The following is a 115,343-nucleotide window of genomic DNA, read 5'->3' as shown; positions in this document are numbered from 1 at the left end:
GGGTCGCGCCCGCCAGCCGCCGCGCCACCACGCGTGAGCCGTCGGGGTGCGCGGTGGCGTCGTCCTCGCTGGTGACCACCAGGGCGCGGTGGCGGATGCCGAGGTGGGGACGCAGGTCGGTGGCCATGATGTGCCCGTTGAGCACGCAGTACCGGTGCAGCAGGTCGGGCCGCGCGTACGGGTAGACCACGAGGTGCGCGAGGCGTGGTGGCGCGACGCCGAGCATGGTGTGCGCGAGCACGGCGTGCACGGCGCCCGCCTGCGCCTCCCCTTCCGCCGCCATCGCCATGAGCGCCTGGAGGTTGCGCTGGTGGTCGGTCTTGGGGCTGTCGCCGCCGAGGTCGAAGTCGCCGTGCCACAGGCTCAGCGACGACACCCGGTCCGGCGCCCGGTCGGCGGCGACGACCGCCACCACCGCGCCGCCGCACAGGCCGAGCAGGTGCGCCGCGCCGATGCCGAGGTGGTCCATGGCGGTCACCAGGTCGGCGGCCTGCGCCGGCACGTCGGCGGGCCCCACCGGGCCGGCGGTGAACAGGCCCCGGGTCTCCGGCACCACCACGAAGTGCTCACGCGCCAGCCGCCGCACCCAGCCCTCGACCAGCCGGGCGGGCATCCCGCAGGCGGACGCGACGACCACGGCGGGCCGGGCCGGGTCGCCCGCCGTCCACACCGGCAGGACCACGCCGTCCGGCGCGGGCACGTCGACCCGCGTGGCCCAGCCGGCGAAGTCCGCGGCGCGGGCCGCCGCGACCACCGCGGCGAGGTCCGGTGACGGCGGCGCGGGCCGGTCGCCCAGGTCCAGGTGGCCGCTGAGGACGCGCTCGAACGGCCCGAGGTCGTCGTGCGGCACGGGCGTCAGCGGCGGCAGCCCGAGCCGGGACACCAGCTCCACGAGCAGGTCGGCCGTGCCGGGATCGGCGCAGCGCACCCGGACCGGTCCGGGCAGCGCCGACGACAACGGCTCCGCCGCGAGCAACGCACCGGCCAGCTCCAGCGGCGAGACGACCCCGTTCACGCGGCACCCACTCCGATCCAGTCGTAACGGCGGTGGTAACCGCGGACACCGGTGCGGGCGAGCAGCGTGCGCGGCAGGCCCACCCGGTCCAGCACGGACGCGTACCGGTGCGGGTCGATCTCCCGGTCGGCGACCGGGACCAGGCAGTCCGCGTTCTCCGCGAGCAGCGCCCGGTACTCGTCGAAGGTCAGCTCGCAGCGCGCCGCGAGGTGTTCGCCGATGCGCATCCGGCCCACGGCGGCCACCGAGGAGGCGTCGACCACGCCGCTGTAGAACTCGGCGGCGCAACCGGAGCCGTACGAGTACAGGCCGACCCGGACGGGTTCGGTCGGGCGCAGGTGGTCCACCAGGCTCGCCAGCGCCAGGTACACCGAGCCCGAGCACAGGTTGCCGACCCGGCTCGGGTACTCCAGCGCGGGCGCGACGCGGGCCGCGAAATCGGCGGCGGTGTCGGCGATCCCGTTCTCCCGCGCCAGCTTCCGGTGTGCCGCGCGGACCAGCCCGGCGAACGGGGTGTGCATCGCCAGCCCGGCGAACGTGGTCGCGAAGTCCGCGCCCTCGACGCGGGCCGAGTAGTCGGCGAAGCAGTTGGTCAGGCAGTCCAGGTAGGCGAACAGCGACCGGTCGGCGTCCGCGATGTCGAACGTGGGCGCGGGTCGCGCGGAGTCCGGGGTCTCGTAGCTGTGCACGCCGAACGCGCCGAGGTCCACGTCCAGCACGTGCGGCCGGTCGCCGAGCAGCACGGCCGCCGCGCCGGTGCCCATGGCGGGCTCGGTGTACTGCGACTTCTCGTCCACCAGCGACACGTCGGTCGCGATCACGAGGGCCTTCGCGCCCGGTGACAGCCCGGCCGCCAGGTAGCCGCACGCGAGCTGGAGCGCGCCGGTGGCCGCGTAGCACGCCTGCTTCACCTCCAGCACCCGGCACCGCCTGCTCAACCCCAGGTGCTGGTGCACGTAGGAGGCGACCGACTTGCTGTAGTCCACTCCGGACTCCGTGGACGTGACGAGGAGTTCGATGCGGTCGCGGTCGGCCGGGTCGAGCGCGTCCACGATCGGCTTGGCCGCGTTGACCGCGTGCGTCACCGGGTCCTCGAACGGCAGCGCCACGGACTTGGTCCGCATCATCAGGTTGTCCAGCCGCTCCGGGTCCAGGCCCCGACCCGCGAACAACGCGGGCACCGGGATCGCCGCCACCCCGCAGTAGGCGTTGAGCGCTTCGACGCCGATGCTCACCGCGTGCTCACCTCGCTCAGGAACGCGACCAGGTGGTCGATGTCGCGGATGTCGCCGAAGCTCGCCAACGGCTCGGTGACGCGCAGCCGGGCGCAGACCGCCATGATGATCTCGACGCGCTCGATCGAGTCGGCGCCGAGGTCACGCAGGTGCCGGCCGCCGTCGATGCGGTCGACGTCGACGGTCGGCAGGATCTCGCCGATCACCTCGTGCAGCACCCGGCGGACAGCCGCCCCGGTCATGGTCCCCCCTGGTCCTCGCTCCCCTGGTCCTCGCCCCTCTGGCACGGTCACGCCGCTCCCCCCGTCTTCACCTGCTGCACGGCCACCGCGATCGGGCGACCGGTGTCCCGGTCCACGACCACCGCGCGCACCGTCTCGTCGGCGCCCGGCACGTCGCCGCCCGCCTCCCGCGTCACCCGGACCCGCAGCACCGCGCCCGCGTCGGCGTTGCCGAGGTACGCGATCCGCTGGTCCAGCACGACCCGGCCGAGGAAGCCCGCGTCGCTGCCGCCCCGGTGCCGCCACAGCCGCACCAGCGCCCAGTCCACGATGGAGAAGTAGGCCGCGAAGTACAGCAGCCCCACGCCGTTGAGGTCGCGGCTGACGTCGACCGGGTAGTCCAGGGTGAGCCGCGACCGCTCGTCGGCGGGTGGTTCGGCGGTCAGCAGCGCACGCAGCTCGGCGTGCGCCCGGCGTGGCGAGTGCTCGCCGGGCAGGGTCGGCAGGTGGGCGTGCCGGAAATCCACCGGTGAGGCGCTGCGCAGGTCCTCGTTGCCGCCGGACGCGCCGCGCACCACCCAGCGGTTGAAATTCTGCGCGTACAGGCAATCCGGGTCGTCGAACGCGAAGAACTCGTCCGGCTCGACACCGGCGGGCGCGCCCGTGCCGCGGCGGATGCGGTGCAGCGTCAGCACCGACTCGCTGCCGAACCCGAACACCCGGGAGTCGACGCGCAGCAGGTCGCCGAACGTCAGGCCACGCACGTGCGTCGACTCGCTGCCCCGCACGTGGAAGTAGTGGAAGGCGAGGTAGGTCGGCGCGCCGCGGCTGTCCCGCGCGGTGTACGCGTTGGTGTCGCACACCGCGCTGACGGTGTCCCAGGTCCAGTCGCCGATCCGACCCACGAACAGCGAACCGGGACCGCACATGCCCGGCCGGACGACGGTGGTGCGCGTGGTGGCGTCCGGACCGGTCCGGACCAGTTCCGGCGTGAGCGGCGTGCTCATCGGACCACCTCCGGCGCGACGTGCTCGGCGATGAACGCGGACAGCACCCGGTTGCACCGCGAAGGGCTTGTCAGGTAGGGGAAGTGACCCGCGTCGGAGATCTCCGCGTACCGCGCGCCGGGGATCGCGCCGTGCAGCAGGTGTGCGGTCTTCAGCGGGATGACTGTGTCGTGCCTGCCCTGCACGACCAGCGTCGGCACGGACACGTCGCCGAGCCGGTGCAGCAGGTCGGGCCGCGCGGCGAACACGTCCAGGTAGCGCAGGCCGATCTGCGGGTCCATGCTCTCGCAACGCAGCAGCGTGGCCTCCACGGCGGCGCGCTCGCGCTTGAGCCGGTTCGACCCGCCGCCCTCGATGGTGCGGTCGAGGTCCTCCGCCGCCACGACAGCCAACCGGTTGATCTCGCCGACCCGGTTGCCGATCTTGTAGGAGCTGCCGAGCAGGGCCAGCGACGCCGTGCCGGACGGGAACTCCAGCGCGTAGGTCAACGCGACCAGGCCGCCGAACGACGCGCCGACGACGTGCACCGGACCCTCGACGCCCAACTCGCGCAAGGCGTCCCGTTCCAGCGCGGCCAGTCCGGGCAGCGTGATGTCGGGCGCCGCGGTCGTGCCGCCCACACCGGGGTGGTGCGCGCTGATCACCAGGTTCGTGCGGGACAACCCGGCGAACTGGTGCGCGAACACGCCCGCGCCGATGTTGAACGGGTGCATCAGCAGCACCGGCGCGCCCTCGCCCGCCGTGAACACCTCCACGTCGACGCCGTCGACGGAGACCAGCGTGCGCCGCACGTCCGGGCAGTGCTCGCGGAGCACCGCCTCGTTGTCGTCACTGGGCTTCCGCTCGTCGCGCAACGCGTGGCGGACGTCCTCCGGCACGCGCTCCACCGGCTGGTAGACCGCTCGCGCGGCCTCGCCCGGCGTCCGCACGCCACCGGTGACCAGTTCCACCGCGGGGGTGTCCCCGGCGACCAGCTCGGCGACGCGGTCCGCGATCGCCGCCGCGTCCGCCGGGCTGAAGCCCGCGGGCACGGCGAGCCGGACCGCGCGTGAACCCGCCGACAGGTGGGGCGCGCCACGCACCCCGGCGCCCAGGTACAGCCACGCGAGGAAGGACATGACGGCGTGCTCCTGGTCGGCGAACGCGGGCAGCCGGTCGACGTCGACCAGCACGCAGTGCCCGCCGACCGGGTCGACCACCGGCACACCCCGGTCACGCAGGCCGCGCGCCAGCTCCGCCACCGCCGCCACCCGGGTCCGGACCAGGGCGGTGACACCGTCCCGGTCCGCCACGGCGGCGGCGATCAGGTCACGCGTGGACCGGTCCACGTCCCAGCCACGCCTGCGCACGTCCTCGTGCAGGCGGGCGGCCAGCTCCGGGTCCCGGGTGGCGACCAGACCGCCGGCCGCGACCCCGAAGTCCTTGGAGAGGCTGAACGTGGCGGTGTCGACCGACGAGAGCAGTTGCCGGGCGGCGGACCACGGGTCGTCCGGGTCGAGGGCGAGGGCGTTCTCCAGGAGGCGGCTGGCGTCCAGCACGAGGGGTACGCCGCGCTCACGCGTGATCCGCCGCACCTCGGCCAGCTCGTCCAGCCCGAGCGGCAGGCCGCCACCGGCGTTGTTGGACGCTTCCACCACGACGAACGACGTCCGGTCGTCCACGGCCCGCGCCACGGCGGTCGGATCGAGCCGCCGCCCGTCCCCGACCGCGACCGGCTCGAAGCCGACGTCGGTCAGCGACAGCAGCCAGGTGGGGAACACGGCGGTGTGCACCACCGTGCCGCGCGGGCCGGGGAAGTTGCGGCACACCAACGCCTCCGCCGACCGGCCCGACCGGGTCGGCAGCACGTCGGTGAAGGGCAGCCAGTCGTGCGAGCCGAGGTCGGGACGCGGCAGGCCGGTCAGGTGGCGGGCGCGCTCGGCCACGAACCCGTCGACCCGTTCGGCCCAGGAGTCGGTGAGCAGGTCGACCGGGACCAGCTCGGTGGGGATGGTGAGCGCGTTGTGCCCGTGCCCCGCCAGCACCGCCCCACGACCCGCCGTGGTGGTGATGTCGGACGCGCCGTCGCGCACCTGCGTCCCGGCCGCGGTCGGGACGGGGGCCTGCGGCGTGGCACCCGCGGTCGGGACGGGGGCCTGCGGCGTGGCGCCGGCGGTCGGAGCGGACCCTTGCGGCGTGGCACCAGCGGTCGGGACGGGGGCCTGCGGCGTGGCGGTGGCCGGCGACGGCGCGCCGGAGACGGGCCGACGCGACGCGGCGGCCGTGGGCGGCGCGGTCGAGGTGCGCACAGGCGCGGGCGGCTCGGCCGAGCTGTGAGCAGGGTGGAGCTGCGCGGCGGCGGCCTTCGTCCCCGGCGATGTGCCACCGGGCCGGGTCGGCTCGGCGGGAGCCGGGGCTGCGGGCGGCGTGCCGCCGAGCCCCGTCGGTGCGGTGGCTCCCCGCTCCTCCCCACCGCGCTCCTCCCCACCGCGCGCCGTCACAACGCCCTCGTCGGCACCCCGTCCCCCGGTCAGCTCCGGGTTGGCGATCATCAGGATGATGTCCGTGACCGACGTCCGGTCACCGGTCGCCGGGCCGCACAGGTAGATCGGCGTGTTGGCGGTGCGGAACTTGTTCTTGAACTGGAAGTTGCCCGAGCCGAACACCCCGATCGAGTGCAGTTCCTCGATCGCCGCCGCCACCTCCGGGTCCGCGTTGGGTGACTCGGTGATCGCCACGCCGAAGCTCGCCCCGAAGCTGAACGACGTGCAGCCCTCGGCCGCCGTGCGCCGGATGATCTCCACGATCGCGTGCTCCAACCCGCCCGCCGGCATGGAATCCGGGTAGAACTCCAGGTCCAGCAGGTACCCCTGCTCCGACGGGATCCTCGTGACGATGATCGCGTTCACGAGTTCGTCGTCCACGTGCGTCAGGAACATCCGGTGCCGCGGGTCGAGCCGCCCGGTGCGGATCTCCTCGCGCACCACCCCGACGTACGGGTTGACCATCTGCTTGTGGTCGCCCCACGAGTCCATCAGGCCGACGATCCGGTGGTCGGTCGCCGGGTCGTCGCCGACGCGGTACTCCTCGCACCGCACCGCACCGGCCCGCTCGAACCGGCCCAGCAGGTACCGGAGCCTGCTCATCGCGCCCCCGGACGTGGTGAACGCCGACAGGTCGTCCAACCGCTGCACCGCGCCGAACGGCGTCGCGGTCACCGGTTCGCCCGCGACCTCGGTCAGGTGGATCAGCGACAGGAAGTTCGGCCGGAGCCCGGCCCGCCGCGCCCAGGCCATCCAGTCGGCCACCAGGTCGTGGAAGTGCGCGTGATCGCCGACGAAGCTCCACGCGAACAGGTCGTCACCACGCACCGAGAAGTTGACGTAACCCTCGCGTGCCGTGTCCAGGAACGCGTACGGCGCGATGTCCCGCCCGGCGAGCCCGCCTTCCTTGGCGTACCGGCGATCCAGGTCGGCGACCAGCGCGCCCAGCTCGGGGTGGTCGGGCAGGCGCCGCTTGCGGAAGACGGCCGGTCGGCCGGTCACCAGCGCCGCGGACTCGATGTCCCGGGCGCCCCGCACCGCCGGACGCGCCTCCCGAGTGTCCCGGCCCGCCAGGAAGCCGGTCAGCTCCGCCATCGTGGGCCGGTCGAACAGCAGCGTCTTGGGCAGCGCCCCGTATCGGCTCTCCAACGCGGCGATGGCGCGCAGCATGTCGAACGACGTCAACCCGTTGTCCGCGAAGGAAAGGCTCTCGTCCAACGGCCGTTCCAACGCCTCCTCGACGATCTCCGCGACCGGCGACCGCTCGGAAACGGGCGCGGTCCCACCGATCAACGCGGCCAACGCCGCCACGGTGTCGTGCTCGTAGAGCTGCGCCGCCGTCAGCTCGACGTCGAACGCGGCCATCAGCGACCGGGCCAGCTCCATCCGGAAGATCGAGTCCAGCCCCAGGTCGGAGAACGCCGTGTCGGCCGCCACCGCGTCGACGTCCGTGCCGAGGATCTTCGCCACGGACTCCCGGATCACCTGTTCCACCGATCCGTCCACAATGGTCACCGGCTCTTCGACCGCCACCACCGGCACGACGTCGACCACGGGTGCCACCGGCACCGACGAACCCCGTGCCGAACGCGGGTCGCGCAACACCAGCTTGCGGCCCGCCGGGGCGAGCTGGTCGAACCAGAACGGCGTGGCCGCGAACGGCGGCACGGGCGCGGACACCCGCACCGGCGGCGTCGGCCACCGGGCCGCCCAGTCCACGTCGGCACCGGCCAGCCACGCCGCGGTGTCCTCGTCCAGCCGGGGTTCGGCGTCACCGGTCAACACGGCCACCGCCTCGGCGCGGTCCGCGACCACCGCCGCGAACCGGTGCCCGAGCGCTTCGCGGCCGGTCTGCAACGTGAAGCACAGCCGGTCGAGGTCGCGGTCCACCGCCAGGTGCCGGGCCACCCGCGTGCGGTACTCGGCCAGTGCTCCGGCGGAGTCCGCCGACAACACCAGTCGCCACGGCCCGATCCCCCCGCCGACCGGCATCTCCGGGGCGGACTGCACGACGACGTGCGCGTTCGTGCCGCCGAACCCGAACGACGAGACCCCGGCGACCCGGTCCCCCACCCACGGCGCCCGCTCGGCGACCACCCGGAACGGGGTGCCGGCCAGCCGCACGTACGGGTTGGGCGTGCGCTGGTGCAGCGTGGGCGGCAGTTCGCCGTGCCGCATCGCCAGCAGGACCTTCAGCAGGCCCGCGATCCCCGCGGCGGCTTCGAGGTGGCCGATGTTGGTCTTCACCGCGCCGAGCCCGATCCGCGCGTCGACACCGCCGAACGCCTTCTTCAGCCCCTCCACCTCGATCGGGTCGCCGAGCCGCGTGCCGGTGCCGTGCGCCTCGATGTACGACACGCGTGCCGGGTCGACACCGCTCGTCTCGTAGGCCCGCGCGATCACCCGCGCCTGGGCTTCGGGGTTGGGGGCGGTCAACGACGGCCCGCGACCGGCGTGGTTGACCGCGCTGCCGCGGATCACGCCGATCACCTGGTCGCCGTCCGCGAGCGCCGCGCTCAGCGGCTTCAACAGCACCACACCGCAGCCCTCGCCGCGGCCGTACCCGTCGGCGGCGTCGTCGAACGTGCGGCACCGCCCGTCGGCGCTGAGCATCCCCGACGACTGGAAGGCCACGAACAACCCGGGGCTGAGCAACACGTTCACCCCGCCCGCCAGCGCCACCGAGCACTCACCGGCACGCAGCGCGCGCACCGCCCGGTGCACGGCGACCAGCGAGCTTGAGCACGCCGTGTCGATCGCTTCGCTGGGGCCGCGCAGGTCGAACAGGTACGAGACGCGGTTGGCGAGGATGCAGTCCGCCAGGCCGCTCGCGGTGTGTGCTTCGACGGGCACGTTGTGCGCGTGCAGCAGGTCGTCGTAGTCACACGCCGAGACACCGACGAACAACCCCGTGTCGGTGCCGGCCAGGTCGTCCGGCCGGTAGCCCGCGTCGGCGACCGCCTGCCAGGCCGTCTGGAGGAACAACCGCTGCTGCGGGTCCATCAACGCCGCCTCGCGCGGCGAGATCCCGAACCGCCGGGCGTCGAACGACCGGACGTCGTCCAGGAAACCCGCGCGCACACCCGAAACCGCCGGGTCGCCACGCAGGTCGGTCCGGTCCTCGGGCACCGGCCGCACCAGGTCGTCACCCGCGACCAGGTGCTGCCAGAACGCGTCGAGGTCCGGCGAGCCGGGCAGCACGCCCGCCATGCCGATCACGGCCACCGCGTCGTCCACGGGCGCGTCGGCCACCCGGTCCACGGCAACTCCGGGCCGCTCGGTCGGGACCAGGTCCCGCAGGTGCTCGGCGAAGGAGGTCAACGTCGGGCGCTCGTAGAACACCGTTGGCAGCAGGTCCAACCCGAAGCGCTCGTTGACCTCGTTCGTCAACCCGGTCAGCGAGATCGAGTCGAACCCGAGGTCGAGCAGCGCGAGGTCCGGGTCCACCTCCTCCGGCTCCACCAGGAGGAAACCGGCGGCGAGGACCCGCAATTCGGCGTCCACGTCGACCGGCGCACCGACGTCAGCGGTCGCGGCCTCCGCCGCGGGCCGCACGACAACCGGGTCCGATCCGGTGGCCGGGTCACCGGTCGCGGCCCCCGTCACCGGCCGCACGACGGCGACGACCGGTTCCGAACCGGTGGCCAGCCGGTCGAACGCGCGCAGGGCGTCCGCCGTGCCCAGCGGCTCGCTGCCCCAGCGCCGGGCGAACAACCGCCGGGTCTGGTCGTCCACGACCATGCCGCCGTCGGCCCACAACGGCCAGCACACCGAGACCAGGCTCGGCGTGGTGGCGGCGGACTCGTCCAGGAACGCGTTGGCGTAGGCGTAATCCGCCTGCCCCAGGTTCCCCGTGCGCGCCGCGACCGACGAGAACAACACGAAGAACTCCAGTTCGTCGTCACCGAGCGCGGCCAGCAGGTTCCGCACGCCCAGCGTCTTCGGCGCGAGCACCGCGTTCACCCGCTCCGCGGTCTTCGCCACGGCCCGCTGGTCGTCGTGCACACCGGCCGCGAACACCACGCCGTCGATCCGGCCGTGGGTGGCCTTCACGTCGTCCACCAACCGCCGCACGTCCGAAGCCACCGTCACGTCGGCGTCGGCGCGACCGGTCACCACCACGGCCCGCGGCGCGCGGGTGGCCCGCAGGTGTGCGGCGACGTGCTCGCCGATCACACCGGTCCCGCCGACGACCAGGTACACACCACCGGTCCGCGCGGGACGCCCGGCCGCCGGGCGGAACCCGACCATCCGGCGTTCCTGCCGGACGCCGTCGACGTACCGGACCTCGCTCACCCTGGCCTCGGGCGCGCCGGTGACGTGTCGCAGCTCGTCGGGGTGCGGCTCGCCGCCGTGCACGACCACACCGGAGAACCCGCTGTGCTCCAAGGCGAGCGTCCGCAGCGCGGCGGCCGCGGCGGCGTACGCGGGTCGCGCGTCCGGGCACACCACGACGATGCGCAGCAGCGCGCCCGGGTCCTCGGTCAGGCGGTCCACGGCGGTGCGCAGCACGGCGTGCAACGACCGGTCGATCTCGTCGGCGAGGCCGTCCGACGTGGCGGGCAGCCGGAGCACGACCGGGTCGGGCGTCGCGGGTCCGGTCACCGCCAGCGGTGCGGGCACCCATTCCGGGCGCAGGTAGGTGCACGGGTCTTCGTCCGCGGTGACGACGCGCAGGCCGTCCACGGCCAGCAGCACACGGCCGTCAGCGGCGGCCACGCGCAGGTCGAACCGGCGTTCTCCGCTCGGGGCCGCGGTTTCCACCGCGTGTGCCCACATTTCCGTTGGCAGCGTGCCGGTTCGGGTGAGCGTGGCGAAACCGACCGGCAGCTGCACGCGGTCCGGACCGGGCAACGCCGCCAGGGCTTGGAACGCGCCGTCGAGCGCGAGCACCCGGTGGTCGGCGGTGATGCGGGCGAGCACTTCCCGTTCTCCCACGCGCACTTCCCGCAGCACGCGCATCCCAGCGCCGTGTGCCAACCCGGCCGCGCGCATGGCGGCGTAGAGGTCGTCCGGTTCGACGGTGTCCGAGCACCGCGTGCGTACCGCGTCCAGGTCGAGTGTTTCCGGCTGCGGAACTGCTGTGGTGCAACGGCCCTCGGCGATGGTGAGCGCGCCGGACGTGACGGTGAACCGACCGCCCGACACCACCGTGACGGGCTCGGGCCCGGAGTCCAGGTGCAGCGGCGCGGGCCACCGCACGTCGCTCAGGGTGCACGCGTCACCGGCGCAGACCTCCTCCAGCGCCGCCGCACCGGGCAGCACCCGGCGCCCGGCCACCAGGTGCTCGGTCAACCACGGCCGCTCCACCACGTCGGTTCCCGGCAACCACAACCGCTGCCTGGTGAACGGGTACGGCGGCAGGGACACCCGGCGCGGGCGGACCGACCACAGGCGGCGCCAGTCGACCGCGATCCCGTGCACCCACACCGCGGCGAGCCGGTCGAGGTCCCGGCGGGCCAGCAGATCGGTCACCAGGCCGCCGTCCTCGGCGAACAGCTCGCGACCGGGGTACTCGTCACCGATCGCGGCCCGGTGACCGCCGTCGCCACGCAGCGACGCGCACAGCTCCGCCAGGTCGGACACGACGACCGCGAGCCGGTGCGGCAGCTCCGCCCGTCCCACCTGGGTCGTCCAGGCCAGGGCCGGGAGGCCGGGCGCGTGCCGCTCGACGTGGTCCGCCACAGCGGTGGCCAACGCGTGCAGCTCGTCCGGCGTGCGTGCCGACAGGAGCACCGCGTGCCGTCCCACGGCGTCCACCTCCGGTGCTGCCGGGTTCTCGTACCCCGACAGGACGACGTGCGCGTTCGCCCCACCCGCGCCGAACGAACTCACCCCGGCCCGGCGTGGCGCGGTCCACGGCACGGCCTCGGTGGGCAGCGTGAACCCGGGCGGCAGGTCGATGCGCGGGTTCACGGTGTCCAGCGACGCGCAGGGCGCGATCGTGCCGTGTTCGAGCTGGAGCAACACCTTCGTCAGGCCCGCGATGCCCGCCGCGCCCTCCAGGTGCCCGATGTTCGCCTTGACCGACCCGACCGCGCACCGCGCGTCGTCACCGAGCGCCTTGGCCAGACCCGCGATCTCGATCGGGTCGCCGAGCGCGGTACCGGTGCCGTGCGCCTCGATGTAGCCGACACCGCCCGGTTCCACGCCCGCCGACGCGAGCGCGCGCGTCACCAGTTCGGCCTGCGCGGTGGGGTTGGGCACGGTGTAGCCGCCGGTCTTGCCGCCCGCGTTGAGCGCGGTGCCCTCGATGACCGCCCGGATGTGGTCGCCGTCGCGCAACGCGTCGGCCAGCGGCTTGAGCAGCACCGCGCCGACGCCTTCGCCCGGCACGAACCCGTCGGCGCGCTCGTCGAACACCTTGCACGCGCCGTCACCGGCCAGCATCGTCATCGACGACAGGGCGATCAGGTGTGCCGGGTGCAGCACCAGGTTCACGCCGCCCGCGATCGCCATCGAGCACTCGCCGCGCCGGATGCTCTCGCACGCCAGGTGCACCGCGGTCAGCGACGACGAGCAGGCCGAGTCCACCGCGAAGCTCGGCCCGGTCAGGTCGAGCGCGTAGGACACGCGGTTCGCGATCGACCAGTACGACGAGTGCCCGTCGGTGAAGCGGCCACGCGGCCAGCCGGTGGCCGCCGCGATGCGGCCGTACGAGCCGTACATCGTGCCGACGAAGACCCCGGTGTCGCGGACGTGCCCGGAGCCGAGGTGGCCCGAGTCCTCCAGCAGCAGCCACGCGGTCTCCAGGAACAGCCGTTCCTGCGGGTCCATCGCGGCGGCGTCCTTGGGCAGGATGCCGAAGAACGCTGGGTCGAACCGGTCCACGTCGGTGAGGAAGCCACCCCACCGGCCATAGGTGTGCTGCGGCTTGCCCTTGCGGGGGTCGAAGTGCTCGCGCCAGTCCCAGCGGTCGGCGGGCACCTCGGTGATGGACGTGACGCCGGCGACCAGGTTGTGCCAGAACTCGTCCAGGTCCCGCGCTCCCGGGTAACGCCCGGCCAGTCCCACCACCGCGATGCCGTCCACGGGTGGCCGCACCTCCGTGGTCGAGCGCGTCGGGGTCGGGATCGCGGCCGGGATCGCCGGGGCCGGAGTCGCCGGGGCAGGGGGCGCGGAGGCCGAGCCGGGCATAGCCGGGGTCGGGATCGTCAGGGTTCCGATCGCATCCGCGTGCCGAGCGGCGAAGTGCGCGGCCAACTGCTCGATGGTCAGGTGCTCGAACAGCAGCGTGGCGGGCAGGTCGCCCAGGTCCGCCTCGAACCGGCGGACGATCCGCTGCCCCACCAGCGAGTCCACGCCGAAGTTGTCGAACGTGACCGAGTCGTCCAGGTCGGCCGGCCGGTACTTCAGCACCTCGGCGAACACCCGGCGCACGTAGTCGCGCACCGTCGCACCGGCCGTCGCCACCAGGACGCACTGCTCGTCCGGGCCTCCCGGCATCCCGAGCACCCGCACGGACATCCCGGCCTCCGCGAGCGCCGACCGCCAGCCGGCCGGGGACAGCAGCGGCGAGTGGGGCAGCCGCCGGTGCCCGTCGGTGAACCGCCACCAGCCGGGCAGCAGCCCGAACGTGGCGGTCAGGAAGTCCGACGACCTGGTGACCTCGTTGACCAGCAGCACGCCGCCGGGCTTGAGGAGTGCGCGGGTGTTGCGCAGCACGGCGACGATGTCCGCGGTGGCGTGCAGGACGTTCGTGGCGAGCACGGCGTCGTAGGAGCCGGGCTCGAAGCCTTGGGCGACCGGGTCCTGCTCGATGTCGAGCACCCGGAACGCGGTGTTGGGGAACCGCGCGCCGAACGCCTCCTCACCGGAGCGCAGGAACGCGGTGGACACGTCGGTGTAGTCGTAGTGCGCCCCACCGGCCGCCGCGAGGGCGAACGCGGAACCCGCACCCGTGCCCGCGCCGACCTCCAGCACCCGGGCCGACGGTCCCGCGACCCGCGCGAGTTCGTCCGCCATCAGCCGGTGGTGGAAGTCGGCCGCCTCCTGACCCCGGTACACCGCGCCCACGAGTTCCGCGGAACCGCCCGGGAACAACACCTCGGTCGGCCGGGTGCGCCCGGCGAGCACGTCCGGCAGGGCGGAGACGCAGCGCGTCAGCAGCTCCACGTGCGGCGCGAGATCCGGGTGCCGCGCCAGGACGTCGGCGGCGGACAACCCCGCGGCCGGCGTCGCGGCGGCGGCTCGCACGGCGGCGTGCAGGGGCGTGTCGCCGGTACCGATCGGTGTGGCGCGCAGCAGGTCACGCGCCAGCCCGTCGAGAGCCGCGAAACCAGCCCGGGAACGAGCCAACCCGTCCGCCTCGCGCTCGCCGGCCGAGCCGCCCGCGTCCGCACTCAGCGCCACCGATCCACCGGCACTCCGCGCGCCCAACCCCGCCGAGCCGTCCCCACCCAGTGCCACCGAGCCACCAGCGTCCCGCGCACCCGGCCCCGCCGCGCGCACACCCAACCGCGCCAGGCCGTCCGGGTCGCCCTTCAACACGGCCACCTGCGGGTGAGTGCCCGCCAACGCCTGCTCCAGCGCGGCCACACCCTCGGCGGGTTCGATCGACCCGATGCCGAGCGCCGCGAACCTGGCCGCGTAGTCGGCACGCGCCACCACGCCGACCGAGCCCCAGAACCCCCAGTTGACCAGCTTCACCGGCACACCGGACCGGTGCAGGGCGAGGGCGTAGGAGTCCTCGAACGCGGTCGCCGCCGCGTAGTTCCCCTGACCCGGCGCGGGCGTGAAGGCGAGTGCCGACGAGAAGACCGCCAGGAAGTCCAACGGCTCCTCACGCAGGGCTGCCGCGAACGCCGCCAGCCCCGCGACCTTGGGCCGCAGCACGGCGAGCAGGTCGTCCTCGGACATGGTGGCCAGCGACCGGTCCCGCAACGTGATCGCCGAGTGGATCGCACCGTCGACCGGGCCGAACGCCTGCCGCACGGCGGCGAGGGCGTGCCGCACCGCCTCCGCGTCGCCCGCGTCGGCCTGGAAGTAACGCACGTGCTCGCCGAACTCGCCCACCAAACCCCTGATCCGGGCGTCCTCCGGGGAACGGCCGAGCCACGCGACCCTGGCGCCCCGCGTCCGGACCAGGTGCCGGGTCACCTCGACACCCAGCCCACCCGCACCGCCCAGCACCACGTACACACCGCCGTCCCGCAGCGGGACCGGCGCGTCCGACGCGGGCAACGGCTCCAGCACGCGGACCAGCCTGCGGTCACCGCGCACGGCCACCAGCAGGTCGGCGCCGTGCTCGCGGCGGATCGCGTCCGCGTATCCCGCCGGGTCGTCCACGCCGACGTCGACGCAGGTCACCGACCACTCCGGGTACTCGCCGGCGATCGCGCCCGCCAGGCCGACCAGACCGGCGGCGTGCGGGTGCACCGGCCCGCCGTCCACGGCCTGCGTGCCGGGCACGACGAACACCAGCGTCAGCGGCACCCGGCCCGCACCCGCGTCGACCAGGTGCCGGACCAGCCGGAACGCGTGCCGCACGGACGCGTCGTCCTCCGCCGGCCGCGCCGGGTCGTCGGGCCTGGCGAGCACGTAGACGGTGTCGAACCGGCCCTCGGGCAGCTCGCCCAGCCGCAATGCCACGTCGGGCCGCAGCGCGGCGGCCAACCCGGCGTCGGCCGCGGTGTGGACGACCAACGTCCGCCCGGCCGGACGCGCGTCCGGTGCGGCCGTGGGTCGCCACACGGGCTTGTACAGCAGGCTCTGGCGGTCCGCGGCGGGACGCAGCGCGACGCCGTCCAGCCGGGCCTTGATCACTCCGGACAGGTCCGTGAGCACCACGTCGAAACGATGGGTGTCACGACGAGTCACGTGCACACGCGCCGACGAAGGCAGGTCACGGTCGGCGTGCGCGGAGTCGATCGCGAACGGCAGCAACGGTCGTGACGCTTCCGTCAGCAGTGACGCGATCGCCTGCATCGCGCCGTCCAGCACCTGCACGTCGTCGCCCGGCCGCGCGTGCAGGGTGGCGAGCGCTTCGCCGTCCCCGACCACGACATCGGTCAACACCCGGAACGTCGGCCCGTACCGCAGCCCGGCCCGGTGGAACGCCTCGTACAGCGTGTCGCCCGCGATGTGCCGGGTGCACCGCGCTTCGACGGCGGCGAGGTCGAGCGGCGATTCGGCCGCCGGAGCGGGACGGGCCTCCGCGACGGCGTGGACCGCGCCGCCCGCGGTGAGTTCGAGCCGCCCCTCGGTGCCCAGCGACACCGTGACCGGGCCGGTCACCGGAACCGGGCGCAACCACGTCACGCCCGTCACGCGCGGCGCGTGACCGGTCGCCCGGCGCAGGAACAACGCGCCGGGCAGCGTCGGCACGCCGGCCACGACGTGGTCCGCCACCACCGGGTCGCTCGGGTCGAGTCGCGGTCCGCCGACCCAGAACCGGTCGCGGGCGAACGGGTAGGTGGGCAGCGGCACCCGGCGCCCACCGGTCGGCCAGTCCACGTCCTCGCCCGACTCCCAGCGGCGGGCCAGGTCGTGCCGGGCGGTGGTGCCCGGCGTGGCCCCGTTCTCCAGCTGCCGCACCAGGTCCGCGAGGTCTTCGGCGACGAACGCGGCTCGCGCCGCCAGGTGCGCCCGGCCCGACGAGAGAGTGGTGGCGACGTCGTGCAACGCCACGTCGGCCGTCTTCAGGTGCGTGGCGAGCCGGTCGACCTGGGCGCGCAACGCGGTGGCGGTGCGCGCGGACACCGGCACGACCGCCGCCCCGACGGCGTTCCCGGCCTCCCGGACGGGAGCCTCACCGACGACGACGTGGCAGTTGGTGCCGCTGAACCCGAACGAACTCACGCCCGCTGCCAACCGGTCTCCGACCCACGGCGTCAGCTCGCGCACCACGGGCAGCCCGGGGATCGGGTTGCGCACGTTCGGCGTGGGCGGCAACTGCCGGTGGCGCAGCGCGAGCAGCACCTTCAGCAGACCGGCGATCCCCGCGCTCATCGTGGTGTGGCCGATGTTCGCCTTGACCGAGCCCAGCGCGCACTCCGGTGACACGACCTGGCGCAGCGCCTTGACCTCGATCGGGTCGCCGAGGTTCGTGCCGGTGCCGTGTGCTTCGACGTAGGACACCGGGACACCGGCCTTCGCGTGCACCTCGCGCAGCAACGCGGCCTGCGACGTCGCGCTGGGCGCGGTGATGCCGTTGGTCCGCCCGTCGCCGTTGACACCGCTCGCCAGGATCACGCCGTGCACGTGGTCGCCGTCCGCCAGCGCCCGGTCCAGCCGCTTCAGGAGCACCGCGCCGACGCCTTCGCCCAGCACGATCCCGTCCGCCGCCTCGTCGAACGGCAGGCAGCGGCCCGCGGGCGACAACATCCCCGTCTGGCTGGTCCACACCTGCATCCGGGGCGTGCACATCACGGCCACCCCACCGGCCAGCGCGGTGTCGCACTCGCCGGAGAGGATGCTCTCGCACGCCAGGTGCACGGCCGTCAGCGACGAGGAGCACGCGGTGTCGACCGCCATCGTCGGGCCGGTCAGGTCGAGCTGGTAGGCGATGCGGGCGGGCAGGATCGAGCTGGCCGTGCCCAGGAACGCCTCGCTGGTGGTGCCCACGCCCGCCGCGTCCAGCAGTCGCGTGTAGTCGCCGGAGGCGCAGCCGACGAACACGCCGCACCTCATCGCCCGACCGCCGTACCCGGCGTCCTCCAACGCGGCCCACGCCTGCTCCAGGAACAGCCGCTGCTGCGGGTCCATGGCCTCGGCTTCCAGCGGTGAGATGCGGAACAACGCGGCGTCGAACGCGTCCACGTCGTCCAGCAGCGCCGCCCACCGGCTGCGCGTGGTGCCCGTGCGGGCCGGGTCCGGGTCGTAGAGGGACGTCAGGTCCCACCGCTCGGCGGGCACCTCGCGGATGGACGACACGCCGGCGGCGAGGTTGCGCCAGAACGCGTCGAGATCCGGCGCGTCCGGGAACCGGCCCGCCATCCCGATGACCGCGATCCGGGTCGACGCGTCACGACCAACCGCCTCGGCCGGGGCGGGGGATCGGGCCGCGGAGGACACGCTCGCTTCGCGCGATTCGATCGTCAGCACGAGATCCGGTGGCCCGGCGGGTGGCGTCGTGACCGGGGTTTCCGCCGGCGTCTCCGGGACAACGGCGTGCACCGCGGGCAACGACACCCGCGCGGGTTCGGGTCGCGGGGAGGTGGCCTGACGACGCAGGGCGGCCCGCTCCCCCATCGCCGACCGCACCGCGCCGACCAGGTCCGGCAGCGTCGGGTGGTCGTACACGGCGACCGAGTCGAGTTCCGTCCCGAACCGCCGGTTCAGGTCGCGGACCAGCTCCACGGCGCCAATCGAGTCCAGGCCCAGGTCGGAGAAGCTGCGGTCCGCCACGACCTCGTGCGGCTCCAGGTACAGCAGCCCGCCCAGGACCTCGCGGATCGCCGCGCCGATATCGTCCGCCACGCGCCCCTGGTCCGCCACGCCATCCACGACCGGCGCGGCACCTGTGGGCGCAGGACCAGTCGGCGCGGCACCGGCCGGCTCGACGCTCGTCGGAGCGGCCCCGGTCAGCGCGGCCCCGATCGGCGCGGCACCGGCCGGCTCGACGCTCGTCGGTGCGGCATCCATGGGCACGGCGGTCGGTGCGGCGTCACGGAAGCCCTGGACCTTCGCGAAGTGCTCGCGGACCATTGCCGCCGATTCGTCGCCCAGCACCTGCCGGTGCATCCGCACCTCGCTGGCGATGATCTCCGGCAGGTCCCGCAGCACGCGGCCCGCCAACTCGTCCTTCAACACCCGGATCACCGAGGCCGGGCGGTCGGCCATCGACCTGGCCAGGTCGAGCGCGGCGGGCAGCACCTCGTCCCGGGGCAGCACGGTCACGTTCACCCCGCGCCGCCGCAGCTCCTCGCCCGTCAGCGAGCGCCCGGTGAGCAGCATCTCCTTCGCCAGCGCCGCACCGAACCGCTGCTCCAGCACGTAGGTCGCTCCCATGCCGGGCGTGAAGCCGTACTTGGCGAAGTTCGCGCTGTAGACGGACTCCTCCCCCAGCACGACCACGTCGCCGTAACACGCGAACGCCAGCCCACCACCGGAAGCGTGCCCGGCCGCGGCCACGACGACCGGCCGCGTGCACTTCAGCAACCCGTCGTAGATGAACGACGCGTCGGTGAACGTCCCGGCACCCTCGGCCAGCGTCTCCAACGCCTCCGGTGTGCCACCCATGCTGAACACCGAACCGCTGCCGGTCACCACGACGGCCCGGACGTCGTCCCGCCGCTCGATCTCGCCGAAGACCGCCTTCAGCCCGTCGAGCAGACCGGGGGTGAACATCGTGGACCGCATGGTCACCAACGCGATCCCGTGCTCCAACAACCGGAACTCGTACTCCTCGCCCGCGACGGGTGCGGGCGCGGATCGGGCCGCCCACCCGCCGAGCCAGCACCTCTCCTCACGCAACGGGTACCCAGGCAGCGGCACGCGGTGGGGGCGTTCGCCGAGGTGGCAGTCAGCCCACGCCACGTCGCCGCCACCAACCCAGTGCCGAGCCACCGCGTGCAGGTCACCCGCGTGGAAAGCCACCACCGGATCGCCGACGGGCACGCCTTCGACCACGACGTCGGGTGATTCCGCGCCACGCGCGTACGCCGTCAGCGCGGCACGCAGCGCGACCGAACCCGAAGCCACCACCGCCATCCGGACCGCCATCGCCGTCCGACCGACCTGCGTCGTGTAGGCGATGTCCCCGATGGGCACGTCCACGGCCAGGTCACCCACCGGCGTGTTGTCCGTGACGCCCGTCAAAGCGTCCGCACCGAACAACTCCACCAGGTCCGACCACTCAAGCCCGAGATCACCGACCGTCGCCGACGAGTCCACTTCGGACACCGCGACACCGAGCAGCCCGGCCACCGCGTCGATCGCCGACCCGCTCGGCAATCCGGCGGCCAGCGCCGCCGCGTAATCCCGGAGTTCTTCGGCGGTCCGGGCGGACAGCACGACCAGCGCGGGTTCGCGGCTCACCTCGCGTGGCGCGGGAACGTACTCCTCCACCAGCACGTGCGCATTGGTGCCACCAGCGCCGAAAGCACTCACCCCGGCGCGCAACGGCGTGCCACGCCAGGGTTCCAGCACCCGCTGGACGCGGAACGGCGTGGCCGCGAAGTCGATGTGGGGGTTCAACTCCTCCGCGTGCAACGACGGCACGAGCGCCCGGTGTCGCAACTGGAGCAACACCTTCGTCAGACCCGCGACACCCGCCGCGCCCTCCAGGTGCCCGACGGAGGACTTCACGGACCCGATCGCGCACGAGCCCGCGGGCAGCGGCGTCCCGTCGAACGCCTGCCGCAGTCCCTCCACCTCGATCGGGTCCCCCAGCGACGTCCCGGTCCCGTGTGCTTCGACGTAACCCACGGTCGACGGGTCCCACCCCGCGGCCCCCAGCGCGCGGCGGATCAACGCGGCCTGCGAGCCGGGGCTCGGCACCGTCGCGCCGGCGGTCCGACCGGTGTGGTTAAGCGCCGTCGCGCGGATCACGCCGTGCACGTGGTCGCCGTCCGCCAGCGCCCGGTCCAGCCGCTTGAGCAACACCGCGCCGACACCCTCACCGGGCACGTACCCGGTGCCGTCCCGCCCGAACGCACGGCACCGGCCGTCGACCGACAACCACTGCCCCTGCGCGAGTTGCAGGTACTTCTGCGGGTGCACGGTGACGTTGACCCCGCCCGCGAGCGCCATGGTGCACTCACCACGCCGGATGCTCTCCACCGCCAGGTGCACGGCGGTCAGCGACGACGAACACGCGGTGTCGACGGCCATGCTCGGCCCGGTCAGGTCGAACGCGTGGGACACCCGGTTCGCGATCGAGCAGTGCATGGCGTGCGGGGCGACGCCGTCCTCCGCGCCGTCCACCAACTGGTAGTGGTTCCACATGGTGCCCGCGTACACGCCGACGACCTCACCGCCGAGCGATTCGGGCGCGTAGCCCGCGTTCTCCAACGTTCGCAGGCACGTGGTGAGGAACAGCCGTTCCTGCGGGTCCATCCGCTCGGCGTCCCGGCGGGAGATGCCGAAGAACGCCGGTGCGAACCGGTCGACGCCGTTGAGGAACCCGCCCCACTTCCCGTACGTGCGGCCGGGAACGCCCTTCGCGGGGTCGAACAGGGCCGCGTGGTCCCACCGGTCCGCGGGCACCTCGGTGACGCAGTCCGCACCGGCCGCGAGGTTGCGCCAGAACTCGTCCAGGTCGTCCGCACCGGGGTAGCGACCCGCCATGCCGATCACGGCGATCGCGTCGTCGTCCGGGACGACGGGTTCCGCTTCCGGGGTATCCGCGATCGGCAGCAGGGTGCGGATGCGTTCCGCCACACCGTGCAGCACCACCAGCGACCGGTGCGGCGCGGCGAGCGCGGCCGGCAGCAGCGCGAGCCCTTGCCGCGCGGGCATGGGTGTCTGGCCGGTCGCTTCCCCGGACCGACGCACCACGTCCTCGGAGACGGTCATGCCGCCATCGGCCCACAACGGCCAGCCGATGACGACCACCCGCCCTTCGACGTGCTCGACACACGCGTTGGCGTAGGCGTAGGCGGCCTGGCCGGGGTTCGCCACCGACGCCGACGCCGACGAGAACACCGCGAGGAAGTCCGGCTCGTCGCCCGCCGTGGCGGCGACGAGGTTGCGCAGACCGTCGAGCTTCGGCGCGGCGACCGCCGCGAGATCGTCCGGGGAGCCGCGGAAGAACAACCCGTCCCGCCGGACCCCGGCGCAGTGGAAGACGCCGTCGACACGCCCGAATTCGGCCCGGACCGCGTCGACCGCGCGCCGCACCTGTTCGGCGTCGGTCACATCGGCCGTCACGACGTGCACTTGGCCGCCCGCGCGCTCGCACGCCTCGACCAAGGCCGGGTCGGGAGCGGTGCGGGACAGCAGGGCGATCCGGGCGTGGTGGCGCTCGGCCAGGTGCTCCGCGAGCAAGCGGGCCAACCCGCCGGAACCACCGGTGACGAGGTAGACGCCCTCGTCCCGCAGCGGTCGGGCCGACCGGTCCACCGCCACCTCGTGCCACCGCCGGACGTACCGCCGACCCGCGCGGTAACGCACCTCGGGCTCCGGGTCGTGGGCCAGCTCGGCACGCACCGCGGCCGCCACGTCACCGGGCCGGTCCACGTGCGCGAAACGGCAGTGCAACCCCGGCACCTCGGCGGAGATGGTGCGGGCCAACGCACCGGTGCCCGCGCGCTCCGGCGTGAGCGGCGCCGAGGTCACCACGAGCAGATCGCGTGGCCCGGCGTCCACCAGTGCCGACGCCGCACGCCACAACGCCGCCGCCGGGTCGTCCGACACCAGGACGACCGGCCCGGGTCCCGTCGGCAGCTCGCGGACGGCGGACAAGCCGGGCACCGGACCGTCCGCGACGACCGTGAACGCGCCCTGGTGCGCATGGTTGGCCGGGGAGGGCACCCAATCGTCCACGAAGGTCAGTGCCGTGCCCCGAGCCACGTGGTGCGCGGACAGGTGCGCGGTGAGGGCGTCGATCGTGCTGTGCTCGAACAGCAGCGTCGGGTACAGCTGCTCGCCGACCAGTTCCTCCAGTTCGCCGGTCAACCCGAGCAACGCGACCGAGTCCAGGCCGAGGTCGTAGAACCCGACGTCGGTGGCGACCTGTGCGACGGGACGTCCCAGCGCGGCGGCGACCAGGTCCCGGACCCGGTCGGCCAGGTCGTCGGTCGGCGGGGGCGTGACGTCGTCCAGCAACCGCCGGACCAGGCCCGGTTCCCGGATGCGCTTGCACGTCAGCCCGGTGAACGAGGCCAGGAACCGGCCGTCCGCGTCGTGGACGGTGTAGTCGGTGGTGACGACGTCCCCGGAAGCCGCCAGCCGTTCCGGTTGCGACACGTGCACCAGGCACTGCGCGGGCAGCGGCTGGGGTGCACGCAGCTCGCGGACGAACATGGGGACGAACGGGTCGTCCGTGGGCATCGCGAGCTGACCGAAACCGGCGAGCGTGGTGGCGTCGAGCGATGCCGGGTGCAGGTGGAACGCGTGAGCCGGGTCCTCCACCGCGCGGGTCAGCTCCGCCAGCAACGCGCCGCCGCCCAGGTGCAGCACGCCTTCGCACTTCATCGGGGCGCCGTGCTCGATGCCTTCGCGCACCGCCCGGCGGTAGAGGGAGGCGACGTCCTCACGACGGGTGGCCGCCGCCCGCACCGCCGCCGGGTCCAGGGCAGGCGGTAGCGGGTCGTCGGTCAGGCACACCAGGCCGTGCGCGTTGTCGTGCCAGTCGGAGACGGGTTCGCCGCCACGCAGCCAGCGGCTGCGCACCGTGAACGGCCGGCCCGCACCGTTCTCCTCGCCGACCGCCAGCACGATCTCGCGGTCGTGGCCCTCGGTGGTGACGATCGCCTCGGCCAGCACGGTGTCGCGCACCACCAACCGGGCAGGATCCCAGCCCGCCGCCATCGCGGCCCGGTAGACCAGGTCGAAGAAGACCACGCCGGGCATCACGGACACGCCGTGCAGCCGGTGGTTTCGCATCACGAAGTCGTCGTGGCTCAACACCACGCGGCACTCGAAGCCGGTCATCGCGTCCTCCTTTCCGGTTGGCGGTCAGTCACGGGTGACGAGGTCGAACCGCATCAGCGAGGCGACCAGCGGGGCGGTTGGCGGGGCGGCCGGCAGGGCGGTTGGCGAGGCGACCAGCGGCGCGGCCGGCGGGGCGGCTGGTGTCAGGCCGGGCGCGGGCGGCGTGGCGGCCGGCGCGGATGGCACCGGGTCGGGCGCGGGCGGCGTCGTGCCGAGCGCCGGTGGCGTCGGACCGGGCGCGGGCGGGTCGGGCAGCGGTGCCGGCAGGCCGGGTGCGGTGGTGCCCGGTGACTCGGGCCGGGGGTCCAGCCAGAGCCGCTTCCGGTCGAACACCGGGCGTGCCAGCGGGACCCGCACCGGGGTGTGGGGCGGCGCGGCGCTGGCGACGAGGTGCGCGTTCGTGCCGCCCAAACCGAACGAGCTGAGCCCCGCGACGCGTTCCCGCCCCGCCGGCCAGTCGATCGCGCGCGTCGTCGGCCGCAGCGGCGAGCGTGCGAAGTCGAACCTCGGGTTCGGGGTGTCGCAGTGCAGGGTCGGCGGGACCACGCCGTGCTCCAGCGCCAGCACGACCTTCACCAGCCCCGCCATCCCGGCCGCGCTGAGCAGGTGACCGATGTTGGACTTGACGCTGCCGATCTCGATCGGGCCCGGCACGCCGCCGAACACCTCGTTGAGCGCCCGCAGTTCGATCGGGTCCCCGATGAGCGTGCCCGTGCCGTGCGCCTCCAACACCGAGATCTCGGCGGGCGTGCGGCCGGCCGCGGCGAGCGCCTGGCGCACCACGTCGGCCTGCGCGAGGGGGTTGGGCGTGGTGACGCCCATGGTGTGGCCGTCGTTGTTCACGGCCACCGCGTCGATCACCGCGTGCACCCGGTCACCGTCGGCCAGCGCCGCCGCCAACGGCTTGAGCAGCACCACGCCGCAGCCCTCGGCCGGGACGAAACCGTCCGCCCGCTGGTCGAACGTCCAGCACCGGCCGGTCGGCGACAGGGCACGCGCGGCGCTCAGGTCCAGGTACGACTCGTGGTCCAGCAGGACCTCCACCCCGGCGACGACGGCGAGTTCCGACTCGCCCGCGAGCAGGCTGCGACTCGCCACCTGCACCGCCACCAGCGACGACGAGCAGGCGCTGTCCACCACGAGGTTCGGTCCCCGGAAGTCGAACTGGTGCGCGACCCGCGCGGCGATGAAGTTCTGGTCCGACCGCAGCACGTCGGACCGCACCGGCACCCGCCGGCCGTAGTCGGACAGCCGCGCGCCGACCACCACCGCGACCCGCTTGCCGCGCAGCTCGTCCGCCGTGCGGCCGGACGCGGCCACGCACTCCGCGGTGCCCTCCAGCACCAGCCGGATCGCCGGGTCCAGGCAGCGGGCCTCGTCGTCGTCCATCCCGAAGTACGCCGGGTCGAACCACTCGATGCCGTCGACGAACCCGCCCCACTTGCTGATCGAGCGGCCCAGCGCGGGTTCCGGCGACCACCAGCGGTCCACGTCCCACCGCGACGCGGGCACCTCGCCGACCGCCGACCGCCCGTTGACCAGGTTGTCCCAGAACGACGCGGTGTCGTCGGCACCGGGGAACCGGCACGCCACCCCGATCACCGCGATCCGCCCGTCGACCACCGGGGCCGCGACCGGTTCCGGGGGCGCCGCCGGCACGGGCGGCGCCTCGTCCAGGCTCAGGTCGAGGTGCGCGGCGAGCCGTTCCAGGGTCGGGTGCAACAACAACGTCGCCGGGTCCAGCGGACGCCCCAACCGCTCCTCGACGCGCACCAGCAACTCGCCCAGCAACACGGAGTCCACGCCGAGGTCACCGAACTCCGCGGTCGGGTCCAGGTCCCGCTCCGGGATGCCGAGCGCCGCCGAGAACAACCCCACCAGCCACCCGCCCGACGACACGACCGGCACCGGTGCGACGGCCTCCACCGAGGAGGGCGCCGGTTCGAACAGCACCGGCTCGGCAGGTCCGGGCTCGGCCGGCCTCGCGGAGATCAACGCGTCCGGGTCCGGCGGCGCGCCCAGCGGCGGGCACGGCAGCACGACTTCGCCGACGGGCAACGCCAGCACCCGGTCCAGCACCCGCAGCCCGGCGGCGTCGTCCAGCGGCCCGATCCCCGCCGGCGCGCACGGGTTCGGCAGGGTGCTCGTGGAGCCGGTCTGCGACCACTGCGGCCAGTCGACCGCGCGGAACTCGGTCCGGCCGGCCCGCACCAGGCCGCGCACCAGGTCGTCCACCGCCATGTTCGCCGCCGCGTAGTCGCTGACGCCGGCCGCCAGCGACGGCACCGCGGCGCACACCGACGAGAACACCAGGAAGAAGTCCAACCGGTCGGCCGCGCACAACCGCACCAGCGCCTCGAACCCGTCGAGCTTCGGCTCAAGCACCGCCCGGATGTCGGCGACGTCCTTGTGCACGAACGCGGGAGCGCCCCGCGTCGCCACGCCGGCGCAGTGCACGACGCCGCGCAACGGGCCCAGTTCGGCACGCACCCGGTCCAGGAACCGGTCCACACCGGTGAACCCGCCGCCGTGCCGGAGCACTCGAACACCCCTGGCGCGCAAAGCACTCGCCGTCTCGTCCGAGTCGCGCACGCCGACCAGCGCGATCGCCCGCGCGCCGTGGTCGGCCAGGTGACCGGCGACGAGGGCGCCCGTGCCACGCGTCCCACCGGTCACCAGGTACGCGCCCGCCGGGTCGCAGCGCGGCGCGGACCACGGTGCGTCAACCACTTCCAACCGCGGCCGGTGGCGGACACCGCCCCGGTAACGCACCTCGCCGAACGGGTCACGCCGCCCCCACTCGGCCCGGATCTCGTGGTGCACCGCGGATCGCCGGTCGGTGTCCAGGACAGTGGCGCTCACCCGCGCGTACTCCGCGCCGATCGCCCGCACGAAACCGGCGGTGCGCACGTCGTCGCCCGTGACGTGGACGATCCGCAGCGGAGACCGCGGCCGACGCGCCAGCAGTCCGCGCAACACCGCCACCCGCGTCTCCCAGGACGGCCCGCCGGGCAGGTCCACCAGACCGCTCACCTCGGGCGTGCGGTCCAGGACGGCGGCGAGGTCCGCTTCGTCCCGGACGGCCGTCGCGCCGAGCGCCGCCACCGCCTCCGGGTCGCCGCCGACGCACAGCACGGCGCCGTGCGGCAGCGCGGGCGCGGGTGTCGGGTCCGGCGTCCACACCTTGCGGTACAACGGGGTTTCCGGCGTCGCGCGCTCGGGGAGCCGGCAACGCACCCGCGCGAACGGGTAGGTCGGGAGTTCCACGATCGACCGGCCCGGGGCGTGTCGCCGGGCCCAGTCCACGAACCCACCCCCGACCCAGTGCCGCGCGAGGTCCGCCAACGAGGCGGTGTCGGGCAGCACGTCCGACGGGTCGACCGACGCGGGCGCGCGCCCGAGCAGGACCCGGGGGTCGGTGCGGTAGGACTCCAGGCACTCGCGCAACGCCGCCACGTCCTCCACCACCACGGCCAGCCGCTGACGCAGGTGCTCCCGGCCGACCTGGAGCGTGAACGCGATGTCCGCGAGCGCCGGTCCGCCCCCGGCCAGCAACGCCGCGGCGTGCTCGGCCGCCGACCCGGCCACCTCACCGGCCGCGATGCTCCGCAACGCGGCCATCAGCCGCTCCGGCCCCGGTTCCCGGTCCGACCGCAGGTGTTCCGCCAACCGCCGGACCACCTCGTCCAACCGGTCCGCGTCGTAGGCGGACAGCACGACGACCTGCGCGCCGGTCGGCGCGGGAGCCGGGGTGGTCGCGGGAGGCGCGGCGACGACCGCGTGCGCGATGGTGCCACCCGCGCCGAACGAGCTGATACCCGCCACCCTCGGCCCGGTCCACTCCGCGCGGGTGCGCTGCACGCGGAACGGCACCGAGTCCCAGTCCACGTCGGGGTTGAGCCGGTCGGCGTGCAGGGACGGCGCGAGCACGCCGTGCCGCAGTTGCAGCACCACCTTCGCCAGGCCCGCGAGCCCGGCGGCGGCCTCGGCGTGGCCGATGACCGACTTCACCGAGCCGATCGGCACGCTGCCCGCCGGGAGGTCGCCGAACACCCTCGTCAGCCCGTCGATCTCGACGGGGTCGCCGAGCGCCGTGCCCGCGCCGTGTGCCTCGACGTAACCGACCTCGGCGGGTTCGGTCCGGGCGTCGTGCAACGCGCGTCGCACCACGTCGGCCTGCGCGGCGGGGCTGGGCACGATGTAACCGTTGGTGCGCCCGGCGTGCACGACCGACGTGCCCCGGATGACCGCGTGCACGCGATCCCCGTCCGCCAACGCCCGTTCCAGCGGTTTGAGCAGGACCACGCCGACGCCCTCGGACGGCACGAACCCGTCACCGCCCGCGCCGAAGCTGTGGCTGCGGTGGTCGGACGCGGTGAGCGACATGCGGTCCTGCTGGATGAACTTGTTGGGGTGCAGTGAAAGGCTCACCGCGCCCGCGATCGCCAGCTCGGTCTCGCCGCGACGCAGGCACCGCACGGCGAGGTCCAGGGCGACCAGCGCCGACGAGCACATCGTGTCGACCGTGAGGCTGGGGCCGCGCAGGTCGAAGCAGTAGGAGACGCGGTTGGCGATGCCGCCCAACGTCGCGCCGGAGTCCTGCGGCGACCCGAGGAGCGTCTGCTCGACCCCGAAGAACGGGTACTCGTTCCACATCGCGCCCGCGTAGACGGCGACCGACGACTGGTGGCGCGTGCGCAGCCGGGTACGGGGGTATCCCGCGTCTTCCAACGCTTCCCAGGTGACTTCCAGGAACTGCCGTTCCTGCGGGTCCATGAGCGCGGCGTCGCGTGGTGTGATGCCGAACAGCAGCGGGTCGAAGCGGTCGACCTGGTCGAGGTAGCCGCCCTCCATGAGGTGCACCGGCCAACCGGGGCGGGCGCGGTCGGCGGGGTGCGGACCCACGCAGTCCCGACCGCCTTCGAGGTTCGCCCAGAACTCGCGCAGCCCCGGCGATCGCGGGAAGCGACCGGCGATGCCGATCACCGCGATCTCGCCGTGCGCGGCGTGATCAGCCCTTGCCGGAGCCTTCTCCGCGGCCACCCGGGCACTTGCGGGCACCGTCTCGCCATGCGCGGCGGGCGCGGGGGCCGCCGTCCCTCCCCCCGGCACCGGCACATCCACCGGTTCCGCCTCGCCGGGCGCGGTCGGCGCGGTCCTGCCGTGCGCGGCCAGGGCGTCGGCGACGGCGGCCAGCGTGCTGTGCTCGAAGAACAGGGTTCGCGAGCGCTCGCCGAGGTCCCGCTCCAGCCGCGCGTTCAGCTTGCTGATCACGAAGGAGGACAGGCCCAGGTCGGTCAGCGGAACACGGGCGTCCACCGAGGTTCCCGGCAGACCGGACTCCTCCGCGTACGCGCGGACCAGGTAGTCCAGCAGCTCCGGAGCCGGAGCGTCCGAGCCGAACGGGTAGGTGGGCAGCGGCACCCGTCGCGCGGGCACCGGCCAGTGACGACGCCAGTCCACCGCGCGACCCGCGACCCACTGCACCGCGGCGTCCACTTCGGTACCCGGCTCGGGTCCGGCGGGCGCGGCTCCGGCGACGCCGTGCGTCACCGAGGCGTCGTCCCGCCCGGCGAGGAACGCGGTCAGCCCGTCGAGGAGTTCGCGGACGGTGCCGCAGCGGATGGCGAGCCGGTGCCGCAGGGGCGTGCGGCCGACCTGCGACGTGTAGGCGATGTCGGCCAGGTCCGGCGGTTCCGCGAGGCCGGCGAGGTGGTCGCGCAGGCGCTCGGCGGACCGGCGCAGCCGGTCGTGCCCCGCAGCCGAGAGCACGACCGCGCGCGGTGGTCCGAGTGGATGCGTCACAACACCTGCCCCGTCTGCGAAGTTCCCGACCGGCGGTTCGCGGCCGACGCCCACGCTAGGCAGCCGGCGGCCCGCCAACCGCTCAACACTGAGCAGCCGCACGCGGATGGTCCGGAGGCTCAGAGTTGAGCAGAATCCACGCGCTCCCCGCCCGTACAACCGTGGCGTCGCGGACTACCGATGAGGAGAGAGCCGATGACGACCACCCTTGGTCCCCCGCAGGCGCTGCACCAGTCGTCGCTGCCGCTGGAACGGGTGCTGCACTCCGCCAACGCGGGCTTCATCCTGCACCGCGTCGGGCAGTTGGCGTACGAGTTCTCCGCCGAGGGCAGGCGGTTCAGCGTCGACCTGCTGCGTTACATCAACGAATCGCAGGAGGGCATCGCGACGTCGTTCGCGTTCGAGGAGACCTTCGGCGTCCGCGACCGGCTGCACTGGTTCATCCACCTGAAGACCCCGGCGGACTACGCGACCCTGCTCAACATGGTGGACCACGACCTGGAGTTCCGGCGGATCTCCGACGAGGACCGCCTGCCGCAGAAGGGCGGCGGCAACTGGGACCGGATGTTCCTGCACCGCAGCCTGCACGAGGACGTGCTCGTGCCGCAGCACGGCATGGTCCACGACGACGATGACGACGAGGAGGACCACCACCACGGCGACACGTTCGTGCCGCCCGCGTCGTCGCAGCTCACCCAGCCGCCGGAGCTGCAACTCAACTCCGCCACGGCGGGCGCGATCGTCGTGCGCACGTCGGACGTGAAGTACGAGCTGCGCGAGGAGGGCCGGATGTTCCTGGCCCACTGGCAGCACTACGTGAACGAGAAGATGGCGGGCAAGGTCACCGCGACGCTGTTCGAGCAGACGTGGGGCCAGCAGGACCGGCTGTGGCAGCTCATCCACCTCAAGGCGCCGGAGGACTACTACGAACTCCAGGCCCTGGAGCGCGGTCGCGAGATGGCCGCGGAGGTCTTCGACCGCCGCCGGGTGCACGAGTCCAAGGGCGGCGGCGGCTGGGACCGGTTGTTCATCCCCGCCAGCATCAAGGACACGCTGCTGCTGCCGCACGCCCCGAGCAGCGATGGCTGAGCCGGTCGGGATCGAGGACGTCAACGTCTACGCGGGCCGGGCCTGCGTGGACGTGCGGGCGTTGTTCGAGGCGGGCGGGCTGGACCAGACCCGGTTCGCGAACCTGATGATGGCGCGCCGCTCGGTCAACCTGCCGTGCGAGGACCAGGTCACCAACGCGGTGAACGCCGCCAAGCCGCTCGTCGACGCCCTCGGTCCCGACCGCCGCGACTCGATCGAACTGGTCGTGGTGGCCACCGAGTCCGGCCTGGACTTCGGCAAACCGCTGAGCACCTACGTGCACCAGCAGCTCGGGCTCGGCCCGGCGTGCCGGTCGTTCGAGGTGAAGCACGCCTGCTACGGCGGCACCGCCGCGCTCCAGACGGCCGCCGCGATGGTCGCGGCGAGCCCCGTGCCCGACGCGCGGGCGCTGGTCGTCGCGACCGACATCGCGAGCCCGTCGTCCGGCGGGACCTACTGGGAGCCCTCGGAAGGCGCGGGCGCGGTGGCGTTGCTGGTCGGCCGCGACCCGGCCGTGCTGCGGCTCGACGTCGGCGCGAACGGCTACCACACGCGGGAGGTCATGGACACCCTGCGGCCCCGGCCGGACTTCGACGTGGTCAACTCGGACCTGTCGCTGCTGGCGTACCTGAACTGCCTGGAGCAGTCGTTCGCCGGGTACCGGCGGCGGGTGTCGGGCGCGGACATCGTGGACACGTTCGACCACCTGGTGTTCCACGTCCCGTTCGCGGGCATGGTGAAGGGCGCGCACCGCACGTTGCTGCGGCGCGTGAAGGGGTGGGGCCGGGCCGCGATCGACGCGGACTTCGAGCGGCGCATGGCCTCGTCGCTGACGTACACGACGCAGGTCGGCAACATGTACTCCGGCTCGCTGTACCTGGCGCTGTGCTCGTTGATCGACCACGGTGACTTCCGCACGGCCCGCCGCGTCGGGATGTTCTCCTACGGGTCGGGGTGCGGTTCGGAGTTCTACAGCGGTGTCGTCTCCGAGCGGGCGCCGGGTCGGCTCGCCGCCCGGCCCATCGCACTGGCGTTGGCGGAGCGCCGGGAACTCGACGTCGCGGAGTTCCGCGCGCTGGACCGGTTCCTCGGCGACCGCGCCTTCGGCGTGCGGGACGCGGTGATCGACACCACGCCGTACCAATCCGTTGTGGACAGTCACTTCGCCGGTCGCGGTCTGCTGCTGCTGGACCGCGTCGAGGACTTCCACCGAGTCTACCGGTGGAGCTGATGGCGTTCACGACGATCACCGCCGCACCGGAACCGGGACTGCTGCGGATCACCCTGAACCGACCCGGGCAGCGCAACGGCATCGACGACGTGGTGATCGGCGAGCTGCACGCGGCGCTGGACATCGCCGAACGCGACGTGGAACGGCCGGTCGTCGTGCTGTGCGGTCGGGACGGCGTGTTCAGCGACGGCATGAACTTCGAGGCCGCCGCCGACAACGACGCGTCCGACGGCGGTGCGGCGTTCTTCGACCTGCTGCGGCGCTTCACCACGCTGCCCCGGGTGGTGGTGGCGCAGGTCGACGGCAAGGTCGCCGGTGGCGGGGTCGGGCTGGTCGCGGCGAGCGATTTCGCGCACGCCACGGAACGCAGCACGTTCGCGCTGCCCGAGGCGCTTTGGGGTTTGCTGCCGTGCTGCGTGCTTCCGTTCCTGGTGCGGCGCATCGGTTTCCAGAAGGCGTACACCGCGACGCTGAGCACGCAGGCGATGTCCGCGGTGGAAGCACACCGCGTCCACCTGGTGGACGAGCTGACCGAGCGGCCGGAGACGGCGTTGCGGCAGTTGGTGTTCCGGCTGACCAGGCTCGACCCGGCGGTGTTCGGCGACGCCAAGCGCTACTTCCGCGGTCTCACCGACGTCGGGGAGGACGCCAAGGCGCGGGCGGTCGCCGAGTTCTCCCGGCTCATGTCGTCACCGGCCGTGCGCGAGCGGATCTCCGCGTTCGTCCACCAGGGCCGCTACCCGTGGGAGCGCTGACATGACACGTGCGTGGGTGTTCCCCGGGCAGGGATCGCAGAAGCAGGGCATGGGCGCGGAGCTGTTCGACCGGTTCCCGGCCGAGGTCGCGACGGCGGACCGGGTGATCGGTGTGCCGCTGCGCGAGCTGTGCGCGGACGTGCGTGGCGAGTACCTGGACAAGACGCGCTACGTGCAGCCGGCGGTGTTCGCGGTGAGCGCGCTCGCCGGGCGCGCGGCGCTGGCCGACGGCCCGCCGCCGGACCTCGCCGCCGGGCACAGCCTCGGCGAGTACACGGCGCTGCACCTGGCCGGTTGCCTGGACTTCGAGTCGGCGCTGCGGCTCGTCGTGCGGCGGGGCGAGCTGATGGGCGCGGTGACCGGTGGTGCGATGCTGGCCGTGCTGGGCCTGTCCGCCGAGCGCGTCGCCGAGTTGATCGCCGGGATACCGGACGTGGACGTCGCCAACCACAACCTGCCCGACCAGCTCGTGCTGGCGGGCAGCGGCGACGCCGTCCGCGCGGTGGTGGCCGCCGTGCGCAACGCCGGGACGGGCCGCTGCGTGCCGCTGGCGGTGAGCATCGCCGCGCACTCGCGGTTCATGGCGGACGCGGCGGCCGAGTTCGCGGAGGTGTTGCGGGACGTCCACTTCGCACCGCCCGCGTTCCCGGTGCTGAGCAACGTCACCGCCGAGCCGCACCGGGTCGACGCGCTGGCCGACCTGCTGCGCCGCCACTTCACCGAACCGGTGCGATGGTGGGACACGTTGTGCCGGCTGGCCCGCGCGGGCGTCGTGACGCCCACCGAGATCGGGCCGGGCGAGGTGCTGACCAAGATGTGGCGCCGAGCCCAACCGGCCCTTCCGGCACCGGACCCGGCACACCGCCCAACCGGTTCCCCGCCACCTCGCACACCCGCCACACCGCGGCCGACCGGCTTCGCGGCGAACCCCGCACCCACACCGCCCGCCCTCGCCGTGCACCACGCCCCCGTCGCACCGCAACCAGCCCGGGCGGACCGCTCACCCGTTCCCGAAGGGCGTCGCTCACCCGATCCCGAAGTCTCCCAACGCACCCGCGTTCCCGGCTCGGCCGCCCTGCGCGCGGAGTACGACCTCCGACACGCCTGCCTCGCCGGTTCCCTCGACCGCGGCGTCAGCTCGCCCGCCCTGCTGCGCCGGCTGTCCGCCGCCGGCCTGCTCGGCTTCCACGGCACCCGCGGCCTCGCGCCGCACGAGGTCCGGACCGCGTTGGACGACCTGCGCGGTGTCGAGCGGTTCGGCATGGCGTGGCCCGCGGGCGGGGACGTGCGGGCCGTCGCCGATCTCTACCTGGCCTCCGGCGTGCGGCACGTCGAGGTCGTCGGCACGCACACCGACGTCGGACCGGACCTGGTCCGCTTCCGCTTCTCCGGCGGGCCGCGGCAGGTCCTGGTGCGGGTCGCCGACCCGGCCACCGCCGCCCGTTTCCTGCGGCCCGCCGACCCGGCGGTGCTGCGTGCCCTCGTCGCCGAGGGCCACCTCACCACGCGGGACGCGACCGCCGCCGCCGGGCGGCCGATCGCCACCGACATCGCGGTGGAGGGCGACTGGCCCGCCGTCCTCCCGGCGACGGCCGCGCTCGGCGGCGCGCGGTTCGGCGTGGCCGGGGTCGGCACGCCCGCCGCCGCGTCCGCCGCGTTCACCCTGGGCGCGGACTTCGTGCTCACCACGACGGTCAACCAGACCACACCGGAGGCCGCCACCTCGGCCGCCGCCAAGGACCTGCTGACCGCGCTGGGCGTCGCCGACACCCGGGACGCGCCCGAGCCCGAGCGGTTCGCGTTGGGTGGTCGCACGCCGGTCGCGCGCAAGGGCACGCTGTACGCCGCGCGCGCCGAGCAGCTGTACCGGCTGTACCTGCGGCACGGTCGGCTGGAGGACATCGCGCCCGACCGGCGCGCGGAACTGGGGCGCACGCACTTCGGCCGCCCGCTGGAAGCGGTCTGGGCGGGGCTCGGCACGCGGGCGCGTGACGACCGGCACCGCATGGCGCTGGTGTTCGCCGCGTACTGCCGCGAGGCGACGGACGCGGCGCTGGCCGGCACACCGGACCGGCGCCGGGACTACCGCGTGCCGTGCGGTTCGGACGTGGGCGCGTTCAACGCCTTCACCTCCGGCACGCCGCTCGCCGACTGGCGTGCCCGGCACGTCGACCTGATCGCCGAGGAGCTGATGTCACCTACCCCGCGACCAGCTCGGTCAGCTTGAGCACGGACTTCCAGTTGCGCGTGGTCGCCACCGCGCCGGTTTTCCGCTCCACGAAGGCGTTCTGGAGCTTGGTGCGGCCGTAACCGCCCGGCACGTGGAGGAAGATCTCCCGGCCGATCACGGTCAGCACGCCCGTCTCGCCGGGCGGCGGCACCAGGGCGGCCTCGCTGCCCGCGCGTGGCGGTCCGTCGAGGAACGTCACATGCAGCTTGGTGTGGTCCTCCTGGAGAGCCAAGTACGGGTTGGCGGCGACGATCGCCGTCATCTCGGCGTGCGAGCGCACCAGCACGGGGACGTCTTTGTCCCACTTGTCCGTGATGCCCTTGCGGATGCGCCGCACCACTTCGGCTTCGTCGTCGGTGTCCGCGGTGAACACGACGTTGCCGCTCTGGATGTAGGTCTGCACGTCGGTGAACCCGCCGTTGGTGAAGACCTCGCGCAGTTCCACCATCGGCATGGAACTGCCGCCACCGATGTTCACAGCCCGCAGGAGTGCGACGAAGCGCGTCATGGCGCAGATGATAACCACAGCTCCGACACGGAGATGTCGAACACGCATGGGGCTCAACACTGAGCAGACCACGTCGTCGGTGGGACGTAGAAACCGTGTCAGGAAGCCGGAGGCCGAGCGAGGAGACCTGGTGACACCCGCGCGTAACGGACATACCGCCCGATGTCGTGACATCCCACGCCGAACGCGGGCGTCCCGAGTCGAGGAGACGACCCGATGAGCGTTCCCACCTCCGCCCTCGTCGTGCCGGACCTGCTCCGCCTCCGCGCGGAGCAGCTACCCGACCGGGAAGCGATCAGCGTCCGGGGTGAGCACGCGATCACCTACGCCGACTGGGACGCGCGGTCCAACTCGGTGGCGCACGGGCTGGCGGCACGTGGCGTCGGGCGCGGTGCGCGGGTCGCGCTCCTGTACCGGGGCGACGACTGGATCGACTACGCCGTCGCCTACTACGGCGTCCTCAAGGCCGGTGCGACCGCCGTCCACGTGAACGACTCCCTGCCCGTCACCGAGCTTGAGCGCCGCTTCGCCCAGTGCGAGGTCGTCGGCGTCATCCACGGCATGGACATCGCGTGGGACGCCACCGCCAACCGTTGGTCCGCGACCACAGCGGACCTCGACAGCGGCGACACGAGCACGCTCGACGTGGAGATCCGCCCGGAGGACATCGCCGACATCCTCTACACGTCCGGCACCACGGGACCGGCCAAGCCCTTCACCAACCCGCACGGCACCCCGACCTACGGCCGCGGTTCCGCCGCGCTGGGCACCCTGGACGACACCGCGCCGCTGCTGGCGCCGATGCCGATGGGCACGACGTCGAGTTCGACCACGGTGGCGGTGCTGGCCACCACCACGCCCGCGCCGTTGATCGTGTGCTCACCGGACGACCCGGAGGAACTGGCACGCCTGGTCGCCGCGCACGGCTGCGGCACGGTGATCCTCACCCCGTGGACCGCGATCCGGCTGGCCGCCATCCGCCCGGCCGAGCGGTACGACCTGAGCAGCGTCAAGAGCATCGGCAACGCGTCCGCGCCGATGCCGCCGCGCATCGCGCGGGAACTGCTGCGGGCGATGCCCAACGCGGTCATCAACAGCGCGTACGCCCAGTCCGAGGCCGTACCCGCGATCATGCTGGGCACGGTGGACCCCGACCGGCCGATGTCGGTCGGCCGACCGGGCAGGGGCACCGAGATGGTCGTGGTGGACGAGCACGGCGACCCCGTGCCCGCCGGCGAGCTGGGCGAGATCTGGCTGCGCAGCCAGGCGCCCAAGCGCCTCTACCTCGACGCCGCGCTCAGCGCGGAGGTCCACGCCGACGGCTGGACCCGCACCCGCGACCTGGGTCGGGCCACCGAGGACGGCGAGCTGTTCCTGTTCGACCGGAAGGTCGACGCGATCACCACGTCCGGGCGGCTGGTGTCGTCGCTTGAGGTGGAGGCCGCCGTCTACGAGCACCCGGCGGTCCGGGAGGCGGCCGTGATCGGGCTGCCCGACGAGGAGCGCGGCCAGGCCGTCACCGCGGTCGTGGCCGCCGACGACTCCGTCACCGACGCGGAGCTGCTGGCCTTCCTGGCCGAGCGCCTCGACCCGCACCAGGTGCCGGTCCGGGTGCACCGGATGGGCGTCCTGCCGCGTGGCGGCACCGGCAAGGTGCTGAAGTTCCAGCTCCGCCGGACGTTGGCAGCGGCTACTCCGCGCGGCGGAGAATAAGAAAGCCGAATGAGCCCCATAGAAATATCCTGCATCAATTTTTTGGTCGGCCCGCGACACATCGCGGCTACGATGAAAATATAGGACCTCGTTGACGTCCAGCTTCGCGACTTCACCACCTTAGGGGGGCCTGGTTGAGCACTTCGACTGGTGTCCACGAATTTTGCAGCCGGCTGCGCTCCGCATTGGCGGAGGAACCGTCGTTGGCCAGCCGCACGCACGTGCCAAAAGGCGGGACCGTCTACAATTCCGGGGACCGCGACCAGCGGATGTACATCGTCGAGGTCGGTCAGCTCAAGACCATGACCACCGCGGCCGACGGCAAGCAGTGCCTGCTCTCGATCCACACGCCCAGCGACACGTTCGGCGAACTCGGCCTCCTGGACCGCCCGCGGCAGGAGACCGCGATCGCCATGAAGCACAGCGTGCTCCGGCAGATCAACCACGCCAAGCTGCTGGCGATCCTGAGCCAGGACGACCTGATGAACCGCCATTTCACGCACTTCCTGATGAGTCGCCTGCTCGACCAGCAGGTGACCATCACCCAACTGGTCACGATGGACAGCGAGCACCGGCTCGCCGCCACCCTCCTGCGCATCGCGCGCAAGCTCGGCAGGCGCACCGCCGGCGGCGTCTACATCGACATCCGGCTCACCCAGGAGGACTTGGCGAGCATGGTCGGCACGACCAGGTCGCGCGTCGGGCTGTTCCTGAAGAACTTCCGGGAGGGCAAGCTGGTCGACCCGTTACCGGGCGGGTTCATGCTGGTGCGGGAGGACGCGCTGGCCAACTACGTGGAGCGCGACCTGGCCGGCGAGCGCGACCTGGCCGACCTGGCGGCGCTGGCCGTGCCCACCCAGGAGTGCCGGCCGGCCGGGAATCCGGCCCACTTCGCCCTGCGGCCGTCCGGGCGGCGCGCGCCGGGCCGGCTCGGCACTTCCACGATCGAGCGGCTTGGCTAGCCCGGGGGCCATTGCTACAATTCCGCCGGATTTACGCTCGTCAATAGACCCCAGGGGGATAAATGGCTGTCGGTCGGTGGGCCGCGGTGACCCTCGACTGCGCGAATATCGCGGAGTTGGTGGATTTCTACCGGGACGTCGCGGGGCTGGACCCGGTGCACGTGTCCGAGAAGGGCGCCTTCCTCGCCAACGGGGACGGGGTCGCGCTGGCGATGCAGCGCGTGGACGACTACCGCGCGCCGGAGTGGCCGTCGCAGGTGGTGCCCCAGCAGTTGCACCTCGACATCGCCGTCGACGACCTCGACCGGGCGGAGGCCGAACTGCTCCGCCTGGGCGCGACCAAGCCGGCCGAGCAGCCGGACGGCGCCAAGTGGCGTGTCTTCCTCGACCCGGCCGGGCACCCCTTCTGCGCATCGGTCTGGGACTGACACCGCTCCACCGGAGAGAAGAGACAACGTGAGCAAGACGGCAACGGCATCCTTCACGCTCGACTCGTGGGACGAGGACGAGTGGCAGGAGTCCCCGGACGGCATGAAGTTCTCGCGTGCCAGCGTGACGAAGACGTTCACCGGCGACCTGGAGGGCAGCAGCAGGGCGCAGTTCCTCTTCGCCTACGGCCAGGGCGGCGCCGGTTACGTCGGGCACGAGCGGTTGGACGTGACGGTCAACGGCAGCAGGGGCACGTTCGTCCTCCAGCACCAGGCGGTCGGCCTGATCAGCGACGAGGGGGGCGCGGAGTGGCACATCGTGCCCGGCACGGGCACCGAGGACCTGGCGGGCATCCAGGGCACGGCGACCATGCGCAAGCTCCCGGACGGCGGCCACACCTTCACCCTGACCTACGACATCCTCGACGAACTGGTCTGACCGACCCGACCACGACCCCGCGCCCACCGTCCAGTTCGGACGCACGGGCCGCGGGGTCGTTCGCGTTTCACGGCAAGGGACCTCACGCGGTCGAACTGCCCGCCACCTCCTGCTGGACGAGCTTGGAGAAGCGCTTCGTGCGCACCATCTCACTCGGAGCCACACCGAGACCGCGCTCGGCGTCGATGGCGCGTTGCAGCGGCACCAGCAGCTCTCCCACAAGGCGTTCGGCGGCATTCGCGTCCCACATCACGTCAAGGATGCGGGCACACGCGCGGTTCGCCGCCTTGGCCACGTGAGGCACCGGATCAGGACCGAGGAGGCGGAGCTTGACGGCAGCCAGCAGGTGGAACCGGAACGGCGAGAACGACCGGGGGATGCGACCGTTCCGCAGCAACCAGTCCAGGCGGTAGAACCCACTGGCGGCGGTGTAGTACACCACCGGCTGATGGTTGTCCCCGAACAAGTCCTTGCCCCGTACCGAGAGCAACGACCGGTAGTGGCCGAGCCGGGCAGGCTCGTTGAGGAACATCGCGAGGTAGGAACGTGTCAGCTGGGCGCGCGTGATGACGCGGCTCTTGACGATGCCCTTCCGATCCGCGTATTGCTTGGTGCGGCGCTCGTAGTAGAGCGCACGTTGCTTGTCGGTCCCGTACACGAAGAAGTCCTCCAAGAGGCGGTGGAACTTCTCGCGAACGGTCAGGTCCTCTTCGCTGATCACGGTCTGGCGGTTGGTCGCGCCGACGATGCCGTTGATGACGTCCTCGTCCTGCGAATGCACGATGCGCAGGCTGACGTGGACGTTGTCGGTGAGCAGTGCGCGCTGCCCGAACAGCACGTGGCACGTCTGGCAACCGTTGACGATCTGGAAATCGTCCAGGTAGACGTCGTCACCCACCACGCTCAGCCCGCGGGTCACGATGGTGACCCCGTTGTTCAGCACGGCGAACCGGTCGCGGCGTTGCTCGTCGCGCAGGGTGTCGCCGATCTCCTTGTTGACCGGGTTCTCCTCGCTGAGGAAGTCCCGGACGTTGCTGTGGAACAGCGTCTTGCGCAACCGACCGGAGTCGTCGCTGAGGATGTTGTTCACGAGATCACGTGCGGACAGCAGACCCATCAACGCCTGTTCGACATCCGGCACCTTGGGCATCACGACCTTGCGCGGCATCGGGAACTGCACCGCCACCTTGGTGGTGGCCCGCCGGTACAGCCGGCGCAGGTCGTCCTTCGTGACGCACTGGAACTCCACGCGGTCGAAACGGCCCAGCTTCGCCAAGTGTTCCCGCGCCGATTGCGCCTTCTGCGCCACCATGTCGGCCACCTGTTCGCCGGTGGTCACGTAGAAGACGTGCAGTTCGGGAAGCGCACCTGCCAGCTTCGGGATGTTGCTGTAGATGGCTTCCAACCCGGACCGCAGGTTCTCGATGTCGGTGGACGCCGGGTAGGGCAGCGCGTCGGCGGTCACGATGTGGCCGAGGTTGTCGGCCAGGTCGGAGACCACCTTGGTCTCGAAACCCTGACTCGTCTTGGCCTGGATGACGACGACTCGTGCGTCGAGCCTGCGCGTGGCGGCGATGTGCGCCCGAACCTCCTCGGCGTCCTGCAGAAGGACCCCGTTGAGCACTATGCCCACGGCATCGATGCCCAGGTCGTTGCCTCCACCGGTGCGGAACGCGTCCGGGTTGAACTCCTCCTCGTAGAACGTGCTCAGCACGCAGTATGCGGTGAACGCCTCGAACGCCTCGCTCTGGGAAAGCTCGGCGAGGGCGTACTCCTTCTGGAACTCGTCGACCAAGCCGCCGATGATGCGGTCCACGGTGGTCTGCTCTCCTCTGCCGTGTTCAGTTCGATCCGTCCGCACGTGCCCTCGTCAGCACCTCTTCCGCGGTGAGCGCACTGGACGGGTGGTGGCTCAAGCACATCGGCGACCTGACCTTCTGGAACGGCGTTCCCTCGGCCACCGCGTAGAACTCGCCCGCTTTCAACCGGGAGATGTCGGGTACGGTGCTGGACTTCGCGGACGCCATCTCTTTCGCCGCGGCCACCTGGACCGGTGTGTTGATGAACCCGAAGTATTGGGTCGCCGCGTTGCCCACGATGCGGTTGTGGATGCCTTTGGGTGCCTGGGTCGCGAACACCAGCCCCAACCCGTACTTGCGAGCCTGTGCGGCCAGCGCGAGGGTGCTGGTGGTGCACGCGGTCATGGCGCCCGACGGCGCCAGTGTTTGAGCCTCGTCCATCACGAACAGACCGCCCAATGGCCGGTCCCCCGCCGGGTGTTCCTTGATCCACGCGAACAACGCCATTTGCAACTGGTTGACGAAGCTCTGGCGCTGGTCGTCGGATTGCAGACCGATCATGCTGATGACGGAGACGCGAGCCCGCCTGCCCGGTGCCGGTGTCAGCAGTTCACCGGGGTCGAGCGGCACGCCCGCGCCGCCGAACAGCGGGTCGTTGATCGTCGCGGCCATCAACGTCTGCGCCATCTCTGCGGCCATCGCGCCCGCGTTGGCCAGCGGTGTGATGTCCTCCGGCAGGTCCGTCAGGTATTCGAGGAACCGGTGCAGCCCCGAACCGCCGCCGAGGGCGAAGGACGTGAGCGCCTGCCGCAGCACCGCCTTGGCGCGCTCGGACCTCGCGGTGGAGCCATCGGCACGGGCACGTGGTGCCAGCGCCGCCACCGCGGTGTCCAGTGCCAGGGCGAACTCGTCCGGGTCCCCCGCCACCCCGGCGAGGTCGGGTAGCGGCTGGAAGGTGATGGGCCGGCCGGATTCACGTCGTGGCGTCCACACCACGACGTCGGTGTTCGCCAGGTAGTCGGTGGCCTTCTCCGCGTCGCCCGGCCGCCAACCGGAAGGAGGCGCGGGCCACGCATCACCCAGCCGGGCGAGGTCGTTGTTGGGGTCCAGCACGATGGCGGACACGCCCTGCACTGCGCACTCTTCGATGATCCGGCGGATCAACACGGTTTTACCGGACCCGGAGCCCGCGAAGATCACTGTGTGCTTGCGCAGCGATTCCAGGGAGACGTACAGGGCCTCGCCGGTCTCATACCGGTCGCCCAGGGACAGGGAGTCCGGTGGGGCCGTCGCACGGACCCGATCGGCGTCCGGGTCATCCGGGGGCCAGTCGTCGGCCGTCGGCTCGCTCCACACGTCGGCACCGACCGGCTGTGGTTTCGGGGACGGCGGCGTCGGCGTGTCGTCCAAGGGCTCGCCGGGTGAACCGAACACCAGCCGGAACAACGCGGTGTTGCTAGCCGGACGGCGGCTGCGGAGCCAGGCGTGCAGCCCCGAATCCGGCTCGGACAACATCCGCTCCAACGCCGCGAAGGTCTTCAGGTCGTCGAGGTTCACCTCCTCGACCAGGACACCACCCGACTCCCGGAACTCGTCCAGCAGTTCCTTGGTCCGCTTGGTCTTCATCCCCCAGTTCCCGGTGCGCAGGATGTAGGCCCGCCGCTTGTCCACCTCGGGGTCGAGGCCGGCCATCACCCGCACGCGCTCGACCCGGTTCTGCACCGCCCGGTGGCTGGGCGAGGCGATGCCCCGGAACGACCAGTGGATCTGGTCATCGGACTCGTCGTCCAACACACACCGGAGCCTGGCGTGCAACGCGGGGTTCTCCCCCCCAGTTCGCGTCAACCACGTAGTGCTGCCCGCGCTCGCCGAGCTCGTACACGTACGCCTGCAACGCCGCACCGAGGAGTGTGGTCATTCTGGTGTCTTCGGTGTCCTTGTCCAAAGCGGTGCGGAGGTCGACATTGCGGAGCAACTCGGCGAAGCGGGCGTCCAACGGGGACGACACGGCGACGGCCGGCTCCGCCGGTGCTTCCGGCTTCGGTGTAGGCACCTGCTCGGCGAGGTCGGACAGTTCGCTCACGACGTCGTTGTCCAGGCAGGACCTGATGTGCTCGTCGATCCGCTTGAACAGAAGTCGCGGCGTGAACTGGGAAGCGCCCTCGAAGGCTTCGCGCCGCACCGGCCATGTCGGGTACGGCGGGGTGAACCCGCAGTCCGCGAAACGCGGTGCGAACCGCGTCGCGACCAGTTTCTCCGCGGTCTCCGGAGTGGCCACCCCCTTCAGCCGGTACTCGGGGCGGAACCGATCGGCCGCCGCGCCGTGCGCCCTGGTCCGGATCGCCTCCCAGGCCGGGAACTGGCACGCCACGACGGTCAGCGAGCGCAGCACCGACTCGCGCACCTCCATCAGACCGGTGCCGATCTGGTCGAACAACTCGTCGCGGCCCATGTCCACCTGCACCGTGCGGGTGGACCGACCCGACTGGGCGACCAGCGTGTCGATCTGGTCCACCGCGAGCAGGCTCGGTCCGGTCATCGCGAGCAGTGCGGACAACTCCCGCACGATCTCGTGCGGCGGTTTCGAGTCGGGGCTGATCCCCCACTGGACGCGCTCCCCCGCGACGGCTTCGCTGCCGGACGTCAGGTACGCCTCGCCGATCTCCTGCACCATCGGGTCCTCGGCGGCGAGCAGGACGACGGCGCGGGCGGTGTGCCTGCTCTTCCAGCCGTGCACCGGGTCGGCATCGCGCAGGGCCACGACGAGCCGGTCGAGGGTTTCCCTGGTGACCGGGTTCTTCCCTATCACCTCGTACCGCGCGGCGTCCGGTAGCACCAACCGGTCCGCGAGGCGGTGCAGCAGCGTGGTGAGCTGGTTGGCGCCGTCCGGCCCTCGTTCGTACAGGCCAGCACGCAGCGCGTGCACGATGTTCTGCCAGAAGTTCCGCCCGTGCAGGAGGCTGACCAGGAAGAAGTAACCACCGACGCGCTGCACCTCGGCGCGGACGGCGGTGAGCATGTGCGTCTTGCCCGCGCCCTGCTGACCGGTGATGACCACGCCGAGCGGATTGGACGTGGCATCCAGGTCGGCGTCCGTGAACGCGGCCATGACGGCCTTCAGGACGTCCTCGTTAAGGCCCTCTACGTGCGCACGGGGTGGTTCCCACACCGCCCTGGGCGTGGGGGCCCAGTCGAACCGGAGGTTGCTCAGCGCCCGGCGCTCCACGTCTTCCACGGCGGACCTCAGGCGCTTCCGACCGAGAGGAGGTGCTTGTCCTCCCCGCCGAGGTGGACGGCTGCCTCCCGGTCGGCCTCGGTCAACGTCTTCTGGTTCACCTCGGGGGTGAAGTACACCTGCGGCAGCTCGGCGATCCGCCGCAGCGCCTGGTCCACCTCCGCGCGCGGCAGGCCGGGCAACGCCTCGCGAAGCTCGGCCAACCCGATCCACGCGCCCGGCTCGGACGCGAGGTTCTGGTAGGCGGACAGGATCTCGTCCTCCACGGTGGGAGGACCGTCATCCGCTCCGTCCACCCCGGACGGGTTGCCGTCCACCCCGGCGTCGACCGGTTCCCCGACATCGGCCAGCTCGACGTGCGAGCGGTCCATGTATGCGTGAAACCACTGCAACGTCCGGTACATCAACCGGTAGCCCTTGTGCGAGCCCGTGGGCACGTCGTCCGCGAAGTGCTCGCGGCAGCGCTTCCACCCTTCTTCGGTCAGCTCGTGCACGAACGCACCGCGCAGTTCCTTCGACTTGTAGGCCGTGATGTACCTCCGGTCGATCAGGCTCTCCCGGACCGGTCGGTCGATGGTGAACTGGAGTTCCTCGTTCAACTCGATGTTGGATACCGTTCCCCCCAACAGCAGGATGGCCTGCAAAGCGGCCTTCTCCGGAATGCTCAGCGGTGCGTTCGCCATCGGTCTTCTCTCCGGTCGGGCGGTGGTCGACGGGTTACTCGGCGGGTTCGTCGGTCGGGTCGCCCGGCGACACGCCGTCGACCGGCCGCTCTTCGGGCGGTGATCCGCGGTCCGCGAACGAGATGACGTACTGCTCGGCGCGCTCTGCCAGGTGGAGCGCGAGCGGTTTCCCCAGGGCGACGTAGTCGTCGGCGTGCCGGAGCTGGTGCGTGAGCGCCGCCCAGGTCCCGGGGTCCTCGGGCTCCCCGGTGCTGGTCATCTTCGACACCGCGACCGTCAGCTCGTGGTAAGCCGGGTTCCACGCCGACACGGCCGGGCTTCGCGATGCCTCCGCGTCCTGGAACTTCACGGCCTGGTTGCTGCGAGCCCCCTGTGGCGGGACCTCGGTGATGCTCGCGAACACGCGGTTGTCGACTCCGGCGTCACGCGACACCCAGAGCCCGCTCGCGTGCCCGGCGAACCTGTCGTTCTCAAGCGGGGCGTACCACTGGGGCACCTCGTCGCGGTTGCCGCTTCCCCTGATGAGCACCACCCGGAGATCCGGTCCGAAGAGGGCCGCCCGCTGCGCCGGCCACGTGCCGAAGCCGATCATGTCCCGCACGATCAGGCCGTTGCCCAACCAGGTCCACGCCCACCTGAGGTTCTCCGCCTGCGCGAACAGCAACGTGGGTGTGCCGCGCATCTGGTACAGCAGGGCGCGGATCCGCGCCTCCGTTGCGGCACGCTGCTCGGCCTGCGACAGCCACTTGCCGCCGGTGGTTTCCGTGCCGTGGTCCACGGTCAAGCTCAGGAGGAGTTCCGGGTAGTCCACCCACGTTTTCCGGTGCTCATCCCAACCCTCGACGCGCCGGCCACCGTCGACGGGCCGAACCCGGACCGCCACCAGCGCACGGCGAGCGGACCGGGCCGCCGCACGACGCTGCTTGCGAATCATCCAGAGCCCGACGTACTGCATGTCGGGCGGCACCGCCGAGCCCAACCGGTGACGTGGTGGCGTCACCGCCCCGAGTTGCCTGAGCCCGTCGAGGACCGATGCCTTCGCGCGCTCCTCCAGGGCGTCCCCCTCGGTGTTGATGAACTGGCTGACCCGCCGGGCATCCGCGCAACCGAGGCGGATGGCTTCCTTGGGATCGCGGTCGGGGCCGAACTTGTCGGCGTTGCGCAATTCCACGAGCGCCAGGCGGATCGGAGCATCGGGTGTCGGTGCCCCGAAGTGCTCGACGATCAACGCACGGCGGTCCCGGATCGCGTCCGACGTCGCCCGTCCACGCGCGGCCGGGTGGCTCCTGGGCACCGGGAGGTCCGCGGTCACCGATTCCCAAGTCGCGCACTCGACGCGGATCTCCAGTTCTTCGGTCCGCCACGTGCCCGAGCCGTCGTCCGGAGGAAGTCCCAACACCTCTCGTAGCGCGGTTATGAGTGCGTCACGGGTTCGTTCGTTCTCGAACCTTATGTCGACCACCAACGGTCGGCCCCTGAGCGCCATCGCACACGCACGGCGGCGGCTGCGGGCCCGCAGTACCTTCGCTTCCTCGTCCCTCGGCCGCTTCGACAGCTCCGGCTTGGCTATCGCAACTACCTTGCGCATGTCCGCAGCACGCGTCAGACGATCGCCCAACGCCTGTTCCACCCACATGTCAACGTGACGGCGTTCTACCGGCATCAACCCCGATCCCACGGCGTGCGAGTCGAACCCCGTCCTGTGCACCACCCACGCCGAGACGCCGTCACGGCCCTGTCCCCACTCGGACGGGTTGTCCAGCAATTCGTCCGGACGCGGGTACGGGAAGGCGGCGCTGTACTCCGGCAGCAGGCGCACCAGGCTGTTGCGGTGCCAGGCCGGCTCGCCGAGCCGCGAGTCGTGCTTGAGCACGTTGGGTATCAGCCGCGGCACGCTGCTCGCCCGCACCATCCACGGCAGCGGCACCTGGAGGTAGACCGTCGCCCCGCGCTGCGGTGCGAGCTTGATGGCATCACCGCTCTCCCACCGGCGAACGCCGGAGGTGATGTGCACCCGCATCCGGTTGGAGAACGGAACCGTGTGCAACGACACCCTCAACAGCAGGGAGTGGTGCCAGATCCGCTTGCCCCGCAGGTACTGTCTCGGCGGCCACGACACCAGTTCGGTCCGGTCGGTGTCGGTGACGATCCGGAACGATAACGCCGCGCCCTCGTACTCGTAGGTGTGTGCGGCCAGCCGGGCGGCCACGACGTCGCGTGCCAATGTGTAGAGCCGTCGTTCGGGATCAGCGGTGCCGCCCCTGGTCACGCCCGCTGCCGTGAGGTCGACCTCGGTGTCCACCCACTCCGGCATGGCGTCGTCGATCGCGTCGAGCAGGTCGTCCACGTCGTTCGGATCGGCCTGTCCCCGACGGGACATCATGGTGGTCACCCAGGCGTTCATCATCCGGCTGAGCGCCGTGCGCGGGATGGGTTCTGCGGCGTACAACCACGGCATCTGGTCGTCGGTCGCCGCCCCCGGCGCGGCTATGACGTCCGGCACCGCGGCCTGGAGCAGCGCCGTCAGCTGGCGGATCGGCGCGGTCGCGCCCGCGAACGGCCGGTTGAACAAGCGGGTGTAACGCTCGACCACCTCAGCACGCCAATCCCGGGCGAACCGGATGGTCTTGAAGCTGTGCGACCACGGCCGGGTGGTCGGGTCGAGTTCATACGCGGTGAGTCGGATCGTGTGGTTCATGATGTGTGCGTGCCCTTCGACGCATCGGCCAGGCACCGGGCGAGCGCGGCCCACAGGGGGCCGTACAACGCTCGGACCAGGCGACGTTCCCCGTCGGGTGCGCCGGTGCCCGGTTTCGGGGAGCAGAACTCGTCGAGCAGCTCGTGCATCGCGACCAGCAGGCTGGTCTCAGCGGTGTCGGCACGGCCTTCCACGAGGTTGGGCGCGAACGCCGCGTCGACGAAGTTGACCCGCGCCGGCACACCACCACGCACCAACCTGCCGATCACCTGCCAGATCACGACCAGCAGGTCCCAGGTGACGGACCGCCGATCCACCCCGAGCCGCTGCCACGCGTTGCTGCGACCGAGCACCCGACGCCACTCGTCGCGGGCGGCACGGCGGAAGTCCCGACCCGCGCTGTCGAGCGAGGGTGCGGTTGTCGCCCAGGTGCGGAACCGGCCGTCTGCCATGACCCGGGAAGCCCAGTCGTTGACCGCGTGCACGGCGAGGGCGAGATCATCGGGGCGCGGGTTCGGACGCACGAGGAAGTAGACCGACCCGATCGCGGCGTACCGCTGGTCGTTGAGGATGTTGTGCCCGCGTTCGACCGCGAGCAGCGGCGCCACGAGGAGTTCGGCACCGGTGCCGGCCAGGGTGTCGACGTCGCCCCGGCGCAGGACGCGCGCCTGGTGGTCCCCGAGATCGCTCGGCACGTCATCGTCGTCCGCTACCAAGCGCAACACCTTGTCGCGCCAGCGGCTCGTCGCTTGCAGCGCGTCGGCGACGACGGCGCACTCCTCGTAGCTGCCGACCAGCACCAGGATGTGCCTCCGGTCGTCGTCGGCGATGTCCGCCAGCTCCTCCTCGAACGCGCTGGGCTCGTCGTCACTGCCGGTCGCAAGCTCGTTGGCCATGCGCACGAGCAGCCGGGCCCGGTCTTCCAGCGCCGAACCGGAGACGCGCAGCCATCGATCGCCGTCGCGGACGGGGGTGAAGCGGAACTCGCTCTCCGCGGCGATCCGGTCGGTCTCTCGTTGCGGTGGGGCGAGCACGGCCGTCACGGGTGTGTCGATGTGGTAGCGGGTCGAAGATCCCGCCCAACTGCTACCGGACATGAGCACGACGTTCGGCCCTGGCCGGCCGTCCACGGCCGGTAGCACCGGCATCGCCTGGAACAGAGCGCGCCCCACTCCGTCGCAGTGGAAGAACCGCAGGTCGCCACTCACCACTCCACCGTTGTCCACACCGTGGGTGTGGAACTGGAAGCCGATCACGGCGCCCATCGGCGGTTCCGGCACGACGGGCCCGTAGTCCTCGGGCCGCCGGAACCACCCGGCCGCCTCCAGGCTCAACGCCGACTCGACGCGCGGCCACATGACCGTCACCAGCGCGAGCTTCGGTTCCAGCGCGGCCAGGAGGAGGGTGAACTCGAACCGCGTGCTCCACGTGTCCAGCCACTCCCGACCCGTACCGCGGTCCTGGACGTCAAGCAGCCTCGCGAGCACTTCGCGCAGCTCCAACCTCGTCCGGCGCAACGATGTGGCGTGCAGGAGTTCACTGGTCAACCGGACCAGCACGGGGTCGGCGGGTGGGAAGTTGCGGCGCTCACCGAACGGGTTGTCGCGGAAGCGGTCCAACTCGTCCAGCACTTCGGCGCGGCGGGACTCGAAGGGGTCGTCGACTCCTTCGGGTGCGGTCGGGTAGCGGTCCAGGGCCATCTTCCGCTGGAGCAGCCACGCGCTGAAGTGGCCTTCGCGCAGCCAGCGGCGCAAGTCGTGCCGTCGGATGAGGAGGGCGTACAACCGGTCCGCGGCGGCACCCGCGGTGTTCACCGCCGCCGACCACGCCTGCACGTCGCGGTCGGACAGTTGCAACCGTCCGCGGCCCACCAACTGCTCGATCTTGTGGGAGTGGACCCGGTCCAGCCATGAGGCCGAACCTCGGCCTACGAGGGTTTCGGTGGGGGCGAACGCCGTGTCGAGGGCGATCTGCACGCGGTCCGCTTCGTCGACGACCACGAGATCGCTGCGGCGGCAGGCCAGTTCGAGGAACCGGACGTGCTCGGTGTTCTGCGGCGACGGCACGCTGGTGAGCAGAAGGCTCTGCGGTGTCGCCAGCCAGACATCGGCATCCACCAACTCCCGTGCCGAGTGGTGGCGCGGGCACGCGGACCAGAACGGGCACGCCCGCCTCATCTCACCGGAGGCCCGTCCCGACGCGTCGCGACGCCGGTCCGCAGGTCGCAGTCGAGAGCACGGCGCGTCGACATACGGGATCGGCGGCTCATCGATGTCGTGCAGCGCGTCCACGGCGCAGGCCGTGCCGAGGTGGTCGAACGCGTTGTCGACGTGGGCGAGCAAACCGGTCATACCGCGACCGGCGAGCCGGCGGTGCAGCCGCTCGGCGTGCCGGGGCCTGGTCCAGTTGCCCACGACCGGTGCGGCACGCAGCCCGTGCCGTTGGAACAGCTTCGTCAGCTTCAGCACCTCGGCGACGTCACCGACGACCAACGTCACCCGGAGGCCGAGTTCCCGCACCGCGTGCACGGTCAGGACATCGCGGAGCGTGCTCTTGCCCGCGCCCACGATGCCGAGCAGGTGCGTGAGCCCGCGGACCTCCAGCGGTTTCCCGTCGGTGAAGTCACGTCCTTCCCGGACGAGCAGGGTGGTCCGGTCGAGCCGCGCCGCCCAGGCAGCGTTCTCCACGTCGTCCATCAGGCGTGCGGTGCGCAGCAGATCCGCCTTGTCGACCCACAACGGCGCCCCTTCACCTCGTAACGGGGCATCCAGGTCGTGCCCGACCGGGGCGGGGAGATCGACCTTCGGGAGTCGAACCGTCCGCAACTCCTGCGCCGAGATGAAGGTGTGCCTGCCCGGCCGGGCGATCGGCAGCGTCCTGCGCTTGAACGGCGCGCTGCGACGGGTCAGGCCCTCGTAGATCGACCAGCGCTCGGCTGCGGCCGACACCGCTCGGCGTTGCGGCGGCCGGTCGAACGCCACCTCGTGGTAGCCGCGCAGCTCTGCCGGCACGTCGTTGTAGTCGTCCAGTGCGGCCTTCCAGGCACCCGGCTCACGGAGGGTCCACAACTCGTACCGCGCGACGCGCAGCACGTCGTCCGTTTCGGCGCTGATCAGGCCGCGTTCACGCGCGATCGGGTAGCCGCTGAACAACGCCCACGCGTCGCCGGCAGCATGGCCCGGCAGCAGGGCGCGCGCGAGGAAGAGGCCGAACTCCGTGGTGAACATCTTGTGCAACGTGTCGACGGAGACGTCGTACCCCGCCGTGAGCTGTTCGGACAACGCCCCAAACAGCTTCGCCGAGTCACGCATCCAACCTCCCCTGGCGTGACCGGGCGTGCGCGAGGTCGGCGACTTCGTCGTCCGTGACCAGCTCCGGCCCGTCGGGCAGTTCGTGGGCGAACACGTCCCGGTAGTCCCGCCGGACGCGCAACCGGTTACCGGGCACCACGACGAGCACTCGCGCGGAGTCGACCGGCAGGCGCACCCGGGCGATCTCACGCGCCAGCAGCACCGGGTTGGTGTTGTCCCGCAACACCACGCGCCATGGGCGGCCATCCGGCCAGACGACGCGCAGAAGGCCCGCCTCGTCCACCGCGAACCCACCGATCGCTTGGACCGCCGCCACCACGGACTGCTCCAGTCGACCCACCCCGATCACCGCCGCACGCAGTTCGGCGGGCAACGCGAGCGCTCCGGCGGCGGGGAACCGCTCGCCCACGACCTCGGGTGCCGGGCAGTCCTCCCGTTCACAAAGCCGGCCGCCATCCGGCAACGGTGCCGCCGGCGCACCACATGTGGCGCAACGCGCCACCTCGCCGTCTTCGACGAGAGCTGCTGGCACCGGGCCGTAAAGCTCGTGCACCAATCGCCACGCTCGGCGGTACCGACGGTCGCCGCCCAACACCTCGGCCTCGACCTTGGAGATCACCGGGTGCGCGGCGAGGAACAGCCTGCGTTCGAGGCGGCGCTCCGGCTTCACGTCGGTTTCCCTGAGGTCCGGCCCGGGGTCGCCGTCCGCCGCCCACTCCCGGCACAGCCGGGTGGGGCGGGCGCGCCGGACGTCCACGAGGTGGTCGTCCGCGGTGAGCAGAACGTGCGGCAGCCGGAGGGGCCAGTCGCGCAACGGCCGGGTACCGCACCAGCGCACCAGGTCGGCCAGGCTGCGCGGCGGCGGCACGGTACGCAGCAGGCAGGTCAGCGTCAACCGGTCCAGGGCAGCCTGCGCGTCGTCCGGGTACGGCATGGTGAACGACGACAACCTGTCGACCTGTGCCAACGCCACGACACCGCGGGCCACATCGGTGAGGACAGCGGTGTCATCGGTCGGGCCGGTCACCGCGCCGCCTCCGCCCTGCCTGGTGCGCACCACCGCCGCACCTCGCAGGTGCGGCAGGCCGAACCGGGTGACGCGGTGAACGTGACGTCACGGTGCCACGGCGTGGCGAGCGCGCTCACCACCTCGGCGGCCTCGGCCCTGACCGCCGGATCGGACACGTCGTAGAAGCGCAGGTCGTTGCCGTCCGGGTGGAGGATCTCCAACTCGGCGCGAGGATGTGGGCCAGTGTCGCCGAGCGCGCCGCGCCCGAGCAGGACGATGGCCAGGGCCAGTTGCGGTATTCCGGCGAGGGTGCGGAACCGGGTAGCGGGGTCCGCCGTCGTGGTCTTCAGCTCCCGCCAGACGAGTGAGCCGCCGTCGCGGTACAGCAGATCGGGGGTCACCAGGACCACGACGTCGGCGGTGGTGTCGTCGAGAACCAGCTTCGGCTCGACACGCACCTCGTCCGGGTGGTGCGGTAGCGGGCACAGCTCAGCGTGGTTGCGCAGCATCCGGGTGCCCAGTGCGAGTTCCTTCTCCGGTAGCACCCGGTCTGGCCACGTGTCCGGCACATCGGGTGTGCACGGCGAACCTTCGCGGTGTCGTTGCTGGAGGTAGGCGTGCACGGCGCGTCCACGCTCGGCCCACGCGCTGCGCTCGATCGACCACTCGACGGGGAGCCGTTGCCTGATCAGGTGATCACGTGCGGCGCACGCCGTGTACTTGCGCGCGTTGGTGACCGACCACGTACGGCGAGCGGCACCGCGCTCGACCGGTCCGAGTGCCCCCGGTGCTTGTTTCAACGCTGGACACCCGACCCGGAACCGGCACGAGACGCAGGGCGAGCCCGGCCGGTAGTCGGTCCCGTCCACCGCGGCCCGCAGGGCTGCCCGACCATGCTCCCGGTAGAACTCGTGGACCTCGTCCGTCGCCTTGTCGTAGAGCAGGGTCGACGTGCCGTCGGCACCGGCGAACTCGCTGAGGCGAACGCGTTGGGGAGCTGGTGTGGTGGATGCGGCCACGAGACCCGCGACAGCCAGCTCACCCGGACCTCGGCGACCACTGCTGAAGCCGATCAGGCGCAGTTCATGCGTGCTCCCGTCGGTGGAGCGGTAACGCCTTCCCCACGCGTCGATCCGGTATTTCCGGACGCCCCGCGTGTCCGGGCGCTCCAACGTGGTGTCCAGCGCCCACCTGTCGCGGATGGGAAGCCAATCCCCACGAGGAGCGGTGCCCAGGTAGCCGCGCACGACATGCCGGGTCCACTCACCCACACCGTCGTGGCTGCGCCGCCCGTTGCTCGGCGCCAACGCGGCTTTCACCGCGTCGTCCTCCGGAACACCGCGGAACTCGATGAGGTCGAGCGCGTCCATGAACGGACCAAGGGGGAAGTCGTTGAGCGGCTCACGCCTCGCGCGCGGGGCGGTCGGCACGAGTCCGTGGCGGGCTTTGAGCGCTTCGCCCATCGGACAACGGAAATCCGCTCCACCGACCGAAGCGACCGACACGACGATCCGCTGTGGCCGTCCGGCAACGCCGTCGGGCACATGCCACTCCCCCATGCATTCTCCTCCCCGTGGCTGGGGATCATGCCAGAGCGCGCTTACTCCGCTGGGGTGAACTTCAAGCACTACAACGATTTTTGCGGATTCGCGCCGACCAATGCGGCGGCACACCGATTTTTGCGGAGAAGCCGACCGGTACGCTGCGGTCCCGGGAGGATTGATGAAGGTTGGCACCAAGCTCGGGGGTATCTACCGGATCGTGGGACCACTCGGCAGCGGCGGCATGGGACGTGTTTTCCGCGCGATCGACGAGCGGTCCGACCAGGAGGTTGCCGTCAAGGTGCTGCCGCCGCGCTTCAACGAAACCGAGACCCGTGAGCAAAGACGCAACTTGCGATTGGGCTTCGAGGCTTATCTCGGCAGGCGCTTCGACGGCATCGGAGGCATACCCGTCATCTATCACCACGGCGTCACTGAAGGACTGTCCTGGGTGGTCATGGAGTTGATTTCCGGTTGGGTGCTGACGGACTACCTGACGCGCAACCGGCCGTTGAAGCGACGCACTGCCGTCGCAATCGCTTGCCAGGTGGGTGAGATACTCGAAGCCATCCACCAACGTGGTTTCGTGCACCACGACATCAAAGACTCCAACGTCATGATCGAAGATTCGGGTCGGGTGTACGTGCTCGACCTGGGTATCGCTATGGACCTCACGACGGAAAACCTCTTCTCCGGCACGCGTGGATACGCCCCGTACGAACAGGTGCGCGACCTGAAGCTGACCCGCCAGAGCGACATCTACGCGCTGGGTTGCCTGCTGTGCTTGATGGTCACCAACGAACTCCCCTTCTACGAGGAGCAGGAGTGGAACGTGGGCGACGTACCCGCCGAGGTCTCGCCCCGCCTCCTGCGGCGGCTGGGACCGGACCTCGCCCGGGTCGTGCAGCGGATGCTCGACCGCGACCTGGCCCGAAGGTACGGCACCGCCGCGGAGGTGGTGTCGGAGCTGCGCCGCCTCCTGCCTCCCCCGGATGCACCACTCGACGCCCAGGCACCGCAACCGGATCCGGAGGCATGGTTGCGCACGTACCCGCTTCGGGCGTCGCCGGGGAGGGCCTAGCCGTTCCGCGAACGGGTTTCGTCCAGAAGGCGGCGGTCGTCTCCACCAAGCGCTGCGGCACCCTCCAAGAGTTCAACGACCCGCCGCCGCGCGAGCCGTGCTTCGGCATCCTCGCCGAGTTCGTCGTGTGCGTCAGCCAGCAATGCCTGAACATGCGCCTCGTTCACCGCGGCGCCGACCCGCTGGTACTCCTCGATCGCGTCCGCGGCTCGGCGCACGGCTTCGGCCGGGTCACCGGCCCGCAGGTGGCGCAACGCCAGGTGACGGTGGATGGCCGCTCGCCCGTACCCGTCGACGCCCCGCTCACCGGCGGACGAGGCCAGCAGCACCATATCCGCCGCTGGACCGGGTTGGCCGGTCGCTCCGAGCGCGTTCGCCAGCCCGGTGGCCGTGTACGCCACGCCGCGGTGGTCTTCCAGCCGCTGGTAGGTGGTGAGCGCCGTGGTGTACGCCTCGGTCGCCGCTGCCCAGTCCTCCTGGCTCTCCTTGACAGCGCCCAGCACCTGTTGGCAATGCGCCTCGGCCAGTTCGTCCCCGGCTTCCCGCGCGAGGGCCAACGCCGCTCGGGCGTCCGAGGCGGCCAAGTCGTACTTGTGCAGCTTCCGCCGCGCCGTGCCGAGCGAGCGGTGAACGGCCGAGCGGAACCTCGGCCCGGTGGTGCGCGCCGCGGTGTCCCGGGCCGCCACGAGGAAGCTCTCCCAGTCGAGCCAGTGGCCGCGCATCTGCTGGTACCGGGTGACGGCGAGAGCCAACTGCCAGTGACGGGACTCCAGGTCGCGGTAGGCGGGCGCGGTGAGGACAGCGACGATGACGGCGTACTCGTCGTCGAACCACCGCATCGCCCGGTCCTGGTCCGCCTCCGGGAGGCACAAGCCGGTGGGCGGTTCGCCCGCCGGGTACTCCCGTCCCGACCCCAGGGCCAGGTCGCACGCACGCCCGGCCCACATCAGGTGATCCGCCACCCGTGCTCGCACATCCGCGCGCTCCGACTCGGTGAAGCTGGTGGTGGCGAGGTCGATCGCGAACGCCCTCAGCACGTCGTGCAGGCGGAACCTGTCCTCGTCCACTTCCTCCAGGAGGTTGCCGGCGAGCAACTCCTCCACCGCACGGCGCAGTTCGTCCTCGGGGAGACCGGAGGCGAAACCGAGCGCGTCCGGTCCGGCCGTCGGGCCGGGGTGGAGCCCGAGCACCAGGAACAGCCTCGACGCGGGTGCCGAGAGCGCGGCGTAGGACCACCTGAGCACGTCGCGCAAGGTGATGTGCCGGTTCGTCGGGACACTGGAGTCCAGCAACGCCGTGGTGCGCAGCTCATCCAGGATGCGCGCCAGGCTGAGCTTGGACCGTCGCGTGGCGCGTGCCGCGACGATCGCTATCGCCAACGGCAGCCCCTCGCAGGCTTCGACCAGTTGCTCCGCGTGGAGCCACTCGCGCTTGACCCGGTCGTCCCGGATCAAGCCCCGCAGCATGGCCAACCCGGCTTCCGGCGTGAGCGGTTCGATGACGACCTCCTCGGCGCTGCCAGCGGAACCGAACCCGGGCATCCGGGATCGGCTGGTGACGACGGCCGCGCAGCGCGGTCCCGCCGGGAGCAGGGAGTCGACCTGCTCGTAGCTCTCCGCGTTGTCCAGTACGACGAGCACCGACCTGTTCGCCAGGAGGCTGCGGTAACGAGCGAGCAGGTCTCCGCCCGGTGTACCGCCGAGAGCGGTGACGAACGACGTGAGGATTCGCTCGACCGAGGCCGGGGGCCGGTCGGCGAAGCCGTCCAGGTCTCCGTGCAACACGCCGTCCGGGAAGCGGGACGCCGCACCATGCGCCCAGGTCAGGGCGAGTTGGGTCTTGCCGACGCCGGGTGCCCCGACCAAGGCCGCCGCCCGCGACCGCGTCCTGCCTCCCTCGACCAGCCAGTCCAGCCGCGTCAACTCCGCTTCGCGGCCGTGCAGCACCTCCAGCGCCCGGGGGAGGTGGTTGGGTGGGACGAATCCCGCCACTTCGACGGGACTTGCCGTCGCGGCGAGTTCGGCGAACTCGTCCGCCTTCCGACGGAGGTCCGGTGGCGGTCGGAGCCCCGCGGCGCCCAACCGCACGGCGAAATCCCGCGCGGCGTTCTTGACGACGACGGCGTCACCGGCAGCGGCTCCGGCAGCCATGAGAGCGTCCAGCACTTCGTGATCCATGGGCCACAGCGCGCTCGCACGGCGCGCGTCGGCCACCGCCGCTTCGTACCGGCCGCTTTTCCGCTGCGCGGTCACCAGGTCGAGGTACGTCTTGCGGTGGAGTTCGTCGAGGAAGCGCGTTTCGGAGTCGAAATGGGCTTGGCCGATGCCCATGAGCGGCTCGTCCCCGCGCCATTCCGCTACCGCCGCGCGCAAGGGCGCTATCCGCCGCTCCGGGTCGTCGCGGAACCCGTCAGCGGCATCCAGGTACGCGCGGAACCGCCAGTAGTCGACCCGGTCGCGCGCCAGGTGCAGCCGCGCCCCGTTGCGTTGGTTCACCGGGAGCACATCGGCGCCGACCTCCCGGCGCAGCTTGGCGAGGTAGTGCGTGAGCGTCGACCGGCCCAGTCCCTGGCCGGCTCCCATCAACAGCGCGTTGAACCTCCGGTGGTCGGCGGTCAGCCGCTCGTCCAGGGCCAGCGCGGCGAGCATGGCGAGCACCCGGCTCTGCGTGATCAGCCGCTGCTCCCCTCCCACCAGGAGGGTCACCGGACTCAGCAGTCGGACCTCGATCTCGTCACCGCTCACGTCGCCCAGTGAAGCAGAGCACGGGCGCGCGGATGGCCGACCACGCGGTCGCCCCGCGCTGACCACGCGGTCGCCCCGCGCTCGCCCACCACGCTCTTGGCATCCGGTCGACGAGCGAGAAGGAGGTCCCGTGACAACGCGGAAGAGCACGCGGTGTTGGAGGCGGACTTTGCCGGAACGCGGTCTTCCGGTGCGCCGAGTGGTGCTCGGGGTCGTGCACAACGTCGCGGCAGCCCACCGGGTGCTGGACGCGCTCGCGGTGGTCGAGGACGACCCCGCGGTGCGGGTCGTTCTCACCTGTCCCGTTGCGGTGGGCGGCGGAGGGTCGGACTTGCTGCGCCACAGGGGCGCGCCCGTGATCCCTTGGGAGCAGGCGGAGGAGGAGAGGTTCGACCTCGTGGTCTCGGCGTCCGCGCGACAGCTGGACCGGCTCAGCGGTCCGATCCTGTTGTTGCCCGGTGTCTCGACGCAGGGCGTGTTTCGCGGTTCATCCCACCACGGCGACGTCACCGACATCGCCCGAGCCGTCGGCGACGGGTCTGAGGGTCATCCCTGGTCCGTAGTGGCGTTGGCACACGACCGCGACCGGCAGGCACTGCTCAAGCGGTGGTCTGGCGCGGTACGGCACGCGGTCGTGGCGGGTGATCCGGGGTTCGACCGGTTGGTGGCCAGCGCGCCGCTCCGGGACCGGTACCGCGCGCACCTCGGACTTCCACCGGACAGAGCCGTCGTGCTCTTGACTTCCGCATACGAGCCGCGCTCCCCGGTGACGCGTTCGCCTAGCGCGTTCCAGCGCTTGGCCGCGGAGCTGTCCACCACCGGTTACCTCGTACTGATCCAAATCCACCCGGATGCATGGGACACGCGCGGTTCGCGCTATCTCCGCGCGTGGGTCGCCCACATCCGCAGATCTGACGTGATCCTCACCAAGCCGACCACGGACTTGCGGATACCGGTCGTCGCCGCTGATCGGGTCGTAGGAGACCACGGCCTTGTCACGGCGTACGCCGTGGCAGCGGGGAAACCGGTGCTGCTCGCGCGTCCTCCGGCGACCTGGCTGGAAGCGGGCTCCCTCACCGAGTCTCTGGTGAAGGCGGCTCCGACGCTCGACCGCGCCGCACCACTACAAGACCAGCTCGATCGAGCCCGCGAGTCCCGCACCGCACACGCGGTGGTCTCCCGCATCACGTCATTGCCCCACCACTCGGCAGCGGTGCTGCGAAACGCGTGCTACCGCGCGCTCAACCTGCCGGACAGCGCCACGCCTGGCGTGTCCACTCCGATCCCGGTCCACCGGACCGCCGATTTCCCGTGATCAAGGCGATCACGGCCCGCAGAAAGGGGAAAGACCATGACGAACACCTCGACGCCCGCAGTCCTCGCAGGGGGCAACGGGGGCACGGCGGACGGTCGCTGACCGCTCATGAGGCAGCCCGACGGGCGTGTGCTGCCGCGAACCCCGTGTCGCGGCAGCACCTCACTCCAGTCCACCGCCTTCCTGGACCTGTTGCCGGTGCGCCTGGACGCATCGAGGACCGATCGCTGCGCTCGCTCCGGCAGATCGAACGCCGGGCACCGCGTCCTCCGGTTCATCCCGGTCGACCGCGGACCCACTTTCAGCTCGCAGAACGAGGAGAACGCGTGATACGTAGAAGCACCATCCGTCGCCCCCGAGTGAAGCACGAGCACCGACCTTTCCTCCTCGGCGCGAACGAGGTGCGCATCGGTGGTCGGGTTCCCGGCATCGCCTCGGTCGTGCACGACCCCGACGGCTGGGTCTGGGCGTTGCTCGCCGCGCTCGACGGCACTCACACCACCGAGCAGGTGATCTCGGACATGGCTCGCAGGTTTCCCGACCACGCCGCCGCCGACGTGCGCACGGCGCTTGACGAGCTCGACGCCCAGGGGCACTTGGAGGACGCCGCGGAACCGCCGCCCACCGACCTCAGCCCCTCCGAGCAGGACCGCTACAGCCGAGGCCGAGCGCTGTGGCGTTGGATGAGCAGAACGCCCGGTGCGGGTAGCTGGGCCGCTCAGTCGGCTTTGCGCTCCGCGCGGGTGGTGGTGGTCGGGGTGGGCGGCGTTGGCAGCACCGCCGCGCTGGCACTGGTCGCCTCGGGCGTCGGTCAGGTGCACCTCGTAGAACCGGACGTGGTGGAACTTTCCAACCTCAACCGCCAGCTCATCTACACCGAGCGCGATCTTGGGCGGCACAAGGCTGTCGCGGCAGTGCGACGCCTTCGGGCCCACAACCGGGAGGTTCGCGTGACCGGGGAGAGAACCGCGGTGGACGGGCCCGACGTCCTGCGGCGGCTCGCCGCCAAGTGCGACGTGCTGCTCATGGCGGCCGATACCCCGTCACAGATCCGGTCGTGGACGAACCGGGCGTGTCGGGATACCGGAACCGCATGGGTGCACGGTGGTTATCACGGTCCCCAGGTCAACGTGGGTGTGTTTCGCCCCGGAACCGGACCGTGTTACGACTGCGCCCGCCGTGCCAACCAGGAGCACATCGAGTCACTGCCCATCACACCCTGGCCCGGAGGGATCGGCAGTACCGCGGTGAACGCGGCAAACGCCGTGTCATCGGGTATCGCAGGACATTTGGCCGCACATGCCGCGATGAGCTTGGTGACCGGTGTCCCTGCGCTACCGGTCAACCGCGAGTACGGATTCAACCTGGTCACCTTGCTCGACAACGTCGCGCTGGGTGTGGAGGGGCCTCGGGCCGACTGCCCGACATGTGGCCGAGGCGTGGTCTGACGCCAGGTCACCCACCGGAAGCAAGTGCGTCCGCCGTTCGACGCACTTGCTCCGCGCGCGGGTCCTCCAAGGCGGCCAGAACCGCGGTGGCCTGCCGCAAGCACTCCACCGCCCAGTCGACCTCCCCCAGCCGGGACAAGGAAGTCGCCAGCGTTTCCAAGGCGGTCGCGCACTCCGCCTCCGCGCCACCGTGCCGGGTGTAGCCGGCCACCGCGAGTTCGCACAGATCCGCGGCGGCGGAGTGCCGACCCAACCCTTGAAGGGCTACGGCCAAGTCGTGTTGTGCGTACGCGATACCGATCGGGCTACCGATCCGGGTGCGCAGTTCCAGCTCCCGTTCGGCATAGGCCAGAGCGCTCCGATATCGGCCGATGGCGGAGCTGATCTGACTGAGGTTGCACATCACGATCGCCTCTGCCAGCCCGTTTTCCGCTTCGCGTGCCAGGTTCAACGCGACCTCGTAATAGGCCCAAGCCTCTATGTACCGGTGTTGCTCCTTGTAAGTAAGAGCAAGCCCACCGACCGCCTCGCGCAGTCGGACGTGATCTCCGTCGGCTTCCGCCAGCGCGAGGACTTCGCTGAAGTCCGCCACAGCGGCGACGTGGTCGCCCAGCGCTCGGTGCGTCTGCCCTCGTCGAACTAGGAGGAACGCTTCCGACGCACGGTCACCCGCGTTTCGGGCGGCACTCAAACCGAGCGACTCGGCCGCGAGCCGCTCCGGCCACAGCGCGCGGCGGCGCAACCCCAGGTGTCGCGCCGCCGCCGCCAACACCACCACCACCTGTTCGAGCCCGAGTACGGCTGCGCTCCGCTGCGTGGACCTCAGTGCGTGCTGCTCGAGGTCGAACCACTCCAGGGCGGCTGATCGATCGTTGATCGGCGCGAGTACCGCGGACGTACCGGTGGTGATCGGCAAGCGCACCGCATCCGGGAAGATCAGGCGATCGGCCGCGTCCGCAGCGCACGCGTACCACTCGCACAGCGCCCCGAGCGCCGCATCGCGTGCGTCCGCCGACTCCTCGGTGCAGGCCAAGCGAGCCGCGTAGGCGTGCAGCAGGTCGTGCATCCGGTACCGATCACGGCCGACCGGCTCGACCAGGTGCTGGTCCGCCAGCGCCTCCAGTGCGACGACCGCGTCCCGAACGTCGACACCGGCCAGTGCGGCGACTGCGGGCACCCCGAACTCCAGCTCCGGGTGCAACCCCAGGCAACGGAACACACGGGCGTGTGCTCCTGATAGCCGCGTATAAGACCAGCCGAAGACCGGTTCGACCGCGTTGCTGTTGTTACCGAACATGTTGGCCCCTCTCCTTTCATCGCGGATCTCCGCCACCACGTCAGCCACGCGCAAGTACCTCCGCGAGGCGATACGAGCGGTCGCGACCCGTAACGCGAGCGGGAGCCGAGCGCACATCCCGACGAGGTCTCGCACCGCCGAGGGCTCCGCCTCCACCCGGTCCGCACCGATCACGCCGGTGACCAGCGCCACCGCCTCTTCCTCGTCGAAGAGGTCGACCGCGACCCGCTTCGCTGCTTCGACGATCACCAGCTCGGACAAGCCGACGCGGCTCGTCACCAACACGAACGATCCGGGAGACCCGGGCAGCAAAGGCCGCACTTGTTCGGCTTCGCCGACGTTGTCCAGCACGACTAGCACGCGGCGCCCCGACAGCAGGGATCGATACAGGGCGCTCTGCTCCGCCAGAGCGACGGGCGCTCGCCGTTCCGGCACACCGAGCGCTCCGAGGAAGCGCGACAGCACGACCGCTGGGTCAAGGGGCGTGCCGGGACCGAACCCGCCGAGGTCCGCGAACAGGGTGCCGTCCGGAAAGCGGTGCTGGACGCGGTGTGCCCACCGCACCGCCAGCGCTGTCTTCCCGACGCCGGGTGTACCGCTCAACGCCGAGATCACCGTGGTTCCCGTACTGCCGTCCACAGATACGGAGGAGATGAGGGCGTCAAGTTCCGCCATCTGCTCCACCCGGCCCGTGAAGTCCCTCACCGCAGGAGGGAGTTGCCGCGGTACCGGTCGCAGCTCCGGTTCGGGTGGGGAAACCACCAGTTGCCGAACGACCCCGGCCTGCACCACGTGGCCGCCGACCGGACCGCGCAAGACGTTTCCTATGTGCGTCGTATCCACCATGAGCCGAGTGTGCTCGGCGGCGGGTAGCCACCTCTGCGGTCCGTCGGGTCGTCATGGGACGGGTAGCGCCGCCTGAGCCCACGCACCACCTGTGAACAGCGGTAACGCGGTTGTGGTTGCACCGGGCGGACGAGTGGGGTTACCCTGCTGTCAGCGCCTGCGGATGTTGGCTCTGCCTCCCCAGGTCGCTTCTCCGGGATCGAACCCAGTCCCACCTGCGTTCGCCCGCTCTTCCGGTGCCGTGTGCTGTCACGGCCCGCTTCCGTCCGGAAAGGACACACATCATGACCGCTGTTCTGCTGTCCGAAAACGAACCCGAGGTGCTGGTGAACGTCACCGGCGTCCTCGACTTGAAAGGCACGACCGCGCACCTCCGGGTGCAGGGGTACCTCCCCTCGCCGGACGACGTGCACGTACCTCCTTCGCTGGTGCGGCGGCACGGGTTGCGGCGCGGGGATCTGGTTGCCGGGATCGCCTCCGGGCAGCGCTCGGGCAAGCAGCGGCCACTGGTGCGGGTCGACCGGGTCAACGGTCGGGCGGCCGGGGTTTCGCCGCGGCGTCCCGAGTTCGCCGACCTGGTGCCCGTGCACCCGACCGAGCGGCTGCGGTTGGAGACCACGCCGGAGAACCTGACGAACCGGGTGATCGACCTCGTGATGCCCGTCGGCAAGGGGCAGCGCGCGCTGCTCGTCGCGCCGCCCAAGGCCGGTAAAACCACTGTCCTGCAAGCCATCGCGCAGGGCATCAGCCGGAACAACCCGGAGTGCCACCTGATCACGGTGCTGGTGGGTGAACGCCCCGAGGAGGTCACCGACATCCGCCGCGGCGTGCCGGGCGAGGTGGTCGCCTCCACCTTCGACCACGCGCCCGCCGACCACATCCTGCTCGCCGAACTGGCCGTCGAACGCGCCAAGCGCCTCGTGGAGGAGGGCCGGGACGTGGTGGTGCTGCTGGATTCCCTGACCAGGCTCGGCCGCGCCTACAACCTGGCCGCGCCCTCCTCGGGCCGCGTGCTGTCCGGCGGCATCGACTCGGGCGCGCTGCTGCCGCCCAAGCGCTTCCTCGGCGCGGCACGCGACGTGGAGGGCGGTGGTTCGCTCACGATCTTCGCCACCGCCCTGGTGGAAACCGGTTCGCTCGGCGACACCCTGATCTTCGAGGAGTACAAGGCCACCGGCAACGCGGAGCTGAAGCTCGACCGGAAGACCGCGGCCCGGCGGGTGTTCCCCGCCGTGGACGTGGAGCTGTCCGGCACCCGGCGCGACGACCTCCTGCTGTCGCCGGACGAGGTCGCCGTGGCCAGGACCCTGCGCCGCGCCCTGGCCGGCCGCGACGTCGACGTCCTGCTGGACGGCCTGCGCAAGACCCGCACCAACACCGAGTTCCTCGTGCAGCTGACCCGGGGCTGACCGGGCGCGGCTGTCACGAACCTGTCACACAGCGCGCACGCCATCCGGACACGGCGTTCCTAGCGTAACCGCCATGATCATCCGGAGAACGGCTCCCGCAGCCGTGGCCGCCGCGTTGGCGGTGTCGGCGGCCGGGCTGCCCGCGGTCGCGCACGGCGCGCGAGAACTGTCGTGGAAACCCTGTGCCACCACGGCAAAAGACTGGCCCGACAAGAACGACACCCGGTCCGAGTGCACCACCGTGACCGTACCGATGGACTACGCGAAGCCCGGCGAGCGCACGATCAAGATCGCGGTCAGCCGCATCAAAGCGGCCGAACCGGCCAAGCGGCGCGGTGTGCTGGTGATCAGCCCCGGCGGTCCGGGCGTGGTGAACATCGACGCCCCGCTCTCGTTCTCCCGTCAGCGGATCGGGGAACTGGCCGCCGATCACGACCTGGTCGGGTTCGACCCGCGTGGCGTGGGGTACAGCGAGAAGGTCGACTGCGTGGAAGGCCCGTACCCGGAGTTGCCGCCCGGCGCGGATCGCCGGGCGCGGGACAGGGCGGCGTTCGACCAGCAGGCCGAGTTCAACACCCGGTGCACCGCGGTGGATCCCGCGTTCGTGCGGCAGCTGACCACCGCGAACATCGCCCGCGACGTGGATGCCATCCGGGCCGCGCTCGGCGTGGAGAAGATTGGCTTCTACGGCGTTTCCTACGGCACGGCGGTGGGTGTGGCCTACCGGTCGCTGTTCGACCGGCGGGTCGACCGGATGTGGCTCGACTCGGTGATGCCGCCGGTCATGGACCGCGCCGCGATGGCCGCTTCCTTCGACGCCGTGCACGAGCGCCTGTTCGGCGACTTCACGTCCTGGTTGGCGCGGCGCGACCACGAGTACCACTTCGGGCGCACCGCCGAAGCCGTCCGCGCGGCGGTGTTCGACCTGCGGACCCGGCTCACCCGGGAACCGGTGGTGGGTGACGGGGCCGTCGTGGTGGACGGCGACTGGGTCAACGCCCGGCTGGGCGGCGGACCACGCAGTTGGGTCCCGACGGCGCGGGATCTCGCCACCGTGCGCGACGGAGGTCTGCCACCGTCCGACATGGCACCGGTGCGGGCGTCCGGGTTCGAGGAGGGTCACGGGGGTATGAACGGCCTCCAGTACAACGCGATCATGTGCAACGACGGCACCGGTGGCCGCACCTTCGAGGAGCTGTGGGCGGACCACGAGTCGCGCATCCGCACCTATCCCGCGAGCGGCGGGGGCGCGCAGCTCGCCGTGTGGTGCGCGGCGTGGCCGTGGGAAGCGCAGGTGCCACAGCCGGTCAAGGGGAGGAGCCCGCTCCAGCTGTCCGGTCACGCCGACGAGGACACCACTCCCCACGAGTGGGCGGTGGCGACCCGGAAGGCGGTTGGCGGCACGCTGTTGACCGTCCAGGACGACGTGCACGGTTCGCTGGCCAAGACCTCCTGCGCCGCGAAGGCCGTCGACTTCTTCCGCACCGGCCGCACGGCCGGCGGCACCTGCCCCGGGGCCCGGTGATGACGATGGGGGTGTCACGACGGATCGGTGTGCTGTCCGGTGTCCTCCTGGTGCTGGCGGTCGCGGCTCCGGCCGCGCGGGCCGCGGCGATCGACTTCGCGGGCGCGGTCGACGTGAACGGGTGCTCGGGGTCGCTGGTGCGGATGCCGGGATCGCGGGACGACGACCGCGCGCTGGTCCTCACCAACGGCCACTGCTACGACGGGCCGTGGCCGGTGCCGGACGAGGTCCTCGTCGACCAGCCGGCCGACCGCGCGTTCGACCTGCTCGACGGCGCGGGTGAGCCGATCGCCGCGCTGACCGCGACCAAGGCGCTCTACGTGACCATGACCGGGACGGACATCGCGCTGTACCAGGTGGCTTCGACCTACCGGGAGTTGGCGCGGGAGCACGGCGTCCGGCCCCGCACGGTGTCCGCCGAGCGACCGGCGCGGGGCGCGGATATCCGCGTGGTGTCGGGCAGCCTGCGCCAGATCTTCTCCTGCCGCGTCGACCACGTCGCGTATCGCGTGCTGGAAGCCGGTTACGTGACGAAGGACGTGCTGCGGTACGGCCCGGCGTGCAACACCGGGCCGGGGACGTCGGGTTCGCCGGTGGTCGACGCGGGCAGCGGCGACGTCGTCGCGATCAACAACACGAGCAACCGCGACGGCGGTCAGTGCACGGAGAACAACCCGTGCGAAATGGACCGCTACGGCGTCATCACGGTGCACAAGGGCATCGGCTACGGGACCCAGACGCACTGGCTGACCACGTGCGTCGCGGGTCACCGGCTGGACCTCGACCGGCGGGGCTGCCTGCTGCCACGACCCGATCCGCGGATCTAGTCGGTTCTCACCCGGACGCGGGAAGCCTGCCACCACCGGCTGAACATCCGTTTGCGCGTGCGTGCGCTGGGTAGTAGGTGATGCACAGGCTTTCCGCGTACCGAGGTGGGTGAGGGCATGGTCGAGGTGTCTGCCGTGGTGCCGACGACGGCGGATCGGGTGTTCGACGTGCTGGCCGACGGCTGGTCGTACGTGGGGTGGGTGGTCGGCGCCGCGCACATCCGCGAGGTGGACCCCGGCTGGCCGGACAAGGGCACGCGCATCCACCACAGCGTCGGCCCCTGGCCGTTGCTGGTGCACGACGTGACGACGGTGCGCGAGGTGGAACGGCCCCGGCTGCTGGAGCTGGAGGCCCGGCTGTGGCCGTTCGGCGCGGCGTTGGTGCGGTTGGAGCTGACGGAGGACGAGCCGAACTCGACGCGGATCACGATGACGGAGCGGGCGACGCGTGGGCCCGGGGTGGTGCTGCCGGAAGCGGTGCAGGCGTTGCTGCTGGTGCCGCGCAACCGGGAATCACTGCGCAGGCTGGCCGACCTCGCGGTGGGCAAGGACACCCGCGAGGTCTGACCACCTGCTCGGGCCGGCTCTGGCGGAGGGGCCGAGCACCGGCCGGGTGATCGGCCGCGCACGCGTGTCGGCGGGGGCCTCCGCCCTGGTTGGCGGGCCGACCACGTGCACACCGGCGCGCACGGGATGGCCGACCGCGTACGCGTGCCGGCGCCTGCGACCGGCGGGACGGCCGGCCGTTCACCCGTGCCGGTGGCGGTTCCCGCCTACGCGTGCTGGCTCTGGTGGGTGGGCCGGCCGAGCCGGAGGCGGCGGCGCGGGTGCAGGGGTGGCGCGGGTGCGTGGTGGTCGGCCCGCATGGCGTCGGCCAGTTCGTGCAGCACCTCGACCGCGCCGCGCCGCGGCTGCCAGCCGAGTTCCACGCGGGCGCGGGTGGTTTCGACCAGCGGCACCTCGTCGGCCAGTCGGAGCCACGCCGGGTGCAGTGGTTGCAGTCCCAGCCGCCAGGCCGCCCACGCCGGCGCGGACAGCACCGGGAGCGGCACCGGGAGGTGGACGCCGCCGAACGCCTCGGCCAGGGTCTGCGCGGGCAGGACGGGTTCGGCCGCCAGGTTGAACGCACCGCCCGCACGCCGCTCCAGCATCAGCCTGATGGCTCGGGCCACGTCGTCGGCGTGGACCAGTTGCAGCCGCAGGTCCCTCCACAGTGGAACCGGGAGCCACCGGCGGGCGAGCAGCGGTGTGGGCAGCAACGGGCTGAGCAGCCGGCTCGTCAGCTGGGTCGCGGCATCGCCCTGCCCCACCGCGCACGGCCGGAACCGGGTGACCAGAACGTCCGGGTGCGCGTGCTCGAACTCGTCGAGCCGCTTCTCCAACGCGGCTTTGCCCGCGCTGTAAGCGCTGTCGGCGATCCCGGTGCACGGCCAGTCCTCCGCGACGCGTCGCCACCGGTCGGCGGGTCCGTACGCGGCGATCGAGGACCCGCACACCACGTGCGGCACACCGGCCGCGACGACGGCGTCCAGCACGTTCCCGCTGCCCGACGCGTTGGTCCGGTCCATGGGCGGCTCGTCGGTGTTCGGGTCGATGGCCCACGCCAGGTTCACCACGGCGTCCGCGCCCTCGAACGCCCTGCGCAACGCGTGCGCGTCGGTCCCGACGTCGGCGGTGACCCAGCGGACCCCCGCGTACGGCTCCCCCGTGACGTCGGGCGGTCGCCGGGCCACGCCCACGACCTCCCAGTCCCGGGTGACGCGCAGCAGGGCGGTGCCGATGTTCCCGGACGCGCCGGTGATGACGACCTTCATGTTTCTCCGTCGACGATTCGGGCGGCGGCGCGGCCGGAGACGACCGCGCCCTCCATGCTGGACAGGAACCGCTGCCGGGTGTAGTCGCCCGCCAGCACCAGGCCCGGCACGGGTGTCCGCTGCCCGGGTCGGTCCCTCAGGTGGCCGGGTTCGAGGGACAGGAAGTCGTGGTGGAACCGCACGACCCGGTGCTGCCGGACGTGCCCGGCCAGGTCGAGGCCGATCCGGGCGGCGTCGCCGACCACCACCGCGGCGATCTCCTCGTCGGACCGGTGCAGGAACCGCTCGGGTGATTCCAGGATCACCGACAGCCGGCCGTCCGACGGGAACGTGGTGCGGGACTGCTCGCTGAAGCTCGCCAGCACCGTGCCCGGACCGAACGTCGTGCGGTCCACTTCGGTGCTCGGCCGGTCCAGTTCGAACTGGACGGTCACGGACGGCGTGGTCGGCGCGGCCAGCAACCGCGCGAACCACGCGTGCCCGCCCAGCGCGGGCCGGAGCAGCCGCTGGGCGTTGCCCAGGTCGGTCGCGAGGACGACGTTCGACGCGTGGATCACGCCTTCCGCCGTGCGGACGCCGGTGACCGCGCCGTCCACGACCTCCAGCCCGGTCACCTCGACCCCGGTGCGGACCTCGCCGCCCCGGGCGGTGATCGCGTCGGCGATCGGTTGGCACATCACGTCCGTCATGCCGCCGAGGAACGCGCCGAGCCGGACCTGGTGCACGCGTGGCAGCGCGGGCGCGAACAACCCGAAGAAGTTGGCCGCCGAGTACCGCTCCGGCGGCAGGAAGAAGATGCCCGCCGACAGCGGGACCAGCAGGTGCCGCAGCGCCCGGTCGGTGACCCGGAGGTGACGCGCGTAGTCGGCGAGCGCCCACTGGTCCAGCCGGTGGGGTGTCCGCAGGTAGGTGGCGAGCCCGGCGGCGAAGAACGGCGCCAGCGAGGCCAGGTCGAGCGGCGACAGCAGGTCCCACCGCGCCAGCGGCCCGAGCAGCGTCTTGAGCGGCTTGTGCAGCGGGGACGCGCCCAGCACCGCGCGCACGCCCTCCGGCGTGCGGATCTCCACCTCGTCCTCCCAGTGCACGACGCGGTCCAGCTCGCACCCCGCGCGCCGCAGCAGCGCGGGCAGCTCCGCGTAGAAGCCGAGCACCCGGTGCAGGCCGGACTCCACGCGCATCGACCGGTCGTCCCACGACGCCGTCCTCCCACCGACCACCGGCCCGGCTTCCAGGACCAGGACGCGGCGGTCCCGGTCGGTCAGCTCGAACGCGGCGGACAACCCGGCCAACCCGGCGCCGACCACGACCGTCTCCGTCATGGGCGACGGATACCCGCGGTTCGGGCTCCGACACGTCAGCCGTAGAGGACGCGGTGCAGCGCGTCCACCGCGGCGTGGTAGGCCGGGCCCGTCCAGCCGGCGCGGGCCAGCGCGGCACGCGCGGCGTTCGCGCCGGGCGCGCCGTGCACCGCGCCGCCGGGGTGCGCCGACGCGCTCGCGAGGTACAGCCGGTCGACCGGGGTGTCCGCGCGGCCCAGTCCCGGCACCGGCCGGAACACCAGTTGCTGGTGGATGCCCGCGGTGCCCGCGTTGATCGCGCCGTCGACCAGGCTCGGGTTGTGCTCCTGGAGTTCGCGGGGACCGGCGACGGACCGCCCGACGACGCGGTCCCGGAAGCCGGGCGCGTGCCGTTCGACGACCTGCTCGATCCGGTCCGCACGTCGCCGCAACCGGTCGGCCGACCAGCGGAGACCACGCGGCACGTGCGTGTACGCCCAGACCGACTCCGTGCCGGCGGGTGACCGCGACGGGTCGGCCGTCGTCATCTGGCCCATCAGCAGGAACGGCTGGTCCGGTATCCGGCCGCAGGCGAGGTCGGTGCTGATGTCGGCGAGCCCGTTGATGTCCGCGCCCACGTGCACGGTGCCCGCCGAACCGGCCGCGGGTGACGTCCACGGCACCTCGCCGGACAACGCCCAGTCGACCTTGATCGTGGCGTCGTCCCAGGCGAAGCGGTCGAGGTCGCGCGTGAACCGGCCGGGCAGGTGCTCGACGCCCACCAGGTCCCGGTACAGGGTCGGCGCGGGCACGTCCGCCAGCACCGCCCGCCGCGCCCGCACCAGGCCGCCCTCGGCGTCCCGCACGCCCATCGCCCGGCCACCGGCGACCAGGACGTCGGTCACCGGCCGACCGCACGCGATCCGACCGCCCTGCACGGTCAGCCGCCCCACCAGGGCGTCCGTCAGGCTGCCCGCGCCGCCCTCCGGCACCGGGAACCCGACGTCCTGACCGAGCATGGACAGCAGCCACCCGAACACGCCACCGGCCGCGTGGTCCGGTCCCAGGTCGGTGTGCATCGCGTTGCCCGCGATCAGGTCGCGCGCGCCCCGCCCGGCGAACCGCTCCACGCCGAACCGGCGGGCCGAGAGCACCAGGGACCTGGCGGTGCGGAGCAGGTCACCCGCGTCCACCGAGCGCACCAGCCGCCCGGCGGCCCGTACCGGCGGGAACGGGCGCGTGATCGCCTCCAGCAAGGGGTCCCGGAGGCGCTGCCAGCGCGCGAACTCGGCCCGCCACGCGTCACCGTCGGCGGGGTGGAACGCGGCCACCGACTCGGCCGTGCGGTCGACGTCGCGGGACAGCACCACGCACCGGTCGTCGGGCAGCACGTGCGCCAGCACCTCGGGCGCGTGCCGCCACCGCAACCCGAACCGCTCCAGCCCCAACTCGGCCAGCACCGGTGACGACACGCCGAGCGGGTAGAACGCGCTGCACAGGTCGCTGCGGAAGCCGGGTGCGGTGATCTCGGCCGTGCGCACGGCGCCGCCGGGCTCGGCGGCGGCCTCCAGCACCAGCACGTCCCAGCCCTCGTCGGCCAGCAGGTTGGCGGCCACCAGGCCGTTCGGCCCGGCCCCGATCACCACGGCGTCCACGACCTCGACGTCCCGCCCGACCGCCGCACTGGCCCCGCCCCTGGCGTGATCCGCTGTCATACCGACCGGAGTACCCGGGACCACCTGCTCCAACCGGCCCAGTGACACTGCTCTCCGATGGGGTGGCGCGAGTGGTACCGGGGGCGTGGGGGTGGACCGGCAGTGAGCGCGGCTGTGCGCGGTCACCCGGACGGGGTGGCAATTCGGGGCGACGTCCGACTCCTCGCCGTTCCCTGCTCCCGAACGCGGCGGGGAAGACCCGCGCGCACGTGCGAAAAGCCACCCTCCCGGGAGGACACGCGTCGACCACGAGTCCACTGTGGACCGCTCGCGCTGCTCGGCACATTGTATCAGCCGGAGGATGCTGCGTTCAGCTCTTGTTCCCCGATCCGCGGCGGCACTAGAACTGATCGTGCATTGACCAATTCAAGGGGGATTTGCATGATGTTGGTCAAGTTGTCGTTGCCTGCCCTGCTGGTGGTGGGGCTGGCCTCGCCGGTGGTCGCGGTCGCCGAACCGGTGACCACCGGACCACCGCCCGGTTGGGCGATCTCCGGCTCGGAGCTGACGTGGACGGCCGCCGAGCCGATCCCGCCGGGTGACGCCGCGATCGAGTTCTGGGACGGGGACCGGCGGCTCGGCGTGCCCGGCCCGTCCGCCGACCTGCGCACCTACACGTTGCCCGACGCCGACGTCCGGGGGGTGGACCGGCTCCAGGTGCGCAGTTCGGGCAGGCGGTTGGACGTCGTGGAACCGCCGGCGCGCCCGCTCGTCGCGCCTCCGCCGGTGGCCGCGCCGCTGCCGGTCGGCGCGGTGGATCCCGGTCGGCCCGGTCCGTTCCGGACCCGGGGTGGCGAGTACGCGTTGGACCCCGTCGAGGTTCCGGGTTACGCGACGCCGATCGAGATGCGGGCCGTGGTCGTCGCGCCGAAGGACGCCCCCGGTCGGCGGCCGTTGGCGTTGTTCCTGCACGGCAGGCACTTCACGTGCTACGACCCGGCCGACCCGGAGGAGATCCTGGGCGCTTGGCCGTGCCCGGGAGGCACGAAGCCCGTACCCAGCTACCGGGGGTACCTCCAGGCGCAGGAACTGTTGGCGTCGCAGGGATACGTGACGGTGTCCATCTCCGCCAACGGCGTCAACGCGCAGGACGCCCGTGATCCCGAGTCCGGTGCGGGTGCGCGGTCGGCACTGGTTCGCTCGCACCTGGCGAAGTGGGCCGATTGGGCGGGCTCGGGCCGTGCGTCCGCGCCGGAGGTCGTGCGCGCGTCACCGGTCGCGGACCTGTCGAAGGTGTTCCTGGTCGGGCACTCGCGTGGCGGCGAGGGCGTCAACCGGGCCGCCATCGACAGCACCACTCCCCCGCCGCCGGGCAGCGGTTACGACGGGCCGGTGCGTTGGCAGATCAAGGGCGACCTGCTGATCGGCCCGACCATCTTCGGCCAGAACGCGGCTCCGGACGTGCCTTCGGTGACGATCCTGCCGGGTTGCGACGGTGACGTGAGCGACCTCCAGGGCCAGATGTACCTGGACGCGACGCGAGGCGTCAGCCGGGGCACGGCACTGCACAGCGCGCTCTACTTCGTCGGCGCGAACCACAACTACTTCAACACCGAGTGGACACCGGGCCAGGCGGAGGCCCCGGCGTCCGACGACTTCGCGTCACCGCCGGTAGACGTCGTCTGCTCGCCCGGCACGCCGCACCGGCTCACCGCGGCACAGCAGCAGGCCGCCGGTGCGACCTACATCGCCGCCGCGGCACGGCTTTTCATCACCGGCGACCAGAAGGTCCTGCCACTGCTCGACGGCACCGGCGTCCGCGCACCCTCCGCCGACCCCGCCCGCGTGCTCAGCCACGCCCTCGGCGGCGCACGCACACCCCTCGTCACCCCCGACGACAACACCGAAGCCACCGGCACCGCACGGATGTGCGACCAGGTCACGCGCGACACCACGACGTCCTGCGTGCCGCCGGTCGAGTGGCGGGGTTCGCCGCACTTCACCAGGTTCTACGGGATCGTGCCGGAACCGGGTCGGCGGGCCGTGGCGCTGAGCTGGTCCGCCGGCGGGACGGCGGTGGTGCGGCCCGGTGGAGCGGTTTCCCTGGCGCGAGCCGAAGACCTCGCGCTGCGGCTGATCGTCCCGCCGAACTCCGAGAGCAGCCGGTTCGAGATCGCCATCACCGACGCCGCCGGGCGACGCGCACCGCTCGGCACCGCCACGCTCGACGGACTGCCCGCCACAGAGCGGATGTCGGCCCGCTGGGCGCAGGAAGTCCGCGTCCCCCTGCCCAGGCACGGCATCGACCTGCGTCAGATCACCGCACTGGAGATCAACACCAGCGGCGGCACCGGACAAGCCTGGCTCATCGACGCACACGGCCGCGCACCCGGACTGCCGGACGTCCGGCCGGTCGCGCTGCCGCGGGTCGACGTCGGGCAGATCAGCGTGCCGGAAGGCGATTCCGGCACGCGGACCGTCCAGGTGCCGGTCACCGTCGCCGGTGAGGGCGCGGGCGCGGTGCGGCTGTTCGTCCTCAACGAGTCCGGGCGCGAGTTCGCCCAGCAGCTCGTCACCCTCCAACCCGGACGGCACACCGTCGAAATCCCCATGCAGGTCACCGGGAACACCCGGTGGGGAGCCACGTTCCGGCGCATGGTGCTCGCGAAAGCCGTGCGGGGTACGGTCGCCGGTCGTCACTCGGGTGGCCTGACCGTGGTGGACGACGACCCGCAGCCGACGCTCACCATCACCCCGGTGGCCGACCCCGTCACCGAGGGCGGCGAGCTGAAGTGGCGGGCGACGCTGTCCGCTCCCGCCGACCTCAGCGTCGTCCGGCCCGGCTCGGTGGCACCGCCGGCCGAAGGACCGGAGCTGTCCACCACCGACGTCGACCCCGAGTGGTTCCGGTACAACTCCAGCGAGGAGAACCCGCTGCCGCCCCGGCCGCTGTCGAGCACGAGGGTGCGCGTCCTGCTCTACATCCCGCCGGGTGAGGTGAGCGCGGACATCGTGGTGCCCACGGTGCCCGACGCCGAGGTCGAGCCCGTCGAGAAGATCCGGGTGCGCATCCCGGCGGAGCCGTCGAGCCCCGGGTTCGAACTCACCGGCACCGTGACCGACGGTTCGTGACCGGACGGGCCGGGGTGGTTCGCACCGCACCTGTGACGGCGCGAACCACCCCGGCCCGGCACGCGGTCAGACGCCCGCGGTGGAGCGGATCCACGCCCGCGTCGCGGGCACGCTGCTGTACTGCTGCGTGGAAGACCCGTCCGCCGTGGAGGCGACCCCGACCTGGAGGCCGTTGAAGACCTGCGGGCCACCCGAGTCGCCGGACCACGCGTTGCCGTTGATCCGGCTCGTGCACAGCGCCTGGCCGCCGTAGTAGTCGCGGCAGACCGAGGTCATCCGCACGTCCGCGGTCTTGAGCTGCGGCGAGACCGGGCCGTTGCGGCTGGTGTAGCCCCAGCCGTAGATCTGGTTCGTGGTGCCGTTGGCCGGGTTGGCGTCGGCGAGCTTCGAGAACTGGCCGGCCTGGATGGGCGCGCTCAGCTTCAGCAGGGACTGATCGGCCTGCGGGTGGTTGACGTACTGGCTCACCGTGCCGCGCGTGCCCTGCTCGCGGTACACGTTGCCGACCTTGACGGTCAGGCCCGAGCCGACGCAGTGCTTCGCGGTGAGCACCCAGTCCGGCGAGATGATCGTGCCGGAGCAGGTGAACGAGCCGTTGCGGTAGATCGCCGCGGCCCACGGCGCGGACGTCACCGGTGTGCCGCCGATGATCAGGGGTGAGACGTCGTCACCGGCTCGTGCGCTCGCCGGTGGCGTGGCCACCGCGCACAGCAGTGCGCAGGCAAGGATGATGGCGCGCAAGGTGTTCTCCTCGTCCACTAGGCAGGGGGGACAAGCGAGAGTCAGGATGAGCGGCCGGTTCGCGGGTCGGAAACGGGGAATTCCCGCTCCCGCCGCAGCCGGGCCGCGAGCTGGGTGCGGTTGCGCACGCCGAGCTTGCGGTAGATCCGGGTCAACGCGCCCTCGACCGTCTTGACGCTGATGTTGAGCCGCCCGGCGACCTCGGGGTTGCCCGCGCCCTCGACGACCTCCCGCGCGATCCGCGCCTCGAACCCGGTCAACGCGGCCCCACCGGGTGTGTCGCCCAGCAGCGCGGCGGCTTTGGCGGCCCACCTCGGCGCGCCGCTGTCGGTGAACACCTCGCGGGCCCGTTCGAGCAGTTCGCGTGCCGAGCCGCGGCGCTTGCGACGGCGTTCCGCGATGCCCAGCGCCAGCAGGCCACGCCCGAGTTGCAGCGGTTGCCCCAGCTCGGTGTGTGCTTCCACCGCCGCCCGGAGCGACCGCTCGGCCCGGCCGTGGTCCTTGAGCGCCAAGCGGAGCATCCCGTCGGCGCGGTCGAGCGACGCCACCACGCCCCGCCGCCGGAGCCGCACCGCGCACGCCCGCGCGCCGCCGATCAACCCGGCGGCCTCCTCCAGCCGCCCCGCGGTGACGAGGGTTTCGGCGAGGTCCGCGCGTACCGCGAACACCGCCGGGTCCATCACGCCCACGTCCCGCTCGATCGCCACCGCCCGCCGCAGCGGCGGCAGCGCGGCCTCCGGGTCGCCCGCGCCCAACGCCGCCAGACCACGCGCGTGCAGGTTGCGTGCCAGGAACGAGTGGTCGCCGTCCGACTCGGCCCGCCGCGCGCCCCGGTCGGCCAGCGCGTCCGCCACCGCCGGGTCGCCGCCGTACGCCTCGGCGAGCGCGGCGCCGTAGAGGGCCGGCGCGAGGTCCGTCCCGGTGGTCTCCGCGACCCGCAGGCACTCGGTGGCCCGGCGCAGCGCGTGGTCGCACCGGCCCATCGCCACCCACACCTCGACGGCCGCCCACGTCATGCCGACCACCTCGGCGAGCGCACCCCGGTCGTCGGCGTGGTCGAGCAACGCCGTGAGGTGCTCGGCGGCGGACGGCAGCCGGTCGGCGAACAGGTCGAGCCTGGCCGCCGCCCACCGCGTCCCGACGTGGCCTAAGGCCAGGTGGTCCGGCGCGATGCGGCACGCCAGCTCCAGGGTGTCGACCGCGGTCGCGTCGCCCAGCGCGGCCTGGCACAGGGCGAGCGAGGACAGCGACCCGACCTCGGTGCGCAGGTCCCGGGCGGCCCTGGCGAGCAGCACGGCGTCGGCCAGGTGGCGTGCGGCGGCGCGGTAGTCGCCGCTCACCGCGGCGTGCCGGGCGAACCGGAACTCGGCGGGCGCCTCCAGGGCGGCCTCGCCCCTGGCGTGGGACAACGCCTCGCCCACCAGCCGATCCGCCGCGGTCCGGTCGTAGCCGAGCGCGTCGACCATCACCAGGCGGGCCCGGACCCGCTGGCCGCGGGGCACGGCGGGCGACCGCAGGACGGCGCGGGCCAGTTCGGTCGCCAGCCCCGGCCTGCCCGCGCCGAGCGCGTCACCCGCCGCACGCAGCCGGCGAGCCGCGACGCGGGACGGCGACCCGGGCGGGGTGCGGTCGGCGGCGAGCCCGCCCAGTTCGGCGGCCCGGTCCAGCGCTCCCCCGCGCCGGGCCGCCCGCGCGGCACGCAGCAGCGCCGCGGCGGTGGGCTCGTCGTACCCGGCCACCGAGTGCGCCCGGTGCCGCACCCTGTCCACCGGGTCGGCCACCAGCCCCGCGAGCCGGGCGTGTGCCGCGCGCACCTCGTCCGGCGGCACGACCAGCGGTATCGCGGCGGCCACCAGCGGCTGGCGGAAGTGCACGCGCCCGTCGTCGGCCACCCGCACCAGGTCGCAACCCGCGAGTTCCCCGGCCGCCGCCGGCCGTCCGCAGTGGACCAGCGTGCGGACGTCCGGGCGGTCGACCAGGGCGGCGAGCAGCAACGTGGCCCGCGTCCCGGCGGGTTGGGCGGCCAGCAGCTCCGCGACGAAGCGCCGCAGCCGCACCGGGACGACGCCCGGCGACCCGGCCAACTCGACGGCGTACCACGGGTTGCCGCCCGTGAGCCGCACGTCGACGTGGCCGTGCGCGGCCATCAACTCGGCGGTCGCCGCGGGCGTCAGCGGCGGCACCTCGACCACCTCACCACGCCAGGCCGCCCACGGTTCGCGGCTCGCGACCACCACCCGCCCCGCGGTCCTGGCCGCGGCGAACGCGAGGACGTCGGCCGACAACTCGTCCACCCACTGCCCGTTGTCCACGACCACCGGCCGGTCGGCCGCGCGGAGCGCGGTCAACACCGCCAGGCGCAACGCGAGCGGCTCGGGCTCACCCGCCCGGCGGCGCAGCACGCGGTCCAGCGCCTCCCGGCGCGGGGCGGGCAGGTCGACCCGGACGTCGGCGAACAGGTCGGCCAGCACCAGGCCGGGCACCCGCCGGTCGGCCTCGGCCGGGCGGCTCCGCGGCGCCGTGCCGGGAGGCGCGAGCACGTCCAGCAGTGCGGTCTTCCCGATACCCGCGGGACCACTCAGCAGCACGCCACCCCGCGCGAGCGCCGCCCGCGCGGTGACCAGCAGCTCCTCCCGGCCGAGAAGATCCATCCCGGCTCCGACCGTACTGCGTGCCGCAAGCCCGCGGAACGACGACCGGTGTCCTCAGTGGACACCGGCGGGCGGTTCACAGCCGGTGAACGAGCGGTGAATGTTCTCCGCCGTGCCGTGATTCCCGTCGAGGAGCCGCTGTTCGGACGCTGCTGCCGCTCGATTCCGCCGGGGTGGACCGGTGGTGAACGATCACACGTCGGCGCGGTGCACGCGGGCAGCCGTTGTCGGGGGTGCGCGACCTGCGCAGGGTGGGTGTCGAGCCGGCCGTCCCCCTGCGAATGGCCGGTGCCGGTTCCCTTCCTCCCCCTGCTAGGAGAAACACGTGGATCGGACATCCACCCGACGGGGCCTCCCCTGCCTGGTCGCGGTCACCCTCGCCCTCGCCACCACCGCGCTCACGCCGCCGGTGGCCGCGGCGGCCGGGGATCAGGGCGCCCCGCACGGGCTCATCAGGACCGAAGTGCACGACCAGGTCCGGGAGGTGCAGCCGCCGAGCGCGGCCCTGGCCGGTGTCACGCCGCAGGCGGCCAAGCGGCTGAACTACACGCAGCAGGTCCAGCAGCAGGACCAGTGGTGCTGGGCCGCGACCGGCGCCAGCATCGAACGGCTCCTCGGCAGCGCCGTCAGCCAGCAGGTGTTCTGCGCGGCGGGCAAGCACAGCGTGCCCGGCTACTGCCCCAACGAGGGCGCGGAGATCCCGGAGATCGTCGACGGCTTCCAGGGCACCGGGTTCCACGCCGAGGACGCCAACGGGCCGATCAGCTTCGCCTCGATCACCAAGCAGATCGACGCGGGCATCCCCAACCTCACCGGCATCTACTGGACCTCGGGCGGCGGGCACGCCGAGGTCGTCTACGGCTACGACTCGGCGAACCAGACCATCCTGGTCGGCGACCCGTGGCCGAGCTACCAGCGCTACCAGACCTGGTCCTACTCGCAGTACCAGCGCAACTCCCGGTTCACGTGGGGCGACACCATCGTGAACATCACCAAGGCCGGCTGAGGCGCACCGACCTGCCGGGAACCGGGCCGGTTCCCGGCAGGCCCGCCGTCCCACCGCCCCGCGGGCCGGTGGCCCGCCGACCGGACTGGTGACCATGGCACGTGAGTACCGACAGCGGCTGCGGGCGCAGTCCGCCGACCTGACCCGGAGGCGCATCCTCGACGCCGTCCACCGGTGCCTGGTCGAAACGCCCTCCGAACCGGTCACGATGGAGAAGGTGGCCCAACTCGCCGACGTGTCCCGATCCACGATCTACACCGCTTTCGGCACGCGCACGGGCCTGTTCGCCGCGTTCGCCGCGAACCTGTTGCGCCACATCGACTTGACCGAGGCGGTGCGGAATCCCGATGCCAGGCGCGCTCTCCGGGATGCCATCAGCGGCAACGTGCACGTGTACGCCACGCACCGCGACGTGCTGCGCGCGCTGTTCTCCATGGCACGACTGGACACCGCGGCGGTGGGCGGCACGATCCGCCGCTTGGAGCGCGAACGGGCGCAGGGCTTGGCGGTCCTCGCACGTCGCCTGCGCGAGCAGGGCGTGCTGCGCGACGGGATCACCACCGACCACGCCGCGCACGTGCTGTGGCTGCACACCTCGTTCGACGCCTTCGACCTGCTGCTCACCGGCCGGTCGCTGAACGCGGGCACCGTGGCCGCCGTCCTCATCGACGCCACCACGCAGATCCTGTGCCGCCCTAACGGCGTCGCGTGGAGAACACCGCCGTGGCCGTCCCGAGCGCCGTGAGCACCGCGATCCCGAACGCCAGCAGGCGGGCCGACCCGACCGGCGATCCGCCGAGGCTGATCAACGTGCCCGCGATGGCCGAGGTCACGGTGTAGGTGATGAGCTGGGTGGTGTTGAGGGCCGCCGCCGCACGCGCGCCCTCCGCCGGGTCGTCCGTGCTGCTCATCGCGGCCACGCTGAGGTGCGGGAACGCCAAGCCGATACCGATGCCCGCGACGAGCAGCACCACTGCCCACAGCACCACGAGCAGCGTCGACGCGCCGTCGGCCTGGAGGGCGCCGAACGCCACCAGCCCGCCGGTCAGCAGCAGCGGTGCGACCAGGATCGCCCGCCGTGCCCCCGCCGTGCCGAGGTTGACGCTGAGGAGCTGCGCGACGACCCACCCGACCGACAACGCCGCGCCGAGCAACCCGGCCGCGAGCGGCGAGAGGCCACCCAGCTCCCGGCCGAACAGCGGGATGAAGTTCTCCGTCATCACGCCCGCGCACAGGGCGGCGACCGTGAGGTAGACCCACTTCAGCGACGTGCCGCGCACGTAGGTGAGGCCGGGCAGCACGCTCACCGGACCCCGCGCCTCCACGACCAGGAAGGCGATCAGCAGCACCGCGCCGACGCCGAGCGCGATCGCGGTCGGCGCGCCCGGCGCCACCGTCGAACCGAGGCTGAACGCGGTCGCCGCCAACGTCAGCAGCACCAGCGACAACACCGGCACGGGCGTCCGCTCGCCGGTGGCGGTCGTCTTGCGGGGCAACGCTTTCCGGGTCAGCGCGGCCAGCGCCACCGCGACGGCGAACAGCAGCCCGTACGCCCACGGCCACGCGTCGAACTGGGCGAAGACACCGCCGAGCGCGGGTCCGACGAGCGTGCCGACACCCCACATCGCCGACACGAGCCCGGCCGCGCGCGCCCACAGGTGGTCCGGCAACGCGGTCCGGATGACGGCGTAGCCGAGCCCGGCGAGCAGGCCGCCGCCGAAGCCCTGCACGACCCGACCCGCGATCAGCACCTCCATCGTCGGACTGAGCGCGTTCACCGCCGCGCCGACCGCGAAGACCAGGAAGCCGACGAGGTACGCGCCGGACGCGCCCCGGGCGGTCAGCACGCGACTGACCATCATGGAGGCGATGACCGCGGCCATCAGGAAGCCGGTCGCGACCCAGGCGTAGAACTCGGCGCCACCGATGTCGGCGACGATCGACGGCATCAGCGCCGCCGTGAAGTAGAGGTTCATCGCGTACAGCGCGACACCGCCGGCGAGCACCAGCACGGTCGCGGCGTAGCGGCCGGAGAACAGCTCGGACCACCGCCCGGTGGTGTCGGCCTGGTCCGTCGTGGACGGGGCGTGCGAAGGGTTTCCGGTCACGTCGCGCTACGCTAGGAGTTCAAGTGGACTTCAAGTCAAGAGAGCGGCCATGTCACGCGCACCGACCGATCTGCTGACCATCGGCGAACTCGCGCGCCGCGCGGGCGTCGCCACCTCGGCCGTCCGCTTCTACGAGGCGCAGGGGTTGATCACCTCGGTCCGGACGGCGGGCAACCAGCGCCGCTACCCGCGGCACGTGCTGCGCCGCCTGTCGCTGGTGCTGTTCGCGAAGCGGCTGGGCATCCCGCTCGCCGAGGTGGCCGAGGTGTTCGCGGGGCTGCCCGACGACCGGATGCCGGGCAAGCGGGACTGGGACCGGATCGCGAACCGGTGGCGGGAGCACCTGGAGGCGCGGCGGCGGGAGGTCGAGCAGTTGCAGCGCGAACTCACCGGCTGCATCGGGTGCGGGTGCCTGTCACTGCGGCGCTGCTACGTGCTCAACCCGGGTGACAGCCTCAGCGAGCACGGCGCCGGGCCGCAACTCCTGCTCCACCCCGACGACGAACCCTGACCTCAGGCGGCCTCGTCCAGGTCGACGTCCGGCACGACCGGCGGTTCGGCCGGCGTGCGCTCCGGGAAGACCCACCGCCGGAACGCCCACCACCGGAAGGCCGTGGCCAGCAGCGTGCCCAGCACCATCCCGGCGGCGAAGTCGGCCGCTTCCTGGACCAGCAGGCCGACTTCGGGTTGCCGCAGTCCCAGCACGTAGCGGGACACCAGCAGCGGCAGCGGGTTCAGGGCCACGCCGACCGCGCTGATCAGGAAGAACAACGCCGCCTCGTGGTGCCGCTCCCGGCCGCCCCGCGCGCGGAACGACCACTCGCGGTTGAGCACGTACGAGACCACCGTCGACACGATGGTGGCGATGACCAGCGCCGTAGCGGGTTTGCCCGTGAGCACGGTGAACTTCAGCACGTAGTTGACCACGGCGGTGATCACGAAGCACGTGCCGCCCACCACCAGGAACTTCACCAGTTCGCGGTGCTCGCGCAACCGACCTGCCACCAGCACGAGGACCCTCCGGGCGACCGACACCGCGCCACCCTACCGATTCCGGCGACCGTCCACTCCGGACTGCTGGACGGCGCCCCTACGATCCGGGTGTTGGAGGTGCGGTGGACACTGCGGCACGACGGGCCGGCGACGTGGTGGCCGGCTGGGCGATCACGGTCCTGGCCTGGGCGTTGTGCGTCCCCGGCGTGCTGTTGTTCATCGGCGCTTTCGTGCTGTCCGCCCGGAACCTGGCCTGGTGGCTGGACGCGCCGGACCTGTCCTGGCCGGTGGCGGTGGGGATCAAGGCCGTGGTCGGCGGTACCGGCGCGGTCGTGTTCGAGGTGGGCCGCCACCTGATGACGACGGGCCGGCGGTACCGCACCGGGGCGGTCGGGTCGCTGGAGGGCTTGGCCGGCACCCGTTACGTCCTCTACCTGCGTTCTTTCACCACGGACCAGTGGCTGGCGAACCCGCCGGAGACGCCGGGCGATCCCCTCGGCGCCCTCATGTCCGGCCGCGGCCTGACCCGCGAGCAGTACCTGGTCGAGTACCTGAGCCGGTTCGGGCGGGTCGTGGCGATCGGCCGACCGGGCGAGCGGACACCGCAACTGGGCGCGGAACGCGGTTACGTGACCGGCCCGGACTGGCAGGGGACCGTCTCCGCGTTGCTCCGCGACGCGCACGTGGTGGTTTTGTCCGCTACGCCCAGTCCCGGAACCGTTTGGGAGTACGTGGAAGCGCTGCGCACGGTGTCGCCGCGGCGGCTGGTGCTGCTCCTCCACCCGGAGGCGTCCACGTACTTCGCCTTCCGGGCCGCCGCGGTCCGGGAGCACGCGGCGAGGGCGGACGACGGGCCGCTGCCGGACCTGCCGTCGACCAGCCCGGTCCCCGACCCGCCGTTCCCGGCGGACCGCACCGGCTGGGACTTCCCCGCCGCCGGCGTCATCACCTTCGACGACGACTGGCGCCCCCGCGCCACCGGCTTCCTCCCGATCCCGAAGCGGGAACACCGGACGATCTGGCACCGGGACCGCTTGGTGGAACGCGAACTCGACCGGGCGCTGGAGGCGGTGCACCGGCTGCCCGACGTGCCGCGGTGAGCCGGGACGTCAGCCCACCCGGCCGGGCCCGGGCGGGAGGACGGCGGCGAGCACGCCGATCAGGGCCGGCACCACGACGACCCAGTAGGCGCTGCCGAACGCGGCGGGAGCGGACGACGCGGCGGTGAGTCGTGCCTGCAGGGTCACGGCGACCGCGGCGATGCCCACCGAGCCGCCGAGTTGGTTGAAGATGAACAACGCGCCGGTGGCACGGGCGACCGACTCGGGGCCGAGCGCCTGGTACAGGAACGCCATCGTGCCGGGGATCGCGAACCCGATGCCGAACCCGGTCACGCCCAGCGCGACCACCAGCAGCGCCTGACTGGTGTCGGCGCCCACGAACGTGTAGGCGTACGCACCCAGCGCCGCGAGCAGCAGACCGGTGGACGTGGTGACCCGGGCGGTGAACTTCACGGCCGCCCTGCCCACCAGGGCCGAGCCGAGGGCGCCGACCAGGCCGGACGGGACCAGCAGCAGTCCGGCGTGCACCGCCGTGAAGTCGCGTGCGTCCTGGTAGTACAGGGGCGTCAGGAACAACAACGCGTTGGCGACCGCGCCCACGAGGAACATGACCACCGCGGCCAAGGTGAAGCCGCGGTTGCCGAACATCCGCACGTTGATCAAGGGCTCGACCCGGGTCCGCAGCGCGTGCACCACGTACGCGCCGAGCAGCACGGCACCGAGCAACGCCGGCACGGTGCCGGCGGAGAAGTCGCCCCGGGCACCGGCCGTGGAGAACGCGTGGACGAGCAGCGCGAACCCCGGCGACAGCAGGGCGAGGCCCACGACGTCGAGCTTGCGGTTCCCGACGCCTTCGCGCCGGTCGCGTGGCAGGGTCACCAGCGCCAGAACGACAGCGGCGACGCCGATCGGCACGTTCACGAAGAACATCCACCGCCAGCTCACCAGGTCGACGAACAGCCCGCCCACGACCGGGCCGACCACCGGCCCGACCACCAACGGGATCGAGATCAACCCCATCGCCCTGGCGACCAGCCCCGGTGCCGCGGTGGCGGCCAACATGCCCTGCACGACCGGCACGACCATGCCGCCACCGAGGCCCTGGACCACCCGGAAGGCGATCAGGCTCTCCGCCGACCACGCGATGCCGCACAGCGCGGAGCCGAGCACGAAGAGCACCACCGAGGTCAGCCACATCGTCCGGCCGCCGAACCGGTCCACCGCCCAGCCGGAGAACGGGACGGCCACCGAGACCGCGAGCAAGTAACCCGCCGTCACCCACTGGATCGTCGCCAACGAGGAGTCGAAGCTCGTGGTGAGCGTCCGCACGCCCACGTTGACGATCGTCTCGTCGAGCAGCGCCAGCAGCATGCCCAGCAACAGCACCGCGGCCATCCGCAGGTACGCGGGATCTAACCGGTCACCACGCGCGGCACCCGCACCCGCGTCCGCCGAGGCATCCCCCGTCGTCATGTCGCACCACCGATCCACTCGCTCGTCACCGCCGGTCGTCCACCGGTGCACGAACCGTAGCAGTTAGATGCAACTGCATGCATGTTGTTCAATCCGACAAGCTCGTTGTTCGCTGCTCACAGCAGTGATCACGACACTGGCCGTCGTCGGAAGCCCTCTATAAGATGCATGAACATGTACTTAACGCGCCGGTCGGGGACGTCCGATGACCGATGACACCCTGCTGTGGCGCAGGCTCAGCGCACTGACCGCACGCGTGAACCAAGCGCTCGACAAGCGGTTGGCGCGCACCCACGACGTGACTCTGTCCGAGCTGTTCACGCTCCTGGCCCTGCGCGACGGAGACCCCCGTGGGATGCGTGTGCACGAGTTGACCAGCGTGCTCGGCCTGGAGCAGTCCTCCGTGAGCAGGCTGACCGCGCGACTCGAAGGCAAAGGGCTCGTGGGGCGTGTCCGGTGCGACTTCGACCGCAGAGGCGTGTACTGCGCCATCACGGACGCGGGCCGCGCCCTGGCCGACGAGGCGGACGGCGTCTGCGGTGCCGAACTCGGCGCCCAGCTCGACCAGGCGGCGTTCGAGGAGCGGTCGGCCGCCGTGGTCGCCCGGCTGCGGTACGCGGGACCGGTCGAAGGTCGGTAGCGGGGTCAGCCGGGCGGGTCGAGGTCGTCCAGTTGTCGGCGCACGCGTTGGGCCGCGGTCTCGCGGCCCTGGTCCCGGTACAGGCCCAGGGCTTCCTCCCAGGCGGCGCGGGCTTCGGCGTGTTGGCCCAGCGCGGCGTGGGGGTGGCCCAGTTTGTGGAGGGTGTTGGCGGCCTCGGTGGTGTTGCCGAGGGCGCGGAACAGGGCCAGGGCCTGGCGGTAGTGCACGACGGCCTGGTCGTGCCGGCCGCTGTGGTGGTCGATGTAGCCGAGGCTGTCCAGCGTGTACGCCTCGCCGTTGGCGTCCTGGTGCTCCCGGGACAGGACCAGCGCGGCGAGGCAGTGGGCGCGGGCGGTGTCGTAGTCGCCCACGCGGGCGGCGAACCAGCCCACCCCGTTGAGGGTGTCGGCCTCCCGCACCGGCTCGTCCAGCGTGCGGTAGAGGTCCAGCGCGTGCCGGACGTGCTTCAGTGCCCGGTGGTCGTCGCCCTGGACCTCCCACGCCCGCGCGATGGCCTGGTGGATGCGGGCCTGCTGGGTGGCGTCGTGGTGGAGTTCGGCCAGGGCGAGCGCCTGGTGCAGGTTCTCGATGGCCTCCTCGTGCTGCTCCAGCACCGCGTGTGCCTGGCCGAGGAACCGCCGGGCGTGGGCGCGGGTGGCGGGGTCCAACTGGTCGGCGGCTTCGGCGGCGGCCTGCCACACGGCCAGCCGGTCGTGGCGGTGGCCCCGCCGCCGGTGGAAGACGTGCAAGGTCCAGGCGAGGTGCCACACGGTCCGGTGACGGCGGCCGGCGGCGGCGGTGTGCTGGGCGGCCAGCAGGTGCGGGTGGTGGGTGTCCAGCCACGCCAGCGCGGCTTGCTGGTCGGCCAGCGGTCTCGGGTGGGCGTCCGCGGCGGGCGGGTCGAGGCGGATCGGGGCGCGGTGCGGGTCCAGGAGGTGGTCGGCGGTGTGGGCGGTGTGGAGGTAGTGGTCCACGACCCGTTCCAGCGCGGCCCGGCGCACCGGCTCGGTGAGGTGGTCGTGGGCGGTGGTGGCGGCGTAGGCGCGGACCAGGTCGTGCATCGCGTAGCGGCCGTGCGGGTGCCGGAGGAGGAGCGAGTGGTCCTCCAGGGCGCGCAGGGCCTTGCGCGTCTGCGCCTCGGGCAGCCCGACCAGGGAGGCGGCGGCGGGCAGGTCGATGTCGGGACCCGGTGCGATGCCCAGCAGGGCGAACACCTGCCGCTGCTCGTCGGTGAGCGGGCGCAGGGACCAGGACAGCACGGTGGGCAGGCTGGCGGCGGGGTCGTCGTCGTCCAGGGCGTCCAGGCCCGACTCGCGCAGCTCGGCGACGGCCTCGGCCGGTGTCAGGTGCTGGACGCGGGCGGCGATCAGGCTCAGCGCGAGCGGGAACCCGCCGCACAGCGCGACCAGTTCGGCGATCGCGTCCTCGTCGGCCGTGTCCGGTTCCAGGGACGCGGTCAGCAGCGCGTGGGCCTCGGTGTCCGTGAGCACGTCCAGGGGCAGCGTTCGGGCGCTGTGCCGGGCGACCAGCGCCGGCAACCGGTTGCGGCTGGTGACCAGGGCCGTGCACGACGGGCTGCCGGGCAGCAGCGGGACCACCTGGTCGGCGGTGGCGGCGTTGTCCAGCACGACCAGCACCCGCCGGTCGGCGAGCAGGCTGCGGTACAGCGCGGCCTGCGCGTCGAGGTCGGTGGGTATGCGCTCCGCGGTGACGCCGAGGGCGTCGAGGAAGCCGCGCAGCGCGTCGGCCGACGCCATGGGCGGGCCGTTGGAGCTGAACCCGCGCAGGTCCACGAAGAGCTGACCGTCGGGGAACCGGTCGTGGTGGTGGTGCGCCCAGTGCAGAGCGAGCCACGTCTTGCCGATGCCGCCCGCGCCGGTCAACGCCGAGATCACCACCGCGGTGCCGGTGGCGGAGTCCAGGGCGGCGGTGAGCGTGGCGAGTTCGTGGGCGCGACCGGTGAACAGCCGGGGCGTCGCGGGGAGCTGGCGGGGCACCGACGTGGCGGGGGTCAGGTCCGGGTCGGCGTTGAGGACGCGGTGGTACAGGTCCTGGAGCCGCGGACCGGGGTCGGTGCCGAGTTCGTCGACCAGCCGGGTGCGGACCTGGTGGTAGTGCTCCACCGCGTCGGCCGGCCGGTCGCTGCGGTAGAGGGCGAGCATGAACTGGGCGGCGACCCGCTCGTCCAACGGGTACCGCTGCGCGCGGTCGGCCAGGCCGGGCAGCAGCTCGGCGTGCCGACCGCGGCGTAAGCCCGTGTCGGCGCGATCCAGCTCGGCGGCCAGGCGCTCCCGTTCCAGGGCGGTGCGCAGCTCCACCGCCCACGGCGTGTCCAGGTTCGCCACCGGCTCACCCCGCCACAGCCCGAGCGCCTGCTCGAACAACGCCGCGGCCCGCTCGTCGTCCGCCGCACGGGCCCGGGTCACCAGGTCGCGGAACAGGTGCACGTCCACGCGCAGCTCGTCCACGACGAGCCGGTAGCCGCCGGACCGGCCGATCAGCTCCACCGCCGAACCCGACAACGCCGCGCGCAACCCCGACACGTAGGTGTGCAACGAGTTCCGCGCCCGCGCGGGCGCCCGCTCACCCCACACGCGGTCCACGACGCGGTCCGCCGGCACCAGCCGATCCGCCTCCACCAGCAGCACCGCCAGGACCGCGCGTTGCTTGGCCGACCCCAGGTCGAGCGGGACCCCGTCGGCCTCGGCCTCGATACCGCCCAACAACCGGAACCACACCGCCACCACCACCCTGCCCGTGCCTGTCACTCCGCGCCGGAATATCAGAGTGTGGCCGGTGCGGGCCACAGGTGGTTCCCGGGCCGGCTTCCGCCGTCAGCGGGCCGCATCGCGCACCCGGCTGGTGGGGCCGGGCTGGACGACAGGCCCCACGGCATCGCGAAGCGATAGACACCGATTGACTTTCGATAGGTACGCAGCGATACTCGATGCATGTTGTCGGAGCATCGAGCGGTCGGTCCGCTCAGGGTTTTCCTCGTGCTGCTGTTCGGGGTCCTGGTCCTGTTCCAGACCATGTCGCTCCCCGGGCAGTTCGCCCACATGGCGAAGCAGTCACCGGACCTCGCGCACCTCAGGTGGCCGTTGACGGCCGTGTCCGTGTTCTGGGTCGTGTGCGTCCAAGTGGTCGTCGTCGCCACCTGGAAGCTGCTCACCCTGGTCAAGAGCGACCGCATCTTCACCGACGCCGCGCTGAAGTGGGTCGACGTGATCGTCCGCGCCATCGCCGCCGGCTGGGCGACCCTGGTGTGCGTGCTGCTCTACATCGGCTTCACCTGGGACGACCCGGGCCTGCCGCTGCTGTTGTTCCTCGTGTCGGTCGGCGTCGCCGTGCTGGGCCTGGTGGTCGTGGTGATGCGTGCCCTCCTGCGTCAGGCCACGACGCTGCGCACCGACATGGAAGCGGTGATCTGATGCCGATCGTCGTGCGCATCGACGTCGAGCTGGCCAAGCGCAAGATGAGCGTGGGCGAGTTCGCCGAACGGGTCGGGCTCACGCCGGCGAACGTGGCGGTGCTGAAGAACGGCCGCGCCAAGGCCGTGCGCTTCAGCACCCTGGAAGCCATGTGCCGGGTGCTCGGCTGCCAGCCCGGCGACCTGCTCGAGTGGGTCGAGGACTGATCACGCCCACCCGCTCGCGGTCTTGGTGGTCATCAGGAACTCGGCCAGGTGGCCGTCGTGCGGGCGCAGGGGGTCGAACGTCGTGGTCGGCGTCGGCCCCCAGTGGACGGCGCGGATCGTCGGCTCCTCGACGCACCGCGCCACCACGTCCCGCCGACGGGTCAGCAGGGTCAGCGCCAGGCTGTCCCGCAACGGCCCGATGCCGTCCTCCGGTCGCCACGGCCGGACCCACGCGCAGGGGAACGGCATCTCCACGGGACGGGCGGTCGTGTCGCGCGGCGCGATCACCACGGGGCGCAACGCGGCGCTGCCGTCCCCGATCTCCGCCGGCGCGCAGGGAATCCCGGTGTGCGCGGTGAACGCGTCGGTGATGCGCACCGCCGACGCGAGCGACGCGACCGGGAGCGTCGCGTCGGGGTGCTCCGGCGGCCGGACGGGGTGGCGGGCCAGCGCTTCGGCGAGGGCTTCGGCCACCTCGTCCGCCTCGTCCTCCACGAGCACCACCGTCGCGTGCAGGCACTGCGTGCCGCCTTCGCCGCCGATCGAGGCGACTAGGACGTCCAGGTGCTCACGCCAGTCCACGTCCGCGGTCACCAGGATCTTCGAATTCCCGGGGCCGAACGCCCGGACCCGCGGATCGCCCGCGTGCCGCGCGACGGTGTCCCGGGAACCGAAGACCAGGCCCAGGTCGGTCGCGGACAGCAACGCGTCGCCCGACTCGTGCACACCCGGCAGCAGCGCGCAGTAACCGGGGTCGAGCCCCGCGAGGTGGAGCGATTTCGCCAGGCGCGCGGCGGTCAGCGGGTCACGCGTCGACGGCCGGACGGCCACCCGCCAGCCGAGGGCGATCGCGGTCAGCCACAGGGCGTGCGGCAGGGGGTGGTTGCCGGGCGCGAGCACGCCCAGCACGTCACCGCGACGGGTCCACGCGCAACCGCTCAGGTCGGGCGGGCGTTGGGCGCGCACGACCTCCTCCACCCGTGCCGCCGCGTCGCGGAACACCGACAGGGCGCGGACCGCCGCCGCGACGGGCACGCCGGAGAGCCGGGCGTGGTCGTGGCAGTAGTCCGCGGGCGACTCGCCGTCGATCTCCGCACCGGCGAACAACTCGCCCGCGCGGGCGATCGCGGCCAGCCGCTCCCGCTCGCACTGCGGCGGTCGCGCACGCATCCGGCGCGCGGTCAGCCGCACCGACAACGGCGGGGCCAGGCCCAGGTCCACCGCGGGTTCACCCGATACATCGGTGAGCACGCACCGGTCACGGGAAGCACGCTCACCGTCCGGCCCGATGGGGTCGACCACTCGCACGTCAGTAGACGCCTTCTTCGAACGTTCCGGTCGTCCGGCGGGCCGACACCACGTCGGACACCCCGTCCGGGCCGCCGGGCACGGCCGGCGGTCGGCGGGTCGCGAGGTCCCGCTCCACCACGTTCGGCAGGAACATGTCCGCCGACAGGTGGTGGACGCGCACCCGGCCGCGCTCGCCGTAGCCGACCGGCACGCCGGTGTCCGGGTCGAACACCTCGATCACGCTGTGCGGCGCGAACGGGTCGAACACGCAACCCGGTCCGGGGCGTTGGGGTGCCGCGCCCATCACCGTGTTGCCGTACACGCCGATCACCCGCGCGTCGGGGAACACCTCGTTGTCCAGCAGGTGCAGGGTTTCCGGACCCGCCGCGACACCGGACCACACGATGGTGTCCACAGTGGACGCCACCAGCTCGGCCACCGCCGGGCGGTCCGCGATCGCCACGAGCAGCGGCGGCGTCGCCCACAGCACGGAGATCCGCTGCGTGCGCAGGAGCGACGTGGCCTGGCCCACAACGTGGTCCAGGTAGTCGTCCACCTGCCCGGGGTGGCGCTTGACCCAGCGGGGGTCGAAGTCGACGGTGCAGAACGCGCCGCCGCGCAAGGCGGCGACCACGCCGAACGCGTACCCCGCGACATGCGGACCGGTCGGCCCGAGGTAGAGCCAGTTCCCGGCCGCAGCCACGCCGTGCGCGTCCAGGCAGCGGTCGATCCAGCGCGCGGTGCGGTGCCAGAAACCCAGCTCCACCACGCGCTTCGGCGCGCCCGTGGTGCCACCGCTCTCGAACACCAGCGGCACCCGGTCGCCGAAACCCTTGGGCACCAGGTCTTCCACGCGCGCGGTCCGCAGGCGGTCGCTGACGTCGGGGAAGCGGCGCAGGTCGGCCGGTCCGGTGACGTCGCGGAGCGGGTCGAACGGCAGCGACCGGGCGAGGTCGAGCCAGAACGGTGAACCCGTGCTCGGGTCGAAGTGCCAGCGCACGGCCGCTTCCACGGCGGTCGCGAGGTCGGGCAGCGCGTCGAACGGCGCGTCCAGCGCCGGTGGCGCGGTCACGCGCCCGGTGGGCGGCCGACCATCCAGTTGCCCGGCGCGTCCGGGTCGTCGCTGAAGTAGAACTCCAGCACGGCCGCCGTGATCTCCTCGTGGCCGAGGTAGCCGTCGCCGTCCCGGTCCAGGTGTCGGAACGCCTCCGCCGCCTCGTCCGGCGGCAGGCCCATCAGCGCGGTGTACCACTTGACGTACTCGCCCTCGGTCACGCGGCCGTCGCCATCGGCGTCGGCGATCTCCATCATGGTGTCGATGAACGGCTGGTACGCGCGGGAGTACGCCTCCCGGTCGACCAGCACGTGCCGCTCGAACGCGGCCTTGTACTCCGCCAACGTGACCTGGTCGTCCCGGTCCACGTCGCTCGCCGCGGCCAGCCTCGTCCAGATGCCCAGCAGCACCTCGCGCAGCCGGGTGGCGGCGGGGTGGTCGGGCGCCAGGCCGAAGGTCTTCTCGACCCGGCTGGAGACCAGCTCGAAATCGGCTCGCGTGACCACGCCGTCCCGGTCCAGGTCGTAGGTGCGGAACCGGCGCTCCAGCTTGCTCTCCACCAGTGGCGAGAGGGTCATCATGCTCGTGTCTCCCTGTTCTCGGTCACGCCGGCCGCCGGGCGGCGACCGGTGGTTCAGCCCGCCACCCAGCCCAGCTCGTCCGCGCTGGGCACCAGACCACCGGGCAGCAGCGGGCTCTCCGACGTGCCGAGCGCCTGCATCCGACTGGCCTCGGCCATGACCTCCCGCACCACCGGTGTGCGGAACAGCGTGGACATCCGCTCGCCGGCGGGCGTGCCCGCCGCACCGGCCGCCGCGAACCCGCGCACGAGGTCGCGGCTGGCCGTCGCCATGCGCGTGCGCGCCCCGCCCAGGCCGGGATCACCCGACGCGACACCGCCGACGAGTGTGGCGAACGCCTCCAGGTCCGTATCGCCGATGCCCGTGACCTTGCGCGCGCGCCAGAAGTAGGAGTCCTCGTGCTGCTGCATGTCGTAGAACGCGGTCAGGAACTCGTAGAACACGCGGTACTCGCGGCGGTAGCGGTTCTCGAACTCCGCCATCGCCGCCGCTTCACCGACCTCGCCGGACAGCACGCTGTTGATCGACCGCGCGGCGAGCAGCCCACCGTAGGTCGCCAGGTGCACGCCGGTGGAGAACACCGGGTCCACGAAGCAGGCCGCGTCGCCCACCAGCAGCATCCCGTCGGCGCGGAAGCTGTTCGTGGCGTACGAGTAGTCCTTGCGCACGCGGACCACGCCGTGCGCGCCCTCCGTCACGCGGGTGGCCGCCGACAGGTGGTCGGCCACGATGTCGCAACGGCCGATGAGGTCGAGCAACGCCTGTTCGCGGTCGGCCTGCACGGACGGCGCACGGGTGCGGTGGACGACCGCGCCGACACCGGTCAACTCGTCGGACAGCGGGATGTACCAGCACCAGCCGGCGTCGAAGGCCGCGCACAGGATGTTGCCGCTGTCCGGGCCGGGCAGCCGCGTCCCGCCGTGGAAGTAGCCGAACACGGCGATGTTCCGGAAGAAGTCCGAGTAGTGCCGCGTGCCGCCGGTGGCGGTCCAGAGCCGGCCGGTGCTGCCGGACGCGTCCACCACGTACCGGCCGCGCGCGGTCCGCGTGGTACCGCCCGGGTCGGTGTACCGCACGCCGTCCACGCGCCCGCCGCCGTCCCGCAGCACGGCCGTGACCGCGGACTCCTCGCGGACGTCGACGCCGTGGCGCTCGGCGTTGCGCAGCAGGATCTCGTCGAACACCATCCGGTCGACCTGGTAGGCGTACGAGGTGGGGCCGGCCAGGTTCGGCGAGATGGCGAACAGGAAGTTCCACGCCTCCTCCCCCGCGCCCCAGCGGAAGGTGCCGCCGCGCTTGACCACGAACCCGGCCCGCGCGACCTCGTCGCCGACCTCCAGCAGCCGGCACACGCCGTGCACCGTGGACGGCAGCAACGACTCCCCGATCCGGTAGCGCGGGAACCGCTCCTTCTCCAGCAGCACCACCGAGTGCCCGCGTCGCGCCACCAGCGTCGCCACCGACGAGCCTGCCGGGCCGCCACCCACCACGACCACGTCGAACCGCTCGTCGGTCACCCGCGACCCTCCCGCACGACCAGGTCGGCCCACGCCGCGATGGTCGGCGTCTCGGCCAGCTCGCCGAACGACGTGTCCAGGCCCAGTTCGCGCAACCGCTCCACCAGGTCCACCAGCCGCAGCGAGTCCAGACCGCGGGCCAGCAGGTCCTCGTCGTCCGCCAGCCCGTCGGCCGGTTCGCCGAGCACCGCGGCGACGCGGGCCCGGACGGCTTCGGTCATCATCGGTTCCTTCGTCTCCCTCTCGTGGGCGCGCCGCGCGACCTCCGCGCGCAGTTCGCGCCTGCTCGTCTTCCCGACACCCGTGACGGGGAAGTGGTCCACCACCCGGACCTGGTCGGGCACCTTGAAGTCGGCGACACCGCGGGTGCGGACGAACTGGCGCAGGCCCTGCGCGGTGAGCGTCGCGGACGCGTCACCGGCGGGCACGACGAACGCCAGGCTGCGCTGGCCCAGGTACTCGTCGGGTACGCCGACGACGACCGCGTCCAGCACGTCCGGGTGCGCGCGGAGGTGGTTCTCCACCTCTTCGACGGCGATCTTCTCGCCGCCCCGGTTGATCTGGTCCTTGATCCGGCCGACCACCTCGACGTGCCCGGTCGCGGTGCGCCGCACCAGGTCGCCGGTGCGGTAGAAGCCGTCCGGGGTGAACGCGGTCGCGTTGTGCGCGTCGGCCCGGTAGTAGCCCCGGACGGTGTACGGGCCGCGGGTGAGCAGCGCGCCGACCTCACCCGGCGCGACCTCGGCGTCCGACGGCGCCGCCGGGTCGTCCGGGTCGACCACCCGCAGCTCGTCGTCCGGGGAGATCGGTCGGCCCTGCGTGCCGAACACGACCTCCGGCGGGTCGTCCGCCCGCGTGTAGCAGACCAGCCCCTCCCCCATCCCGTACACCTGCTGGAGCGCGCACCCCAGCGCGGCGGCGACCTGCTCGGCCTGCTCCGGCGCGCACGGCGCGCCACCGACCTGGAGCAGCCGCAGGCTCGACAGGTCGCGCCCGCCGGACGCGGCGGCCCGCGCGTAGGCCCGCGCGAGCTGCGGCACGACCGCCGTCACCGTCACGCGTTCCCGCTCGACCAGCTCGAACGCGGTGGCGGGGAACGGGTCCGGCGCCATCACGGCGGTCGCGCCGGCGTGCAGCGCGCCGAGCACGCCGGGCGAGGACAGCGGGAAGTTGTGGGACACCGGCAGGGCGGCGAGGTAGACGTCGTCCGGGCGCAGACCGCAGATCCGGGCGCTCTCCCGCACGCTGTAGAGGTAGTCGTCGTGGGTGCGCGGGATGAGCTTCGGCAGGCCCGTGCTGCCACCGGAGAGCTGGAGCAGCGCCACACCGCCCGGATCGGGGTCGGCCAGGTCGCGTGGCGGCGCGGTCACCTCGGCCAGGTCGGTGGTGCCCGCCACCCGCCCGCCCGCGACGACCACGTGGCGCACCGAGGGCACGGTGGCGGCGACCCGCCGGGCGGCGGCGGCGCGCTCCGGGCCGGCGGTCACGACCGCGACCGCCCCGGCGGTACCGGCGAAGTGCCGCAGCTCCGCCTCGCGGTGCGCGGGCAGCGCCAACACCGGCCACGCGCCCGCTCGGGACAGGCCGAACAGGACGGGCAGGAAGTCCGCGTCGTTGGGCAGTTGCAGCACGACCCGGTCACCGGGCCGGACGCCCAGCGCGTGCCAGCCGGCGGCGAGGCGGTGCGCCCGGTCGTCCAGCTCGCGGTACGTGAGCCGCACCGACCCGCCGACCACGGCCGTGCGGTCGGCGTGCGCACCGGCCAGTTCGGACAGCAGCGCGCCGAACGTCCGGCCCCGCCAGTACCCGGCCGCCCGGTAGCGCGCCGCGAGATCGTCCGGCCACGGCGTGTGCGCCACACCGCTCGCGCGTCCCATCACGGCTCCTCGGATCTCGGTCCCCCCGGTGCTGGGCGCAGCGTGCCACAGGGGCGGTGACGGGGCAGGCGTCCGCAACCACAGCCACCCCATCGTGTGGATTCACGCAGGACTACCCGTTCGGACCCGGCACGTCCGGCGGTCTCGGGTCGGGGCGCGGGGCGCGGCGGGTCGTTCGGCGCTACGTCACGCGCGTTGGGCCGTTCCGGCAATCCCTTGTCATCCCATGCGGTTGTGGTGACCGGCGGTCGGCGGCACGCACCGGGCCGCCGCGCCGGCCGCGGGCTTCCCGGGGAGCCGGAGCAGCGGTATCCGTTCAACCACGGCCCACCCGAGGAGCACCATGACCGTTCCCACCTGTCGGTTCGACACACGCACCCCGCCCGGGACGTCGAGGCTCGCCGTCGTCCACCACGGCGGCGCGGGGGCGCCGCCGGAGCTGGTCCGCGGCACACCCCACCTGTGGCTGCACACCGACCCGGCGTCCGGGTTCACCGAGACCTGGAGCACCCCCGGACCGGTCCATTCAGGACAGTGCGACGGCCTGGTCTACGCGCACACCCGGGACAACCTCTTCCTGTCCGGTCACGTGCCCGCGCGCGGCCGGTACGCGGAAGCGACCGAACGCGCCTACTCGGCGGCGTTCGAACTGGCGCTGGGCCTGGGTTTCCCCGGGTTGTTCCGGATGTGGAACCTGGTGCAGGACGTGAACGGCGAGAACGACGCGGGTGTGGAGAACTACCGCGACTTCTGCGTCGGGCGCGCCGAGGCGTTCGACCGGTACCGCCGCCGCGGCATCGTGATGCCCGCCGCGACGGGGATCGGCGCCCGCGGCGGCGGGGTGACGTTCTACCTGCTGGCCACGCGTTCCGCCGCCGTCACGCACCTGGAGAACCCGTGGCAGGTCGCCGCGTACCACTACCCGCGCCGCTACGGGCCGCGCCCGCCGAGCTTCGCGAGGGCGAGCTGGGTCTGCCCCGACCCGACCACGCCCGGCCGGGGCGTGCTGCACGTCGCGGGCACGGCGAGCGTCGTCGGCCACACCAGCCTGCACCCGGGCGACGTCGAGCGGCAGTGCGACGTGGCGCTGCGCAACGTCGAGACCCTGATCGGCCGCGCCAACACCGCGCGTTACCGCGTCCACACCGACCTGTCCCTGGCGGACCTGCGCGCGATCAAGGTCTACGTGCGCCGCGCCCGCGACCTCGACGCGGTCCGCGCCCGCTGCGCCCGCGCGTTCGGGCTCGGCGCGGAGGTCGCGTTCGTCGTGGCCGACATCTGCCGCCGCGAGCTGCTGGTCGAGATCGAGGGCGTGGTGCCCGCGGCCGGGTGAGCGATCCGCCGCCTCGTCAGGTCACGGGCTTGCGCAGCACCACGGCGGTGGCCACCGCCGTGACCGCGAGGATCGCCGCCGCCACCGCGCCGGTGACGTGGATGCCGCCGACGAACGCCGAGAACGCCTGTTCCCGCAACGCGTTCCCGTCGGCCTCGGGCAGGTCGGCCGCGACGCCCAGCGCACCCGCGATGCCGGTCGCGGCCTCGTCCGGCGCGCCGACCACGCCGGTGCGGTAGGCGGCGAGCAGGACGCTGCCCAGCAACGCGACGCCGAGCGCGGCGCCGAGTTCGTAGCCGGTCTCGGACACCGCGGACGCCGCGCCCGCCCGGTCCTCGGGCGCGGCGCTCAGCACGGCGTCGTTGGTCAACGGCTCCACCAACCCCATGCCGAAACACACGAAGGTGAAGGCGATCGCGGCGTAGACCGCCTGCCTGCCGTCGGGCAGCAGCGTGAACATCACGAAACCGGCGGCCATCAGGACCAGGCCCGTCACGAGCGCGCCGGTCGGTGCGAACCACCTCGCCGCCGGTGCCGCGAGGAAGCTCGCCCCGATCGCCGACAGCAGGCCCGGCACCAGCACCAGGCCGGCGGCGAACGGCGTGAGGCCGAGGACGAGCTGGAGGTACTGAGTCAGGAAGAACAACGCGGCGACCATCGCGAACAGCGTGATCAGGTTGAGCAGCACGCCGACGCTGAACCGGCGGATCGCGAACAGGCCGATGTCCAGCAGCGGTTCCTCCAGCCGCAGTTGGCGGCGCACGAAGAGGACACCGCTCGCGACACCGGCCAGGACCAGGACGGCGGCCAGGGGGTCGGGGCCGTGCTCGGCGAACGACTTGACGCCGTAGACCGCCGGGAACATCGCGGCGGCCAGCAGCAGCACGCTCACCGGGTCGAGGCGGCCGGGCCGGGCCGCCTTCGACTCCCGCACCAGCACCGGTGCGAGGAACACCAGCAGGACGGTGATCGGCACGTTGACGACGAACAGCGAACCCCACCAGAAGAACTCCAGCAGGGCACCGCCCAGCAACGGCCCGAGCGCCGACCCCGCCGCCAGCGCCGAGGACCACACCGCGATGGCGGTCTGCCGCTGCCGCCGGTCGGGGAACGTGCTGCGGATCAGCGACAGGGTCGAGGGCATGAGCGTCGCGCCGGCCACGCCGAGCAGGGCGCGTGCCGCGATCAGCACGCCGGTGTCGGGCGCGAACGCCGTGATCAGCGAGGCGACGCCGAACCCGGCGGCGCCGAGCACCAGCAGGCGGCGGCGGCCGATCCGGTCGCCCAGCGCGCCCATCGTCACCAGCAGGGCCGCGAGCACGAACGAGTAGGTGTCGACGACCCAGAGCAGGCCGACCGAGCCGACGCCGAGGTCGCGGCTGATGTGCGGCACGGCGAAGCTGAGGACGGTCATGTCGACGGAGATCAGCAGGACGGGCAGGGTGAGCACGACCAGCCCGGCCCACTCCCGCGCGCCCGCCCGCGGTGCCGGGGCGTCGACCTGCCCGGTGGCCGTTCGCCCGCCCGACGTGCTTCCCGGATCCGCGGAGTGGGGGTGGTGCGGCGGGTCGCCCATGCGGCGATGCTATCGAGCAGATGGGGAAAGCCCAGCCGATTATTCGCGCCCGGGTGTACTGCCAACTGGGGGCCGGCACGGTCTGGTGGGCGGAGTCGGGCGGGCGGCGGGCGCGGGCGAGACGGAGCGCGGACCGGGTGCGGGCAGAGCGCGGGCGCGGACGCGGCACGGCGCGGCACGGCGCGGCACGGCAAGGCGCGGCACGGCAAGGCGGGCGAGGCATGGCGGGTGCGGCACGGCGAGTGCGGCGAGTGCGGCGCGGCGGGCGGGGCCGGCGCGGCGCGGCGAGGCGAGGTGCGGCGAGGTCTGGCGCGAGCAAGGCGCGGTGCCGCGAGGTCGGCGTCGACCTGGAGCGCCGGGCTGACCGCTCCCCCGGCCGGCGGTCCCCGGGCGGCCGGTCGGCAGCGACCGGGCGGTGGCCGGAGATGCCAAGGGCGACAACGGGTCCGCGCTTCCACCGAAGCACCAACCGCCGATGCTCCACACCGCGCCCGGCTCGGCGGTATCCCCGGCTTCGGGGGGTGACACCCCTCGCCGGCGTGGAGTTCGGTGACCGTAGGTGGCCGCCCGCTACACGATGGCGTGACCGGTTCGGCGCGGTATTGGCACGGCGCGCGGGTGCTGCTTGCATCGGACCGGAGGCCGTGGGGCGGGCGGGGGAAGGCCCACTCCGGCGACAGGGGGACGTGGTGAAGCTCGGCGAGATGCGGCGGTTCCGGCGGGACCCGTACGCCTACATCGAAGACCTCCGGCTCCGGGAGCCCGGCGTCGCCCGGCTCCCGTGGGGCGGCTGGTGCGTGAGCGACCCGGAGCTGGCTCAGGCGCTGCTGCGCGCCCACGAGTTCAACGGCGACCGGTCTGGCTTCTTCGGCGAGCTGCTGCCGTCCCGGTCGGCGCAGGTCGTCGTCGGCCGCGCGGTGCGCGACGCCGTCCGCGAGCGCGTCGGCGAGTACCGCGCCCGGCTCGCGGTGGAGGTCGCGGCACTGCCGGCGACCACCCGGTGGCCCGCCACCGGCACCCGGCTGGTGCACCGGTGCCTGGCCGACGTGCTGCTGCACCCAGCCGACGCGCCACCGGAGGTCCGTCGACTGCTGGCGGACGCGGTGCGCGGCGGTGTGCTGTTGCGCGCGCCCCGCGTCTGGCAGCGGGCGCGGGCGGAGTTGTTGCGGGGCAGGCTGGTGGCCGCGCTCACCGAGCTGGTGGCCCGGCGGCGGGCGGATCGCGGGCAGCGCGACGTGCTGGACGCCGTGCTCGCCGCGGCACCGGCGGAACTGCCGGACCGGGCCGCGGCCGAGTTGTACGTGCTGTTGTTCCGGTCCGTCGTCGCACCGGTCGGCTGCTCGCTGGCGTGGTCGGTGCTGCTGGCGTGCCTGCACCACCCGGACGGGCCGTGGCCGTGGCCCGCCGACTGGGTCGTGCGCGAGGCGCTGCGGCACCGCCCGATGGCCTGGATGGTCGGCCGCACGGTGCCGCGCCCCACCGAGTTCGGCGGCATCCCGTTCCCGGCGGGCGAGGTGCTGTCGGTCAGCCCCTACCTGCTGCACCACGACGAGCACCGCTGGCCGGAGGCCGCCGCGTTCCGACCCGAGCGGTGGGGTGACGGTGGTGCGCGCGGCCCCTACCTGCCGTTCGGCGCGGGACCGTTCACCTGCGCCGGCGCGTCGGTCGCGCAACTGCTGGTCGCCGAGGCGCTGACCGCTCTCGGCGAGCACGCGCACCTGAGCGTCACGGGTGGCGACACCCGGCCGGTGATGGCCGACGGCGCCGTACCGCGCCCGTTCACCCTGCACCGCCGACCCTGATCGCAAGCCGCACCGCCGGAAGGGGGTGAACACCATGCTGCGTCGCATCTTCACGAACAAGCCCGCCCGCCGCTGGAACTGGGCGTAACGGGTGAACCCGGTGGTCCGCACGCCGTGCGGGCCACCGGGCCGCCGGCGTGCCATCCTGGGTCGCGACAGCGGATCGGGAGGTGGGTGTGGCGCGCAAGGGCGGTGGCGGGTTGGCGCTGTACGTGGCGCTGCTGGTGGCGGTGGTCATCCTCGTGCCGCCGGTCCGGCAGGCGTTCCTGGACCTCATCGCGCCGCTGCTCGGCGCGCTGCGCGACCTCAACCCGCTCCGGGCCTGAGTCAGACCGCGTGGTGCGCGCGCAGGTTCTGCGCCAGCGTCCAGAACACCGGGAAGTTCGGGATGTCCCCGATCGGGTACGTCGCCGGTGTGCCGCCCCGCGCGCCCAGGAACAGGTGACCCCCGCCGATCGACAGCACGTCGACGTCCTGCCACGGCACGACGCCCTTCGGCGTGGCGACCGCGGCGGCGGTGACGGTCAGCGCGCCGAACTCCACGGGCCGGCCGGCGTTGACCTCCGCCACCGCGATCGGCAGGCGGCGGTTGGCGACCTGCTCCTCCAGGACGGGGCCGAGGTCGAGGATGTCGTTGCGCAGCGGCTTGTCCTGCCGTTCGCCGCCCTCGAACACGACGTGCGTGCCGTCCTCCCGGACGAGCCGGAACACGTAACCGGTGAAGGCGTGCTGCCCGTTGACGTAAGTGTCGGTCGCGACGCGGTGGACGGCGGTGAAGTCGTCCCACCGGAACGCCCGCGGGCCACCGCCACCACCCGGCAGCACGAAACCGTCCCGGTGCACGTAGACGCGGTGGCGGTCGTCGACCTTCGACTTGTCGTCCCGGAACAGGACGGCCAGGAACACCCCCACGCCGACCGCCAGCACGGCGACGCCGACACCGACGGCCAGGCCGGGTATCCCGGTGGCCCACCAGATGACGACCATGACCAGCAGCGGCAGCGACACACCCACCAGCGCCAGCACGCCGTTGCGCAGCTGCCGGCGCTTGGCCTTCGCCACCTCGTCGGCGGCGAGGACCCGGTGGCGCACCCGGTGCACCGCCAGCACGTCGCCCAGGCGGCTCACCCCGGCCACGTGCGCCACCTCTAACGGAACCGGTTCGTCGTCCGGAGAAGGACCCAACATCCGCGCTCCTCAGTACGGGACCCGTCGGCGTGCGACACCGGGGCAACCGTACCGTCCCACAGCCCGGTCCGGGTTCGCAGGCGATCACGTGATCCACCGGCGGCACACCACCGGGACGTGACCACGATCACGCCGGGAGTGTCCGATGTGGACTGTCGGTCGACCGCACCGCTTCGGCGGTGGGCGTGCCGGTGATGTCGGCGACCCGCCCCTGGAAGAGGACCCGGCCGCCGTGCCTGCCGGGGCCGGGTCCGAGGTCGATCAGCCAGTCGGCCTGCCGGATGACGTCCGGGTGGTGCTCGATGACGACGACGCTGTGGCCGTGGTCCACCAGGTCGCCGAGGACGCCCAGCAGGGTGTCGACATCACGCAGGTGCAGGCCGGTGGTGGGCTCGTCCAGCACGTAGAGCGCCGGGCCGTCGGTGTCGCGGAGTTCCTTCGCGATCTTCACGCGCTGGCACTCGCCGCCGGACAGGGTGGAGAGGGGTTGGCCCAACCGGAGGTAGCCGAGGCCGACCGCGGCCAGGTGGCCCAGTGCCCTCCGGATCGCCGGGTCGGGCAGGCGGCGGACGGCGTCGCCGATGGTCAGGTCGTCCACGTCGGCGATGGAGAGCCCGTCCACCTTGTGCCGCAGCACTTCCGGCGTGAAGCGCCGCCCACCGCACGTCCGGCAGACCGTCTCCTGGCCGTCCATGAACGCCAGGTCGGTGTAGATGACGCCGGCGCCCTGGCAGTCGGGGCACGCGCCGCCGGAGTTGGCGCTGAACAGGCTCGCCGGCACGTTGTTGTGACGCGCGAACAGCTTCCGGATGGGCGTGGCGACACCGGTGTAGGTGATGGGCGTCGAACGGCGGTTGGCGCTCACCGGCTTCTGGTCGATCACCACGGCCTCGTGCCGGGCCACGAGTTCGGCGGCGAGGCTCGACTTGCCCGATCCCGCGACACCGGTCAACGCGGTCATGACCCCGGTCGGGATGTCGACGGTCACGTTCTTCAGGTTGTTGCGGGTGGCGTTGGCGATCGTGACGGTTCCACGCGGTGTGCGCGGCACCGCCTTGACGGGGCGCTGCCGCGACAGCGCGACGGCCGTGGGCGTGCCGGCTCGCCGGAGTTGGCGGTAGGTGCCCTGGAACACCAGGGCGCCGCCCTCCTCACCCACCCCCGGGCCGATCTCGACCACCTGGTCGGCGATCGCCATCACGGCCGGGTCGTGCTCCACGACGAGGACGCTGTTGCCCTTGTCGCGCAGCCGTTCCAGCAGCGCCGTCATCGACGGCACGTCCCGCGGGTGCAGGCCGACCGTGGGCTCGTCGAAGACGTAGAGCATTTCGACCAGGCTGCTGCCGAGGTGCTTGACGGTCTTGACGCGCTGCGACTCGCCACCGGACAACGTCGTGGTGGCGCGCCCGAGGTGGAGGTAGCCCAGCCCGATGGCGACCAGGGCGTCGAGGCGGTCCCGCAACGCGGCCACGACCGGCGCGACACCCGGTTCCCGCACGCCGGCCACCAGGTCGGCCAGTTCGCTGATCTCCAGCCGCGCCAGCTCGCCGATGGTGCGGCCGAGCACGGTCGCGGTCCGGCTCTCCCGGTTCAGCCGGTCGCCTGCGCACTCGGGACACGTGGCGGAGCGGGTGAAGCGGGCCAGGGCGGCGCGCTTGCGCTCCGACATGTCGTCCGAGGTGTGCAGGTACACCCGCTCGAACCGCTCGACCACGCCTTCGTAGTCCTTCGGCGGCCTGGTGCCGAGGCGGGCGGCGTGCTCACCGCCGAACAGCAGCGCGTCCCGCTCGGCCGGTGACCAGTCGCGCAGCGGGGTGTCCGGGTCGAACGAGCCGATGTCGGCGTACTGGGCGTACCAGTAGCCGCCCGCGCCGAAGCCGGGCAGCAGGACGGCGCCGTCCTTGAGCGACCGGTCCAGGTCCAGGAACCGGTCCACCGCGCTGACCACCACTTCGCCCAGGCCCGAGCACGTCGGGCACATGCCCGCCGGGTCGTTGAACGAGAAGTGGTTCGACTCGCCGACGTGCGGCGTGCCCACCCTGGAGAACAGCAGCCGGAGGTAGGTCCAGGCGTCGGTGGTCGTGCCGACCGTGGAACGGGCGTTGCCGCCGAGGCGCCGCTGGTCGATCACCACCACCGGGGACAGGCCGTCGATCCGGTCGACCTCGGGCCGCGCCCACTTCGGCAGCCGGTTGCGGGTGAACGGCGGGAAGGTCTCGTTGAGCTGGTGCCCCGCCTCCGCCGCGATCGTGTCGAACACCAGTGAGGACTTGCCCGACCCGGACGGCCCCACGAACACCACCACCCGCCCACGCGGCACGTCGACGTCGAGCGACTTCAGGTTGTTCGTCCGGGCTCCCCGGATCCGGATAACGCGTTCCGCCATGTCCCGACCGTATGGCGGGATGTGGCCGGATCCTGACCGCGATCGGCGTGACAATGGGGTCATGGCCGACGTCACGCGACGAGCGCTCGCCCTGCTCGCGGCGCTCCAGACGGGCCGGGCGTTCCCCGGCGACGAACTCGCGGCCCGCCTCGGCGTCAGCCCGCGCACGCTGCGCCGCGACGTCGACCGCCTGCGGGGTTACGGCTACCCGGTGGTGACCCAGCCCGGTCCGGGCGGCCACTACCGGCTCGCCGCGGGCACCGCGATGCCACCGCTGCTGCTGGACGACGACGAGGCCGTGGCGACGCTGCTGGGACTGGCGACCCTCGCGGCCACCGGCAGCTCGGGCGAGGGCAGCCTGGACGACGCGGCCACCCGCGCCTACGGCAAGGTCGACCAGTACCTGCCCAGGAGGCTCCGACCGCGAGCCGCTGCCCTGCGTGCCGGTCTGGAAACCGGCCGGTCCGCCGCGCCGAGCACCAGCGCCGGCACGCTGGGCGTGATCGCCGAGGCGATCCACCGGCGGCGGCCGGTGACGTTCGACTACACCGACTCGGCGGGCACGGCCACCACGCGCCGGGTGGAGCCGCACCGGCAGATCCACCAGCACCTCCGCTGGTACCTGCTGGGCTGGGACACCGACAAGCAGGACTGGCGCGTGTTCCGCACCGACCGCGTCACCGACCTGCGGCAGCAGAGCCGGACCTTCACCCCGCGCCCGCTGCCCGCCGACTCGGGCGTCGACTACCTCCGGCGTGGTTTGGACAAGCAGCGGCAGCGGGTCGTGCTGACGGTGGACGCACCGATGGCCGCGGTGGCGGACGTGTTCAAGTACCAGGACGTCGAACTCACGCCCGCGGCCGACGGCGGCACGCGGGCCGTGCTCGGGCAGGACACCTGGCAGTGGCTGTTGCCGCACCTGGCCTTCCTCGACGCCGACTTCACCATCCACGAGCCGGCCGGGTTCCGCGCGGCGTGCCGCCGGTTCGCCGACCGGCTCAAGCGGTAGCGGCGGCCGGTCCACAGGGGACCGGTGGCGCGGCACCGCGCCGGCCGGGGCGATCCGCTCCCCTACCCGGGGGGCGTGGAGCAGCCCGCTCCCGACCCAGCGGGCGCGGAACCCGTGGGGCAACTCGCCCCCGACCCGGCAAGAACTCGCGGAGCAGCCCGCTCCCGACCCGGCAAGCGTCGAACTCGCCGAGCAGCCCGCCCCCGACCCGGCGCTTGGAACTCGCGAGGCATCACGAGCCGCCGGCCGTCGAACACCGCGGGCGTAGAGCGTGGCCGACCGGAAGGCATGGGTCCTCCCATACCGGAAGGCAAGGACGACGCGCGACCACGGGGGGACGCGGCGCGCGAGTTGATCTTTGTAACCTCTGCGCCATGTGGAGAACCCCTGTTGTTCAAGCGATCCCGGTTGAGGACGTGCCCGACGTCAGCGCGGAGCTGTACCTCGACTTCGCCGGGTTCGGCGCGGCGAGCCCCGAGCCGGTGCGGGTGCTGGGCGCGATCGCGACGGAGGCGGTCATCGGTGTGTTCGCGGTCCTGTTCCTGCTGCTGTGGTGGCGCGCGCGGCGCGGGTCGGCGGCGGCGATGGCGCGGGCCGTCCTCGCGCCGGTGGTGACCGTGCTCGCCTACGCGGTGAGCGAGACCGTAAAGGAGGTGTGGCAGGAGGACCGGCCGTGCCGCGCGCTGGGCGACGTGGCGACGATCGTCGCCTGCCCCGAGTTCGGCGACTGGTCGTTCCCCAGCAACCACTCCACCATCGCGGGCGCCGCCGCCGTCGCGATCCTCTGGTCCGGGGTGCGGCTCGGCGTGCTCGCGCTCGGCCTCGCCGGGTTGGCCGCCGCCTCGCGGGTGTTCGTCGGCGTGCACTACCCGCACGACGTGGTGGCGGGACTGGCGCTGGGCGCGGCGGTCGCCCTGGTGCTGCCGGTGGTGGCACGCGCCTTGACGCCGGCGGTCGACCGGCTGCGGGCCAACAGCGCGGGCGGCGCGTTGCTCGGTGGGAGATGATCCCGGTGTGCGCGTGGTGATCGTGTGGGTGCTCGGGGCGCTGCCGGTGGTGTGGGCGGCGATCACCTCGCGACCCGGGCGGATCACGCCCTGGGAGGCGGTCGCCTACCTGGCCGTGCTGGCGGTCGCGCTGCCGCTGGCCGGGCGGCGACCGGTCACCGCCCTGGTGGTCACCGCGGTGGCGTGGCAGGTGGGGTTCTTCGCCTCGGCGCGGGGCGACAGCACGATCGCGGTGGGGCTGCTGGCCGGTGGGCTGGTCGGCGTGGCGTTCCTGGCCGGTCGGCACGCGCGGACCGGTGAGCGCGGTGTCGTCGCGCTGGTCCTGATCGGCACGAGCACGGCGACCGCGGCGCTCGTGCTGACGGGCGCGGTGGACACCGCGTTGGCCGCGACCTCCGCCGTGGCGGTGCTGGCGGCCGTGCCGTGGGCCGTCGGCCGGTACCGCCGCCAGTACACGGCGATGGTGCGCGGCGGCTGGGAGCGCGCCGAGCAGCTGGAGCGCGACGCCGAGCACGTCCGCGTGCGGGAACGCGCCCGGCTCGCGGCGGAGATGCACGACCTCGTGGGGCACGAGCTGGCGCAGGCGGCCCTGCTGGTCGGCGCGCTGGAGGTCGCGCCCGCGCTCGCGCCGGAGCACCGGGAGGCCGCGCGTGCGGCGCGGTCCGCCGTCACCTCCGCCGCCGAGCGGCTCGCCGACGTGGTGAGCCTCCTGCGCACCGCCGAGCGGGAGCCGGTGGAGTCCGCGGCCGACGTCGTGGCGCGCGCCCGGCGGTCCGGGTTGCGGGTGGAGCTGACCGGCGACGGTCCGGGCGACGTCGACCCGGTGATCGCGCAGACCGTGCACCGGGTGCTGACCGAGGCGATCACCAACGCCATCAAGCACGCGCCCGGCGCACCGGTCTCCGTCGACCTGGGCCGGGTCGAGGACGGCGTCGAGCTGCGCGTGGTCAGCGGACCGGGCCGCCGGACCCCGGACGACGTGCCCGGCAGCGGGCAGGGCCTGCTGGGGTTGGCCGAGCGGGTCGCCCTGGTCGGCGGCCGGTTCACCGCCGGTCCCGACGAGGGCGGCGGGTTCGCGGTGACGGCCCGGCTGCCCGGCCGGGCGGTGGCCACGGCCGTGCCGCACCGCCACCGCGTCGAGCAGCAGGTGCGGCGCAGCGCCCGGCGCGCCGTGCTGCTGACCTCCGCGATCGCCGCTGGCATCGTGGTCGCCGTCCTCGGCTACCTGGTGTTCGACGCGGCGACGTCGACGCTGGACGCGACCGCGTTCCAACGGCTGGAGCCGGGTCGCCACGAGTCGGAGCTGGACCTGCCGCGCCGGGTTCGGGTGGACGCGCCGGACGACCCGCTGCCCGTCCCGGGTGGCGCGACCTGCCGGTACTACAGCACGCACATCAACCCGTTCGACGGGCGGCGGCTGGACCTGCACCGCCTGTGCTTCCGGGACGGGGTGCTGGTCGACAAGGCCCTGCTCCGCCGCGACCCGTGACGACGGGCATGATGCGGGGGTGATCAGGGTGGTGCTGGCGGACGACGAGGCGATCGTCCGGGTCGGGGTGCGTGCGGTGCTGGCGGCGGCGGACGACGTGGAGGTGGTGGCCGAGGCCGCCACCGGGAGCGCGGCGGTCGAGCTGGTGCGCGAGCACCGGCCGGACGTCGCCGTGCTGGACATCCGGATGCCGGGGATGGACGGGCTGGACGCGGCGGCCCGCATCCGCGCGCTCGACACCGGGACCGCCTGCCTGGTGCTGACCACGTTCGCCGACGACGCCTACATCTCCCGCGCGCTGGGCGAGGGCACCAGCGGTTTCGTGCTGAAGACCGGCGACCCCAACGAGATCATCGCCGGGGTGCGTGCCGCCGCGTCCGGCGCGGCCTACCTGTCGCCGCTGATCGCGAAGCGGGTGGTCGACCACCTGTCCGGGCGCGGGCCCCGGCTGCACGCCACGGAGCGCGTCGCCGGGCTGACCGCCCGCGAGCGGGAGGTGCTGGGCCTGGTCGGGGCCGGCTTGTCGAACGCGGAGATCGCCGAGCGCATCCACGTGGTCGAGGGCACCGTGAAACTGCACGTGGGTGCGGTCCTGCGGCAGCTCGACGTCCGCAACCGCGTCCAGGCCGCCATCGTCGCCTACGAGGCCGGCCTCATCCCGTGAACTCGGGCAACCGGCGCGCGACCTCCTCGGGCGAGGGCATCCGCGCCACCTCGTCGGCGACCACGCGCGCCGCCTCGCGGTAGCCGCCGTCCCGCAGCAGCTCCCGCGCCGCCGCCGTGATCGCGTCCCGCGTCTCCTCGGCCCGGAGGCCGGCACCGGCGGCGTGGACGGCGTCGGCGTTGGCGAACTGGTCGGCGCCCTGCGGCAGCAGCAACTGCGGCACGCCGGCGGCGAGCGCGCCGAGCGTGGTGCCGCTGCCGCCGTGGTGCACGACCAGGTCGACGTGCGGCCACAGGTCGGCCTGCGCCACCCACGGGCGGACGGTCACCCCCGGCGGCACCTCGCCGAGCTGGTCCACCGGCACCCGGCCGGTGGCGACCAGGACGTGCACGTCCAGGGCGGACAGGGCGTGGACGGCCGTCGCGAGCAGTTCCGGCGTGCCGAACGCGGTGCCGAGCGTCAGGTAGACCAGCGGGCGGTCGTGCCGGACCGGCGCGGCCGGCGTCGAGAACGGCACCGGCCGCAACGCGATCCGGTCGCGGTGGGCGAGGAAGTCGGGGTCCTGGAGGGACGGCGGGCAGATGTCCAGGTGCACGCCGCCGCCGGGGCGCTCCAGCCCGATGCCCTCCGGGAACATCCGCCCGAACCCGTGCCACAGCGCGGGCACCCCGGCGCGGGCCGCCGCGACACCCGCGCCCGGCACACCCCAGCCGTGCACCACGAGGTCGGGTCGCAGCCGGTCCAGCTCCGGGGCCAGGTCCTCGGCGTACACGTCGTAGAAGCAGTCCGCCGGGCGGAACGGCCGCAGCCCCTGCTCGGCGAGCACCGCGTGCACCGCTTCCCCGGCCGCGAAGCGCACGTCGTGCCCGGCGTCCCGCGCCGCGACCGCGAGCGGGACCATCGGGTAGGTGTGGCCCGCGGAGGCGAGGCTGACGAAGATCACGCGCATGGTCCGAACCTACCGCTCCCAGGCGAGGTCGCGGCCGGCGCGGGCGTACCAGCGGGCCAGTTCGGCGTCGATGCGGGCGGAGTCCTCGGCGGACAGCGTGACGGCGGCTTCGCGGTGCGGCCACGACTCGACGGCACGGGCACGCAGACCGGCAGGCGGGTGGCTGTCCCACAACGTCGACCCGTCCACCGAGGCGGCACGCAGTTCCGCCGGCGACAGGGTCGCCCGCACCCGTTCCGCCGCGGCACGCCACGTCGCCGGGCCCGGGTGGGCGTGGCGTGCGGTCGCGGTCGCCCGCACACCGCGCTCGGCCGCGGCGACCGCGCCCATCAGCTGGTCGGCGGCGACCAGGTCGTCCATCAGCGCCGCGGTCGCGTCGGTGCCCGCCAACCGCACCGCGACGGCGTCCGCGCAGTATTCGGCACGCTGCCGGTCGCGTGAGGCGACCACCAGCAATCCCGCCTGCACCAGCAGGAAACCACGCGCCACGAGCCGCTGGAGCGGCGCGATCACCGCCTCCACCAGTTCCACGAACGGGTTCGAGCCGGTGACCGACGCGCTCGGGCTCACCATGTCCGCGATCAGCCCCGGGGTGAGCAACGCGGGCGACGTGGCGACGCCGCGTGCCGGGTCGCCGTTGACGAAGTGCCCGAACTCGTGCGCCAGCAGCGCGACCCGCTGTCCCGGCGCGAGCACGCCCCACATCGGCAGGCCCAGCGTGAGCCGACGGCGGCGGCGCAGCCCGTGGACGCCGGCGCTCGCGTTGAAGTCGAAGTCGAGGGCGACGACGTGCGGTGCCGGCGCGCCCGCCGCCGCGCCGATCCGGTCCAGCAACGCGAACAACGTCGGCGCGGTGCCCCGCGTGACCTCGGCCCACTCGCCGCCCAGCCTGCCCAGGCGGGGTCGCAGCTCCCACGCGAGGCCGATCAGCAGCAGCCCGGGTACCGCCCAGAACGACGGGAAGTCACGCAGCACCAGGCGCACCCCGAGCACCAGGCCGCCGAGCACCGCCAGGGTCAGCACCGCCGAGGTGGCGATCAACGCGACCCGCGCGGCCGTCCACTCGGGACGGGTGGGCGGTGCGGCCGAGTAGGCGGCGAACTGGCGCGCGTCGAGCCGGCGGGCCACGGCCTTGAGTCTTTCCACGGCGGGAGTCTGCATCCCGCTCCCGCCGCCCGCGAGCGCATTCCGGGAAGTGGTCGGTCACGAACGCCTAACGCCCCGCGCCGACGGCCCAACCGGGCAGGTCGGTGGGCCGACGCGATCGACTCCGGCCGCACGCTCCGGCGGGGTCGGCTCGCTCACCGCCGCGTCAAGGCACCGCTCGGCAGGTGTCGGGCTCAGGCGGTCCACTCGGCCGGTGCCGCCCGGCGATCAACCCGGCCGCCGCCGCGCCGGGCCACCACTCGGCCGGCACCACGCTCAGGCGATCAGCTCGAACACCGCCACCTTGGCCGGGTCGGCGGGGTCGATCCTGGCCAGGTGCCGCGTGCCGGGCGTGTACTGGGAGTACGCCATGGCGGGCACCAGGTGCGTGATCGTGGCCTGGTAGGGCGCACCGTCCGCGGGCGTGACGTCGACGACCGAGGTGTACTGCTGCTGACCGACGACCAGCGTCCCGGTCGGGTCGAGGGTGCGGATGACGGCCGTCGCGGGCAGGCCGGTTTCGTGGAGCCGGCGGAGTTCCTGCCCGTAGGCGTTGGCCTCGCGCTGCTGGCGCATCTGCTCCTCGGCGGGCAGCGCGAGGAACGCGGCCATGCCGGGGTCTGCCTGCATGGTCTGGAAAGCCTGCGCCGCCATCGCGGTCGTCGGCACCTGCGGCACGATGTGGTGCCCCTGCCGCGCCGCCTCCTCCTGGAACCGCGCCGCCTCCTGCTGGAAGTCCTGCACCGCCCGCGTCGTCGCCTCCTGCGTCGCCGCGGTGATCCGGTCGCGAAACTTCTTGAACACGGTGCCCTCCCGAGCCGCTGGTGTGGTGACCACATCGTGCGGGCGGCCGGGCCCCTACCGATCACAGGTTGCCGCACCCGACCACCGTCCCGAGTGGACCGCCGAGGTGCGGCGAAGATCCGCCCTGAACCAGCCGGTTGCCACCATGTGGAATACCACGACCGGGATGGAAAGAATATTGCCTGGTCAGAGGCATTTCCATGATGCGGGAAGGCGCGCGACGCGGTTGACGCGCTCCGGGTGGCGTACCTAGCGTTCCCGCCATGAGGCTGCTCCGGCTGACGACCCGTCAGCACGTCGACCTGCTCCGGGTCGCCAGCGCGCTGTGTCCGTCGCGCTGAGCGACGCCGCTCACCCACCTCCGGCCGACCGACCGCACCCGACACCGGGTTCGCGGCTGTTCGGCGACCTCTCCTCCCGCACCTGATTCCTTGCGACATAAGGGGCAACAGGCACGCTCATGGGTATTTTCGCGCACTCCAGGACCATTCGGACCGCCGCCGCCGCGGTGCTCGTCGCCGCGCTGGCCGCGTGCGGCGGCCCGGCGGACGCCGGGTCCGGGCCTGTGGTGGTCAAGCTGGTCGACCCCGGCAACTACGGACCGCTCGCGTACGCCAAGAAGCACGGCAGTTTCGACGGACCGCTGGCCGCGCTGAACGCCAAGGTGGAGTGGGGCGGCACGTACGCGTCGTTCACCGCGACCACCGACGCCATCCACTCCGGCGCGGTGAACCTCGTCGAGGGCGCGTTCTCCCCCGCGCTGGGCTACCTCGCGACGTCGGACGACATCCGGGTGGTCGCGGTGAAGGACGTCGTGACCGACCCCCGCGCCGGTGCGGGCGACGGCCTGGTCGTGCCGCCGGACAGCCCGATCAAGTCGGTCGCGGACCTGCGCGGCAAGCGGGTCGCGGTGAACAAGGCCGGGCGCGGCGAGTACCTGCTGCTGCTCGCGCTCAAGGAGGCGGGCGTCCCGGCCGACCAGGTGCAACGCGTTTACCTGCAACAGGACCAGGCCGCTTCGGCGTTCGCGACCGGGCAGGTGGACGCGTGGGTGGCCATCGTGCGGGCGTTCCCGCAGGTGGTGGCCAAGGGCGCGCGGGTGGTGTTCCGCGGCCGGGACCTGCCGTCCGACGACATGAACATGTTCGTGGCGCGCACCGACCTGCTGGAGCGCGCCCCGGAGGTGGTCCGCGCCGTGCTCCGCGTGCTGTCCGAACTGGACGAGCAGGAGAAGGCGGAGCCGGAGAAGTTCCAGAACGTCTTCGCCACGCAGGGCCCGGCGGCGGCGAGCGGCCTGCAACTGGACAACAACATCGCCACCGCGCGCCACGACAACGTGCTGCGGCTGCCGCAACCCGGTGACGAGGTCCGGTTGGCCGGCGTGTCCGCGGTGTTCACCGAGAACGGGGTGCTGCCGACCGCCGCGGACCCGAAGAAGGTGTTCTACGACTGGGGTGACCGCAAATGACCGTCACGCGCGAACGCGCCGCGACACCGGCGCGCGTGCTGGAACCGCCCGCGTTCCTCGGGGTCGAAACGCGCAACCGGTGGCTGTCGCTGGTGTTGCGCGTCAGCGTGCCCGCACTGCTCCTCGCGGCCTGGTGGTACTCCACCACGCACGACCTGGTGTCGACCGAGGTGCTGGCGTCGCCGGGCCAGGTGGTGCGGGCGTTCGGCGAGCTGGTGGAAACCGGGCAGCTGTGGGACTACGGGCTGGCGTCGTTCCAGCGGGCCGGGCTGGGCGTGGGCATCGGGGTCGGCATCGCCCTCGTCCTCGGCCTCGTCAGCGGTCTGACCAGGCTGGGCGAGGAACTGGTGGACGCCACCGTGCAGATCATCCGGGTGGTGCCGTTCCTGGCGCTGGTGCCGCTGTTCATCTCGTGGTTCGGCGTGGACGAGGCGTTCAAGGTGGCGTTGATCGCGGTGTCGTCGGCTTCGCCGATGTACGCCTACACCTACCTGGGCGTGCGCTCGGTGGACCGCAAGGTGGTCGAGGCCGCCCGCGGGTTCGGGTTGCGCGGCTTCCGGTTGGCGATCGGCGTGATCCTGCCCAGCGCGCTGCCGAACATCCTGATGGCGTTGCGGATCTGCCTCGGCATCAGCCTGGTCGGCCTGATCGCGGCCGAGCAGGTCGGCGCCACGGAGGGGATCGGCTACCTGGTCACCCTCGCCCAGCAGTATTACCGCAACGACTACATGGTGCTGTGCATCGTCATCTACGCGTTGATCGGGATCGGGGTGGACCTGGTGATCAGGTTGGTCGAGCGGACCGCCATGCCGTGGCGGCGGCACGGGACGGCGAGCGGATGAGCGGCGCTGTCGACGCGGTGGTCCGGTTGCGCGGCGTCCGCAAGGCTTTCGGGTCCAAGCAGGTGCTCGACGGGGTCGACCTGGACATCGCACCGGGCGAGTTCGTCGCGCTGCTCGGACCGAGCGGCACGGGCAAGACCACGTTGCTGCGGCTGCTGTCCGGGCTGCACCGCCCCGACGCGGGCACCGTGCTGGTGCCACGCGTCCGCACCGTCGTGTACCAGGAACCACGCCTGGTGCAGGCGCGGCGGGTGCTGGCCAACGTCACGATCGGCCAACGCGGCAAAGCCGCCCGCGCGCCGGGCCTCGCCGCCCTGGCCGAGGTCGGGTTGGCGGACAAGGCACGCAGCTGGCCCGCCACGCTGTCCGGCGGCGAGGCGCAGCGGGTCGCGCTCGCCCGCGCCCTGGTCCGGCAGCCGGAACTGCTGCTGCTGGACGAACCGTTCGCCGCCCTGGACGCGCTGACCAGGTTGCAGATGCAGGAACTCGTCGCCGAGCTGTGCGCCCGCCACGGGCCGGCCGTGCTGCTGGTGACGCACGACGTGGACGAGGCGCTGCTGCTGGCCGACCGCGCGATCGTGTTGCGGGACGGCGGTTTCGCCCTCGACCGGCGGATCGACGTGCCCCGGCCGCGCGACCGCGACGACCGGGCCGTGATCACCCACCGCAAGGACTACCTGGCCGCACTCGGGGTCGCCCCCGACCGTTCTCCCCGGAGCACCGATGAGCACGTCAACGCTTGAGCAGGACCGGATCTGGTACACCCGCTGCCCCGTGCCCACGGCCAGCGGGCTCGCCTACCACCTGGGCTGGTTGGCGGAGGAGTACGCCGCCGAGGGCCTGGAGGTGGGCGTGCTCCAGGACGCCGAGCCGGAGATCGCCGCACGGCACTTCGACCACCGCCTCGTCGGGTTGTTCCGGGAGGGCGGCAACGTGCCCGCGCTGGTCGCGAAGTCCGAGGGCGCGCCGACCCGGCTGATCGGGTTGACCTGGATCGACGAGTCGCAGCTGATCGTGGTGCGGCCGGACGCGGGCATCACCGCGCCGGAGCACCTGGCGGGCAGGCGGGTCGCGCTGCCCGCCCTGGCCGCCGACCGGGCCCGCAGCTTCCCGCGGGCGATGGCGCTGCACGGTTTCGCCGGCGCGCTCGCCACCGCCGGTCTGTCCACTTCGGACGTCACGTTCGTGGAGGTGCCGACCGGGTCGGGCGACGTCGGGCGCGGTGCGAGCGGCGGCGGCTCGCTGTACGGGATCGAGGCGCTGGCCGCCGGTGTCGTGGACGCCGTCTACGTCAAGGGCGCGCAGGCCGCGGAGCAGGCCGCCGCGCACGGGTTGGTGACCGGGATCGACCTGGACTCGTTCCCCGACCGGCGGTTCCGGGTGAACAACGGCACGCCGCGACCCATCACCGTGCACGAGCGCATCCTCGCCGAACGGCCGGACCTGGTGGCCCGGTTCCTGCTCCAGACGTTGCGCGCGGCGGACTGGGCGGCGGACCACCTGGACCGGGTGCGCGAGATCCTGGCGCGGGAGACGAGGTCCGGCGCCGCGGGCGTCGAGGCCGCCTACCGGGACGGGTTCCACCGGTCGCTGCACCCGGACCTGTCCGACGAGCGGCTGGACCTGCTCACCCGGCAGAAGGACTTCCTGCTGGTGCACGGTTTCCTCGCGCGCGACGTGGACGTCCGCGCGTGGGCCGCGCACGAGCCGCTGGCCGAGGCCGCCGCGTTGCTGGAGGGCGGCCGGTGAGCGAGCCGCGGATCATCTGGACCATGCCCACCCGGGGCGACGGCCGGGGCGGACCCGCCCGCGGCTGGGACGCGCCGCCGCCGCTGCCGCCGACCGTCCGGGACGGGCGCGCGGGCGGACCCGCTTTCACCCCGTTCGACTACCTGCACCAGGTTTCCCGCGCGGCCGAACTCGGCGGGCTGGGCGGCGTCTACGTCCCGTACGACCCGCACGGCGAGGAGTCGCTGGTGGTGTCCGGCTCGGTCGGCCGGGACAGCCGGTTCCTGGAGGTGGTGGCGGGTTTCCCGGCGGGTGTCGCGACACCCGTGTACGCGGCGAAGCTGTCCGCCACGCTGCAACGGGCCTTCGGCGGGCGCTTCGCCTGGCGGCTGGAGGTGGAGCTGGACGAGCGCGTGCAGCGCGCCCAGGGCGATTTCGTCACCGGCGCGGACCGGTACGCGCGGGCGGCGGAGTTCCTGACCGCGGCCAGGGCGGTGTGGCACGGGCGGGACGTGGACTTCACCGGCCGGTTCTACGAGGTGGTCAAGGGCGGGTTCACCGGGCCGCTGGCCGGGTTGCCATTCCCCACCGTGTACCTGTCCGGGACGTCGGACGAGGCGTTGGCGCTGTCGGCCGAGCACGCCGACGTGCACGTGTTCGACCTCGCGCCGGACGACGAGCTGGACCGGCACGTCGCACGGCTCGGCGGGCGCGTCCGGTTGGCGTTGCAGACCACCGTGCACACCCGCGAGGAGGAGTCGGAGCTGTCCGGTTCGGCGGGTCTGCGCGGCACTTACGAAGAGGTCGCGGATCAGCTCCTGGCGTACCGGGAACGGGGGTTCGACACGTTCTTCCTGGCCGCCGAACCCCGGCTGGAGGAAGTGCTGCGGATCGCGCAGCACGTGCGACCGCTGCTCGCGGGGAGGGCGTGACGATGGCGATCGACATCTGGTGGCGGATCGGGATGGCGGGCGACCCGAGTTCGCTGCGCACCGCGCACCGGCAGTCCCGGGGCGACTGGGCGCCGCCGGGTCCGGACAGCATCACGCCGGGCGTGCGGGACGGCGCGCCGGACGGCTACGGCCTGCTCGACTACCTGGTGCAGACGGCGCGGGCCGCGGAGGGGCTGGGCTTCCACGGCGGGCTGCTGCCGTCGTTCCCCGGCACCGACGACCCGTGGGCCGTGGCGTCCGCGCTGGCCAGGGAGACCAAGACGTACCGGTTCATGGTCGCGTTCCAGCCGGGCTTCCTCAACCCGGTGCAGGCCGCGCGGATGTCCGCCAGCCTGCACCGCGCCACGGGGGGCCGGGTGACCTACAACATCATCACCGGCGGCGGCGGGCCGCCCCAGCTCTGGTGGGGCGACAAGGTCGCGCACGACGACCGGTACGCGCGGACGTCGGAGTTCCTGGACGTGCTGCGCGGCGTGTGGGACGGCGGGCCGTTCGACTTCACCGGCCGGTTCTACCGGGTGGAGGGCGGCGGGCTGCCCGGTCCGCTGGCCGGGCTGCCGTTCCCGGAGGTGTACTTCTCCGGTTCGTCGCCCGCGGCGATCGAGGCGGCCGGGCGGCACGCCGACTACTACCTGTCGTGGCTGGAGCCGTTCCCCGCGCTGCGTGCCAAGTTCGACGCGGTCCGGGAGCGCAGCGCGGCGCCGAAGTTCGCGGTGCGGGTGGACGTCCTGGCCCGGCCCACCGAGCGGGAGGCGTGGGCGGACATCGAGCGCGGCTGGCGGCACGTGCGGCCGGAGGCGGTGCGCGCGCAGCTCTCGCGCGACGGCGGCGACTCGTTCGGCGTGCGGCGCGCGGTGTCCTTCCAGCCCGGGACGTTCACCGGGTTCCGCGATTTCGAGGTGCAGCCCAACGTGTTCGCCGGGCTCGCCCTGATGCGGCCGGGACCGGCGTTCGGCCTCGTCGGCAGCTACCGGCAGGTGGCGGAGCGGCTGGACGAGCTGATCGACCTCGGGGTGGACTCCTTCA

The 115,343-nt window shown here is 72.7% G+C and carries 74 protein-coding genes (2 of these 74 cut by a window edge); 37 read left to right on the top strand and 37 right to left on the bottom strand.

Annotated features, from left to right (window positions below; genetic code table 11):
* The 6 genes in view from KZQ38_RS24520 to KZQ38_RS24490 are tightly spaced (at most 47 nt apart) and all read right to left on the bottom strand, a layout consistent with a single transcriptional unit that may run on beyond the window.
* A protein-coding gene (locus KZQ38_RS24520) for an alpha/beta fold hydrolase (protein ID WP_308258574.1) crosses the window boundary here: on the bottom strand, nt 1-1,015 show its 5' portion. Its footprint begins 149 nt before the window's first position; 1,015 of the gene's 1,164 nt are visible here — the first part of the coding sequence; its start codon is at nt 1,013-1,015; the stop codon falls past the left edge of the window.
* The gene (locus KZQ38_RS24515) at nt 1,012-2,250 is read right to left on the bottom strand and encodes a hydroxymethylglutaryl-CoA synthase family protein (protein WP_219444863.1); all 1,239 of its coding nucleotides are present in this window, start codon (nt 2,248-2,250) and stop codon (nt 1,012-1,014) included. The genes KZQ38_RS24520 and KZQ38_RS24515 overlap by 4 nt, the downstream gene beginning before the upstream one ends.
* Nucleotides 2,247-2,492, bottom strand: coding sequence for an acyl carrier protein (locus KZQ38_RS24510; RefSeq protein ID WP_219444862.1), 246 nt, complete (start codon nt 2,490-2,492; stop codon nt 2,247-2,249). Before KZQ38_RS24510 ends, KZQ38_RS24515 begins: the two co-directional genes overlap by 4 nt.
* Nucleotides 2,493-2,539: 47 nt before the next feature.
* Nucleotides 2,540-3,478, bottom strand: a complete 939-nt coding sequence (locus KZQ38_RS24505; RefSeq protein ID WP_219444860.1) for an LnmK family bifunctional acyltransferase/decarboxylase — start codon at nt 3,476-3,478, stop codon at nt 2,540-2,542.
* Nucleotides 3,475-23,538, bottom strand: a complete 20,064-nt coding sequence (locus KZQ38_RS37225) for an SDR family NAD(P)-dependent oxidoreductase (RefSeq protein WP_308258573.1) — start codon at nt 23,536-23,538, stop codon at nt 3,475-3,477. The genes KZQ38_RS24505 and KZQ38_RS37225 overlap by 4 nt, the downstream gene beginning before the upstream one ends.
* Before the next feature lie 24 nt (nt 23,539-23,562).
* Nucleotides 23,563-29,343: an SDR family NAD(P)-dependent oxidoreductase gene (locus tag KZQ38_RS24490; protein ID WP_219444859.1), complete on the bottom strand. Its 5,781-nt coding sequence runs from the start codon at nt 29,341-29,343 to the stop codon at nt 23,563-23,565.
* A gap of 195 nt (nt 29,344-29,538) precedes the next feature.
* Between KZQ38_RS24490 and KZQ38_RS24485 the strand changes: the two genes are divergently transcribed.
* Genes KZQ38_RS24485 through fabD form a run of 4 tightly spaced genes read left to right on the top strand, consistent with a single transcriptional unit; the run spans nt 29,539 to nt 34,645 of the window.
* Complete coding sequence (locus tag KZQ38_RS24485; protein ID WP_219444858.1) at nt 29,539-30,432, top strand: DUF6039 family protein; 894 nt, start codon at nt 29,539-29,541, stop codon at nt 30,430-30,432.
* The gene (locus KZQ38_RS24480) at nt 30,425-31,663 is read left to right on the top strand and encodes a hydroxymethylglutaryl-CoA synthase family protein (RefSeq protein ID WP_219444857.1); all 1,239 of its coding nucleotides are present in this window, start codon (nt 30,425-30,427) and stop codon (nt 31,661-31,663) included. The genes KZQ38_RS24485 and KZQ38_RS24480 overlap by 8 nt, the downstream gene beginning before the upstream one ends.
* Nucleotides 31,663-32,418 carry an enoyl-CoA hydratase-related protein gene (locus KZQ38_RS24475; RefSeq protein ID WP_257902121.1) on the top strand — a complete coding sequence of 252 codons (756 nt, stop codon included), beginning with the start codon at nt 31,663-31,665 and terminating at the stop codon, nt 32,416-32,418. The genes KZQ38_RS24480 and KZQ38_RS24475 overlap by 1 nt, the downstream gene beginning before the upstream one ends.
* 1 nt (nt 32,419) lies before the next feature.
* The gene (fabD, locus tag KZQ38_RS24470; RefSeq protein ID WP_219444855.1) at nt 32,420-34,645 is read left to right on the top strand and encodes an ACP S-malonyltransferase; all 2,226 of its coding nucleotides are present in this window, start codon (nt 32,420-32,422) and stop codon (nt 34,643-34,645) included.
* Here fabD and KZQ38_RS24465 read toward each other — a convergent pair.
* Nucleotides 34,617-35,156, bottom strand: a complete 540-nt coding sequence (locus KZQ38_RS24465) for a DUF1697 domain-containing protein (RefSeq protein ID WP_257902120.1) — start codon at nt 35,154-35,156, stop codon at nt 34,617-34,619. The two genes, fabD and KZQ38_RS24465, sit on opposite strands and share 29 nt — an antisense overlap.
* Nucleotides 35,157-35,372: 216 nt before the next feature.
* Between KZQ38_RS24465 and KZQ38_RS24460 the strand changes: the two genes are divergently transcribed.
* The 4 genes from KZQ38_RS24460 to KZQ38_RS24445 all read left to right on the top strand — a co-directional run bounded on the left by KZQ38_RS24460 (nt 35,373) and on the right by KZQ38_RS24445 (nt 38,698).
* A complete protein-coding gene (locus KZQ38_RS24460; RefSeq protein ID WP_219444854.1) occupies nt 35,373-36,869 on the top strand; it encodes a class I adenylate-forming enzyme family protein in 1,497 nt (498 codons plus the stop codon).
* 134 nt (nt 36,870-37,003) lie between these two features.
* A complete protein-coding gene (locus tag KZQ38_RS24455) occupies nt 37,004-37,831 on the top strand; it encodes a Crp/Fnr family transcriptional regulator (protein WP_219444853.1) in 828 nt (275 codons plus the stop codon).
* A 62-nt stretch (nt 37,832-37,893) separates the two neighbouring features.
* Entirely contained in the window at nt 37,894-38,259 is a 366-nt protein-coding gene (locus KZQ38_RS24450) for a VOC family protein (RefSeq protein WP_219444851.1), read from the top strand.
* A 28-nt stretch (nt 38,260-38,287) separates the two neighbouring features.
* Nucleotides 38,288-38,698 (top strand): DUF3224 domain-containing protein, encoded by a 411-nt coding sequence (locus tag KZQ38_RS24445; protein WP_219444849.1) that lies wholly within the window; start codon nt 38,288-38,290, stop codon nt 38,696-38,698.
* Nucleotides 38,699-38,780: 82 nt separating this feature from the next.
* On the opposite strand, the gene KZQ38_RS24440 is transcribed toward KZQ38_RS24445, so the two are convergent.
* The 8 genes from KZQ38_RS24440 to KZQ38_RS24410 are packed head-to-tail and all read right to left on the bottom strand — an operon-like array spanning nt 38,781 to nt 52,896.
* Nucleotides 38,781-40,514: an AIPR family protein gene (locus KZQ38_RS24440; protein ID WP_219444847.1), complete on the bottom strand. Its 1,734-nt coding sequence runs from the start codon at nt 40,512-40,514 to the stop codon at nt 38,781-38,783.
* 25 nt (nt 40,515-40,539) lie between these two features.
* Nucleotides 40,540-42,291: an ATP-binding protein gene (locus tag KZQ38_RS36405; protein WP_308258572.1), complete on the bottom strand. Its 1,752-nt coding sequence runs from the start codon at nt 42,289-42,291 to the stop codon at nt 40,540-40,542.
* The gene (locus tag KZQ38_RS36400) at nt 42,269-43,732 is read right to left on the bottom strand and encodes a P-loop NTPase family protein (RefSeq protein ID WP_257902119.1); all 1,464 of its coding nucleotides are present in this window, start codon (nt 43,730-43,732) and stop codon (nt 42,269-42,271) included. Before KZQ38_RS36400 ends, KZQ38_RS36405 begins: the two co-directional genes overlap by 23 nt.
* Nucleotides 43,733-43,740: 8 nt before the next feature.
* Nucleotides 43,741-44,415: a hypothetical protein gene (locus KZQ38_RS24430; protein WP_219444845.1), complete on the bottom strand. Its 675-nt coding sequence runs from the start codon at nt 44,413-44,415 to the stop codon at nt 43,741-43,743.
* Between the two features lie 34 nt (nt 44,416-44,449).
* Entirely contained in the window at nt 44,450-47,113 is a 2,664-nt protein-coding gene (locus tag KZQ38_RS24425; protein WP_219444843.1) for a pPIWI_RE module domain-containing protein, read from the bottom strand.
* Nucleotides 47,110-50,424, bottom strand: coding sequence for a pPIWI_RE_Z domain-containing protein (locus tag KZQ38_RS24420; RefSeq protein ID WP_219444841.1), 3,315 nt, complete (start codon nt 50,422-50,424; stop codon nt 47,110-47,112). Before KZQ38_RS24420 ends, KZQ38_RS24425 begins: the two co-directional genes overlap by 4 nt.
* Nucleotides 50,417-51,484: a pPIWI_RE_Y domain-containing protein gene (locus KZQ38_RS24415; RefSeq protein WP_219444839.1), complete on the bottom strand. Its 1,068-nt coding sequence runs from the start codon at nt 51,482-51,484 to the stop codon at nt 50,417-50,419. Before KZQ38_RS24415 ends, KZQ38_RS24420 begins: the two co-directional genes overlap by 8 nt.
* Nucleotides 51,448-52,896, bottom strand: coding sequence for a PD-(D/E)XK nuclease family protein (locus KZQ38_RS24410; RefSeq protein ID WP_219444837.1), 1,449 nt, complete (start codon nt 52,894-52,896; stop codon nt 51,448-51,450). The genes KZQ38_RS24415 and KZQ38_RS24410 overlap by 37 nt, the downstream gene beginning before the upstream one ends.
* A 259-nt stretch (nt 52,897-53,155) precedes the next feature.
* Between KZQ38_RS24410 and KZQ38_RS24405 the strand changes: the two genes are divergently transcribed.
* Complete coding sequence (locus KZQ38_RS24405) at nt 53,156-54,055, top strand: serine/threonine-protein kinase (RefSeq protein ID WP_219444835.1); 900 nt, start codon at nt 53,156-53,158, stop codon at nt 54,053-54,055.
* Here the strand turns inward: KZQ38_RS24405 and KZQ38_RS24400 are convergent.
* On the bottom strand, nt 54,052-56,799 hold the full coding sequence (locus tag KZQ38_RS24400) for an ATP-binding protein (protein WP_219444833.1): 2,748 nt from the start codon (nt 56,797-56,799) through the stop codon (nt 54,052-54,054). The genes KZQ38_RS24405 and KZQ38_RS24400 overlap by 4 nt on opposite strands.
* A gap of 214 nt (nt 56,800-57,013) precedes the next feature.
* On the opposite strand from KZQ38_RS24400, the gene KZQ38_RS24395 reads away from it, so the two are divergent.
* Both KZQ38_RS24395 and KZQ38_RS24390 read left to right on the top strand, forming a co-directional pair.
* A complete protein-coding gene (locus KZQ38_RS24395; protein WP_219444831.1) occupies nt 57,014-58,114 on the top strand; it encodes a hypothetical protein in 1,101 nt (366 codons plus the stop codon).
* A gap of 359 nt (nt 58,115-58,473) precedes the next feature.
* On the top strand, nt 58,474-59,562 hold the full coding sequence (locus tag KZQ38_RS24390; protein ID WP_308258571.1) for a ThiF family adenylyltransferase: 1,089 nt from the start codon (nt 58,474-58,476) through the stop codon (nt 59,560-59,562).
* Between the two features lie 7 nt (nt 59,563-59,569).
* Here the strand turns inward: KZQ38_RS24390 and KZQ38_RS24385 are convergent, their stop codons facing one another.
* On the bottom strand, nt 59,570-61,705 hold the full coding sequence (locus tag KZQ38_RS24385) for an ATP-binding protein (RefSeq protein ID WP_219444830.1): 2,136 nt from the start codon (nt 61,703-61,705) through the stop codon (nt 59,570-59,572).
* A gap of 236 nt (nt 61,706-61,941) precedes the next feature.
* Here KZQ38_RS24385 and rho point away from each other — a divergent pair, with 236 nt between their 5' ends.
* From rho to KZQ38_RS24365, 4 genes are all read left to right on the top strand, one after another.
* Complete coding sequence (rho, locus tag KZQ38_RS24380) at nt 61,942-63,114, top strand: transcription termination factor Rho (RefSeq protein ID WP_308258570.1); 1,173 nt, start codon at nt 61,942-61,944, stop codon at nt 63,112-63,114.
* A gap of 73 nt (nt 63,115-63,187) precedes the next feature.
* On the top strand, nt 63,188-64,639 hold the full coding sequence (locus tag KZQ38_RS24375; protein WP_219444828.1) for an alpha/beta fold hydrolase: 1,452 nt from the start codon (nt 63,188-63,190) through the stop codon (nt 64,637-64,639).
* An 11-nt stretch (nt 64,640-64,650) separates the two neighbouring features.
* Nucleotides 64,651-65,466, top strand: coding sequence for a trypsin-like peptidase domain-containing protein (locus KZQ38_RS24370; RefSeq protein WP_219444827.1), 816 nt, complete (start codon nt 64,651-64,653; stop codon nt 65,464-65,466).
* Nucleotides 65,467-65,583: 117 nt separating this feature from the next.
* The gene (locus tag KZQ38_RS24365; RefSeq protein ID WP_219444826.1) at nt 65,584-66,033 is read left to right on the top strand and encodes an SRPBCC family protein; all 450 of its coding nucleotides are present in this window, start codon (nt 65,584-65,586) and stop codon (nt 66,031-66,033) included.
* Between the two features lie 206 nt (nt 66,034-66,239).
* Here the strand turns inward: KZQ38_RS24365 and KZQ38_RS24360 are convergent, their stop codons facing one another.
* From KZQ38_RS24360 to KZQ38_RS24350, 3 genes are read right to left on the bottom strand one after another with little or no spacing between them, the layout of a single operon-like run.
* Nucleotides 66,240-67,280 carry an NAD-dependent epimerase/dehydratase family protein gene (locus KZQ38_RS24360; RefSeq protein WP_219444825.1) on the bottom strand — a complete coding sequence of 347 codons (1,041 nt, stop codon included), beginning with the start codon at nt 67,278-67,280 and terminating at the stop codon, nt 66,240-66,242.
* The gene (locus tag KZQ38_RS24355; RefSeq protein WP_219444824.1) at nt 67,277-68,599 is read right to left on the bottom strand and encodes a hydroxysqualene dehydroxylase; all 1,323 of its coding nucleotides are present in this window, start codon (nt 68,597-68,599) and stop codon (nt 67,277-67,279) included. Before KZQ38_RS24355 ends, KZQ38_RS24360 begins: the two co-directional genes overlap by 4 nt.
* A gap of 35 nt (nt 68,600-68,634) precedes the next feature.
* Nucleotides 68,635-70,272 carry a phytoene desaturase family protein gene (locus tag KZQ38_RS24350; protein ID WP_219444823.1) on the bottom strand — a complete coding sequence of 546 codons (1,638 nt, stop codon included), beginning with the start codon at nt 70,270-70,272 and terminating at the stop codon, nt 68,635-68,637.
* Nucleotides 70,273-70,653: 381 nt separating this feature from the next.
* Between KZQ38_RS24350 and KZQ38_RS24345 the strand changes: the two genes are divergently transcribed.
* On the top strand, nt 70,654-73,344 hold the full coding sequence (locus tag KZQ38_RS24345; protein WP_219444821.1) for an alpha/beta hydrolase family protein: 2,691 nt from the start codon (nt 70,654-70,656) through the stop codon (nt 73,342-73,344).
* Between the two features lie 66 nt (nt 73,345-73,410).
* Here the strand turns inward: KZQ38_RS24345 and KZQ38_RS24340 are convergent, their stop codons facing one another.
* Nucleotides 73,411-74,085: a S1 family peptidase gene (locus tag KZQ38_RS24340; protein ID WP_219444819.1), complete on the bottom strand. Its 675-nt coding sequence runs from the start codon at nt 74,083-74,085 to the stop codon at nt 73,411-73,413.
* Nucleotides 74,086-74,126: 41 nt separating this feature from the next.
* Nucleotides 74,127-76,736: a helix-turn-helix transcriptional regulator gene (locus tag KZQ38_RS24335; protein ID WP_219444817.1), complete on the bottom strand. Its 2,610-nt coding sequence runs from the start codon at nt 76,734-76,736 to the stop codon at nt 74,127-74,129.
* Between the two features lie 325 nt (nt 76,737-77,061).
* On the opposite strand from KZQ38_RS24335, the gene KZQ38_RS24330 reads away from it, so the two are divergent.
* Together KZQ38_RS24330 and KZQ38_RS24325 are read left to right on the top strand one after the other, a co-directional pair.
* A complete protein-coding gene (locus KZQ38_RS24330) occupies nt 77,062-77,742 on the top strand; it encodes a papain-like cysteine protease family protein (protein WP_219444815.1) in 681 nt (226 codons plus the stop codon).
* A gap of 94 nt (nt 77,743-77,836) precedes the next feature.
* On the top strand, nt 77,837-78,487 hold the full coding sequence (locus KZQ38_RS24325; protein ID WP_219444813.1) for a TetR/AcrR family transcriptional regulator: 651 nt from the start codon (nt 77,837-77,839) through the stop codon (nt 78,485-78,487).
* Here the strand turns inward: KZQ38_RS24325 and KZQ38_RS24320 are convergent.
* Nucleotides 78,438-79,850 carry an MFS transporter gene (locus KZQ38_RS24320; protein ID WP_219444811.1) on the bottom strand — a complete coding sequence of 471 codons (1,413 nt, stop codon included), beginning with the start codon at nt 79,848-79,850 and terminating at the stop codon, nt 78,438-78,440. The two genes, KZQ38_RS24325 and KZQ38_RS24320, sit on opposite strands and share 50 nt — an antisense overlap.
* 49 nt (nt 79,851-79,899) lie before the next feature.
* On the opposite strand from KZQ38_RS24320, the gene soxR reads away from it, so the two are divergent.
* Nucleotides 79,900-80,361 carry a redox-sensitive transcriptional activator SoxR gene (gene soxR, locus KZQ38_RS24315; RefSeq protein WP_219444809.1) on the top strand — a complete coding sequence of 154 codons (462 nt, stop codon included), beginning with the start codon at nt 79,900-79,902 and terminating at the stop codon, nt 80,359-80,361.
* A gap of 2 nt (nt 80,362-80,363) precedes the next feature.
* Here soxR and KZQ38_RS24310 read toward each other — a convergent pair whose 3' ends face one another.
* Nucleotides 80,364-80,885 carry a GtrA family protein gene (locus tag KZQ38_RS24310; protein ID WP_308258569.1) on the bottom strand — a complete coding sequence of 174 codons (522 nt, stop codon included), beginning with the start codon at nt 80,883-80,885 and terminating at the stop codon, nt 80,364-80,366.
* Between the two features lie 80 nt (nt 80,886-80,965).
* Between KZQ38_RS24310 and KZQ38_RS24305 the strand changes: the two genes are divergently transcribed.
* The gene (locus KZQ38_RS24305) at nt 80,966-81,943 is read left to right on the top strand and encodes a hypothetical protein (protein ID WP_219444807.1); all 978 of its coding nucleotides are present in this window, start codon (nt 80,966-80,968) and stop codon (nt 81,941-81,943) included.
* A 9-nt stretch (nt 81,944-81,952) separates the two neighbouring features.
* On the opposite strand, the gene KZQ38_RS24300 is transcribed toward KZQ38_RS24305, so the two are convergent.
* Nucleotides 81,953-83,377 (bottom strand): DHA2 family efflux MFS transporter permease subunit, encoded by a 1,425-nt coding sequence (locus KZQ38_RS24300; RefSeq protein ID WP_219444805.1) that lies wholly within the window; start codon nt 83,375-83,377, stop codon nt 81,953-81,955.
* Nucleotides 83,378-83,582: 205 nt separating this feature from the next.
* Here KZQ38_RS24300 and KZQ38_RS24295 point away from each other — a divergent pair, with 205 nt between their 5' ends.
* On the top strand, nt 83,583-84,017 hold the full coding sequence (locus tag KZQ38_RS24295; protein ID WP_219444803.1) for a MarR family winged helix-turn-helix transcriptional regulator: 435 nt from the start codon (nt 83,583-83,585) through the stop codon (nt 84,015-84,017).
* Nucleotides 84,018-84,022: 5 nt separating this feature from the next.
* On the opposite strand, the gene KZQ38_RS24290 is transcribed toward KZQ38_RS24295, so the two are convergent.
* Entirely contained in the window at nt 84,023-86,785 is a 2,763-nt protein-coding gene (locus KZQ38_RS24290; RefSeq protein WP_308258568.1) for an AfsR/SARP family transcriptional regulator, read from the bottom strand.
* Between the two features lie 183 nt (nt 86,786-86,968).
* Here KZQ38_RS24290 and KZQ38_RS24285 point away from each other — a divergent pair, with 183 nt between their 5' ends.
* Nucleotides 86,969-87,448 (top strand): DUF2975 domain-containing protein, encoded by a 480-nt coding sequence (locus KZQ38_RS24285; protein ID WP_219444801.1) that lies wholly within the window; start codon nt 86,969-86,971, stop codon nt 87,446-87,448.
* Nucleotides 87,448-87,654 carry a helix-turn-helix domain-containing protein gene (locus tag KZQ38_RS24280; protein ID WP_088985077.1) on the top strand — a complete coding sequence of 69 codons (207 nt, stop codon included), beginning with the start codon at nt 87,448-87,450 and terminating at the stop codon, nt 87,652-87,654. Before KZQ38_RS24285 ends, KZQ38_RS24280 begins: the two co-directional genes overlap by 1 nt.
* On the opposite strand, the gene KZQ38_RS24275 is transcribed toward KZQ38_RS24280, so the two are convergent.
* Genes KZQ38_RS24275 through KZQ38_RS24255 form a run of 5 tightly spaced genes read right to left on the bottom strand, consistent with a single transcriptional unit; the run spans nt 87,655 to nt 93,973 of the window.
* Nucleotides 87,655-88,962, bottom strand: a complete 1,308-nt coding sequence (locus tag KZQ38_RS24275; protein WP_219444799.1) for an aldehyde dehydrogenase family protein — start codon at nt 88,960-88,962, stop codon at nt 87,655-87,657.
* A 1-nt stretch (nt 88,963) separates the two neighbouring features.
* Nucleotides 88,964-90,016, bottom strand: a complete 1,053-nt coding sequence (locus KZQ38_RS24270) for an AMP-binding protein (RefSeq protein ID WP_219444797.1) — start codon at nt 90,014-90,016, stop codon at nt 88,964-88,966.
* Nucleotides 90,013-90,576, bottom strand: a complete 564-nt coding sequence (locus KZQ38_RS24265) for an EF-hand domain-containing protein (RefSeq protein WP_219444796.1) — start codon at nt 90,574-90,576, stop codon at nt 90,013-90,015. The genes KZQ38_RS24270 and KZQ38_RS24265 overlap by 4 nt, the downstream gene beginning before the upstream one ends.
* A gap of 56 nt (nt 90,577-90,632) precedes the next feature.
* Nucleotides 90,633-92,096 (bottom strand): FAD-dependent oxidoreductase, encoded by a 1,464-nt coding sequence (locus tag KZQ38_RS24260; RefSeq protein WP_219444795.1) that lies wholly within the window; start codon nt 92,094-92,096, stop codon nt 90,633-90,635.
* Complete coding sequence (locus KZQ38_RS24255; RefSeq protein ID WP_219444794.1) at nt 92,093-93,973, bottom strand: AMP-binding protein; 1,881 nt, start codon at nt 93,971-93,973, stop codon at nt 92,093-92,095. The genes KZQ38_RS24260 and KZQ38_RS24255 overlap by 4 nt, the downstream gene beginning before the upstream one ends.
* 343 nt (nt 93,974-94,316) lie before the next feature.
* Between KZQ38_RS24255 and KZQ38_RS24250 the strand changes: the two genes are divergently transcribed.
* On the top strand, nt 94,317-95,306 hold the full coding sequence (locus KZQ38_RS24250) for an FkbO/Hyg5 family chorismatase (RefSeq protein ID WP_219444793.1): 990 nt from the start codon (nt 94,317-94,319) through the stop codon (nt 95,304-95,306).
* Between the two features lie 16 nt (nt 95,307-95,322).
* Here the strand turns inward: KZQ38_RS24250 and KZQ38_RS24245 are convergent, their stop codons facing one another.
* Entirely contained in the window at nt 95,323-96,882 is a 1,560-nt protein-coding gene (locus KZQ38_RS24245; protein ID WP_219444792.1) for an MFS transporter, read from the bottom strand.
* 689 nt (nt 96,883-97,571) lie between these two features.
* On the opposite strand from KZQ38_RS24245, the gene KZQ38_RS24240 reads away from it, so the two are divergent.
* Both KZQ38_RS24240 and KZQ38_RS24235 read left to right on the top strand, forming a co-directional pair.
* Nucleotides 97,572-98,684, top strand: a complete 1,113-nt coding sequence (locus KZQ38_RS24240) for a cytochrome P450 (RefSeq protein WP_219444791.1) — start codon at nt 97,572-97,574, stop codon at nt 98,682-98,684.
* 176 nt (nt 98,685-98,860) lie between these two features.
* Complete coding sequence (locus KZQ38_RS24235; protein ID WP_257902254.1) at nt 98,861-99,010, top strand: hypothetical protein; 150 nt, start codon at nt 98,861-98,863, stop codon at nt 99,008-99,010.
* A 1-nt stretch (nt 99,011) separates the two neighbouring features.
* On the opposite strand, the gene KZQ38_RS24230 is transcribed toward KZQ38_RS24235, so the two are convergent.
* Nucleotides 99,012-99,872: a DUF6585 family protein gene (locus KZQ38_RS24230; RefSeq protein WP_219444789.1), complete on the bottom strand. Its 861-nt coding sequence runs from the start codon at nt 99,870-99,872 to the stop codon at nt 99,012-99,014.
* A gap of 127 nt (nt 99,873-99,999) precedes the next feature.
* Complete coding sequence (locus KZQ38_RS24225; RefSeq protein WP_219444787.1) at nt 100,000-102,258, bottom strand: ATP-binding cassette domain-containing protein; 2,259 nt, start codon at nt 102,256-102,258, stop codon at nt 100,000-100,002.
* 61 nt (nt 102,259-102,319) lie between these two features.
* Between KZQ38_RS24225 and KZQ38_RS24220 the strand changes: the two genes are divergently transcribed.
* From KZQ38_RS24220 to KZQ38_RS24205, 4 genes are all read left to right on the top strand, one after another.
* Nucleotides 102,320-103,267: a helix-turn-helix transcriptional regulator gene (locus KZQ38_RS24220; protein WP_219444785.1), complete on the top strand. Its 948-nt coding sequence runs from the start codon at nt 102,320-102,322 to the stop codon at nt 103,265-103,267.
* A 374-nt stretch (nt 103,268-103,641) separates the two neighbouring features.
* Complete coding sequence (locus KZQ38_RS24215; protein ID WP_219444783.1) at nt 103,642-104,274, top strand: phosphatase PAP2 family protein; 633 nt, start codon at nt 103,642-103,644, stop codon at nt 104,272-104,274.
* A gap of 7 nt (nt 104,275-104,281) precedes the next feature.
* Nucleotides 104,282-105,763: a sensor histidine kinase gene (locus KZQ38_RS24210; RefSeq protein WP_219444781.1), complete on the top strand. Its 1,482-nt coding sequence runs from the start codon at nt 104,282-104,284 to the stop codon at nt 105,761-105,763.
* Between the two features lie 19 nt (nt 105,764-105,782).
* Entirely contained in the window at nt 105,783-106,427 is a 645-nt protein-coding gene (locus KZQ38_RS24205; RefSeq protein ID WP_219444780.1) for a response regulator, read from the top strand.
* Here KZQ38_RS24205 and KZQ38_RS24200 read toward each other — a convergent pair.
* The 3 genes from KZQ38_RS24200 to KZQ38_RS24190 all read right to left on the bottom strand — a co-directional run bounded on the left by KZQ38_RS24200 (nt 106,417) and on the right by KZQ38_RS24190 (nt 109,326).
* Nucleotides 106,417-107,376, bottom strand: coding sequence for a glycosyltransferase (locus tag KZQ38_RS24200; protein WP_219444779.1), 960 nt, complete (start codon nt 107,374-107,376; stop codon nt 106,417-106,419). The two genes, KZQ38_RS24205 and KZQ38_RS24200, sit on opposite strands and share 11 nt — an antisense overlap.
* A 9-nt stretch (nt 107,377-107,385) precedes the next feature.
* Nucleotides 107,386-108,522, bottom strand: coding sequence for a M48 family metallopeptidase (locus KZQ38_RS24195; RefSeq protein ID WP_219444778.1), 1,137 nt, complete (start codon nt 108,520-108,522; stop codon nt 107,386-107,388).
* A gap of 276 nt (nt 108,523-108,798) precedes the next feature.
* Nucleotides 108,799-109,326: a hypothetical protein gene (locus KZQ38_RS24190; protein ID WP_219444777.1), complete on the bottom strand. Its 528-nt coding sequence runs from the start codon at nt 109,324-109,326 to the stop codon at nt 108,799-108,801.
* Nucleotides 109,327-109,589: 263 nt separating this feature from the next.
* Here KZQ38_RS24190 and KZQ38_RS37520 point away from each other — a divergent pair, with 263 nt between their 5' ends.
* From KZQ38_RS37520 to KZQ38_RS24160, 7 genes are all read left to right on the top strand, one after another.
* Nucleotides 109,590-109,667 carry a putative leader peptide gene (locus KZQ38_RS37520; protein WP_372452283.1) on the top strand — a complete coding sequence of 26 codons (78 nt, stop codon included), beginning with the start codon at nt 109,590-109,592 and terminating at the stop codon, nt 109,665-109,667.
* A 119-nt stretch (nt 109,668-109,786) separates the two neighbouring features.
* Nucleotides 109,787-110,794 (top strand): NrtA/SsuA/CpmA family ABC transporter substrate-binding protein, encoded by a 1,008-nt coding sequence (locus tag KZQ38_RS24185; RefSeq protein WP_219444776.1) that lies wholly within the window; start codon nt 109,787-109,789, stop codon nt 110,792-110,794.
* A complete protein-coding gene (locus KZQ38_RS24180) occupies nt 110,791-111,636 on the top strand; it encodes an ABC transporter permease (protein ID WP_219444775.1) in 846 nt (281 codons plus the stop codon). The genes KZQ38_RS24185 and KZQ38_RS24180 overlap by 4 nt, the downstream gene beginning before the upstream one ends.
* Entirely contained in the window at nt 111,633-112,379 is a 747-nt protein-coding gene (locus KZQ38_RS24175) for an ABC transporter ATP-binding protein (protein WP_219444773.1), read from the top strand. The genes KZQ38_RS24180 and KZQ38_RS24175 overlap by 4 nt, the downstream gene beginning before the upstream one ends.
* Nucleotides 112,360-113,385, top strand: a complete 1,026-nt coding sequence (locus tag KZQ38_RS24170; protein ID WP_219444771.1) for an ABC transporter substrate-binding protein — start codon at nt 112,360-112,362, stop codon at nt 113,383-113,385. Before KZQ38_RS24175 ends, KZQ38_RS24170 begins: the two co-directional genes overlap by 20 nt.
* Nucleotides 113,382-114,296, top strand: a complete 915-nt coding sequence (locus KZQ38_RS24165) for an LLM class flavin-dependent oxidoreductase (RefSeq protein ID WP_219444769.1) — start codon at nt 113,382-113,384, stop codon at nt 114,294-114,296. The genes KZQ38_RS24170 and KZQ38_RS24165 overlap by 4 nt, the downstream gene beginning before the upstream one ends.
* Nucleotides 114,297-114,298: 2 nt before the next feature.
* Nucleotides 114,299-115,343, top strand: partial view of an LLM class flavin-dependent oxidoreductase gene (locus KZQ38_RS24160; RefSeq protein WP_219444767.1) — the 5' portion only. The gene runs 95 nt beyond the window's last position; 1,045 of the gene's 1,140 nt are visible here — the first part of the coding sequence; it begins with the start codon at nt 114,299-114,301; its stop codon lies beyond the right edge, outside the window.

It is taken from the genome of Saccharothrix obliqua (assembly GCF_019375475.1).
Taxonomy (GTDB): domain Bacteria; phylum Actinomycetota; class Actinomycetes; order Mycobacteriales; family Pseudonocardiaceae; genus Actinosynnema; species Actinosynnema obliqua.
The sequence above is the reverse complement of the archived record's forward strand: the minus strand, read 5'-3'. Positions and strand labels throughout refer to the sequence as shown.

Excerpts from the sequence above, each read along its gene's own strand:
- KZQ38_RS24510 (WP_219444862.1), bottom strand. The coding sequence starts at position 2,492 with ATGACCGGGGCGGCTGTCCGCCGGGTGCTGCACGAGGTGATCGGCGAG.
- KZQ38_RS24505 (WP_219444860.1), bottom strand. The coding sequence starts at position 3,478 with ATGAGCACGCCGCTCACGCCGGAACTGGTCCGGACCGGTCCGGACGCC.
- KZQ38_RS37225 (WP_308258573.1), bottom strand. The coding sequence starts at position 23,538 with ATGACCGGCTTCGAGTGCCGCGTGGTGTTGAGCCACGACGACTTCGTG.
- KZQ38_RS24485 (WP_219444858.1), top strand. The coding sequence starts at position 29,539 with ATGACGACCACCCTTGGTCCCCCGCAGGCGCTGCACCAGTCGTCGCTG.
- KZQ38_RS24480 (WP_219444857.1), top strand. The coding sequence starts at position 30,425 with ATGGCTGAGCCGGTCGGGATCGAGGACGTCAACGTCTACGCGGGCCGG.
- KZQ38_RS24475 (WP_257902121.1), top strand. The coding sequence starts at position 31,663 with ATGGCGTTCACGACGATCACCGCCGCACCGGAACCGGGACTGCTGCGG.
- fabD (WP_219444855.1), top strand. The coding sequence starts at position 32,420 with ATGACACGTGCGTGGGTGTTCCCCGGGCAGGGATCGCAGAAGCAGGGC.
- KZQ38_RS24465 (WP_257902120.1), bottom strand. The coding sequence starts at position 35,156 with ATGACGCGCTTCGTCGCACTCCTGCGGGCTGTGAACATCGGTGGCGGC.
- KZQ38_RS24460 (WP_219444854.1), top strand. The coding sequence starts at position 35,373 with ATGAGCGTTCCCACCTCCGCCCTCGTCGTGCCGGACCTGCTCCGCCTC.
- KZQ38_RS24450 (WP_219444851.1), top strand. The coding sequence starts at position 37,894 with ATGGCTGTCGGTCGGTGGGCCGCGGTGACCCTCGACTGCGCGAATATC.
- KZQ38_RS24430 (WP_219444845.1), bottom strand. The coding sequence starts at position 44,415 with ATGGCGAACGCACCGCTGAGCATTCCGGAGAAGGCCGCTTTGCAGGCC.
- KZQ38_RS24425 (WP_219444843.1), bottom strand. The coding sequence starts at position 47,113 with ATGAACCACACGATCCGACTCACCGCGTATGAACTCGACCCGACCACC.
- KZQ38_RS24420 (WP_219444841.1), bottom strand. The coding sequence starts at position 50,424 with ATGCGTGACTCGGCGAAGCTGTTTGGGGCGTTGTCCGAACAGCTCACG.
- KZQ38_RS24410 (WP_219444837.1), bottom strand. The coding sequence starts at position 52,896 with ATGGGCGAAGCGCTCAAAGCCCGCCACGGACTCGTGCCGACCGCCCCG.
- KZQ38_RS24405 (WP_219444835.1), top strand. The coding sequence starts at position 53,156 with ATGAAGGTTGGCACCAAGCTCGGGGGTATCTACCGGATCGTGGGACCA.
- KZQ38_RS24385 (WP_219444830.1), bottom strand. The coding sequence starts at position 61,705 with ATGGTGGATACGACGCACATAGGAAACGTCTTGCGCGGTCCGGTCGGC.
- KZQ38_RS24375 (WP_219444828.1), top strand. The coding sequence starts at position 63,188 with ATGATCATCCGGAGAACGGCTCCCGCAGCCGTGGCCGCCGCGTTGGCG.
- KZQ38_RS24365 (WP_219444826.1), top strand. The coding sequence starts at position 65,584 with ATGGTCGAGGTGTCTGCCGTGGTGCCGACGACGGCGGATCGGGTGTTC.
- KZQ38_RS24360 (WP_219444825.1), bottom strand. The coding sequence starts at position 67,280 with ATGAAGGTCGTCATCACCGGCGCGTCCGGGAACATCGGCACCGCCCTG.
- KZQ38_RS24355 (WP_219444824.1), bottom strand. The coding sequence starts at position 68,599 with ATGACGGAGACGGTCGTGGTCGGCGCCGGGTTGGCCGGGTTGTCCGCC.
- KZQ38_RS24350 (WP_219444823.1), bottom strand. The coding sequence starts at position 70,272 with ATGACAGCGGATCACGCCAGGGGCGGGGCCAGTGCGGCGGTCGGGCGG.
- KZQ38_RS24345 (WP_219444821.1), top strand. The coding sequence starts at position 70,654 with ATGATGTTGGTCAAGTTGTCGTTGCCTGCCCTGCTGGTGGTGGGGCTG.
- KZQ38_RS24335 (WP_219444817.1), bottom strand. The coding sequence starts at position 76,736 with ATGGATCTTCTCGGCCGGGAGGAGCTGCTGGTCACCGCGCGGGCGGCG.
- KZQ38_RS24325 (WP_219444813.1), top strand. The coding sequence starts at position 77,837 with ATGGCACGTGAGTACCGACAGCGGCTGCGGGCGCAGTCCGCCGACCTG.
- soxR (WP_219444809.1), top strand. The coding sequence starts at position 79,900 with ATGTCACGCGCACCGACCGATCTGCTGACCATCGGCGAACTCGCGCGC.
- KZQ38_RS24300 (WP_219444805.1), bottom strand. The coding sequence starts at position 83,377 with ATGACGACGGGGGATGCCTCGGCGGACGCGGGTGCGGGTGCCGCGCGT.
- KZQ38_RS24295 (WP_219444803.1), top strand. The coding sequence starts at position 83,583 with ATGACCGATGACACCCTGCTGTGGCGCAGGCTCAGCGCACTGACCGCA.
- KZQ38_RS24285 (WP_219444801.1), top strand. The coding sequence starts at position 86,969 with ATGTTGTCGGAGCATCGAGCGGTCGGTCCGCTCAGGGTTTTCCTCGTG.
- KZQ38_RS24280 (WP_088985077.1), top strand. The coding sequence starts at position 87,448 with ATGCCGATCGTCGTGCGCATCGACGTCGAGCTGGCCAAGCGCAAGATG.
- KZQ38_RS24265 (WP_219444796.1), bottom strand. The coding sequence starts at position 90,576 with ATGACCCTCTCGCCACTGGTGGAGAGCAAGCTGGAGCGCCGGTTCCGC.
- KZQ38_RS24255 (WP_219444794.1), bottom strand. The coding sequence starts at position 93,973 with ATGGGACGCGCGAGCGGTGTGGCGCACACGCCGTGGCCGGACGATCTC.
- KZQ38_RS24250 (WP_219444793.1), top strand. The coding sequence starts at position 94,317 with ATGACCGTTCCCACCTGTCGGTTCGACACACGCACCCCGCCCGGGACG.
- KZQ38_RS24245 (WP_219444792.1), bottom strand. The coding sequence starts at position 96,882 with ATGGGCGACCCGCCGCACCACCCCCACTCCGCGGATCCGGGAAGCACG.
- KZQ38_RS24230 (WP_219444789.1), bottom strand. The coding sequence starts at position 99,872 with ATGTTGGGTCCTTCTCCGGACGACGAACCGGTTCCGTTAGAGGTGGCG.
- KZQ38_RS24225 (WP_219444787.1), bottom strand. The coding sequence starts at position 102,258 with ATGGCGGAACGCGTTATCCGGATCCGGGGAGCCCGGACGAACAACCTG.
- KZQ38_RS24220 (WP_219444785.1), top strand. The coding sequence starts at position 102,320 with ATGGCCGACGTCACGCGACGAGCGCTCGCCCTGCTCGCGGCGCTCCAG.
- KZQ38_RS24215 (WP_219444783.1), top strand. The coding sequence starts at position 103,642 with ATGTGGAGAACCCCTGTTGTTCAAGCGATCCCGGTTGAGGACGTGCCC.
- KZQ38_RS24200 (WP_219444779.1), bottom strand. The coding sequence starts at position 107,376 with ATGCGCGTGATCTTCGTCAGCCTCGCCTCCGCGGGCCACACCTACCCG.
- KZQ38_RS37520 (WP_372452283.1), top strand. The coding sequence starts at position 109,590 with ATGAGGCTGCTCCGGCTGACGACCCGTCAGCACGTCGACCTGCTCCGG.
- KZQ38_RS24185 (WP_219444776.1), top strand. The coding sequence starts at position 109,787 with ATGGGTATTTTCGCGCACTCCAGGACCATTCGGACCGCCGCCGCCGCG.
- KZQ38_RS24180 (WP_219444775.1), top strand. The coding sequence starts at position 110,791 with ATGACCGTCACGCGCGAACGCGCCGCGACACCGGCGCGCGTGCTGGAA.
- KZQ38_RS24175 (WP_219444773.1), top strand. The coding sequence starts at position 111,633 with ATGAGCGGCGCTGTCGACGCGGTGGTCCGGTTGCGCGGCGTCCGCAAG.
- KZQ38_RS24170 (WP_219444771.1), top strand. The coding sequence starts at position 112,360 with ATGAGCACGTCAACGCTTGAGCAGGACCGGATCTGGTACACCCGCTGC.